This window comes from Pyxidicoccus sp. MSG2 (assembly GCF_026626705.1).
GTDB lineage: Bacteria > Myxococcota > Myxococcia > Myxococcales > Myxococcaceae > Myxococcus.
Genome location: NZ_JAPNKC010000001.1, coordinates 9495736 through 9609963 on the forward strand (window position 1 = coordinate 9495736; position 114228 = coordinate 9609963).

Consider the following 114228-nt stretch of genomic DNA (forward strand, 5'->3'; position numbering starts at 1 on the left):
TTCTCCATCCAGCTCGCTCGGGCCTCGGCGCGGGGGGGCGCCATCGTCCCGCTCTACTCGCGGCGGCTGTTCATCCTGCTGTGCATGGGCGTGGTGCACCTGTTCGGCATCTGGATTGGCGACATCCTCCACACGTACGCGATGGTGGGCTTCCTGCTGCTGCTGTTCCGCGCGCGCTCGAACAAGACGGTGCTGGTGTGGGCGGTGGGGTTGATGGTGGTGATGTCGCTGCTGCTGCCCGTGCTCCAGCGCTACGGGCCGGTGCTGCTGCACGGCGCGGAATCGGCGGCGGAGATGGCGAAGGCGTCCCAGGCCGAGGAAGCCGGCCACCGGACGCAGTTGCTGGTGGCGCTCTCCAGCCCCTCTCCGTTGACGGGGATGGCGGGGCGCGTGACGTACTACGTGGACACGTTCTGGCGCATCAACCGCATCAAGTGGATGGGCCTCATCCTCGCGCGCTTCCTGTTCGGCCTGCTGGCGGGACGGCTCCTGCTGCTCCAGGACGTGGAGAAGAACCGCCCGCTGCTCCGCCGGATGCTCGGCTGGGGATTCGGGGTGGGCGGGGCCATCAGTGTCGCCGGGCTGGTGATGACCCGCCTGCGCGCCATGGGCCTGCTGACGTCCCAGGACAGCGTGTGGCAGTTCGTCGTGAACAACCTCCAGGAGATTGGCTTCCTGGCGCTGGGCGCGGGGTACGTGGCCGCCTTCGCCCTGCTGTTGCAGCGCGTGCGCTGGCAGCGGGTGCTGGGAGGGCTCGCGCCCGTGGGGCGCATGGCGCTCAGCCAGTACCTGCTGCAGTCCGTCGTGAGCGTGTCCATCTACGACGGCTGGGGATTGGGGCTCATCGGCAAGCTGCCGCCGTCGCGCGTCGTCGCCATCTGCTTCGTCGTGTTCGCCGCGCAGGTGGCACTCAGCCACTGGTGGCTGGCGCGCTTCCGCTTCGGTCCGGCCGAGTGGCTCTGGCGCTCGCTCACCTACGGCCGCGCGCAGCCCATGCGCCTGGTGGCGGGGGCGAAGGCGGCGGATGCCGCGGCGTCGTGAAGCCGCGGCCCGTCAGGGAGGAAGGGAGTGAGCGCGCCCGAGTGAACAAGCCATTTGGGGTTCTGATTAAGAGTCAGATGCCGAACCCTCGGCAGCGCCCCCGTGGAAGTGGAGGCGGACGGAGTTGAACCGTCTTCAAAGCGTGTAGGACCTCTTCGGCCGGGCGCGCTCAATCCAGAGTGACGGGGCGGCGAACAAATCCCTGACACGGTGCCCGTGCCAGGGGCCTCAGAGCGACTTCAGGAACGCGAGCAGCGCCTCCCGGTCCTCGCGACGCAGGCGCACGTAGCGCTCCTGGGCGGAAGCGGCCTCGCCCCCATGCCACAGGACGGCCTCCTCGGCGTTCCGCGCCCGGCCGTCATGCAGCAGGCGGGTGTGCCCGTTGACGGCCTCCTGGTGCCCGAGGCCCCACAGCGGTGGGGTGCGCCACTCCTGGCCGGTGGCGAGCCCGTCCTTGCGGCCGTCCGCGAGCCCCTCGCCCATGTCGTGCAGCAGCAGGTCGGTGTACGGATGGATTTTCTGTCCGGACAGCTCGGGGAAGCCGGGCACGGTGCCCGTCTCGAAGGCGGTGGACACGTGGCAACCGGAGCAGCCGATGGCGCGGAACACGGCCTTGCCCCGCAGCACGGGCGGCGCGTCCCAGTCCCGCCGCTTCGGCGCGGCGACGAGCCGCATGTAGAAGACCAGGCGCTCCAATTCCTCCGGTGTCACCTCCGGCCCACCGGGCGCGGCGGCGGCGTCATGTCCCTGCTCCTTCGGGAAGAGGGCCGTGGTGAGCCCCATGTCCGCGACCAGGGCGTGGGCCACCTGCTGCTGGAGTGAAGGCTGGTTGGCCTTCCAGCCGAAGCGGCCCGTCTTCGTCCGCTGCTCGGCCACGTCCAGCACCTGGTTCGGCCGTCCGGAGATGCCGTCGTGGTCCGCGTCGTCGGGGTCCGCGAGGGCGAGCAACGTGTCCTCGGGAATCGCCTCGAGCAGCCCCAGGCCGAAGTTGGCCGGGGCCACCCGCGGGGAGAAGGGCGTCTTTTCACCGAGCGGGCCCTGGGAGAGGTCCTTGAACCGGTAGCGCGGGCGCAGCAGCGCGTAGTCCTCGCCCGTGGCGAACTCGCCGCGCACCTCGTCGTAGTCCACCTCGACGCTGCCCTCCGCGGTCCGTCCGTCCACCGCGTGCAGGTCGAGCTGCTCGCCGTAGACGGGATGCGGCCCACGTCCTTCCGGCGCGGTGAGCTGGAAGACGATCGACTCAGGCGCCTGCGCCGGTGAGGCCGGAGGCCGGCCGCGCCCGTCCTTCACGTGGCACGTCATGCAGGAGGCGGCACTGAAGAGCGGGCCCACGATGACGGGCCCGGTGCGTGTGTCGTTCCAGTCGCGGCCGAACACCTTCTTGCCCGCGTGGAACTCCGGCCAGCGTGCCCGGTCCATGTTCATCAGCGAGCGGCCGAAGGCATTGCGTCCGGGGTCCGTCACGGTGGTGGTGCCACCGGAGAGCTCCTCTCCCGGCTCCACCACGGACGTCAGGTCCCCCAGCTCGAGCACGGGCGGGCGCCGCCCCGGGGCTGCCCAGACGACGGTGAGCAGGAGGGCGCCCACGGGAATGCCAACAAGGTACAGCCGCCCGCGCATGGGGGAAGTCTCCTGGAGGCCCGGGGGGCGGGCCGCCAATGGTGGACGCCGGGCAGGATACACCGACCTGCCCGGCGCTGCGCCTGTGCGGGGCACAGGCGGGTGAGGCTACTTCGCCGGGACGAAGGTCTCGCCGGTGATGGCGAAGCTTTCCGCGGCCGCCTTCACGTCGATGGCGGTGAAGTCGGTGTACGGGTAGTGGCCGTCCTCGATCTGCTCGACGAACTCAACCATGTTGCCCTGGAGCACGCGGCCGTCCGACATCTGCACGGAGAAGGTGCCCAGCTGGTTCTGCACGCGCCACACGCAGGCGCCGGGGATGTACTGGGCGGACTGCGTGGCGCCGGGCTTGTAGATCTCGATGTCGTAGCCGTTGTCGAAGGAGTAGACGGCGAGGACCCAGCGCAGCAGGTCCCACCAGTCGCGGATGATCATGAAGCTGCCGGCCGGCTGGTTCCCGCCGCCCTGGAGCACGCCGTTGTTCCACACGTTGACGCGGTAGGCGGAGCCGCCCGGAGCGCCGCTGCCGCTGAAGGTCGGCTGCGCCACCATCGACGTCCCGTCACGGCTCGGCGTGAGCTTCAGCGTGCCGACCGTCTGGTCGCCCGCGCGAGCCGCCAGCGACATGCCGCCCTGCGCGGCGCCGAACTTGATCTGCGCGGTCTGCGTCCAGCTCGTGGACCGCGCGAAGGTGCCGGAGACACCGTCCGTGCCCGCGTTCTTCAGGCCGGAGACCTGGAGGCCCGCCTGCGTGGAGGTCATCTGCGCGTTGCCCGTCGCACAGCTCGTGATGCCCTGGAAGCGCTGCACACACTGCGTCCCGGCCGCGGCCTCCTGGGCACCCAGGTTGTCCTCGGTCGTCTGCGACTCGTCACCCTGGCAACCCACTACGCTCAGGAGCGCGGCAGCCATCAGGCTGCCCATCATCTTCATCTGCATGTGAAACCTCGTCGTTTGGGGGAGGTGCTGCCGTCTCCGCCACACGCGGGCGACCACCTGCGTCATCCAGGCGGGAGCTCCGCGTGGGCCCGGCCCCGGAGGGCAATGCACTGTCCACGCCACGACGACAGGGTGGGGGCAGGCTTCGGTTCAGAGGAGAGGAGACCTGCGGTGCCGGAGCGCTGTGGCGTGCGCTGTTACATCACCGGAGGGGCTGTAGCGTGCCTCGTCACAGACCCGGAGTGATGACGACTTGCGGCGAATCAGCGGCGTCCACGCCGACCCATGAAGAGGGTGTGCCGCGTACCCTTCGTGCCATGAGCGGCCGGGTGCAGCACCTGGACGGTGAAGCCGGCCTGCTCCATGCGGCGCTCGAAGCCGGGCGCGGGGCCCGCGCTCCAGACGCCGAGCATTCTCCCGGGGCGCAGCGCGTGGAAGGCCCGCGCGAGCCCCGCCAGCCCATACAGGCCCTGGTTGTCGGGGTGGGTGAGGGCGGTGGGGCCGTTGTCCACGTCGAGCAGGATGGCGTCGAAGGTGGCGGACTGGCGGGCCATGAGCGCGCCCACGTCTCCCTCCACCACGGTGACGCGCGGGTCCTCCAGCGGCGCACCCGCCAGCGCGGCGAGCGGACCCCGGTTCCAGGCCACCACCGCGGAGAGCAATTCGGCCACTGTCACCCGTGCGCCGGGCGCGACGCGGTCCAGCACGGCCCGCACCGTGTACCCGAAGCCCAGGCCGCCCACGAGCACCCGGGCGCCGCTCTTCCCCGCGAGCTCCGCGCAGCCGGCCTCCGCGAGCGCTTCTTCCGAGCCGTGCCGCCGGCTGGACATCAGCGTCTGGCCGCGCACCCGCAGGACGTACTCGTCCCCGCGCCGCACCAGCGAGACTTCCCCCACGTCGGGGACCTGCGCGGTGTCGAGCGTCTCCCAAGGCTTCATGCGTCCGGCTCTTCGCGCGGAAGCCGCACCCGGGTCAAGACGCCCGTTGCCCCGGCTGCGCGTGCCGCTGGCGGTAGTCCCCCGGCGAGACGCCCGCCCAGCGCTTGAAGGCGGTGCTGAAGGCGGACTCGGACTCGTAGCCCGTCTGCTGGGCCACCTCGAGCAGCTTCGGCCTCCCGCCGCGCAGCAGGGCCGCGGCCTTCCGCATGCGCAGCCGGGAGAGGTACTCCATGGGGGACTCGCCCACGCCCTGGCGGAAGCGCTCCGCGAAGCGCGAGCGGGACAGGCCCGCTGCCTCCGCCAATTCCTCCACGGACCAGCGGCGCGAGGGCGTCTCATGGAGGAGTCGCAGCGCCTGACCCACCTGCGGGTCGGCGAGCGCGCCCAGCCAGCCCTGACTCTTCGGGCCCGAGGCGTGGAGGTACGCACGCACCGTCTGGAGGAAGACGAGGTCCGCCAGCCGCTGGAGCACCACCTCCGTGCCGGGCGTGTCGCCGGAGAACTCGGAGGTGAGGAAGCGGAACGTGGACTCCACCCACTGCACCGCCTCGGGCGAGCGGCCGCGCACCAGCACGAGCGGCGGCAGCATGCGGGCCAGCGGAGCGTCGTCCGGGGTGTCGAACTCGAAGACGCCGGTGACGGCGAGCACCTCCTCGCCACCGCCGCCGAAGGAGAAGCCCGGGCAGGCGCCGGGGCTGGTGCCCACCTGGCCCACGAGGTCCATCGGCGCTTCGGCACCGGGGGTGCTCACGGTGTGCACGTCCCCCCGGGGCAGCAGGACGATGTCACCCGTGCCCAGCGCGTGTGTCTCCCCCGAGGACTCCATCGCCAGGGTGCAGGTGCCCGAGAGGATGGCGTGGAAGAAGGCCTTGTTCCCGCCGCCCATGCGCAGGGCCCACGGCGCCGAGGCCCGTACCCGCGCCACGAAGGTCTGCTGCATGCGAGCCATCTGGAGCACGTCGGAGAGGACGTCCACGGTGGGCCTCCGGGAGGGGGGCCCTCACTGTAGTCACGCGGGCGCTGCCGGCGCCAAGACGGGGGTGGCCGGAGTCGCCAGATGCCGCAGGCCCTCGCGGTACGTGGGGAAGGCGGGGCGCCACCCCAGCTCGCGCCGGGCCTTCGCGTTGCTGACCTTCTGGCCGTGCGTCAGCGGCTCGCCGAGGGCGCCGGTGACGAGCGACGCGAGCCAGGCCGGCAGCCCTCCGGGAGCGGGCGCCCCGAGCTGCTCCGCGAGATAGCCCATGTACGTGCGCATGGGCACGGGCTCGTCGTCGACGATGTTGTAGGTCGCGTACTCATTCTTCTCCACCGCCAGGGCGTACGCCTGCCCCACGTCGTCCACGTGGACGAGCGACGTGTGTTGCAGGCCCGAGCCGAACCAGCGGACCCGCTTTCCCGCGCGCATGGGCTGGAGGAAGAACTTCTCGAAGGAGCCGGTGGGGCCATACACCGTCCCGATGCGAAGGACGATGACCGAGCGGTAGCCCAGCCGCCGCGCCTCCTCGGCGACCTTCTGCTCCGTGGCGACCTTGGACTCCACGATGCGGAACGGGCGCGGTGTCGAGGACTCGTCCGCGAACGACTCGCCCGTGTCGCCATACACCCAGATGCCGCTGCTGAAGACGAAGGTGGAGGCCGCGCCCGCGCCCGCCCGGAGCAGGCGCAGGGACCAGTCCAGGTCCAGCTCGGCGATGCGGCGCTGCTCCGCGCGGCTGACCCGCAGTCCCTTGAAGGGCGCCATGGCGCAGTGGACGATGGCATCCACCTCCCGGGCCGCGGGGACATGGTCCGCGGACAGGTCCCCGTGCACCACCCGCACGCCGGACGCGGCCAGCTCGCGAGCGGCCCGGCTCTCCCGGGCGAGCGTGAGCACCTCGTGGCCCCGCTGCCGGAGCGCGCGGATGGCGCCCCCACCGACGAATCCCGTGCCGCCCGTCACCAGCACCTTCATGACGTGTCTCCTCCGTGAGTCCCCTGTGGGACGGACGCAAAGGTGCTCGCGCGCACGCCCGACTTCCATGCGCGGGCGTCCGATTCGCTTGCGCGCGCGTCCTGGCTCCCGACACGTCGGGCCGACACGTCGGGCCGACACGTCGAACCCCTCTTCCCGGGGATGGCCGGGGCTCGCTCCAGAGGAGAGCCCTGCCCGGCATGTCCGGTGCAAAATGGGCGGGGATACCTGGACCGGGGGCTTCGAGCCCTCACCGAAAGGAATCACCCATGGCCTCCACGCCCTCCACCGCGCAGCTCGCCATCACCCTGTCGGCCATCTCGTATCTGGGCCAGCTCAACACCAACACGGAGCGCTTCACGCTGATGAACCAGGCCATGGCGGCCACGGTGCAGAACGGCTGGGGGATTGTCTGGGGTCCGGCGACGCAGGGCGAGGACCTGGTCTACGTGGCCTCCAACAACGCGGGCCAGTACGCGGTGGTGGTGCGCGGCACGCTGTTCGACCGCATCGAGGACGTCATCCAGGACAAGAATGTCGCCACGCAGGAGGCCCTGCCCTTCACCGCGTCCTCGTTCCCTGGCGCGCAGGTCTCCAAGGGCGTGGTGCAGGTGTGGACCAACATCGACAACATGGTCTCCTCCGTGCCGGGTTCGGGCACGGGCTCGCTGCTGGCCTTCCTCCAGGGGTTGTCCGGCTCACCCTCCGTGCTGGTGACGGGACACAGCCTGGGAGGGCAGATGGCCACGGTGCTCGCCGCGTGGTTCCAGAGCGCGCTGTCGAATGTCTCCGGGGTGCTGCCCATCACCTTCGCCGCGCCCACCGCGGGCAACACGGCCTTCGCGTCGGCCTTCGACACCGTCTTCGCGTCGGCGATGCGCTACTTCAACGCGCTGGACGTCGTCCCCCGCCTGTGGACGACGGAGGGGCTGGAGTCCATCAAGTCCCTGTACCCCGGCGGACCGCAGTGCGGCCTCGTGTGCAGGACGGCCGTCGACCGGACCCTCAATGCGCTCCAGAAGGCGGACCTGACGTACACGCAGCCGAGCGCCAACACGAGCCTGCCGGGGCAGCTCTACTCCACCGGTTGGGTGGGCGCGTTCGAGTCCGAGGTGAATGACCAGCACCGGGCGCTCTATTACATGTACCTGCTCGGCATCCCGCTGGCGACCATCCAGCAGCTCAACGCGAAGTGGGCCCCGCCGTCCCAGTCCGGCGCCCTGTCGGCGGGCTGAGCGCGGGCCATCGAAGGATTCTTGCCCTTCGACGGAAAGGTTCGATTGGCTTTTGGGGGAATGGCCGGGCAGCCTGTACGGGCAAAGGACACCCCATGCCCCGCCTGCGCTCGCTGCTCGCCATCCCCGCCTTCCTCGCGCTGTCCTGCCGGAGTGTCCCGGCCGCGGTGCCCCAGGCGCATGCCGCCCTTCCGAAGAACGTCGTCCTCATGGTGGGGGACGGCATGGGCCCTTCGCACTTCGCGGCGGCCCGGCTCCTGCGGGGCGAGGACTTCGCGGCGGGCCGCTTTCCGGTGACGGGCATGGTCTCCACGCGCTCGGCGAACTCGGTGGTGACCGACTCGGCGGCGGCGGCCACGGCGATGGCGACCGGGACGAAGTCGAACAACCGGATGCTGGGCGTGGACCCGGAGGGCCACCGCCTCACCACGCTCCTCGAGCTGGCCGAGGAGCATGGGCGGGCGACGGGCCTGGTGACGACCACCTTCTTCGGGGACGCCACACCCGCCGCCTTCGCCGTCCACACCGCGCGCCGCGACCAGGTGGCGGACATCGTCAATCAAATCCTCGGCAGTGAGGTGGACCTCATCGCGGGAGGCGGTGCGGAGCTGTTCGGCACGGAAGGGCTGCCCGTGCTCTCCGACGCGGCCGCGCAGCACGGCTGGTCGCTCATCACCGAGCCCGCCGGGCTTGCTTCGGCGCCGACGTCGAAGGCGCTCGCCGTCTTCCCCTCGCAGAAGAACGCCGCGGACGTCCCGGGCGCGCGGCTGCCGGACCTCGCGCGGTGGGCGCTGTCGCGCCTGTCCACGGACCCGGACGGCTTCTTCCTCCTGCTGGAGCACGAGGGCACGGACACGGCCAGCCACGAGAACGCGGCCGACGACTTGCGCAACAGCCTGTGCTCCTTCGACGAGACGGTGGGCGTGGTCGCGGACTTCGCGCGGCAGCGCGGCGACACGCTGGTGCTCGTCGTCGGAGACCATGAAACGGGAGGCCTGCGCGTCCTCGCGGACAGCGCCGGGGGCGTGGCGCTGGAGTTCGGCACCAGGACGCATACCGGCTCGCTCGTGCCGCTCTTCGCGCTCGGGCCGGGCTCGGAGCAGTTCGTCGGCTTCTACGAGAACACGGAGATTGCCCACAAGGTGGTGCAGGCGCTCTACGGCGTGGGGGCAGGGGAGGCGGAGGCCACGTCCCACGCCGCCCGTGTCACCACGGGCAGCGCCTCCGGCGGCTTCTGAGCGCGGCCCCGGGCGTCAGGCCTTCTCGGCGTAGACCAGCCCGTACTCGTCGGTGTTGTAGTGCAGGTGCCAGAAGAGCTGGCCGGGGTCCGTCTCCCGGGCCTTGCGCACATTCTCCCGGACCTGCTCCAGCGACATCGCGCCGGGCTCGCGCTGGTGGCGCGTCAGGCTGTGCAGGGCCATGAACGCGGTGTTGGCGCCCGGGTACACATCCAGGGCGATGGAGTCCAGCCGGGCGTTCTTGAAGCCCGCCCGCTGCATCTCGGCGACGTAGCGCTGCGACGTCCACACGTTCGACTCGGGCATGGCGATACGGCCGCGCCAGTAGCGCAGGTGCAGGCGCTGCCGCAGTCCCAGCCCGGCCTCGCGGTCCGTCTTCATGCACATGTCCGCCATCACCAGCCGGCCGCCGGGGCGCAGCACGCGGAAGGCCTCGCGCAGGAAGTCCCGGCGCGTCTTGAAGTGCAGGGCGGACTCCAGCGCGAAGACGACGTCGAACTCGCCGGCCCCGAAGGGCAGGCTCGTCGCGGAGCCCTCCTGCAGCCGGATGACGTTGTCCAGGCCGACGAGCCGCGCGCGCTCGCTCGCGATGCGCACCTGCGTCGGCGTGACGTTGATGCCGGCGATGCGCGCCGGCTTGTACGACTCGGCCCAGAGCAGGTCCTGGTCCCCATAGCCGAAGCCGCAGTCCAGCACCGACTCGCCCGCGCCCAGCTTCGCCGTGCGTGCCAACAGGTGCGCCATCTGCGCCTGGGCGGCCGGGAACAGCTCACCCACCCGCTCGCAGTTGTTCTCGTCCACCTTCTCCACGTCGCGCCAGTAGCCCAGGTTCAGCCACAGCGGCTCGCGCCCCGTCCCGGCGCTGACCTGCTGGGGCGTGGGCATGCCCGGCACCCACGGGCCCACGTCCTCCGTATAGAAGCGCGCCGCGTCCGCCAGCAGCGCATTCTTCAGCCGCGTTGCCACCTTCACCACTTCGAGCATCAACTCCTCCCGAGTCGTGCGGGCAGCATATCCGAGTCACTGGATTTGCATGAATAGCGAGGAGCACCCGGAGATAGACGAAGGGCCCGGACGCCGGGAGTGTCTTCCTCCCGACACCGGGCCCTTTCACCGCACCGTGCCGTGACGCGGGCTACGCCGAGCGCTTCACGTTCTTCGCGGTGTCCACCAGCACCTTGGCGAACACGAGCCCGTCGGGGCCCGCGTCGGCCTGGATGTGGTCACCCGGGAGGAACTCTCCGCTCAGCACCTTCAGGGCCAGCGGGTCCAGCAGGTACTTCTGCACGGCCCGCTTCAGCGGCCGGGCGCCGTAGGTCGGGTCGTAGCCGCGCTCCGCGAGGAAGTCGCGCGCCTTGTCCGTCAGGTCCATCGTCAGCCGCTTGTCGGCGAGCAGCTTCGACAGCCTTCCGAGCTGCAGGTCCACGATGCGGTAGATGTCCTTCTTGCGCAGCGGCTCGAAGACGACGATTTCGTCCACGCGGTTGAGGAACTCCGGGCGGAAGTGGCCGCGCAGCGCGTCCATCACCTCGTTGCGCGTCTTCTCGTCCAGCTCGTCCTTGCCCGCCATTCCGGCCTGGATGTCCTGCGAGCCCAGGTTGGACGTCATGATGAGCACCGCGTTCTTGAAGTCCACCGTGCGGCCCTGGCTGTCCGTCAGCCGGCCCTCATCGAGAATCTGGAGGAGGACGTTGAACACGTCATGGTGTGCCTTCTCGATTTCGTCGAAGAGCACCACCGTGTACGGCCGCCGGCGCACCGCCTCGGTGAGCTGGCCGCCCTCCTCGTAGCCGACGTAGCCCGGAGGCGCGCCGACCAGTCGCGACACGGCGTGCTTCTCCATGTACTCGGACATGTCGATGCGGACCATGGCCGAGTCGTCGTCGAAGAGGAACTCCGCCAGGGCCTTCGCCGTCTCCGTCTTTCCCACGCCCGTGGGGCCCAGGAAGATGAACGAGCCGATGGGCCGGTTCGGGTCCTGCAACCCACTGCGTGCGCGGCGCACGGCGTTGGACACGGCCTCAATCGCGCTGCGCTGGCCGATGACGCGCTTGGCGAGCCGGTCCTCCATGTGGACCAGCTTCTGGACCTCGCCCTCCATCAGCCGCGAGACGGGGATGCCCGTCCACTTGGCCACGACCTCGGCGATGTCCTCCGCGTCCACCTCCTCCTTGAGGAACTTCTGGCTCTTCTGCAGCTCGGCCAGCTTCTCGTTCTGCGCCTTCACCTCCTTCTCCAGCGAGGGAATCACGCCGAACTTCAGCTCCGCCGCGCGGTTCAGGTCTCCCTGACGCTCGGCCGCCGCCTGGTCGTTCTTCGCCTTCTCCAGCTTCTCCTTCAGGCCGCGGATGGCACTGATGGCCGTCTTCTCCGCGTCCCAGTGCGCCTTGAGCGCGTTGAACTTCTCGCTCAGGTTGGCCAGCTCCTTTTCAATCTGGCCCAGGCGCTCCTGCGAGTGCGGGTCCGTCTCCTTCTTCAGGCCTTCCTTCTCGATTTGGAGCTGCGTCACCTTGCGGCGCACGTCGTCCAGCTCCGTGGGCATGGAGTCGATTTCGATGCGCAGGCGGCTGGAGGCCTCGTCCACGAGGTCGATGGCCTTGTCCGGGAGGAACCGGTCCGCGATGTAGCGGTGGCTGAGCGTGGCGGCGGCGACCAGGGCGTTGTCCTGGATGCGCACGCCGTGGTGCACCTCGTAGCGCTCCTTCAGGCCGCGAAGGATGCTGATGGTGTCGTGCACGCTGGGCTCGCCCACCATGACGGGCTGGAAGCGCCGCTCCAGGGCCGCGTCCTTTTCAATGTGCTTGCGGTACTCGTCCAGCGTGGTGGCGCCAATGCAGTGCAGCTCGCCGCGCGCCAGCGCCGGCTTGAGCATGTTGCCCGCGTCCATGGCGCCTTCCGCCTTGCCCGCGCCGACGATGGTGTGCATCTCGTCGATGAAGAGGATGATTTCCCCGGCCGCGTCCGCGATTTCCTTCAGGACGGCCTTGAGGCGCTCCTCGAACTCGCCGCGGTACTTCGCGCCGGCCACCATGGCGCCCAAATCCAGGGACACCAGCCGCTTGTTCTTCAGCCCCTCGGGCACGTCGCCGTCGATGATGCGGCGCGCGAGCCCCTCGGCGATGGCCGTCTTGCCCACGCCCGGCTCACCGATGAGCACCGGGTTGTTCTTCGTGCGGCGGCTGAGCACCTGGATGCAGCGGCGAATCTCCTCGTCGCGGCCGATGACGGGGTCCAGCTTGCCGGAGCGCGCCGCCTCCGTGAGGTCCCGCCCGTACTTCTCCAGCGCCTGGTAGGTGGCCTCCGCGTCCTGGCTCGTCACGCGCCCGGAGCCACGCACTTCCTTGAGGCCCGCGAGGACGCGATCTCTCGTCACGCCCGAGGACTTCATCACCTCGCCCACCGCGCCCTTGTCGTGCGTCAGCGCGAGCAGCAGGTGCTCCGAGGAGATGAACTCGTCCTTGAGGGACTTGGCCTCGTCCTCGGCCTTGTCGAATGTCTTGAGCAGGCGCTGGCCGAGCATCGCGCTCTCGCCGCCCTGCATCTTGGGGAGCTTTCCGAGCGCCTCACCCAGGCGGGCCGCGAACAGCTTCGCGTCCGCGCCAATCTTCCGGAGCAGGGGCTCGACGATGCCGTCCTTCTGGCCCAGGAGCGCCGTCGCCAGGTGCTCAGGCTCGTACTGCGGGTTGTCCGCCCGCCGGGCAAGCGACTGGCCTTCCTGGATGGCCTCCTGCGCCTTCACCGTGTATTTGTCGAGTCGCATGTCAACAACGTAAGAGCCGAACCCCCCTTGGCAAGTTGGCGCGGCGTGTCATGAATGTCTGCCTGCCATGGAATACTTTGGACTCCTGGTAGCGACCGGGCTTTCAAGGAGCCGGAGTTGCCATGTGAGCGCGGGCCGGGTATAGGCGGCGCCAATCCTCGGGGGGCTGAACCTGGAAGCGCACGGCGGTTATCTCGTACGAATCGAAAGCCTGGGCGGGCTGGAGCTGATCCGGCTGGCGCGTGAGGCGCTGGCGCTGGACGGCGCCACTGGCGCCAGCGGCCTGCACGTGACGGTGAACCGGCGCCGCAAGGTGGTGCGGTTGGCGTACGTGGGCCCCTTCACCGCCGGCCGCCAGGGCGCGCACTGGTACGCGGCGCACCACGCGCTGCCGAGGCTCCTGTCCCGGGCCGCCAACGTCACGGTGCATGCCTACGTGTTTGATCCGGACGAGGGCGAGGAAGTCATCGCCTACGGCAACGGCCGGCGCGTGGGTGGCGAGCGGGTGGTCTACGAGGACGTGGAGCTGCCCGGCCGTCCGGAGGACGTGGACGAAGCGGCCTTCAAGCACATGCAGGAGCGCTGGCCGATGGGGCACCTGGCCTACGTCTTCGGCCTCACGCGCAAGGAGTTGCTGCGCCTGCCCCTGGCGGTGCCGGGCCGCGTGCTGGCGCTGGATGGCTCGGAGCAGGACAGCGCGTCGGCGCTGGAGGCCCTGCTGCCGGGCGCGCAGGTGCCGCACCTCGGTCCGGACGCCCACTGAAGGGCGCCCGCACCGGGGGACTACTCCTCCTCGGGTGCCGGGTCCCTGGCGAGGACGGCGTCCCGCACGGAGTCGCTGCGGAAGTACTGGCCGAGCAGGGCGAAGGTGCCCGCCACCAGGGCCGTGCCGAGCACGGAGAGCCCCACGGCGAACCACGGCGCGAGGGTGTTCACCATGTCCGCGGCCGCCGGGTCCTGGTACGCCGGCAGGTTGCGCATGCTCTGCGCCAGTGCGGTGCCCATGCGCCGCGACACCACGGCGAACTGGGCGCCGTCGATGGTCCGCAGCACGGCCACCACGATGGCGGCGCGGCCGAGCAGGCGGCGCATGCCCTCTCGAGGCAGCCCGTCCGGACGGAGCATGCGGGCGGAGGCCACGAAGACGAAGGCACACGCGATGGAGAGCACCCCCATCAGGACGGTGCGCGGCTCGCGCATGGGCTCGAGGGCGGAGTACTGCGTCCGCACCACCGTCTCCATGACGGCCTTGTCGCCCATCCAGGCGGGGAACTCGTTTTCCAGCTGGCGCTCGCGCGCCTCGTAGAAATGGGCCAGGTGGGTGGCCTCGCTCAGCGCGGACCAGCCGGTGAGGGCGGCCAGCACGAGGCCCACCATGGCGGCGAAGCGGATGCCCCGGGGGAGCCCGCTCGAACGGGAGGCGGACACCGTCACCGCTTGCTCGCCTCCACGAAGCGCAGGCGCAGGTCCGTGAGGAGCCCGTCGAAGAGCTTCTCTTCCTCGACCGAGAGGTTCCCCTTCGTCTTCACGCGCAGCATCGAGAGCAGGTCCAGGTTCTGCCGGGCCAGCGGCAAGTCGCGCGCCGTCTGGCCCGTCTCCGGATTGGGAGCGTCACCGAGGTGGATGAGCACCGCGGTGCCCAGCCCCACGATGAAGGTGCTGAAGGAAATCGACTCCTCGGACGCGGAGCGCGCTTCCCCCCGCATCACGAAGGTCTCGCCGCGCTTCTCGTCCCCGGAGCTCATGCGGAGGCCGAACCCTCGTCCTCGGAGCCCTCGTCGTCGGACTCGTCTTCGTCCTCGTCGATGTCGTCCTCGTCATCCTCGTAGTCGTCGACGTCGTCGAGCATGAGCGTCTCGATGGGGACGGACTTCTCCTGCACGTCCGGCAGGCCCTTGATGTGGCGCTCGTACGCCTTCTCGTCCAGGTGACCGGAGCGCAGGTACCGGTCCGCCGTGCGCTTGTCGAGGTACTTCGGGTCAGCCGAATCCGCCATGTTCAAATCCTCAGAATTGCTTGGAAAACAGCGCGCCACCTTATAGCAGGGAGGGCGCCTGTCAACGCCGCCGAGCCGCCATCCAGAGCCGATGAACGCACCGCCCCGCTCCATGCTTCCCCGCGGCCCGTACCTCCTGTGTGACGACACCGTCCTCCCGGAGGTTCCGCTGGTGGACAAGGCGGCACGGCTGGTGGCCGGTGGGGCCCGGGTGGTGCAACTGCGCATGAAGCGCACACCGCCCCGGGAGGCACTTGTGGCCGCGCGCGAAGTGGCCGCGCTGTGCCGGCGCGCGGGAGCGCTGTGCCTGCTGAACGACAGGGTGGACCTGGCGCTGCTGGCGGGGGCGGACGGGGTGCATGTGGGGGACGAAGACTTGCCTCCGGAGGCCGCGCGCGAGCTGCTCGGGCCTGGCCGGCTGGTGGGCGTCACGGTGCGCGGCGTGGAAGGAGCACGGGCGGCGCGCGAGGCGGGCGCGGACTACGTGGGCGTGGGGCCGCTCTTCGGCACGACGACGAAGCAGGTGGCGGCGCCGGTGCTGGGGCTGGAGGCGTTCGCCGCGGTGGTGAAGGGCAGCCCGCTGCCGGTGGTGGGCATTGGCGGCGTGGGGCTGGCGAACATCGCCCGGGTGGCGGCGGCGGGGGCGCATGGCGCGGCGGTGGTGTCCGATGCCCTGCTCGCTGGGGACATCGCCGAGCGGGTGCGGCAACTGGTGGCCGCGTTTGAACGGGGCGGGGCGGGGGACTAGCCTCGCCCGCTCAGGAGCCCCATGAACAACCATCCGCGACACCACGGGCCGCCGCCGCGCCGCCCGAACATCGGCATCACCCCGGACTGGAGTCAGCCCGAGGACCAGGCCTTCGCCCGCTACGAGCTGAAGGTGCCGTACTCGGACGCGGTGCTGCGCACGGGGGGCCTGCCCTTCGTGTTGCCGTACACCGATGACCCGTCGTGCGTGGAGGCGTACCTGGACCGCGTCTCCGGGGTGCTCGTCACCGGTGGCGCGTTCGACATCCCTCCGGAGGCCTACGGCGAGGTGGCACGCGAGGGGCTGGGGGCGTTGAAGGAAGGGCGCACCGCGTTCGAGGCGGCGCTGATGCGCGGCGCGCTCAAGCGCAACATGCCGGTGCTGGGCATCTGCGGCGGCATGCAGTTGCTCAACGTCGTGCTGGGCGGCACGCTGTTCCAGGACATCGGCCGCGAGGTGCAGGGCGCCCGCGAGCACGAGCAGAAGCATGACCGCACCCAACCGCAGCACCCGGTGGAGGTGAAGAGCGGCACGCTGCTGGCGGAGGCGGTGGGGCACGGCCAGTTGATGGTCAACTCCACGCACCACCAGGCGGTGCGCGGGGCGGGGAAGGACGCGGTGGTGTGCGCGGTGGCGCCGGACGGTGTGGTGGAGGCGATTGAGTCCACCGTGCATGGCTTCGCGGTGGGCGTGCAGTGGCACCCCGAGTACATGGCCACGACGATTCCCGTGCACATGGGCCTGTACAAGTCCTTCGTGCAGAAGGCGCGCGAGCACCGGCGGTGAGTCCGCGCGTCCTCCTGCTGGCCGGGCACGAGCCCACGGGGAGGGCGGGGTTGCTGGCGGACGTGTCGGCCGTGCTCGCAAGGGGCGGGCAGCCGGTGGCGGTGCCCATGGCGCAGACGGCGCAGGGCACCACGACGTTTGGCTGGATGGCCGCTGCTCCGCGCATGCTGGCCGCGCAGGTGGCCGCCGCGCGCGAGTTGGGGCCGCTGCACGCGGTGAAGTGGGGCATGGTGCCCGGCCCCGCGCAGCTGTCCGCCGCGCGTGCGGCGCTCGAGGGCACGGACGCGTGGTGGGTGGTGGACCCGGTGGTGCGCACGTCCCGGGGACAGGTGCTGTCGAGCCTGTCCGCGCGGGCATACCTGGCGCTGGCGGGCCCGCGCGTGGTGCTCACGCCCAACCTGGACGAGGCGGGGTGGCTGTTGCGCAGGCCCGCGCCCCGCTCGGTGGAGGAAGCCGCGGAGGCCGCCGCCACGCTGGCGCGGTACGGCTTTGGCGCGGTGCTGGTGAAGGGCGGGCACCTGCCGGGCGACGCGGGACTGGCGGACGTGCTGGCCACGCCCGCGCGCGTGCGGGTGCTGCGAGGCGAGTGGCTGGAGCGCGCGCCGGGACGCCGTGGCACCGGGTGCCGGCTGGCCTCGGCGCTGGCCACGGAGCTGGGGCGGGGCCGGACGCTGGAGGCCGCGGTGCGCGCGGCGCGCGGGCTGGTGGTGCGCTACCTGCGAGCGGGCTGACGCGGGAGCCCGCCGCCCGAGTGGCGCGGGTCCGGCTCCCGAAGCGGGCCTCCTCCGCGAGGTGCCGCGGGCCTACTCGCCGCCGCGGCTGCGGCTCTCGAAGCGGGTGTATTCCGAGAGGAACACCAGGTCGACGGAGCCAATGGGGCCGTTACGCTGCTTGGCGACGATGAGCTCCACCGGGATGACGGTGCTGGTGGGCGCAGCCGGCTGGCCGTCGGGGCCCTCTTCCGTCTCCTCGCGGTGGATGAACATCACCACGTCGGCGTCCTGCTCGATGGAGCCGGACTCACGCAGGTCCGACAGCATGGGCTTGCCGCCCTTGCGCTCCTCCACCTTACGGTTGAGCTGGCTGAGCGCGATGATGGGCACCTCCAGCTCCTTCGCCAGCTGCTTGAGCGCGCGGGAGATTTCCGCCACTTCCAACTGGCGGCTCTCCACCTTGCCCTTCTGGTGCATCAGCTGGAGGTAGTCGATGACCAGCAGCGACAGCCGCGGGTCCTTCTGCTTCACGCGTCGCGCCTTGGCGCGCAAGTCGAACGGGGACAGGCCGCCCGAGTCGTCGATGTAGATGGGGGCGTTGTAGAGCGCGCCCGCCATCTCCTGGAACTTCTCCTCGTCATGCGGCGACAGCCGGCCGCCGCGCAGCTTCTTCATGTCCACGCGCGCGGTGGACGCGAGCAGACGCATGAGGAGCTGGTCGGCGGGCATTTCCAGGCTGAAGATGCCGACGGCCTTGTTCTCCTTCAGCGCCGCGTGCACCGCGATGTTCATCGCGAAGGACGTCTTGCCGATGCCGGGACGCGCCGCGAGGATGATGAGCTCGCCCGCGTGCAGGCCGGTGAGCTGGTTGTCCAGGTCGATGTAGCCGGTGGACAGGCCCGTCACGCCCGTGGCCGCGGCCTTCATCTTGTCGAGCAGGTCGAGCGTCTGCTCCATCAGCTCGCTGACCGGGCGCAGGTCGCCCTCGCGCTTCTTCTCCGCGAGGAGGAACACCTTGCGCTCGGCCTCGTCGAGCAGCACCTCCAGCTCGCCCGTCTCCGAGCTGGCCAGCTCCTGGATCTCCCGGCCCACGTTGGCCAGGCGCCGGCGGATGGCCTGGTCCTTGACGATCTGCGCGTACTGGACGGCGTTGGACGCCAGCGGCACCACCTGGTCCAGCCGCATCAGGTATGCGGGGCCGCCCACGGCGACGAGCTGCCCGAGGACTTTCAGCTCCTCTGCCAGCGTCAGGTGGTCGACCTGCTTGGACTGGCCATCCAGCTTGAGCATCGCCGCGAAGATCTGCGCGTGCGCGGGGCTGGAGAAGTCGTCCGGGAAGACCACCTCACCCACCGCGGCGATGAGCGTGTTGTCCGCGAGCACGGAGCCCAGCACCGCTCGCTCTGCGGCCAGGTCCTCGTGAACCCGCCGGCCTTCTCTCATTTCGAGGACGTTTTCCATGGCTGCCCGCCCACTCTACAGGCGGCCCTGACATGTCCCCAATTTTCGGAAACAGACCTGTAGCACCGGGTGGGTGGAGGAGAGGGCCTACCTCCTGACTCACCCCGCCATTCCCCATCTTTCGAGGAAGGCTTCACGCCACGTGCGGCTGAGTACCACCGTGGTGCCGTCCTTGAGGACGAGGATGCCGTCGCCGTGCGTCCAGGGCTCCAGCTTCGCCACCGCGTCCAGGTTGACGATGTCGCCCCGGTGCACGCGCACGAAGCGCTCCGGGTCCAACCGCTCCTCCAGCGCGCGCAGGCTCTGGCGGACGAGGTGCTCGCCCTGGGCGGTGTACAGCCGCACGTACTTGTCCTCGGAGGACAGCCGCCAGACGGTGTCCAGCCGCAGCGGCACCCAGGCCTCGCCCACCTTCACGACGAGCCGCTCCAGCGGGCGCGCGGGCGTGGCGCGGGACACTTCCTGCAACAGCGTCTGGAGCCGGTCAGCCTCGCTGTCACCGCCGATCAGCAATGCATGGGCCTTGTCGAGCGCCCTGCCGAAGCGGGCCGCGTCGTAGGGCTTGAGCAGGTAGTCCACCGCGTGCGCATCGAAGGCGCGGAGGGCGAAGGCGTCGTAGGCAGTGGAGAAGATGACCGCGGGGCAGTCTTCCGGCCCGAGGGACTCCAACACCTCGAAGCCGGTGAGCCCCGGCATCTGCACGTCGAGCACGAGCAGGTCCGGCCGCAGCGCCTCCACGCGCGCGAGGGCATCTGTTCCGTCCACCGCTTCGCCCGCGAGGAGGAAGCGCGCGTCGTCCGCGAGCAGGCGCTTCACCTTCGCCCGCGCGGGGGCTTCGTCGTCGACGACGAGCACGCTGAAGCGCTTCATGTCGTCACCCCTGGCGGCAGGGGCGCGTCATCCTCCAGCCACCTCACGTCGGAGCGCTTCATGCCGCCACCTCGCGAGGTAGCCACAGGGACACGCGCGCGCCACCCTCCGGTCCCTGCCCGCGCTCCAGCCGCGCCCGTCCGCCATGCAGCAGCGCGAGGATTCGCTCCAGGTGTGCCAGCCCCACGCCGGGCCCCTTCGCGGGAGAGGACTCCCCGAAGCCGCGTCCGGTGTCCTCCACTTCCAGCAGCACGCTCGCACCGTCCGCGCGCGCGCGGATGCGCACCTCCAGCGGCTCGCGCCGGTCCTGGTTGTGCTTCACCGCGTTCTCCACCAGCGCCTGCAGCGCGAAGCACGGCACGCGCGCGCCTTCCATTCCGGGCGCCACGTCCCAGCGCACCGTCACGCGCTCGCCGAAGCGGGCGGCCAGCAGCGCGATGAAGCGCTCCGCATGGGCACGCTCCTCCGCCAACGTCCACGTGGCCTCCTGGCGCTCCAGGCTGGCGCGCAGCAGGCCGCCCAAGTCACTCAGCAGCCGGTCGGTGCGCGCCAGGTCCTCGTACATCACCGCGCTGATGGTGTTCAGCGCGTTGAAGAGGAAGTGCGGGTGGAGCTGCCCGGTGAGCGCCTGGAGCCGGGCCTCCCGCAGCTCGCTCTCCAGGGTGGCCTCGCGGACGGCCCGCGCCTGCCGCTCCCTCCAGGCGATGAGGAGACCCCAGAGCACCCCACCCACCGAGTACGCGATGAGGTCCTTCTGGGCCTCCATGGGAATGCGGAAGGACAGGTCCCCATAGTCATAGTGCCCCAGGCCGAGCAGCGCGTAGAGCGGGTACCTCGGCGGCACCATCGCCACCATGTGCAGCGTGGTGAAGAGCACGAAGCCCACCACGTGGATGCCCAGGAAGCGCGCCCAGCCGACGCGGGGGCCCGGGGCGTTGAGCACCGTGGTGTGGAGGATGGGCAGCACGACCCAGACCCCCAGCGCTCCGGTGATTTCCCAGACGAACGGCTCCAGCACCGGGATGCTGCCGCCATTGCCGAGGATGGTGAGGAACACCGTCAGCCCGTTCCACAGCCCGATTCCGAGGAAGAGCACGAACAGCCCCAGCACCGTCCGCGCACGGAGGCGCGGCCACTGCCAGCCGGAGGCATGAACGGAAGGGCTCTCGGTGGGAAGGGAAGCCATGGGCGCGTCAGGCAGTATGCCCCGCCTCCGCGGTCCGGAGCGCGGTGCGTCGGGTGCCGCGCGGCTTCATCCCGAAGCACGGCCTCAGGAAGGGCACCCGCGCCACGGCCTCGGTCAGCCCCCAGGTGACGCCGAAGGACACGCCGAGCACCAGCCCGAACAGCGCCAGGGTGCTCACGGGAAGCCGTAGGAACGCGTAGCCCACGACGACGATGACCGTCTGGTGGAGGATGTAGAACGGATAGGACAGCTCCTGCGCGTGCTTCAGCCAGGGCCGGCGCACGTGGATGCGCGCCCGTGCCCAGGCCAGCGCCGTCAGGATGAAGAACCAGAGCGCCGCCTGCGCGCCGAGCACCTCCGGCACCAGGGGGAATTCGCTGTCCGGCATCATCACGGCGAAGAGCACGACGCTCGCCATCAGCAGCCCGCGCCGCCGCTCCACCAGGTGGTCCCACACGCGCGGGCAGCGGCCCAGCAGGTGCCCCAGGAGGAAGAGCAGGCCGTAGTGGCCGAAGGTCCTCGGGTCATCGAGGAGCGCGTGCGTCTCCGGGTGGTGGCGCAAGAGCAGCCAGTTGAGCGCGAGCGGTGCGAAGAGCCAGGCCACGTTCCACCCCCGGCACAGCCAGCCCTCCACCCGCGCGAGCAGCGCCTGCCCGCGCGCCGTGCCCAGCGCCGCGAAGAGCGGCAGCGCGAGCATGCAGAAGACGAAGAGGTACGCGACGAACCAGAGGTGGTGCCAGCTGAAGCTGCCGGCGGGGTAGGGCACGAAGTCGAACACCGACGGGTAGAACTCCGCGTAGCTCCCGTGGAAGCGGCCGCGGAACAACTGCTCGACGTAGATCTGCGGCGGCACCACCAGGAACATGCCGAACACCAGCGGCCCGAAGAGCCGCTTCACGCGGTCCTTCTCGAACACGCCCACCGAGCGCCGCCGCAGCGCCAGGGCCGTGCCCACCCCGGAGATGAGCATCAACAGCGGCATCCGGACGTGGTGCAGCACCTCCATGGGCGGCTCCAGCCACGTCAGCGCCTGGGCGCTCTTCACGTGCCAGTCCCACCGGTTGAACATCATCCCCGTGTGGAACAGGTGCAGCAGCAGGATGGCCACCACCCGGAGCCAGTCCAGGTCGGGGCGGTGCTCGTCAACGGCGTGCGGCGCGGCAGTGGTGCTCATGGGAGAGCCTCCTTCCACTCCGGGATACGCATGGCGCGCACGACGCTCCACGCGGATGTCGTGGGACGGACCGGGCGCGGCGCGAGCCGGACGGGAGGGGGCACGGGAAAAGCGAAAGGCCGCCCGGGTCTCCCCGGACGGCCTTCCGAACTTCAGCGACGAGTGGCGAGGACTACTCGGCCACCACGTCGACCTTGATCTTCGCCACCACGTCGCGGTGCAGCCGCAGCTCCACCTCGAAGTGGCCCGTCGACTTGATGGGCTCGGGCAGGTGGAGGGCACGGCGATCCACCGTCTGACCCTGGGCGGCAACGGCCTCGGCGATGTCCAGCGCGGTGACGGAGCCGAAGAGCTTGTCCTGCTCGCCGACCTTGCGCTTGATGGTCACCTTGATGTTGCCAATCTTCTTCGCCTGCTCCTCCGCAGCGCCCTTCAGCTTGGCGTTGCGGGCGGTGAGCACCGCCTTCTCGTGCTCGAGCTGGCGCATGTTCTGCTCGCTCGCGAGAACCGCCTTCTTGCGAGGCAGCAGGTAGTTGCGGCCGAAGCCGTCCTTGACGGTGACGAGGTCCCCGGACTTGCCGAGGTTGTCGATGTCCTCACGCAGAATGACCTTCATGTTCAGTCTCCTGTGCGGACCGGCGGCTAGCCGACCACCGCGTTGTAGGGGAGCAGCGCGATGCCACGGGCGCGCTTGATGGCCACCGCCACCTCGCGCTGGTGCTTCGCGCAGTTGCCGGAGATGCGGCGGGGGATGATCTTGCCGCGCTCGGTGACGAAGTACTTCAGCGTCGCCTGGTCCTTGAAGTCCACGGAGGCGTTCTTCTCCGCGCAGAAGCGGCAGACCTTCTTGCGGCCGAAGCCGCGGCCACCACCGCGCTTGTCGTCATCGCCACCCATCCCGCCGCCGCGGTCATCACGACCCCCGCGGTCGTCGCGGCCACCGCGATCACCACCGCGGCCGCCACCACCAAAACCACCGCCGCCGCCACCACCACCGAAGCCGCCGCTGCGGCCGCCCGGGGCAGAGCCCGTCTTGCTGTCAGTTCCGTTGCTCATGAGCGTTCTCGATTCCTGGGTTGGTCCCTAGGGAATTGACCCGGCGGCCCTCAGGCCTCCTCGGTCGACTCCTCCTCCGACTCGACTCCCGGCTCCTCGCCACCACGGAAGCCGCCCTCGCGCTCCGCCGGAGCGCCCGGACGGGTCTCCTCGACGTCGCCGGCCAGCTTCAGGTCCTCGAGGACCGGACGCGTCTCGGGATCCACCTCTTCGGCGATCTTCACGGAGATGTAGCGGGTGACCTCGTCGAGGTTGCGGAGGTTGCGCTCGATCTCGGCCACCAGCTTCGAGCCGCCCAGGTAGCTGGCGTGCACGTAGATGGCGCGGGGCTGCTTCGCCACGGGGAACAGGGTCTTCTTCTTGCCCCACACCGTGAAGCGAAGGAGCTTGCCGCCCTCACGACCAACGATGCCGCGGACGCGCTCCTTGAGCTTGTCCACGTTGTCGTCCGTCAGGTCAGGCTTGACCAGGAAGATGGTCTCGTACTCACGAAGCCGCGTCGCGGCCTGCGTCTCAGCCATGTTTTCTCTCCCCTTGGGGTCGAGTGCCCCCCGGACAATCCGAGGAGCGGGGAAACGGTCAGCAAAGCCAGGAGGCCCTGCCGCCGGGGACGGGAAACCGCGCGCCCGTCGCCTTCGCGCTACGTCCCGTGCTCGAACACGGGAAGCTGTGAAAGAACATCCCACCGGGCCTGCACCCGCTGGGGGAACGCGCCTTCTAGGAGGGGGCCCCCTCCAAGTCAAGCGGCCGGAGGGCCCGGCAGCCTGCCTGCCCCGCCTGGAAGTGCCAGGGCGGGCCCGGCTCGAGGCTACGCCTTCCGGTTGAACCGGTTCATGGCCACCGACAGCCCGTCCCGAATCCAGGTCTCCGTCACGTCCACCGAGCGGCCGATGAGCTCCTCCAACTGCCGGCGCTCCCCGTCGTCGAAATTGGACAGGACGTAGCCGGCCACGCGCTCGCGGGCGTTGGGGCCCTCCGGCTTGCCGATGCCGAAGCGCAGGCGGATGAAGCCCTCGTCGCCCAGGCTGGAGACGGTGCTCTTGAGGCCGTTGTGGCCGCCGCTGCCGCCGCCCGCCTTGAGCTGGAGCCGGCCGAAGGGCAGGTCCAGCTCGTCGTGGATGACGAGCACGTCCTCCACCGGCACCTTGTAGAAGCGCGCCGCCTCCGCCACCGAGCGGCCCGACAGGTTCATGTACGTCTGGGGCTCCACGAAGAGCACGCGCTCGCCGGCCAGGGTGCCCTGGCCCACCTTCGCGGCGAACTTCTCCTGGTTGAGCTGGGCGCGCGCCCGCGGCAGCAGCGCCTCCACCACCATGAACCCGATGTTGTGCCGGTTCTGCTCGTACTCGCGCCCCGGGTTGCCCAGCCCGACGATGAGCTTCATGAGAGGCTCCGAAACGAGAACGGGGCCAGCCCCTGCTTCGGGCCAGCCCCGCTCCAGAAGGGTTGCGTGGGAAGAAGACTACTTCTTCGCCGGGGCCTTCGCCGCTGCGGCCGGAGCCGCCGCCGCCTTGTCGCCCGCCTTCGCAGCCGCCGGAGCCGCCGCCGCCGCCGCCGGAGCCGCCGCGGCCGCCGCCACGGGGGCCGCCTCGGCCGCCTCGGGCGCGCTGAGGACCGCCACCGTGTAGTTGACGTTGGTCTTCACGGACACGCCCGCGGGGAACTTCACGTCGTTGACGTGGAGGGCCTCGGCGATCTTCAGCGGCGTCACGTCCACCTCGATGCGCTCGGGGATGGCGTTCGGCAGCGCCCAGACCTCGAGCTCGCGGCGAATCTGGGTGAGCAGACCGCCGTCGGCCACGCCCGCGGCCTTGCCGACGAGCGTCAGCGGGACGTTGACCTTGACCTGCTCGTTCTCACGCACGGCGATGAAGTCGACGTGGAGGATGTCGCGGGTCAGCGGGTCCATCTGGTAGTCCTTCAGGAGGACCTGATGGGTGTCCGCGCCCAGCTTGATCTGGATGAGGGTGTTGAACTTGTGCGGGGTGTTGATGGCGACGCGGACCGACTTGGGGTCCACGGCGATGTGCACCGGCTTGGCCAGGTGCTTGCCGTAAACCACGGCGGGAACCACGCCCTTCGCGCGCAGGCGGCGGGCAACGCCCTTGCCGGAACCTTCACGCGCCTGGGCCTCGAGGGTGGTCTTGTCGACGGACATGGAAATGCCTCACGAAAGGGGACTGCGGTTGCCACTGGCCACCCTGGCGCCCTCGGCATCCCGCCCCAGTGGCGGGCCCCGAAGACGGCGCCCTGGTTGAGGGAGCCAATGGAGGAGGCTGCACATGCCAGCCGGAGGGCCCGGAGTCAAGCCGTCCGGCAGGCGGGCGCGTCCAGGCCCAGGCGCTCAGACGAAGAGCGAGCTGAGCGAGTCCGCGCGGTGGATGCGGGCGATGGCCTCGCCGAAGAGGCGCTCGGTGGTGAGCACGCGAACCTTGGGGCAGGACTGCGCCGCGGGTGACAGCGGCACGGTGTCCGTGAAGACGACCTCCTCCAGCACCGAGTCGGTGAGCCGCTGGATGGCCGGGCCGGAGAGGATGGGGTGGACGGCGTAGGCCACCACCCGGCGCGCGCCCTTGGCCTTCAGCGCGGCGGCCGCCTGGGTGAGCGTGCCCGCGGTATCCACCATGTCGTCCACCAGCACGGCGTCCTTCCCATTAACATCGCCGATGAGGTTCATCACCTCGGAGGCGTTGGGGCGCGGGCGGCGCTTGTCGATGATGGCGAGGCCGGTGTTCAGCCGCTTCGAGTACGCGCGGGCGCGCTCCACGCCACCGGCGTCCGGCGAGACGATGACGAGCTCCTGCGAGTCGGGGAAGCGCTTGCGCAAATCCTCCAGGAACACCGGCGAGCCGTAGAGGTGGTCCGAGGGGATGTTGAAGAAGCCCTGGATCTGCCCGGCGTGCATGTCCATGGACACCACGCGCTCGACGCCGGAGGACTCCAGCAGGTCGGCGATCAGCTTCGCCGTGATGGGCGTGCGCGGGGCGACCTTCCGGTCCTGCCGGGCGTAGCCGTAGTAGGGGATGACGGCGGTGATGGAGCCTGCGCTCGCCCGCTTGAGGGCGTCGCACATGATGAGCAGCTCCATCAGGTGGTCATTCGCCGGAGGACACGTCGACTGCAGCACGAAGATGTCGTGACCGCGGACGTTCTCTCCTATCTCGACGTGGATCTCCCCGTCGGAGAAGCGACCGACCTCCGCCTTGCCCAGAGGGCGCTTGAGGTACTCGCAAATGCGATGCGCCAGGCCGGGATTCGAGTTCCCGGCGAACACCTTGAAGTCACGCGGCTGCATGGTGGGGCCGCTGACTAACCTGGACACGGGTGGAAGGGAAGTCCTAGTCCATGTCAGCCGGCGCTGAGACGAGCATCCCGGCTTGCGCCTGGTGCAGGTGTCTCTCGTACTCAATGAGGATGACGCGCTCCATCTGGCTGCGCGTATCCGCGTTGAGCGGGTGGGCTATATCCTTGTACGTCCCATCCTTCCGTTTCTTTGCCGGCATCGCGATGAACAGCCCGGAGGAGCCGTGGATGACCTTCAAATCGCGAATGACGAAGCAATGATCCAGGGTGATGGTGACGTACGCCTTGAGCTTGTCCTCTTCGACCGGAAACACCCGGACGTCGGTGATGTTCATGGTCCCCCCCCGAACCCGAAAGGTCGGAGCTGAAGGGAAGCCTGGGACATACCGGGTGTAAAATGCAAGCGGGGACCCGAGTGACCCGGGTCCCAATGTTCAATTCACCCACAGTCCAGTGCTCTACCGGTGGAGTCAGTGAAAGGCACCGGGCCAGTGCAGGACCAGGTGGGTCAGGAAGGCCAGGTGATAGACGACGATGATGCCGTAGACGACGGCGCCCGCCCGGATGGCGATGCGGCTGGCCTTCAGCCGCCGGTGGAGGCACAGCAGCCACAGGCCCGCGTTCACGATGACCAGCTTGGAGAACATGAAGACGAGCGGAGACTGCTCGTACGCCACGCGCATCAGCGGGTTGAGCTCCTCCGCCACCCCGAGCTGCAGGAACAACAGGGTGAACAGCCCGTCCATCAGGTTCAGCATCAACAGCGCCACCGACGCGGGTGACACGTAGAACGAAGCCCTGCTGGCCCACGCCGCATCCTGCGTCTGCTCGATTGTCGCCGCCATGCCCGCCTCCCACGCCCGTCCACCGGAACCGGGAGCAGTCCCTTTCAAGAGGCTTGCCAGCGCCGCGCGACGCGGCCTGGAGCGGGCGGGCGAGCGGGCTCATACGGGGCGTGGAGGGCGTGTGGGATGGGCGCGTTGAAAGTTGACTCCCCTGGGGGTGTGGCAGACTATCCGCGCCCCTTCCGGCCCCTCTCCGCGAGCGCTTCCTTGCATCAATTCCCCAAAGATATCGGGTGGATAGAGGTCATCTGTGGCTCCATGTTCTCCGGCAAGACGGAGGAGCTGATCCGCCGCGTCCAGCGGGCCCTGTACGGCAAGCAGAAGGTGCAGGTCTTCAAGCCGCGCATCGACAACCGGTACGACGACACGGCGGTGGTGAGCCACTCGCAGCTCAAGGTGACCTCCACCCCCATCGACCGGGCTGAAGAGATTTTTTACCGGTTGGCCGCGGACACCCAGGTGGTGGGCATCGACGAGGTGCAGTTCTTCGGCGCGGAAGTGGTGGCGGTGGTGCAGGCGCTGGCCAACAAGGGCCTGCGCGTCATCTGCGCGGGGCTGGACCAGGACTACCAGGGGCGGCCCTTCGAGCCGATGCCGCAGTTGATGGCGGTGTCCGAGTACGTGACGAAGGAGCTGGCCATCTGCGTCGTCTGTGGGAATCCGGCCAATCGCTCCCAGCGGCTTGTTTCCAGCGGGGAGCGCGTGGTGGTGGGCGCGGCCGGGGCGTACGAGCCGCGCTGCCGCAAGTGCCATGTCACGGAGCCGACGGAAGGCACGCCGCCGCAGACGCTGAAGCTGTTCGACTGAAGGACACGTGTCGTCCGCCTGACGGGCGACAGGAGCCGACCGGATGCGCGACACCCTGTACGCGAACGTGCCCTTCAAGCTGAACGAGATGACCCACCACTATGGACCGCACGTCCACCTGGTGGGAAATCCGTTCCTCCTCTCGCAGCTGGCCACGTTGTGTTCGAAGGGTGTCATCCAGCCGCAGATCAACCGGCTGGTGGAGCAGCTCTACGCCGACCTGGTGAAGACGGTGGTGAACGCCGAGTTCCCCCGGAAGATGGTGAGCCTGCCCACCCGGATGATTGATTACACCCCGCAGGGCCTCTACCAGGGCGAGGTCATCGACCCGCAGGTGCGCGTGGTGACGGTGAACATCGCCCGCGCGGGCACGCTGCCGTCGCAGGTGACGTACGACTTGATGAACACCACGGTGGACCCGTCGCTGGTACGGCAGGACCACATCATCATGAGCCGGATGATTGACGCCGCTCAGGCGGTGGTGGGCTCGGAGATTGGCGGCGCGAAGATTGGCGGCGACGTGGACGACGCCTTCGTGCTCTTCCCGGACCCGATGGGGGCCACGGGCGGCAGCCTGTCCACGGCGATTTCGCTCTACAAGTCGAAGGTGCCGGGGCGTCCCCGGCGCATCATCACCCTGAACCTCATCGTCACGCCGGAGTACCTGCGGCGCATGACGACGGAGCACCCGGACGTCATCATCTACGCGCTGCGGTTGGACCGGGGCATGTCCCCGCCGGAGGTGTTCGGCACGGAGCCGGGCGCGCTCTGGGAGCAGGAGCGGGGACTGGATGACCGGCAGTACATCGTTCCCGGAGGTGGCGGCTTCGGGGAGATCATGAACAACGCCTACGTGTAGTGGAGGAGCCCTTGGCGTTCTACGAGCAGCAAGTCGGCGTGATGATTTCCGAGGAGAAGTTGCAGGCTCGCGTGCGGGAGCTGGCCGCGGAGATTACGCGCGACTACGCGGGCAAGGACCTGACGCTCATCTGCGTGCTGAAGGGCTCCGTGTTCTTCGCCATGGACCTGGCGAAGAACATCGACCTGCCGGTGAAGCTCGAGTTCCTCGGCGTGTCCAGCTACCAGGGCGGCACGGAGTCGACGGGCGAGGTGCGCATCACCACGGACGTGAGCAAGCCCATGGCGGGCAAGCACCTGCTCATCATCGAGGACATCATCGACACCGGGCTCACCATGCAGTTCCTGCTGGAGAACCTGCGTGCCCGGCACCCGGCGTCCCTGAAGCTGTGCTCGCTGCTGGAGAAGCCGGCGCGGGCCCGGACGAAGGTGGACATCGACTACAAGGGCTTCGTCATCGATGACCACTTCGTCGTGGGCTACGGGCTCGACTACGCCGAGGTGTACCGGAACCTGCCGTTCATCGGCGTGATGAAGGGGAAGTAGGCCCCTTCCCGGCTGGGAGGCGCGCGCCCGGAGGCGGCGCGCCTTCATGACCCCTGGAGCGCTATAGCGGGCAGAAGGTCTGCGACGTGCCCGGGCAGTAGGTCTCGACGTTGTCGCAGACGACCGAGCAGCTCGTCCGGCCCGGGATGCACAGGGTGTTGCTGCGCTTGCAGCCGATGGAGCCGCCGGACGGGCAGGTGATGCGAACGGTGTCACAGCCGGGAGGCCCTGCCTCGTTCCCGGGCTCGGAACGGAGCGCCGCGGCATCCTGGGCCGGGTTCGTGTCGCTCGGGGACTCCGGGCTGGAGGCGGGGCCACAGGCGGTCAGGGCCAGCAGCGCGAGCAGGCGGACTGCGTTCTTCATGCGAGCACCTCGGGGTAGGGGAGACGTGCGAGCGTCATTCCGAGGATTCCGAGCGTCAACGGTTTTATGGGTCGGCGGAGCGCCGAGGGCTCCTCGCGGGCGCCGCCCCCCGGGCATGGAGCGGTGGCTTCTGTTGCCATGTGGTTGCACATGCACACCGTCCTTGAGGGGACTGCTCGTGCCGTGAGGCGCCAGCCGTGGGCAACCGTGGCGCGGGCCATCGCGGAAGAGAGGCTGCGCATGCCTGCATCCATGGTGAAGTCCGCTCCGGCGCGCGCCGGTGGCGAAGAGGCGCTCCGGAAGTATGTGGCGGAGCTGATAGGCACTTTCGTGCTGGTGCTGGGAGGTGTGGGCGCGGCCGTGCTGGCGGGGGAGCGCATCGGCTTCCTTGGCGTGTCGCTCGCGTTTGGCTTGTCGCTGCTGGCGATGGTCTACACGGTGGGGCCCATCTCCGGCTGCCACGTCAACCCGGCGGTGACGCTGGGGCTCTTGCTCACGGGGAAGATGGAGTCCCGCCACGCGCTCGGCTACGTGGTGGCCCAGTGCGTGGGAGCCATCGCCGCGGCCGGGGTGGTGCTGCTGATTGCCCGGGGGGTACCGGGGGGCTACTCGGCGTCCGTGGAGGGGTTGGCGTCCAACGGCTTCGGCGCCGCGTCGCCCGAGGGGTACGGCATGGGCGCGGCCTTCCTCACCGAGGTGGCGCTCACCTTCCTGCTGGTGCTGACGGTGCTGGGGGCCACGGATGCGCGCGCGCCCGTGGGCTTCGCGGGGCTGGCGATTGGACTGGTGCTGGCGCTCATCCACCTGGTGGGGATTCCGGTGACGAACACGTCCGTGAATCCGGCGCGCAGCCTGGGGCCGGCGCTGTTCGCGGGCGGGCTGGCGCTGAGCCAGTTGTGGCTGTTCATCGTGGCACCGCTGCTGGGGAGCGCTACCGCCGCGGCCGTGTACCGCACCGTGTTCCGCCCGGTGGTGCCGATTACGGCCAGGACGGCGGAGCGGGCCACGGAGCGCGAGCGGGCGGAGCGGGTGGCGAGCAACCGGACGGACACCCAGGTTCCGACCTGAGTCGGCACGTGGGGGCGGCCCGCACGGAATGACGTGACCCGGGCCGCGCTCCCCGGGCGGGCAGCCGTGGAAGGAACGTTCATTCCGTCCGGCTGGCGGCAGAGGGGAGTGCCGCGATTCGGGCCGCCTCCCCCCGACGGTCGCCGTGGAAGGAACGTTCCTTCCGGCAGTTCGCTGGCAAAGGGGAGTGACGTGACTCGCGCCGCCTCCCCCCGACGGTCGCCGTGGAAGGAACGTTCCTTCCGGCTGGCTGCCAGCGGAGTGGAGGCACCTGCGGCGTCTCGAGTGAGACGGAATCGCGGTTCCGGACGGAGCACGCGGCCTGGAGCGCGAGCACCCGCTTGCACGGGCCGGTGCGCTTCACGGGACGCTCGTGCGGGCGTATACGGCAGACGTGGGACGCGGCCGAGGTGTCCCGCACCTCGCTCCGGGTGTCACGGAGTGGAGCCACCGCCATGCTCTTCGACCCGACCCGCCTCGCCGCGTTCATGCTGGCCGGCATCGCGCTCACTCTCACCCCGGGGCCGGACACGATGTACGTGCTGGCCCGGAGCCTCGGCCAGGGCCGCTCCGCGGGCGTGGTGTCCGCGCTGGGCATCGCCACCGGGTGCCTGTTCCACATCGCCGCGGCGGCGCTGGGACTGTCCGCGCTGCTGGCGACGTCCGCCATGGCCTTCACCGTGGTGAAGTGGGTGGGTGCCGTCTACCTGGTGTGGATGGGCGTGCAGATGCTGCGCCGCAATGCGGGCCCGGAGGTCGTGCAGGGACTCCAGCCCACGAGTCTGTGGCGCAACTTTCGCGACGGTGTCGTCACCAACGTGCTCAACCCGAAGGTGGCCCTGTTCTTCCTCGCCTTCCTGCCGCAGTTCGTGGACCCGGCCCGGGGCTCCACGGGAGCGCAGTTCGTCGTGCTCGGGTTGCTGTTCGACGTGACGGGGACGGCGTGGCTCATGTTCCTCGCCGGTGCTGCTGGCGCATTCGGCGCGTGGCTGCGGCGCAACCCGCGCGTGGCCGAGGCGCAGAAGCGCGTGACGGGCGCGGTGTTCATCGCGCTCGGGGCCCGGCTGGCGCTGCAGGGACGGGAGTAGCGGCTTCGCTTCAGAAGATCGTGGTGACGACGAGGTACGCCACGTAGACCGCCCAGGGCAGGGCGACCAGGACGCTCAGGAGGTTGAGCAGTCCGGCCCAGAGGGGGTAGCGCTCGCGCCAGGGCAGGAGCAGGAACTGGCCTCCGGCCAGGATGGGCATGGGCAGGAGGTTGATGGCCGCCAGCTTCGCGCTCAGCAGGCCCCAGACGCGGAGCAGCTCTCCGTTGCGGAGCAGCGCGACGAGGCGCTCGATGCGGCCCGGGAGGGCGGAGAGCTCGAAGGGCAGGGTGAATCCGTGGACGAACTGGTGGAGGCCCTCGGTGGCGCCCAGGCAGACCATGGCGATGGCGACCTGGGTGACCCATGGCAGGAGGATGACGGCGCCGTGCATGGGGAGTGAGAGCTGCTGGAGCCGGTTCACCTTCGGTGCGTCCGCGGGCTCTTCCGTGAAGCCCACCGCGCTGGCGATGGCGAAGGGGCGGAAGGCCCAGACGATGCCACCCAGGCGCCCGGTCAGCAGGACGGGGCCGATGCCCAGGTCCACGAGCACGGGCCGCGCGCCCAGGGTGCTCGCCACCGCTGCCTGGGCCAGGGCCCAGAGCACGTTGACGGCGAAGAAGAGCAGCCAGAGCCAGAGGAAGGGGACGAGGCGGTCCATGGGGTGCCTTCCGTTCTACCACGGTGGGGAGACAGTGCTTCCGGGCCTGGAGTAGCGCGTTGCAACCCTGATACGCCTTCATGGCGAGGGCAGCATGGGCTACGGCGTCGTCAGTCATCTTTGGATTCATGGGAACCCGGACGGCACCACCGTCAGCCAGTGGCTGGACGTGGCGCTCAGGACTTCATTCCAGAGCGGGTACGAGTTCGAAACCGTGGTCGCGGATGCGTACCGTTTCGGGCCGGCGCTGACGCTCGTCGACGTGCAGCCCCTGGGGAAGTTGACCCGGAGCAGGTCTGCTTCCAAGGCGGCTGAGGCCGGATCGAAGACCGACTTCCTGACCCGAGTGGCCGAGCTCGCGGCCGGGACGGGACTCCGGTGCACACGCATCTGGATGGGTGACCTCGGAGACATGTCCTGGGAGCTCGAGGTCACCGGCACGGGAGCGCGCCCCATCGGAGCCCGCATGCAGGACGCGGAGTTGTCCACGCTCGGGCCGCGAGGCTGGAGCGAGGACTCCAAGAGTCCCTCGGTGGCCCGGGACATCATTCGAGGCGTCGTCAGCCTGCCGCTCGTGGAGGTCCATCACTACATCGACTGGGCGCTCGCCACCCGGGATGCCATCGAGAAGAGCGCGCCGGTCGAGGGGTTTGATTCAACGCTCATCGCGCGGCTGCTCTCGACCCGCTATCTGGTCTGGAAGGGCAGGGCGCTCCAGAGGGTCATGACGGCGGAGGAGATGGCACCCGAGCTCGCTGGAGCTCTGCGGCTTCGCACGGCACGGAGTCTCGTGCAGCCGGTCCTGGTCTGGAGTCTCGTCGTGACGGTGGCCGTCATCGTGCCGGCCGTGCTGTACCACTTCATCTTCGCCCCGCCCGTGGAGGGCCCGAAGGTGGGGCTCGTGCTCGGCGGCCTCATCACTTCCTTCTGGCTCCTGTTCTCGCTGGTGGGGTTCGACGACTTCAAGGGAGCCCCGGTGCGCTGGCCGCGAAGGGCGGCGCTCCTCGTTGGCGGCGAGCTGGCGATGGCCTTGCTGATGTGGGTGGTGCACGGCGCGCCGTCCTGAAGTGTGCAGGTGCGGCGTCCGGATGGGCCGGCACTCACGGCACCCGCGTTGTGGCGCGGACACTCCTCTCGGACGGCGGCGCAGGTCTGCCTTCCGCGTAGAACCTGATTAACGGCACGCGCGTTACTTCCTGCAACCACAACGTCCGTTCACGAAGGGCGGACACGCAGGAGGTACTCACATGGCGAAGAACAGCAGCCGCGGTGGTGGCGTGCACACCACCCCGAATCCGGAGGGCGCGGGCTGGGTCAACCAGATGAAGGGGAAGGTGACGAGCAAGCACCGGCTCAAGGAGCGCGCGGTCGAGACGGGACGGGTGCTGGCCCAGGAGAAGAGGACCGAGCACACCATCCACAACATCGACGGAAGCATCGGGAAGAAGAACAGCTACGGCAACGACCCGAGCACGTCGAAGGGCTAGCGCCTGGTGCGGCGCAGCCACCCGGATGGGGGACCGGGTGGCTCTTGGCGGGGGCGACGCATGCTTGCGGTCCGGGTGTGATTTACGGAGTCAGGGCGGGCATGGTGGATTCAGGGCATGCGCTTCAGTCACGTGTGGGTCGCACTGGCGCTGCTGGCGGGCTGTGCGTCGCCCCCGCTCGTCAGAGCGCCTTCTTCCGAGCGCCGGGCCGTCGCCCCCGCCACGAGGTCGCCCACGGCCTCGCGCTACCGGCTGGAGAGCGTCGAGGTCTTCGGCTCACCCCGGACCGGGGACCGGGTGGCCGGACGGAGTCAGGTGGAGACCCGAGGGGGAAGTTCCTGGGTGAGGTGATGGAAGAGCTGCTCCATCCACCGGAGCTGCTCCTCCTCATCGGGCGTGATGGGCGTGTGCCTCCAGCCGAGGACGAACGGTCTCCAATGCACCAGCGTCGCCAGCAGCTCGGCCTTGCGATCCAGCTCTTGCGCAGCCCGGCAATATCCGACGAGCGCCACTGACGCCGCTGAGCGGCACCACGGGGCTTCCTTCTGGATGTCCCTGGCCGCGAGCACCTCGAGTGCACTCGCGTAGGCGCGAAAGGCGCCTTCGGTGTTCCCGGCCCGGCGCTGGCGGTCCGCCGCGCCAATCCGCCGGGCCGCTCGCAGCCCCGCGACGAATGAGCGGACCATGGGGCCTCTTGCAAGAAGGCCCGGCCCTCGCAGGATGCGGAGGAGCCGGGCCGGATGGTCAACCTGCGCGTGGGAGCGTCAGAACGCCGCGTCGAACACCACGTCCGTCGCCGCGCCCACTCCGACGGCCACCTGGTACGACGAAACCCGGCGCTCGAAGAAGTTGGTGAGCTCCTGCACGTCCTGCAGGTCCATGAAGTGCAGCGGGTTCTTCGTCCGGAACACCGGCGCAATCCCCAGCATCTGCAGCCGCTGGTCCGACACGTACTCCAGGTAGCCGCGCATCTCCTGCACGGACAGGCCCATGACGCCGCCGCTCAGCAGGTCCTGAGCGAACTGCGTCTCGCACTCCACCGCCTCGCGCATCATCGCCACCACGTCGCGCTCCATCTGCGCGTCGAAGAGGTCCGGCTCCTCCTTGCGCGCCGTCTGGATGCACTCGAACGCGAACGCCATGTGCGCGCTCTCGTCGCGGAACACCCAGTTCGTCCCCGCCGCCAGGCCGTTCAGCAGGCCCTTGCTGCGCAGGAAGTACACGTAGGCGAACGCCGCGAAGAAGAAGAGTCCCTCGATGCAGCCCGCGAAGCAGATGAGGTTGAGCAGGAACTTGCGCCGCTCCTCCTTCGTCCGCAGCTCGTCCAGGCCGTGGACGCTGTCCATCCACTTCATGCAGAAGCGCGCCTTGCGCTGGATGGAGGGGATGTTGTCGATGGCGGCAAAGGCCTTCGCCCGCTCCGCCGGGTCCGGCACGTACGTGTCCAGCAGCGTCAGGTAGAACTGGACGTGCAGCGCCTCCTCGTACAGTTGCCGCGACAGGTACATCCGCGCCTCGGGGGCGTTGATGTGCTTGTAGAGGTTCAGCACCAGGTTGTTGCCGACGATGCTGTCCCCCGTCGCGAAGAACGCCACCAGCCGGTGGATGAGGTGACGCTCCGCGTCCGTCATCTTCGAACGCAGGTCCACCAGGTCCGTGGAGAAGTCCACCTCCTCCACCGTCCAGGTGTTCTTGATGGCGTTCCGGTACATCTCGAAGAACTGCGGGTACGCCATCGGGCGCAGCGTCAGGTTCAATCCAGGGTTCAGCAGCATTGCTTCGGTGCTCCTTGCGCTGCGCGCGCGGGGTTCTTGCCGGTCCTTCGATACGTCCGTGCTTCAGCGTCCCAGGCCTACTGGCAGGCCTCGCACGCCTCGGGGTTCTCCAGCGAGCAGGCCAACGCCTCGGCGTCGGTGACCTCCGCCTTGGCGGCCACCGGGGCAGGGGTCGACGGCATCGTCGTGCCCGTGCCCGCGCCGCTCACCGTGGCCTTCGCAATCCGCGTCGCCGGGCGCGAGCGCAGGTAGTACGTGGTCTTCAGCCCCTTCTGCCACGCGTAGAAGTACATCGACGACAGCTTGCCGATGTTCGGCGTCTCCACGAACAGGTTGAGCGACTGGCTCTGGTCGATGAAGGCCCCGCGGTCCGCGCCCATGTCGATGAGCGAGCGCATCGGAATCTCCCAGGCCGTGCGGTAGATGGCCCGCAGGTTCTCCGGCAGCTCCGTGATGTCCTGCACGCTGCCTTCCGCCATCTTGATGCGGTTGCGGACGTTCTCGTTCCACAGCCCCAGCGACTGGAGGTCGCGCACCAGGTAGCGGTTCACCTGGAGGAAGTCGCCCGACAGCGTCTCGCGCTTGAACAGGTTGGACACCTGCGGCTCGATGCACTCGTAGCAGCCGACGATGGAGGCAATCGTCGCCGTGGGCGCAATCGCAATCATCAGCGAGTTGCGCAGGCCGTGCTTCAGGATGCGCTGGCGCAGCGCGTCCCAGCGCGCCGTGTCCTCGGGCACCACGCCCCAGCTGTCGAACTGGAGCTCGCCCTTCGCCGCCCGCGTCTCCGGGAAGGAGGGGTGCGCGCCGAACTGCTCGGCCAGGTCGCACGAGGTGGACAGCGCCGCGTAGTAGATCTCCTCCGAAATCTTCTTCGACAGCGCCCGCGCCTCGGGAGCGTCGAACGGCATCCGGAGCTGGAAGAACACGTCCTGCAGGCCCATCAGTCCCAGTCCCACCGGACGCCAGCGGCGGTTGGAGTCCGAGGCGGAGGGAATGGGGTAGTAGTTGAGGTCGATGACCCGGTCCAACTGCTTCAGCGCGAGCTGGGCGTTGGCGCGCAGGCGCTCGAAGTCGAACTTCCCGTCCACCACCATCCGGCCCAGGTTCAGCGAGCCCAGGTTGCACACCGCCGTCTCACCCTGGCTCGTCACCTCCAGGATTTCGGTGCAGAGGTTGGACAGGTGGATGACGTTGCCATCCTTGCCCGTCTGGTTGCTCTTGCGGTTGCTGATGTCCTTGAAGGTCATCCAGCCGTTGCCCGTCTGCGCCAGCACCTTCATCATCCGGGCGTACAAATCGCGCGCCTTCACCTTGCGCATGGCCAGGCCCTTGGCCTCGGCCTCGGCGTAGGCCTTCTCGAAGGCGTCGCCGTACAGGTCCGTCAGGTGCGGGACGGCCTTCGGGTCGAACAGGCTCCAGTCGGCGTCCGCCTCCACGCGCTTCATGAAGAGGTCCGACACCCAGTTGGCCAGGTTCAGGTTGTGCGTGCGGCGCGCGTCGTCGCCGGTGTTCTCACGCAGCTCGAGGAAGTCCTCGATGTCCGCGTGCCACGTCTCCAGATACACGCAGCAGGCGCCCTTGCGCTTGCCACCCTGATTCACGGCGGCGACGGAGGCGTCCAGCGTCTTCAGCCAGGGGACGATGCCGTTGGAGTGGCCGTTGGTGGAGCGGATGAGCGAGCCGCGCGCGCGCACCCGGTGGTACGCCACGCCGATGCCGCCGGAGAACTTCGACAGCATCGCGATGTCCGAGTACTTCTTGTAGATGGCGTCCAGCTCGTCCGCGGGCGAGTCCAGCAGGAAGCAGCTGGAGAGCTGCTCGTGGCGCGTGCCCGAGTTGAACAGGGTGGGCGAGCTGGGCATGTACTCCAGCGAGCTGAACAGCCGGTACAGCTCAATCGCGTCGCGCGCATTGTCGCCGCTGAGCGCGCAGGCCACGCGGAGGAAGAACTCCTGCGGCGTCTCCAGCACCTCGCGCGTCTGCGGGTTCTTCAGGAGGTAGCGGTCGTAGACGGTGCGCAGGCCGAAGTACTCGAACAGGTCGTTTCGCGACGGGTCGATGGCGGCGTTGAGCTTGCGCGCGTTGGCCTGGACGAACTGGAGCAGCCGGTCCGCGATGAGGCCGTGCTTGTGGCCCGCGGCGATGGACTGGCTGAAGGAGTGGATCTCCTGGTTGCTGACCTCCTTCTGGATGAAGGCGGACAACAGGCGCGCGGAGAGGCGGCCGTACTCGGGCTCCTCGGCGATGAGCGCCGCGGCCGTCTGGATGGACAGCCCGTCCAGCTCGCGCGTGGTGGCGCCGTCATAGAGGCCGGAGATGGTCTTCGTGGCCACGCGCATGACGTCCACGCGGGGCAGGCCCATGCAGCAGCGGCCCACCGCGCGGACAATCTTGTTGAGGTCCACCGGCTCCGCGGTGCCGTTGCGCTTCTTCACGCGCATCGTGGTGGAGCCGAACTCGGCCGGAGGGGCCTCCGTGGGCGCTGGCGCTGGCGTGGCACTCACGGACGGCACCGGGTGTCCATTGGTGGCGGGCGGGACGGCCAGGTTGACGGCAGCGGGCTTCACGGGCGTTTCGAAGTTCACGAGCGGCTCACTCCGGACAAAGGCATGGCCTCGGACAGACACGGGTGTCTGCCCCCAGGGAGGTGGCTCCCGAGGTCATGCTACTGGAAAGATGTTCAGGGGGGACCCGTCCTGGAGGGGGCGGGTCTAGGGTCTGAAGACGACCGGGTGTCGGCGGTGTTTCATGAGGCAGCAGCTAGCTGTGCGCAAGTAACCCACAACCCCTCCTCTGCCCCACGCCACGGCGACGTCTTTCGGTGGGGCACCGTCGACCGGGCACAAGCTATGGGGGGGTATCGAAGGTGTCAACGCGAGATCTAGTGCTCTCCTGGGCCCGATCATTGCAATCTATGATCGATCTCCAACACGTTTCGTCACGTTGTCCTGACGACACTCCGTGAGACTCCCAGGGACGCCTTGTATGGGGTCCCTGGAATCCAACCTGGACGGCAGGAATGCGGCCGGATTTACGGATTTCCGCCCGCGTCCGGAGCCGCCGGGGCCGGCGTCTCGGGAGGCGTCGTCCCGGTGGGTTCAGGTGGGGAAACCGGCGTCTCCGGGGCAGGCTTCGGCGTGGGCTCGGGCGCGGCCTGGGGACCGCTGAGGGTGTGCACGGCGCGGCGGAGGGCCTCCTCCAGCTCGCGGGCGGGCGGGGTGACGGTGCTGAGCATCTGGTTGGCGCTGCGGGCGTGGCGGCTCTGGCTCTCGGCGGCCATCTTGAGCTGGCTGAGGGCGTCGCTGACGAGCTTGCGGGCGTCCTCCAGCTTCTGGCGGGCCTGGTAGTACGCGACGTCCGTCATGAGCTTCTGGAGCGTCAGGCGCTGCTCCTCGGTGATGCCGGAGAGCTTCTCCGCGCGGCGCAGGTAGTAGAGGCCCTGGTCCACGCGGGCGGGCTCGTCCGAGGCGATGCGCGGGCGGGCCAGCGACTCCAGGAGGGGGAAGAGGGCGCGGTCCAGCTCGTCGCGCTCGGTGAAGCTGCGCAGGGCGAGCGCGGTGACGTCCTGGCCCTCCACGGGGATGGGGGCGTAGGCGTCCGCCAGCCGCGGGTCCCCGGGGCGGTAGGGGACGGAGCCCATGGGGGCGGTGCGGCCCTTCATCACCGTGAGCTGACCGTCCGCGAGGGCCAGGGTGAAGGTGCGCGCGTTGAGCTGGGAGAGGAGGAAGACCACCACTCCGCCCAGGCCGAGGATGAGAGTGAAGACGAGCAGTCGCGTGAAGGTGCGCTTCGCCCGGTAACCGAATCCCTGCTGTCCCGCTGAGTTCATGTCGCCTGCTCTCCTGTCGTCCAGGCGCGAGGCCGATTTCTGGCCCTGGCGCTTAACTTGGGGCTCGGTCGCCCACGGCTATACTCCTACTCCCGAACACACCCATGCATCACACATTCCGCCGCATGGGGCCCAGTGAACTGCTGCCCCGGTACATCTTCGCGGAGAGCCTCTTCGCCCGTCGCCGGGTGCTGGAAGTCGACGCCGTGGCCTCCACGGGCGGCGAGAGCGCGCGCTTCCTCGTGGAACGCGGCGCGCGCGCCGTGATTGCGTGCGACGCCGACGTGACGGCGGTGGAGGCGGCGCAGAAGGCCCACGGAGGCCCCGCGCTGCGCTTCCGCGCCAACGTCTACGACGACTTCGAGGCGGGCAGCTTCGACGTGGTGCTGATCGCCGACCTGGCGCCGTACGTGAAGGCGCCGGAGCTGCTGGCGGAGCTGGCGCGGCTGGTGACGAAGCATGGCTTCCTCGTGGGCGGCCTGCGCAATGTCGCGGGCCTGTCGCTGCCGCAGTTGCTGGAGCCGGAGGAGGGCGTGCCGCCCACGTACGGGCTCTTGCTGGACGCGCTCTCCGTCCACTTCCCGCACGTGGAGGTGGCCACGCAGTCGCCGGTGCTGGGCTACCAGCTCGCCTTCGAGCGCGGCGAGGGGCTCCAGGTGGACGGCACCCTCGTCAATACCAGCGAGGCGGCCTACTTCCTGGTGGTGGCGGGGCAGGAGCCGGCGCGGGTGGTGGACCCCACGTGGGTGCAGCTGCCGCCGGAGCCGCTGGCCTTCACCCGCGGGAAGCTGGACGAGGTGGTGGCGCGCGCGAAGTCCTGGGAGGACCGCAGCGCGCGGCTGAAGGAATCACTGACGAAGCTGCGCGCGGAGCTGACGGACCGCGAGGCGGAGGCCGCGGCGCTGCGGCCGGCGCTGGAGGTGGCTCGCGACGAGGTGGCGCGGCTCACCGCGCAGTTGGAGCTGGCGCGCGGCACCCGGGAGTCGCAGCGCGAGCGGGATGATTTGTCCGGGAAGCTGCGCCGCCGCGAGCTGGAGCTCCAGGTGGCGACGGAGCGGATGGCGGACGCGGACCGCCGGCTCGCGGCGCAGCGGCTGGAGGTGGAGGCCGCGCAGCGCGCCCAGGCGGACGCGGGCGTGCAGGTGCTGGCCGCACAGGAGTCGCTGCGGCTGGAGCGGGCCCGGCGTGAGGAGACCCTCGCTTCGCTGGAGGAGGCCCGGGAGCGGCTGACCCAGGCCTACTCGCAGGTGCGCGAGCTCCAGGACGAGCTGTCCACGCTGCGCATCGACCGGGAGAAGGACCGGCTGGCGGCGGAGCGCGCCGTGGAGCAGTCCGAGGACCGGCGCAGGGCGGCGGAGGCCGCGCGCGAGCGGGAGCTGCGAATCGCCGAGCAGTACTCGGCGGCGCTGGCGGCCGTGGAGCACCTGAAGGCCGAGTCCGCGCGGGTGGAGGAGCTGTCCCGCGACTCCGGCACGGCGGTGGCGGTGAAGGAGGCCGAGCTGGCGCGCGTGGCGCGTGAGCTGGCCGACGCGAGGCAGCGGACCGCTTCCGCGGAAGGGGCGCGCAAGGACGCGGAGGAGCGGCTGGAGGCGCTCCAGGCCGAGTCCCGCGGGGTGGAGACGGAGCTGACCGCTTCGCGCGAGGCGGAGGCCCGGCTTCGCGGCGAGGTGGAGGCGCTCACGCGCGATGAGGCGGCCTCCCGGGCCCTGGCGGCGCGGCTGGAGGAGTCGCTCCACGAGGCGACGGCACGGCTGGAGGCGCTGGAGGCGGAGCGCTCGCGGACCGAGGCGCGGCTGGGGCAGGCGCTGGAGACCGAGCGCGCGGGGCTGCGGGAGCGGCTGGAGTCGCTCGAGCAGGCGCTGGAAGGCGCGCGCGACCGGGCGGAGTCGTTGTCCGGAAAGGTCCGCGACGAGGTGGCGGCCCGGGCGGACAGCGAAGCCCGGCGGCTGGAGCTGGAGGCGGAGCGCGAGGCGCTGGTGCGGCGCGTGGTGGAGCTGGAGGCGGAGTCCTCCGCGCGCGCCCGGACGCAGCGGCAGGAGTTCGAAGAGGCCCTCCAGACCGCGCGGGCGGAGCTGGAGTCGGCGCACGCGGAGCGGCACGCCTCGGAGGCGCGGGCGTCGCAGGTGCGCGGCGAGCTGGACGCGGAGCGACAGGCGCGGACCTCTCTGGAAGAGGCGCTGCGGCTGGCCCGTGAGGGGCTGGAGGATGCGGCGCGGCGGCTGTCCGAGGCCGAGTCCGCCCTGGCGCACACGCGGGAGACGCTCGACGCGGAGGTGCGGCGGCGCACCGAGCTGGAGACGGGGCTGGCCGAGGTCCGGGCCACGCTGGAGTCCGAGCGCGAAGGACGTGCTCAGTCCGGCTCCGCGCTGGAGGCGCTGCGCGCGAAGCTGGAGGCGGAGCGCGAGGTGCGGGGCGGGGCGGAGACGGCGCTGGCGGAGGCCCGCGAAGGATTGGAGGAGGCGCGCCAGGCGCTCGCCCAGGCACGGGACGCGCTGTCCACGGAGCAGGAGCGGCGCGCCCGGTGGGAAGCGGCGCTCGCGGACGCGCAGGCCCAGCTCCAGGACGAGGCGCAGCGGCGGACCCGGGCGGAGGCGGCCCTCGAAGAGGCGGCGCAGGGGCGTGCTCGGGCGGAGGCGGCCCTCGAGGAGTCCCAGGCCCGGCTCCAGCTGGAGACCCGGCAGCGCACCCAGGCCGAGGCGGACGCGGCGGAGGTCAGGGCGCGGCTCACGCAGGACGCCGATGAGGCGCAAGCCCGGCTCACGCAGGAGTCGGAGCAACGCGCTCAGGTCGCGGCGGAAGCGCAGGCCCGGCTCCAGGAGGAGGCGCGTCAGCGGGCCCTGGCGGAGGCCGCTTCGGCGGAGTCGCAGACGCGGCTCCTGGAAGAAGCGCGTCAGCGGGCCCTGACGGAGGCTGCTTCGGCGGACCTCGAGGCGCGTCTCCAGGATGAGGAGGCGAAGCACGCCCGGGCCACGGCGGCGTTGGCGGAGGCGGAGGCCGGACTCGCGGCCGAGGCGCAGCAGCGCTCCCGGCTGGAGCTGGCGCTTCAGGACGAGGCTCAGCAGCGGGCTCGGGCGGAAGCGTCGCTGGTGGCGGTCCGCGAGGAGCTCGCCGCTTCGAGCGAGGCGCGCGAGCGGGTGGAGGCCCGCACCCAGGCGACCCTGACGGAGGCCCGGGACGCCCTGGCCTCCGAGCGCGAGCATCGCGAGCGGGTGGAGGCCGAGCTCACCGGGATGCGCGAGCGCGCCTTCGGTGCCGACGAGGTCGTCACCCGGCTCCAGGCCGAGGCGCAGTCGGAACGCGAGGGCCGCGTCCGGGCCCAGGCGGCGCGCGCGGAGGTGCAGGAGGCGCTCGACGTCGAGCGCGAGGAGCGGGCTCGGCTCGATGCGGCGCTGGCTTCGGCTCGCACGGACCTCCAGGGAGAGCGCGAGGCCCGGACCGGGCTCGACAGCGCCCTCACCCTGGCTCGGACCCAACTGGATGCCGAGCGTGACGAGCGCACCCGCCTCGACGCGGCGCTCGTCTCCGCTCGCGCGGAGCTGGAGGCCGAGCGACAGGGCCGGAGCGAGGGCGAAGCGGGACTGGCGCAGCTCCGTGCGCGCCTGGAGGCCGAGCAGCTCGCCCGGGTGGACGCGGAGGCCGCGCTGGCCCGCGTCCAGGCGGCACTGTCCGCCGAGCAGGAAGCCCGCTCGGAGGCAGGCAGCGCGCTGACCCAGGCCCGGTCCGCGCTGGAGTCGCTGCGCTCCGATGCCGCCGCCCGAGAGCAGGCGCGACAGGAGCGACTGGAGGCCGCCGAGCGCGTCATGGCCGAGCAGCAGCGCGTTCTCGAAGAGGAACGTGCGGCCGCGAAGGCGCGGGAACAGGAGTCCGAGGCGGCGGTGGCGCGGCTGGAGGCCCGGCTCGCGGAGACCCTGGCCACCCGTGAAGCGGAGGCCGCGCGCGGCGCGACGCTGGAGCAGTCCCTTGCCGAGGCCGAGGCCGCACGGCGCGCCACGGAAGCCCAGTTGTCCGAGCGCGACTGGTCCCTCCAGGAGCTTCAGGCGCAGGTGGCCCGGCTGCGCGAGCAGGTCGGGGAGGGCGAGAGCGAGGCCCGTCGCCTCACCGAAGCGGCCACGGCCCACGAGCAGGCGCTGGCCGAGGCTCGCGAGGCGCTGACGCGTCAGGAAGAGCTGTCGCGCAAGAAGCTGGAGGCGCTGGATGCGGAGGTCGAAGAGGCGCTCATCCGCGCGGAGCGGCAGCAACGGCAGCTCGAGTCCCTGGGGGCGGAGCGCGCCCGCGAGCAGGAGGAGGCCCAGCTCGCCCTGGAGGCCGCGCGGCAGGAGGTGGTGTCGCTGCGCGCGGAGCTGGGGCACGTGGTCGCGGCGCGGCAGGAAATCATGCGCCTGGGCGCGGAGCTCCAGCGCGCCATGGCGGCCCTGCACGAGCGGGGCATGCACATCGCCCGGCTCGACGCGGAGCTGGTGGACGCGCAAGACCGGCTCGCCGGCCAGCGGGAGAACGCCGAGCTGCTCATGGTGCAGCTCGAGACGGCGCGGCGCTTCGCGGGCAAGGCCACCGCGATGGAGAGCTCGCTGGAGGCCGAGCGCGCCGCCCTGGACGCGCTGAGGGAAGTGGCCCGGGCCGAGAAGGAGCGGGCCACCGCGCTGGAGGCCCGGCTCGCGGAGGCTCACGAGGGAGCGAGCGCCGCCCGCGCGGACCTGGAGGCCCGACTCGAGGACGTCACCGCGCGGCGTGCCGCGCTGGACTCCCAGTTGGCGGAGGCCACCGCGACGGTCGACGCCCAGCGCGCCGAGCTGGAGACGCGGCAGGCCGACATCGCCCGGTTCGAGGCGCGGCAGGCCGAACTGGAAGCGCGGCTGGCGGACCTCTCGTCCTCCGCCGAGGCGCAACGCACCGAGCTGGAGACCCGCCTCACGGAGGCCACCGCTCGAGCCGAGGCCCAGCGCACCGCGCTGGACGCACGGCTCACGGAAGCCACCGACCGCTTCGAGGCCGAGCGTTCCGAGCTCCAGTCGCGACTCGCCGACGTCAGCGAGCGTGCGGAGGCCGACAGGCGTGAGCTGGAGTCGCGGCTCGCGAACCTCACTGCGCAGGCCGAGGCCGACAGGCATGAGCTGGAGTCGCGGCTCACGAACCTCACCGCGCAGGCCGAGGCCGACAGACGCGAGCTGGAGTCAAAGCTCGCGGACGCCACCACGCGCGCAGAGGCGGAACGTGCCGCACTGGAGCAGCAGCTCGCCGCCGCCACCGCGCGCTTCGACGCAGACAGGGCCGCCCTGGATACCCGGCGCGCCGAGCTGGAGGCCGCCGCCTCCGAGAGCACCACCGCCCTCCAGTCCCTCCAGGAGCGCCTGGGCCGCGCCGAGTCCGAGCGCACCGCCCTGTCCTCCGAGCGCGAGCGCCTCCAGTCGGACCTCACCGTCGCCCGCGCCGCCCGTGTCCGCCTGGAAGGCCGCATCACCGCCCTGGAGACGACGTCCACCGACGCCGTCCGCATCCTCGACGCCGAGCGCGCCGAGCGCGAGCGCCTCGCCCAGTCCCTGGAGGAGACCCGCCAGCAACTCCAGAAGCGCGAGGGCAGCTCCGCCGAAAGGCTCAAGACGCTGCTCACCGAGGTCACCGCCCTCAAGGAGCAGGTGACCACGCTGGGCACGGAGAAGCAGTCCCTCCTCGAGGACCGCGCCGAGCGCGCCCGCCTCGAAACCCGCGTGCGCGAGCAGCAGGAGCGCCTGTCCGCGCTGGAGGCCGAGCGCAAGGACCTCCTCGCGTCCGTGGAGGAGCTCAAGGCCTCCGCCCAGCCCGAGGCCGTGCTCGAGATGGCCGCGGAGATGGAACAGCTCCAGACCCTGGTCGAGGAGCTCCAGCAGAAGCTCGCCGCCCAGGAGACGGAGCTGGGCGCGCTGCGGCGGCAGGCGGCCCGCGCTGGCGCCAACCCCGTCCAGGAAATCTACGAGCGCGCCAACGCCGAGCTGAACGCCGTGAAGAACGAGCTGTCCCGCCGCTCCGCCACGCCCCCCGCGGCGCCCGGGGGCACGGCCGGCCGCCTGCCCACGATTCCCCAGGCGAAGCCGGGCCGCACCGCCATGCCCGCGCTCGACCTGCCGCCCACTCCCGCTCCGAAGAAGCCAGACGAGCGCGAGTGACGACTCGCCGCTAGGATTGCGCCCGTGGACGCTCACGAGCGCATCTTCAAGTATCAGGGCCTGGGCAATGACTTCGTCATCCTGGACCGCCGTCGCACGGGCGTGGACATCGACGCCGCGACGTCACGGTGGATGTGCGACCGGCGCCTGGGCATCGGCGCGGACGGGGTGCTCTCCATCCTCCCCTCGCAGCACGCCGTGGCGCGCATGGTGGTGCACAACGCCGACGGCAGCATCGCGGAGATGTGCGGCAACGGCCTGCGCTGCGCGGTGAAGTACCTGGTGGACCACACCGACGACAGCCCCGGCCGCATCGACGTGGAGACCGGCGCGGGCGTGCTCTCCTGCATCCCCGGCTATGGCGACGGCGGCGTCATCGGCGTGGACATCTCCATGGGCCCCGCGCGCCTCGTCGCGCCCAACCTGCCCTCGGGCGCCACCGGCAAGCCCTTCCTCGACCTGCCCCTGCCGGGCCACCCCGGCCTGCGCGGCTCCGCGGTGAGCATGGGCAACCCGCACCTCGTCCTCCTGGACCAGCCCCTCGAGGACGCCCCCCGCCTGGGGCCCACGCTCGAAGTGCACCCGTCCTTCCCCGACCGCACCAACGTGGAGTTCGTGCGCGTGGAATCGGATGGCCTCACGGTAGTCGTCTGGGAGCGGGGCTGCGGGCTGACGCAGGCGTGCGGCACCGGGGCCTGCGCGTCGGCGGTGGCGGCCGTGCTGGCGAAGCGCCTGCCCCCGGACGCCTGGCTGCGCGTCACGCTGCCGGGCGGAGACCTGCGCATCCGTGTGCCCGCCGACCTGTCCGACATCCGCCTCCGTGGCCCGGTGGCCTTCGTGTTCGAGGGCGTTGTCGTGTTTCCGTCCCCCCGGTAACCTCAAGCGTTCCTCTCCCCCTCGCCCCCAGGTCAGAACGCGCCGTGGCCGGACCCATCCTCGTCGTCGATGACGACCTGTTCTTCCGACAAGTCGCCAGCGACATGCTCACCCGCAACGGGCACCGCGTGGTGGCCGTGGAGAACGCAACGCTCGCGCTCGTGGAGGCGTCCCGCACGCCCTTCGACCTCGTCATCACGGACGTGGTGATGCCCGGCGTGGACGGCTTCGCGCTCACCGCGCGCCTGCGCGAGCGGGACCCGGACCAGGAGGTCATCCTCGTCAGCCATCGCACGGACGTGCGCGGCTCGGAGATGGCGCTGCGCTCCGGCGCCGCGGACTGCCTGACGAAGCCGGTGGAGGAAACCGACATGCTGCTGGCGGTGGACCGCGCCCTGGAGCGCGCCAGCCTCCGCCGCGAGCGCACGCAACTGCGCGACGAGAATCTCGAGTTCGCCCGCTTCCACAACCTGCACCAGCGCTGCCTGGAGCTCATCTCCCATCCGGACCTGGAGTGGTTGCAGGAGCGCATCATCGCGGAGCTGAGCGCCGTCTGTGACGCGCAGAGCGCCGCGCTGTGGGTGATGGACGACCGGGGCGACCTGGTGCTGCGCGCGTACCGGGGGCTGCTCGACAAGCAGTTCCTCGCGGAGAAGATGAACCCCGAGGGGCCGCTGGCCGGCCGCCTGCGCGAGGCCCTGCCGTGGCTCGCGCGCGACGAGCGCTCCGCGGTGATGTACGTGCCGCTCGTGTCCTCCGGGGAAGTCGTCGGCCTGGCGCAGCTGTCGGACCCGCTCGCCGGGGACTTCCGCCCCGAGCACTCGCGCGACGCCAAGGTGCTCGCGGACTTCGCCGCGGTGGGTGTGAAGAACGGCCGGCGGATGCTCGCGCTCCAGCGGCTGGGCCTGAGAGACCGCGAGACGGCGGCGTACAACCTCAGCTACTTCACCGACTACGCGTCCAAGGAAATCTACAAGGCGCGCCGCTACGGGCGGACCTTCTCGCTGCTGACCTTCTCCATCGACAACCTGCCGCTGGTGCGCGTGCGGCAGGGTGCGGCGGACGCGAAGAAGGCGGTGCGCGGCATCATCCGGGCGCTCAGCAAGATCATCCGCGACTCGGACGTCATCGCGAAGGCGAGCGACCAGGAGTTCTACCTCCTCCTGCCGGAGACGGACTTCTTCGGCGCGCTGATGTTCGTGCGTCGCGCGGTGGCGGCGGTGCGCGAGGAGCCGGAGGTGCAGGACGTGGAGCAGCGCCTGCCGCTGGCCCTCGTCGGCGGAGCGAGCACCTTCCCGAAGGACGGGGAGGACTTCGACGAATTGGTCCACCGCTGCCGCCGCCGCATGGACGAGCGGCGCGCGTCCCTGCAGCGCCGGCTGATGCTGGACGGGCTGCCCTTCTGGGACGAGGTGGACCTGCTCCTGGGCACGCCGACGAGCCCCCGGCTGCCGGTGGACGAGCGCTCCGAGCCGAGCCGCCGCGGCAAGGTCTCCGACGCGCTCTTCGACGAGCTGCAGGCGGAGATTGCCCGCGAGCTGATGAGAGACCCGGGCTCACGCGGAATCCTGTACGTGGGCGGGCCGGAGATTCGCACGGACCTGCCCATCGCCTCGGGGCTGGAGTCGGCGCCGCCAGACATGGCGTCGCGCATCTACCTGCTGGGCCGCCGCGTGGACCTGGAGTCACACCCCGCGCTGACGCCCGTGTTCCTGGAAGGGGATGACCGGGTGACGCGGCACGAGTTCATCCTCTGGCTCTCGGAGAACGCCGCGTACGCGCTCATCCAGCGGCGCGGGCTCGGGGCGACCTGGGGCTTCCATACCTCGGACACCGCGGTGGTGGACGGGCTCATCTCCAAGCTGCAGGCCGAGTACGACCTGCAGCCCTACTGAGACGAAGGCAATCCCCGTGGCCCAGGTCCGGAAGATTCTCATCGCCGACCCCGACCTCGAGTCCGTGCGCTCGCTGTCGCGCGCGTTGCGCACCAAGGGCTACCAGGTGCACTACGCGCCGGATGGCTCGCGCGCGCTGGAGGTGGCCGTGTTGCGCCACCCGGACCTCACGCTGTTCGACGAGGGCTGCCGGCTGCTGGACGCGCGGACCTTCATCCAGATTCTGCGCACCAACCCGCGCACCGAAGACATCCCGGTGGTGCTCACCACCTCCAGCTTCGACTCGGACCGGCAGCGCGGCCTGCGTGACGGCTACCTGCGCAAGCCCTTCAACCTGGACGAGGTGCTCAGCCGGATTGAACACATCTTCCGGCGCAGCGAGGCAGCCAAGGACCTCAAGAGCGAGCAGCAGGAAATCGAAGGCTCGCTCAGCCAGCTCAGCATCCCGGACCTGATGCAGCTGCTGGGCATGAACAAGCGCAGCGGCCGGCTGGCGCTGGAGCGCGGCAACGACCGGGGCGAAATCTTCGTCGTCGACGGCCGCCCCGTGAATGCGAAGCTGGGGCGCGTGGAAGGGGAGAAGGCGTTGTTCCGCCTGCTCGCGTGGGTGGATGGCACCTTCACCTTCTCGCCGGGGACGAACGCGGCGCGGCCTCGCATCAACCGCGGCATGGACGACTCGCTGCTGGAGGGCATGCGGCAGTCGGACGAGGTGAACCGGCTGATGCCGGGCCTGCCGCCGCGCCACACGCGGCTGATGCTGGCGCCGGACGTGGACCTGTCGCAGGACCAGCACCCGGTGACGGCGCAGGTGGTGGGCCTGCTGCGCCAGCCGCGCGCGCTGGGCGAGGTGCTGGACCTGGCGCCGGCCACGGACCTGGAAGTGCTGAGCGTGCTGTCCGCGCTGATGCAGCGGGGCGTGGCACGGGCGGCGGACGCGGACGGCTCGGACGCCAACGCAGTGAGTTGCTGGGCGCGGCGGAGGTGCACGCGCTGCGCGGGCGCATCCTCCGGACGCGGGCGGCGCCGGCGAAGGTGGCCACCGCGAAGGTGTTCGTCTGCGGCAGCGGCGCGGCGGCGGCGCGGCGGATTCTCGCGAGGCTGCCGGGGCTGGAGGCGCTGTCCGCCGAGCCCACCGCCGTGAAGAGCGGCTTCGGCACGCTGGGCCGGCTGGTGCTGAGCGAGGTGCTGCGCCTGGACTTCTGCGTGCTGCCCCCCGCGGAGGCGGCCCGTCCCCTGTGGCGGCCCTTCACGGCGGGCGCGGTGGGCGCGCTGCTGCTCGACGTGTCCGAGCCGGCCGTGCGTCTGGCGCACTACCTCTCATGGGAGGTGCGCATGCCCGTGGTGGTGGTGGGCGCGGAGGTGCCCGTGCCGCTGCAAGGGGCGCCCGCGGGCGCGCTGGGCGTGAATGACGACCTGTCCGAGGCGCTGCGCGCGCTGCTCGTCCAGGCGCTCAATCCGGCGCCCACGCTGCCCGGGGTGACGCAGGCGCAGCGGCTCAGCGCGTCCGCGGTGTAGCCACGCCTCACCAGTAGCGGCGCGGCGGAGGCGCGGGAGGCGGAGGCGCCGCGGGCAGGGGCTCGAGCATGCCGAGCTTCAGCAGCCGCTCGACGGCCGTTTTGACCTCCTTCGCCGTGGTGCCGCAGCCATCGAGGTTGCGCGTCGCTTCCGCGACGGTGCGCTCTCCGGAGGCGAACTCCACGAGGTAGAGCCCGTCGTCGGGGGGAAGTCCGAGTGTGGTCCCCCACGTGGCCCGGGCCGCGTCGAACTGGGCGCGCCCGTTGCCGCTCTTGGCCGCTTCAATCATGGCCGCATACGACGCCGCGGCCTCGCTGCCCTTCGGCGAGAGGCGGAACTTCTGCGCGCGTCCGTACCGAACCTTCTCTGTCTCTTCACTCATACCGCAACCTCGATGACGGGCTGTCCCATCCGCTTGAGCCAGCGCACGTGGCTCTTCAATGCCGCACCCACGCTCGTGTTCACCCGGTAGTGGACGCCGTGCTCGCGGCAGGTGTCCTCGACGATGCGCGAGAGCGCCGGGTAGTGCAGGTGACACACGCGTGGGAAGAGGTGGTGCTCCACCTGATAGTTGAGTCCACCGAGATACCAGCTCACCAGCCGGTTGCCCCGCGCGAAGTCCACGGTGGAGCCGATCTGATGGGTGGCCCAGTCGTGGGGGAAGGCGTGGCTGTGCTGGGGCACCTCGGTGAAGGCGGCCTCCTCCACGCAGTGCGCGAGCTGGAACACCGTCGCCAGCGTCAGCCCGAGCACGAAGGCGGTGAGCGCGTAGGCGAGCGCCACCTGCCAGAGCGGATGGAGGAGTATGGGCACCACGAGCGTCCAGCCATAGAAGAGGGCCTTGCCGACGAGCATCCCGGCGAGCTTCCGCCCGGAGGGGCGCGGCATCTTCTGCCGGCCGACGCGGCCGGTGACCAGGTCCTTGAAGTCGTCGATGAAGTGCCACTTCACCGACAAGAGCCCGTAGAGCACCCAGATGTAGAGGTGCTGGAAGCGATGGGCCGCGTGCAGCCGCTGGCCCGGGGCAATCCGGCACAGCGGCTGGATGTCGATGTCCTCGTCCAGGCCGACGACGTTGGTGTGGCTGTGGTGGAAGATGTTGTGCTTCCAGTTCCACACGTAGGAGGAGCCGCCAATGACATCCAGCGACCATCCGAGCAGGCGGTTGACGCTCCGGCTCGATGAATAGCTGCCGTGGTTGGCGTCATGCTGGACGCTGAAGCCGATGCCGGCGATGGCGAGCCCGAGCGACACGCACCCGGCCATGACGCCCCACACGTTCGTCGCGCCGAAGACGAGCCAGGCGTACGAGGCCCCGAACCAGCCGAGGATGACCGCGGTCTTCAGGTACATGCCGGGCAGGTCCCGGGCAGAGCGACCGCTTGATTCCAGGTACTGCTCCACCCGCGCCTTGAGGTCCTGATGGAAGGGCCCTGACTCCAGGAACTTCGCCTTCGTCGCTTGCGACAACGTTCACCCGCTCTCACGCCACCGACGCCACCACCGCTGGAGCGGGAGGCCGCACCGGGAGAATTCCCGCGCGGCCTTCGCCTGCCTGGTGCCGAAGTCCTTCGTAACACATCAGGCAGTGAGGCTGTTCCGCTAGAAGACGACCGTCCAACCGGGACGGGCCTGCGCCTTCACATACGAGACGCCGTCGATCTTCAGGCCCTGGTCATCGAGGAGCGAGATGAGGCCGCCGTTGTTTGACAACTCCAGGGGCTTTGCCACTGGCAATAGCCGCGTGGCGCCCGGCGGCAGATCTCCGCTCAAGGGCTGCTTGTGCTTGTTCTTGTCCACGAGCGCCCACCCGTCGAGCGACACCGGATCGGGCGAGGTGTTGAGCAGGGTGATGGTCTCCCGCTCGGGCGAGCGCGTGTCGTTGACGAGCGCGGCGATGATGCGCACGACGCCGTCGTGGGGGATGGGGATGGTGCCGTCGAGGGTGTGACCCGTCCTGTCGTCGGTGTGCCACGACTGCGACTGGAACTTGAGGAAGATGCCCACCCACTGCTGCGTCGCGGGGAGGTGGATGAGCACGCCGCCGTCCTGGTAGACGCCGTCCTGGTCGGCGAAGGACGGGTCGTTGCCCTGGTTCATGTGGATGTCGTGGATGCCCCGTCCGGGCTTGAAGTGGAAATACTTGTCCTCGGCGGGCTCGGGGCCCCAGGGCTCGCCGAAGGCATAGACCTGGGCCTGCGCGTCCCGCGCGGCGCGCTGGAAGTAGTGGTCCAGCTTCTCGTTCAGGTCATTGTCCGGCCCGGGGACGTTGGGCGGCAGCGGCGTCATGCCGTCGCGGTCGAAGAGGTTGCCGCGGATGAAGTCGAGCGCCAGTCCGCCCGCGCTGCTGGGAATGGGCGTGAAGCCGGGAGGCAGCGCTTCGAGCGTCTCCGCGAGAGGATGCTGGAAGTGCTCGTCGACGAGGAATTGCAGGTCCGAGGGCGGCAGCTTCGAGCTGACGTTGACCGCGATGCGGTAATGCACCCCCCCGGCCACGATTCGCACCTGATAGTGGGGGCTCGGTCCCGAGCCCAGCTTCATCTCGGTGGCCGAGCCCTTCAAGACTCCATATTGCTTCAGCGGCATGTGCGGTCCCTCCTGTTCCTCGGGAGGGAGTGGGCCGGGCGCGGATGTGATGCCGAGAGGCGCCGCTAGCCCAGCAGCCAGCCCATCGCTTCCGGGAGCCGCCGCTGCCAGTCCCGCTCGTGGTGCTGGCCCCCGGGTTCGAGCACCAGGCGCAGTTCGTGGTCCGCGTAGCCCAGGTGCTGGAGGTGGCGGTGGAAGTTCCGCGTGGCCTCGCCGTAGCGCATGACGTAGCCCACGGGGTCCACCGTCTCGTCCGTGCCCGCGTCCAGGTAGATGCGCGACCACCTGCGCGTGTGGGCCGTCCACTCGCCGAAGAGCCGGTCCCAGCTCCACATCACGGAAGGTGACAGCGCGCCGATGCGGCCGAAGAGGTTCGGGTACCGCCAGCCGAGGTGCAGCGACATCAGCCCGCCGAGCGACGCGCCCATGAGGCCGGTCCACTCAGGCCCCTGGCGCGTGCGGTAGACGCTGTCGACCCAGGGCTTGAGCGTGTCGACGAGGAAGCGGACGAAGGGCTCGCCGCGGGCGGAGATGCCGCCGCGCGGCTCGGGCCAGGGGGAGTACTCGGCGAGCCTGTCGTGCGTGGAGTCCACCGCGACGATGAGCCATGGGCCGATGCGGCCCTCGGAGACCAGGCGCTCCAGCGTGTGGTTCGCGCACCAGGTGTCGAAGAGCGCCGACTCCGGGTGGGCGAAGACGTTCTGCCCGTCGTGCATGTAGAGCACGGGGAAGCGCTGCTCCGGCGCTGTCTCGTACGCGTCCGGCGTGTAGATGCGCACGGTGCGGGTGCGCCCCTCCTGGGGAGAGGCGAAGTCTCGGATGATGTGGACGTGTCCCATGGGCTCGCGGCGCGGAAGATAGATGGCGCCCCCGCGCCTCGCCAGCCCGGCCCATGGCGCGGTGTTCACCTGCGACGTCAGCCACGTGCTCCGTCCTGACGGGGGGCAGACAGACACGCCTCTCCGATGCACAGAGGTCGTGCGCTCTCGGCTCGACGGAGGTATCAAGGCGCGACGCATGCCCACGAAGCAGCCGCTGCCCGCAGACATGTCGACGCCCCCTGGCCGGGACCAGGGACGGCAGACTCCGTCCGTGCGCGGCCTTCCGGCGCTGACGGTGGTGGCCCACCCGCAGCTCCAGCGCGTCGGAGACCAGTTGTTGCTGGAGACGCTGGTCACCGACGGCAGGCCCGTGCCGCTGTCGCGCAATGCGCCGGACTTCGCGCGCCCCGGCGGCCTGCTGTCCATGCCGCTCGGGGACCCGTTCATCAGCCGCACGCCCATCCAGCTCGAGCCCGGGCCGCGAGGCGGCGTGCGCCTGCGGGTGCCCGAGGACGCGACGCAGGTTCGCGTGGCCTGGGAGCCCGTCACCGGTGTCCGCGACTTCTCCCCCGAGGAGCTCACGCTCGGCGTGCCGCTCGTGCTCGCCGACCGTGTGGTGTTGCTGCTCCACAAGACGTCGCCTAGCCAGGCCACGGGGCCGGAGGACCTGGGCATCGTGGGGCAGGGTGAGGGCATCCGCCAGGTGCGCGACGACATCGCCCGCGTCGCCGACCTGAACGTCCCCGTGCTCATCCGTGGCGAGACGGGTACCGGCAAGGAACTGGTGGCGCGCGCCATCCACGAGCGGGGCCCTCGTCGCGCCGCCCCCTTCGTCAGCGTCAACCTGGGCGCGCTGGCGAAGGAGCTTGCCGCCGCCGAGCTGTTCGGCGCGCAGCGCGGCGCTTACACCGGCGCCACGAAGGACCGGGAGGGCTTCGTGCGCGCCGCCCACGGAGGAACGCTCTTCCTCGACGAGGTGGGCGAGGCCCCTCCCGAGGTGCAGGTCGCCCTGCTTCGAGTGCTGGAGACGGGCGAGGTCTTCCCCGTGGGCGGCCACGAGCCCGTCCGCGTCGATGTTCGGCTCGTCTCCGCCACCGACGCCGACCTGGAGGCGCGCATCCAGGAGCGGCTCTTCAAGGCCCCGCTGCTACACCGGCTCGCCGGCTTCGAAATCCAGATGCCTTCGCTGCGCGCGCGCCGTGAGGACATCGGCCCGCTCTTCCTGCACTTCGCCCGGCAGGAGCTGGAGGCCACGGGCGAGGCCGGACGGCTGTCGTCCTCGGAGCCTCGCACCCAGCCGTGGCTGCCCGCGGCCCTGGCCGTGCGGCTGGTGCGCTACGCGTGGCCCGGCAACGTGCGGCAGTTGCGCAATGTCGCGCGGCAGCTCGTCATCGGCAGCCGCGGAATGCCGCGCCTGCGCGCTGACACGCGCCTGGAGCAGACGCTCGACGCCGACGCCCTGCCCGTGCCCGGCGCTCCCCTGGACGTGCCCGTGCCGCCCGCCGCCCCGGACGTCCCCGAGGTGAAGACCTCGCGGCGCAAGCCCGCGGAAGTGGGGGAGCAGGAGCTGCTGGAGGCCCTGCGCGCCTGCTCGTGGGACCTCAAGGCCACCGCGGACTGGCTGGGCATTCCCCGTCCGTCCGTCTACGTGCTCATCGACAAGAGCTCGCTGATTCGCACCGCACGGGACTTGAGCGCGGAGGAAATCACCCGCTGCTTCCAGGAGTGCGGCGGAGACCTCGACCAGATGGTGCAGCGGCTGGAGGTGTCCAAGCGCGCCCTCCAGCGCCGCGTGCGCGAGCTGGGCCTGGACGCGTGACACGTCAAGGCGGGGCCCGATGCGCTGGATGACGTGTCCACCGGGCGCCCTCGCGGCCGCGTCACCGTGGCTCCCGAGGGCGATTGCCACTGGTACAATGCCTGCAATATCGCGGTGAACACGTTCGTCAGACCCCGAGTGGGGAGGAGCCACGGCCCATGGGCAGCATCACCATCCACATCCGTCTCAACGAGGACATTCGCTACACCCCGAGTCCCCTCGTCCGGCAAGGCGACGCGGTGACGTTCAAGCTCGAAGACGTCCCCTATGCGGCCGAGGTGCGGTTCCCCGACGGCACCTGCCTCAGCACGCCGGGGCCCTACGAGCTGGATGGCAACTCGCTGTTGCTGTCGTCGTCCCTGCAAACCGTCGCTGCGACCGCCGCCGAGGGGCAGTACCCCTTCACGGTGACCATCTTCGACGGCAGCAGCACCTCGACCTCGCTCAGGGTGGGCGGGCAGCATGAGGTGAAGAAGGGCGGCATCGACGTGTCGACGGAGCCGCCCAAAGACCCCGAGAAGAAGTAGCGGCGTCGGTCAGGGCGTGGGAGGGCCCGCCAGCCGCTCCGGTGACGGAGGGAGCAGGCCCTGCCATGCGGGCACGAGGTGCGGGTTGTGGGCCAGGGCCCCCTCCAGGTCCTCCCGCGCCTCGTTGCTCCACGCCTGCCGTTGTTCGGCGGGCGCGCTCGTCCGGGCCAGTGCCAGCAGCAGGCTGGCGCGCAGCACCCGCGCCCGTGTCCAGCGGGGTCGCGCGGCCAGCACGTTCCCGGCCAGCTCCAGGCCTCGCTGCAACGCCGGGGTCGAATCTCCGCCCTGGCGCTCCTTCCACTCCGCCCACTGACGATGGAAGTGCCCGGCGGCCAGCCGGTAGTCCAGCTGCGCGGGTGCCAGCTCCAGCGCTTGTCGGAAGGCCGCTTCCGCCTCCTCGAAGTCCGCGTCCCGGGCCGAGCCTTGCCGGGCCAGCCACCGGGCCCGCACGGCACGTGCCTCGCCGAGGTACCGCCACGCGCTGCCCAGGCGCGGGTTCAGCGCATGCGCGCGCGCCAGCGCCTCCTCGGCGCGGGCCACGTCGCGCCGCGGGTCTCCTCCACGCTCCTGTGTCCACGTGGCATTCACGCCGTGCGCTCGCGCGAGGTTGGCCCAGAGGTCGGCATCGTCGGGCATCAGCTCGAGCGCGTGCGCGTAGGCCTCCACGGCCGCGCGGACGCTCGCCCCCGGGTCTTCGCGCTGGGCGAGCTGGAACGTGGCGCGCATGGCCCAGACCTCACCCAGGTTGTTGTAGCCGTAGGCCTGCTGCGGGGCCACCGTCCGCGCCTGCTCGAAGGCCCGCTGGGCCGCGGCGAGCAGGGGCTCGGGGTCGCCGCCGTCCTCCCAGTGCAGCTCCGCCTGCGACAGCAGCGTCGAGCCCAGCCCGTTGTGCAACTGCGGAAGCTTCGCGTTGACGGTCAGTCCCTGGCGGTAGAGCGCCTGCGCCTTCTCCAGGTCCGGGCCGGGGTCCTCGCCCCGGTCCAGGTGCCAGCGCGCGAGCTGCTCGGAGACGTCCGCGCCCTGGAAGCAGGCCGCGATGTTGCGTGGGTTGAGGGCCAGGGCCCGCTCGAGCGCCTCCCGCGCCCGCGTCAGGTCGCCCGGCGCATCCGGCGCGTGGGGATGCGCGGCCCGCTTGCCCAGGGCACTCCCCAGGTTGATCCACGCATCCGGATATTGCTCTCGCAGGCGGATGGCCGCGCGGTACTCCCCGATGGCCCGGTCCTGGTGGGCGAGCGGGTCCTCTCCGTGCTCGGCCTCGTAGTCGGCCCACACCTGGTACGTCAGGCCGAGGTTGATGTGGAAGGAGTAGTCACGCTCCTCGGGGAGGAGGCGCTCGAAGGACTCGATGGACAGCCGGAGCTGCTCCCGAGGGTCCTGTCCCTGCCGCTGCCGGTGTCGCGCCCAGACCCGGTACGTCAGGGCCAGCTCCAGTGGCACGCGGGCTCCGGGAGTCGCCACCGCCTGCGCGGCGCTCGCGGCGTCGATGCCCTTCTGCAACAGCGGCTCCACGTCCGTGCTCCCCTTCAGGATGCGCTGCTCCGCGAGCCGGCGGTGGAACCTCGCCATCCCCATCAGCGCGCGGACGTCGTCTGGCGCTGCCGCGAGCGCACGCGACATGGACTCCAGCCCACGCTCGTAGGGAGGCAGGACGTTGCCTTCGCCATACTGCTCCATGACGAGCGCGGCCAGCTCCAGCCGTCCCAGTGCGTAGTGCGCGGCGGGCTGGCTGTCGGCGATGGTGATGGCGGTGGCGTAGGCCTGGCGCCCGGCGTCCAGGTCCACCTGCGAGCCGGCGCCGTCGCCCGTGTTCCAGCGCTGCGTGGCCCGGGCGAGGAGGACGTCGCCGCGCAGCAGCGGCGCCTCGTAGAACCACGGCTGCGCGCGCCCCATCGCGTCCAGGTGCGCCAGCGCCTCCTCGTGGCGGTCCTCGTAGAAGGCGAACAGCGCCCGCACGTAGAGGGGCGGGGCGGGGACGTCCGGCCCTTCCGCCTGGCGGAGGTACACGAGCGCCGGGTCCCTGTAGCGCTGCTCCAGTTCGCGGCGGCGGGCCTCGCGCGCCTCGGGAGTGCGGCGCTCCACGTCCAGGAGGAGCTGCTCGCGGTACTGCTCTCCCAGCACCCACGCGAGCGCCCAGGCCACGCGGGGCTCGCGGAAGCCGAGCGCCCAGGCGGACTCGAGCCGCTTGCGCGCGCCCTCGCGGTCGTCCAGCACGAGCAGCGCGCGACCCATCGCGTACTGGCCGGGGCCCCGCGCCTGCGGCCCGGCCTCGCGCACCTCGTCCTCCAGCGCGTCCATGCTCGCGCGCAGCGCCCGCCGGTCCTCGCGCGTGTCGTGCAGCGGTGAGAGCGCGGAGTAGCGCGCCGAGGCTTCGATTCGCTCCACGCGCTCGGTGAAGCGGCGAGCCAGCCGCTCGCGCTCGGCGACTTCACTTCGCGCCAGCACCGCCTGCCCCAGGGCCAGCGTCACCACCGTCAGCGCGGCGGCGCCCAGCGCCAGGGCCACCCGGTGCTTGCGGGCCTTCCTGCGCAGCCGGTAGCCGAGCCCGCGGCGCGCCAGCACCGGCTCGCCTTCGAGGAAGCGGCCCAGGTCCTCCGCCAGCGCGCGCGCCGAGTCGTAGCGGGCTGGCCGCTCCTTCTCCAGGCACTTGAGGACGATGGCCTCCAGGTCCTCGGGGATGTCCGCGTCCAGAGTGCGCGGCGGCGGGGGCTCCTCCGTCTGGAGGCGGGTGAGGACCTCTGCTTCCGTGTCACCGGGGAAGGGCGGGCGCCCGGTGAGCAGCAGATACAGCGTGGCGCCCAGGGCGTAGACGTCCACGCGGCGGTCCAACCGGGACACCTCGCCCCGGGCCTGCTCCGGCGCCATGTAGTGCGGCGTGCCCAGCACCTGGTGCGAGGCGCCGCCTTCGTCCCGTCCCTCGCGCGCCAGGCCGAAGTCCATGACGAAGGGCGAAAGGCCGCCGTCCTCGGTGCGCTCCACCACGATGTTGCCGGGCTTGATGTCGCGGTGGATGAGGCCGGCGCGGTGGGCCGCGTGCACGCCCTCGGCGGCCTGGCGCAGCACCAGCACCTTCTGCTCCAGCGTGAGCGTGCCCGCGAGCTGCCCCAGCGTCCGGCCGTCCACGTACCGCATGGCGATGTAGCCGCGGCCGCTCACCTCGCCGACCTCGTACACCTCGCATACGCGCTCGTGCCGCACGCGCGCCTGGGCGCGGGCCTCCGACAGGAAGCGTCGGGCCTGCTCCGGGTGTGCGCCGCGCACGAACTTCAGCGCCACGTTGCGCCGCAGCATCGGGTCATACGCCAGGAACACCTGCCCCATGCCGCCCTGGCCGAGGAAGCGCACCGGCTGGTAGCGCTCCCACTCCGGCACGGGGAAGTCGGGCAGCCCGACCGCGCCGACCGCCACCACCTCGCCAGGGGCTCCGGGGGTGGGCGGTGTCAGCGTGTCGGCCTCCTCGGGCTGTACGCCACCGCTGTCCGTGTCCCCCCCGTCCGCGCGCGCCCGGGGTGTCAGCTCCTCGCGCAGCAGGTGCAGGGTGTCCTCCGTGAGGCGGCCCCGCTCCCTCAGCAGTTGCAGGGGGCCGCGTTCCAACCGGAGTGCCTCTTCGCGCAGGGCGGCGGCCTCCTCATGGGAGACCAGCCCTTCATCCAGCGCGAGGAGCAGCTCCTCCTCCAGCAACTCGTTTTCACGGCCCACCGCATGCACCGGGGCAGCATACGGGCTGGCCCCGGTGCGGCGGGAGGCCCGCCGGAAGGTCCTCAGGCCCAGGGGGGAGGTAGGGCCCGGTGAGGGGAGGTGGACCTTCCGGCGGTCTCGACTACTTCCGCGCACCCTCCGGCCGGCGGTTGCGCCGACGGAGGCCGAGCAGGGCCAGCAGGGCCAGTCCGGACGAGGCCGGCGCCGCGCTGCATCCGCCACCCGCGAAGGCGCGGGTGATTTCCTCCACCGTCCAGCTGTAGACGGCGGGCGAGGCATCCACGTTGCCCGCCGTGTCCACGGAGCGCACGCGCAGGGTGTGCTCACCCAGCGCCACGTCGTAGTTGTCCTCGCACGGGGCGTAGGCGCCGCCGTCCAGGCTGCACTCGTAGCGCACGTCGTCCTCGGTGGAGGCGTAGTCGAACGAGGCGTCCCCGTTGGTGGTGAGCGAGCGCGGCCCGCGGGGGATGGAGGTGTCCGGCGCCTGGGTGTCGATGGCGAAGGTGTCCGTGTTCGACACGGGGCTGGTGTTGCCGGCCGCGTCGGTGGCCGTGGCCGTCACGGAGTGCTGGCCGTCCGCCATGGGGGCGGTCGGCACGCAGCTCCATGCGCCGGTGTCACTGGCGACGGCCGTGCAGATGACCGTGTTGCCCTCGCGCACCGTCACCGTGCTGCCCGGCTCCGCCGTGCCCGTCAGCGTGGGCCTGGAGGTGGACAGCACCGAGCCCGGGGTGGGGCCGGTGATGACCGGTGCGGCGGGCGGCGTGGTGTCGACCGGGGTGGGGCCGCGGACGGTGATGTTCACCGCCGGGGCCGGCTCCGTGGCGCTCAGGGTGGTGGAGGTGAGCACCACCGAGTGCGTGCCGTCCGCGACATCTCCCAGGTCACACGTCCAGTGGCCCGTGGCGTCCACGACGGCGGTGCAGGCGGGCGTGTTGCTCCCGTCGACGTAGACGATGACGGTGGCGCCCGGCGAACCGGTGCCGCCGATGGTGCCCTCCGTGGTGCCGCCCGTACCAGGGCTGGTGAGCACCGGGATGAGCTGGCAGATGGACAGCGCGTCCACGCGGTACGTCACCGCCGTCTCGGTGTTGTTGTTCAGGCCGCAGTCGGTGTCCACCAGGGCCAGGCGCACGTCGCCTGTGGCCGCGTTGAAGTCACGCGACAGCGGGAAGCCCAGCGTCATGGCGGCGTTGCGCGTGCTGGAGACAGGCCCACCCACCGGGACGGCGCCCTGCGAGAAGGCCTGCGCCCCGGTGCCCGGGTTGACGTTGACGCCGAAGATGCCCGGGTACCAGCTGCTGGTACCCGAGTAGCTGACGGCGCCGGACACGTAGTGCATGCGGTAGCGGCCCGGAACGGTCAGCGCGGCCTGGACGGCGCCGGCGGGCAGGGACGGGCTGTTGATGTCCGACACCTGCGTGCACTGGCTGCGGCCCAGGCGGGTGAAGAAGGTGCTCACCCCCGTGTTCTTGCAGCCGTACCCGCTCTCGGTGGTGCAGGTGGCGCTGCAGCCGTCGCCCGCGGTGGTGTTGCCGTCGTCGCACGCCTCGGCGGCGGCCTTGACGCCGTCGCCGCACGTCACCGCGCACACCGACGGGTTGCCGGAGCAGCTGTAGCCCGCCTCGAGGGTGCAGGACGCGCCGCAGCCGTCGCCGGTGGCGGTGTTGCCGTCGTCGCACAGCTCGCCCTCGTCGAGGGCGCCGTTGCCGCAGTTGGTGAGGACGTCGCAGCGGTTGGTGGAGGGGTTGCAGTAGCCGCTGTCGCAGACGCCGGAGGCCGCGCACGTCTGGCCAATCTCCCACAAGCAGCGCGGAGAGCAGGTGTCGCCGCTGTTCAGGTTGCCGTCGTCGCACACCTCGCTGCCCGCGACGACGCCGTCACCGCACGAGGTGCTGCAGACGCTGGGCTGGCCGATGCACGAGTAGCCGCTCTCCTGGGCGCAGGTGTTGCTGCACCCGTCGTTGTTCGTCTGGTTTCCGTCGTCGCACTGCTCGCCGGACTGGAGGGTGCCGTTGCCGCACGTCGCCACGCAGGGCTGGCCCGGGGTGGGGCACGTGTAGGGCGGCTCCACGGCGGCGCAGGTCGAGTTGCAGCCGTCGCCGTTGTTGGTGTTGCCGTCGTCGCAGGCCTCGGCGCCCGCGGTGATGCCGTCGCCGCAGAGGGTGTCGCAGTCGCTGGGCTGGCCCGAGCAGCTGTAGCCGGTCTCCACGCGGCAGCCCGGCGAGCAGCCGTCGTTGCCGGCGGTGTTGCTGTCGTCGCACGTCTCGTTCGCGTCCAGCGTGCCGTTGCCGCACGTCTGGGTGCACACGGAAGCGCCGTTCGCCGGGGTGCTGCACGCGTAGCCCGGCTCGACGCGGCACTCGGTGGCGCAGCCGTCCCCCGGGTTCAGGTTGCCGTCATCGCACTGCTCGCCCGGGTTCACCGTGCCGTTGCCACACGTCTTCGCGCAGGGCTGGCCCACGGTGGGGCAGGAGTAGCCCAGCTCCAGGGTGCAGGCGATGGAGCAGCCGTCGTTCTGCTGGGTGTTGCCGTCGTCGCACAGCTCGCCCGAGTCCAGCCGGCTGTTGCCGCACAGGGGGGCGCACACGGACGGGGCGCCCGCGCACTCGTAGCCGCTCTCGATGCGGCACGCCGCGGAGCAGCCGTCCGAGCCGTTCTGGTTGCCGTCGTCGCACTGCTCGCCAGCGTTGATGGCGCCGTTGCCGCACGTCTGCACGCAGGCCTGGCCCGGGGTGGGGCAGGCATGGCCGGCCTCGACGCGGCAGCTCGCGTTGCAGCCGTCGCCCGCGGAGGTGTTGCCGTCGTCGCACTGCTCACCGGGGTTCAGCGCGCCGTTGCCGCACGTCCTGGCACAGGTGCTGGGCGCGCCCGTGCAGCCGTAGCCCGGCTCGATGGCGCAGGTGGCGCTGCAGCCGTCGTTGCTGGTGGTGTTGCCGTCGTCGCAGTCCTCGCGCAGGGAGACGACGCCGTCGCCGCAGCGGTCGTCGTACGCGTCCACGAAGAGGTAGCGGAAGGCGTTGGGCTCGGTGGTCTCGTTCTCGTTGCACAGCTCGATGCGGTTGAGGCCCGTGCGCCAGGGGGCGGTGGTGCCGAACTCGCGGAAGATGTTCTTCTGCCAGGGCTGGCCACCCGGGTCGTTCACCGTGACGGGCGTGACGGCCGTGCCGTTCACCCGCGCGCTGTCGAAGGCGTTGTCGTTGAACGTCGCCAGGCGCAGGCGGAACTGGGCGATGTTCGTCGTCGAGGGAACGATGAAGTCCTGGTACACGCAGGTGCTCTCGCCCAGGGGCGCCCGCATGTAGCGCGCCGTCTGGATTTCCTGCGGCCAGTCCTGGGCGTCGCGCACGTCGGTGACGGCGCCCGTCGTCGTGCCCCTGTAGAACCAGTGCGGGTCCGCGCCGGACTCCAGGCGGCGGTTGTTCTGGTCCACGCCGGTGTTGAACACCGCGACACCCGCCCTCACGCAGCGGCTGGGGCTGCCCGCGCAGGCGAAGCCGGGCTCCACCTCGCACTGGCGGCTGCAGCCGTCGCCCTCGAAGCGGTTGCCGTCGTCGCAGATTTCCTGGTCGAAGTTGGGCCACGGGCGGTTGTTGAAGGCACCGTTACCGCACAGGGACAGGTCACAGGTGGCGGTGCAGCCGTTGGCGCCCGCCGCGGTGTTGCCGTCGTCGCAGGCCTCGCCGGAGTTGGTGACGTCGTTGCCGCACAGGCTCGCCAGGGAGCAGGCGCGGCCGGGGACGTGACAGAGGTAGCCCGACTCGATGGCGCCGGCGGCGGAACAGCCGTCGCCGGACACCGTGTTGCCGTCGTCACATTGCTCGCCGGGCTGGATCCGCCCGTCGCCGACGACCGCCGACGACTGGCTGGCCAGCATGGGGCCGGAGGTGGAGGGCTGCCCGGCGACGTCCGCCTCGCAGCCCGTCAGGGTGGACACCAGCGCGAGCGCCAGTGCCGCCGCCTTCAGGAAGACACGTGTAGTCATGGATTCTGGCCTCACTTCTCGATGGTGTCGGCGGTGGGGTTGCCCTGCTGCGTCGTCACGCCGACGGCGTCACCGACAATGTGGAACTCCACGCGGCGGTTCTTCGCGCGGCCTTCCTTGGTCTTGTTGTCCGCGATGGGCTTCTCGGGGCCGAAGCCCTTCGGCTCCAGGCGCTCGACCGCCACCGACTTGCCCACCAGGTACTTCACCACCGCCTCCGCGCGGCGCTGGGACAGGTCGCGGTTGTAGTCGGCGTTGCCGGTGTTGTCGGTGTGGCCCTCGATGCGCATCTTCTCGATTTCAGGATGCGTGGCGAGGATGTTGGCCACCGTGTCGAGCAGCTTGAAGCTGCGCGGGCTGATGAGGTCCTTGTTGTTCTCGAAGTAGACCGTCTCGAGGACGCGAATCTGGCCCTCGCCAATCTGCGCCAACTGCTTGCTCTTGCAGCCGTGGTTCTTCTCGGTGCCCGGCTCGTCGGGGCAGTTGTCCAGCCGGTCCACGAGGCCGTCGCTGTCACGGTCCTTGTCCGGGCAGCCGCGGTTCTCCTTCGGGCCCGCCTCGTTGATGCAGGCGTCGCGCGCGTCGGCGATGCCGTCCGCGTCGTTGTCCGGGTCCGGGCAGCCGTTGGTGTCCTCGAAGCCGTCCGCGTCCTCCGCCTCGCGCGGGCAGGAGTCCTTGGAGTCGGCGATGCCGTCCTTGTCGGTGTCCGGGTCGTCCGGGCAGCCGTCTTCATCTTCGAAGCCGTTCGTGTTCTCCGGCTGGGAGGCGCAGCGGTCGGCCAGGTTGAGGATGCCGTCCTGGTCGTCGTCGCCGTCCGCGCAGCCGTCGAGCTGGGCGAGGCCCTTGGAAGAGGGGCAGCGGTCCGCGACGTTCTTCACGCCGTCACCGTCCGCGTCGAGGTCGGGGCACCGCGCTACGTCGTACGACTGGCCCTCCACGCAGCGGGCCGCGCTGCCGGACTCCGGGCCGAAGGTCATGCCCGCGAGCACGCGGAAGTTCGGAGTGCCGGGCGTCTGGCCGAAGCCGGGGCCGCCCATGATGTACACCTCGGAGTCTGCGCCGGTGCGCGCACGCAGGCCGAGCAGCACCTCCATGGACTCCGGCGCGTCCGCGAACGGCAGGGTGCCGCGCACCACCAACTCCTCCTTGAGGCCGAAGAGGCCGGCGGAGAGGTTGACGCCGCCGTTCATCTCCACGCCCATCTCGTCGCGCAGCGGCTGCGTCGCGGGGGAAAGGGCGTACGTCTTGGTGCGCACCAGCGCGCCCACGTCCGCGCCCACGCGCCAGGTGCCGCCCAGCGCCTTGCCCAGGCCCACGCGCGGCGAGAAGACGAAGCCGTCGTCCTTGGTGAGCACCTCGGAGTTGCCCACGGGCAGCGCCACGCCCAGGTGCACGGCGAGGTCCAACGGCCCCTCATCCGCCTCGGAGAAGATGCCCGCACGGCCCTGCAGCCACGGGGTGCCGAGTCCCGCCGTCTCCGGCGTCGCCACGCCGAGCACCGAGGTGTCCGGGCCCCACTGCGTGACGATGGGCACCTGCGCGCCCAGCTCCAGCCAGTCGGTGACGGCATACGCGCCGCTCAGGTGCACCGTCACGCGGTCGCTGACGATGACGCCCTGCCGCTCGTCGCGCTCGAGGAGCACCAGCGGCTCGTTCTCGTAGTGCGCGGTGAGGGCGAGGCGATACTGGCCCTTGTCGAGCAGATCTCCGGTGGACAGCACGAGGCTGTCCTTCGCCGCGGGGTTGAGTTGCAGCCGCTCCAGCTCGATGCTGGGAATGCGCTGCGCCTGGGCCTGGACACTGGATGCCCAGAGGACCGCCAGTCCCCCAAGCCAGAAATGATTCCTACGTAGAAACAAGGCTTCCTCCACGTTCCGCGTGCCCCCCTCTGGTGCACGCGTCCCGCTCGCTGCTTACGGGGTTTGCGGCCCCTGTGCACGCATTGAGCCATGCGCAAGGGGGAGGCACCTTCCGAGGGAGATCTGCGCGAAACGGGCACCCGGGGCGCGCGGTGGGGCGGTTCCTGACGTGTCAAAGGCCCGGCGACACGTCACCCCGCGGCGCATTGACGCGTCAGCCAGGTGTCAGGACGGGTCTACACCCGTGCTGGAATCAGATTCTCAAAGACTGGGAGGCCCACCGCCTTGTTTGCGAGAGGCTTCTGTTGTCACCCCATGTCAGGGGCAACCCGGTGGACGGGGCTTCGCCCTGCCGCGAGTAGATGGGGAAGATCCGCGTCCCAGCCCCTCGGGGAGGTGCATCCCGGGCGGCCGCTCGTGGAGGGGAAGGTGGCCTTCGTGGACCGCACGCTGTGGGCCTCCGTGTACCGCGTCGCCATGGAGCCCTCGCGCCGCCGCGCGTCCCTGGCGGGACTCTCCATGGAGGCCCGCGAGCTGCTGACCTCCATTGAGCGGGACAGGGAGGTCCGGCTCGAAAAGGAAGGGTCATGGACCAAGGCCCGCCAGACGCTGCAGGAGCGGCTCCTCGTCCACTTCTCCGAGGCGCAGGAGGAGGACGGGCACCACGTCGCGGTGCTGCGCTCGTGGCGGACCTGGGCCCATCCGGCGCTCCGGGAGGAGGCGATGACGCTGTCCTACGAGGACGCGCTCGCCCGGCTGCGGGAGGCGTGCGGCGGAGCGCCCACCGGCCTGGGCCCGTGGGTGTTCTGAGCGACATCGACCTTTGCTGAGGCATGGCCGAAATCGTGGGCTCCACGTCCTTGCGGCCAGGACGCGAAGGGGCGCAATGTGCTTCGCATGAAGCGAGCACCCCAGCGCCCGGGGCCAGCCGCGTCCGCACGTCCCGGAACGCAGGGCCTCCCGACACTCCAGCGCCAACGGCCCGCGACGAGCAGGCCCCCCGGTACACGGGGCCTTCCCCTGCGCATCGCGCTGCTCGCCTTCGACGACGCGCAGGTCCTCGACGTCACCGGCCCGCTGGAGGTCTTCGGCCGTGCCTCGCGTCTGCTCCGGGAGCAGCACGGGGCCACGGGGGACCGGTATGCGCTGGAGCTTCTCAGCGCGCATGGCCCCGTGCTGCGCTCGTCGTCGGGCCTGCGCCTCGTCGCGGACGCGGTGCTCCCGCGCCGGCGCACGGGCCCCAGGCGCAGCACCTTCGACACGTTGCTCATCGCGGGCGGCCGGGGCGTGCGGCACGTGGCGGAGGACCCGCGCGTCCTCTCCTGGGTCCAGGCGCAGGCCCCGCGCGTGCGCCGGCTCGCGTCCGTCTGCACCGGCGCCTTCGTGCTCGCGGCAGCGGGGCTGCTCGACGGGCGGCGCGCCGTCACCCACTGGAGCGAGTGCGAGCAGCTCGCGCGGCGCTACCCGGAAGTCACCGTGGAGGAAGACCCCATCTTCATCCGGGACGGCCACGTCTACACGTCCGCGGGAGTCACCGCGGGCATGGACCTGGCGCTGGCCCTGGTGGAGGAGGACTGCGGCCGCGACGTGGCGATGGCGGTGGCGCGCGAGCTGGTGCTCTTCCTCCGCCGGCCCGGAGGCCAGTCGCAGTTCAGCGCGCAGCTCTCCGCGCAGACGGCCGAGCGCGAGCCCCTGCGCGACCTCCAGGCGTGGATGGTGGACCACCCTGGTGACGACCTGCGCATCCCCGCGCTGGCCCGCCGTGCCGCCATGAGCGAGCGCCACTTCCGCCGCGCCTTCACCGCCGATGTCGGCTGTCCTCCCGCCCGTTTCGTGGAGCAGGTGCGGGTGGACGCCGCGCGCCGGGCCCTCGAAGAAACAGCCGACGGCGTGGACGCCATCGCCGCGCGCCTGGGCTTCGGCACCTCCGAGTCCATGCGCCGCGCCTTCACACGCATCCTCCACATCAGCCCCACCGCCTATCGCGAGCGCTTCCGCGCCGCGAAGCCCACCCGCGAGCGCTTCCGCGCAGCAGAACCCAGGAGAAGCAGGTCATGACCCGTATCGGAATCGTGCTGTTCGACGGAGCAGAGGAGCTCGACTACGCCGGCCCGTGGGAGGTCTTCGCCGCGGCGGCGTACCTCCGCCCGGAGCTGAACATCGACGTCCGCACCTACGCGAAGGACGCCAACCCCATCCGCAGCGCCAAGGGCCTGCGCGTCATCCCCCACGCGAGCTTCGCGGAGGCGCCGCGCCTGGACGTGGTCCTCGCGCCGGGAGGGGAGGGACGCAAGCGGGAGATGCACGACGAGGGGATGCTCGGGTGGCTCCGCGCGAAGGGCGCCGAGGCGAAGTGGAACACCAGCGTCTGCACCGGCGCCTTCCTGCTGCACGCGGCGGGGCTCGCGAAGGGGCGCCGGATGACGACGCACTGGAGTGCCGTTGAAGAGCTGCGCGCCCGGGGCGACGTCACCGTGCTCGACGGCATCCGCTACGTCCGGGACGGCAACGTCGTCTCCGCGGCGGGAGTGTCCGCGGGCATCGACATGTCGCTGTGGCTGGTGGGACAGCTCTGGGAGCCGGCCTTCGCGCGGCAGGTCCAGCGCTACATCCAGTACGAGCCCGCGCCGCCGTACGCCGCGGAGACCTAGGCGCTACGCCGCCACGTCGAGAATCTCCAGCGCCTCGCGGACGCCGGGCATGGCGGCGAGCAGCTCGAACTCCGCCGCCTGGAGCATGGACACCCGGCGACCGGACATCCGGTCCATGAGCAGCTCGATGCGGTAGTCACCTGCTGGACTGACGCGGCGGGAGATTCGGGCGCGGCGGCCCTCGGCCTGACAGGCGAGGATATCGTTGCGCAGGCTACGCAGACGCCGGAATACCTTCAGCGCAAGACGCCCCTCGGGGGTGTCGAACGTGTGGAAGTGCCGATTTCTCGACAGGGGCTTGCTGGGGTCATGGAGCCTCTCGACGAGGCGCCGAACGAATGGGTCCATCGACGGGGGAGGATAACATCCGGTACCCTCGCGCTCAGCGATGCCCCGGCTTTTTTCGATCCGTCCCTGGACCCTGGCGCTCCTCCTCCCGCTTGCTTGCAGAGAGCCGGAGGTGGCAGCCGTCCAGAACCGTGCCCAACAGGCCCAGATGGCCCTCGCAGAGGGCCGTTCCTACCTGGAGAAGAACGAGCCCAACCAGGCCCTCTCGGCCCTGCGCCGGGCCGCCAGTGCCGCGCCGGAGAGCGCCGAGCCCCTGCTGCTCATGGCCCGCGCCCACCGGATGGCGGGCAACGAGGGCGCCGCCATCCTGGCGCTCAAGCAGGCGAAGTCCCTCGTCGGGGACGACCCGTCGATTCAGCGCGAGCTGGCCGACCTGTACCTCCAGGACGGCCACACCCAGGACGCCCTCGTCGCCCTCGTCCACCTGCGCGACTCGGGCTCGCTGCCGGACGCGGACGTGCTCCGGCTCGCCCGCATCCAGGCGCGCGAGGGGCAGATTGACGCCGCCTTCAAGACGCTGGAGGGCATCCTCCGCGAGAGCCCGGATGACGCCGAGGCCAAGTCCGTGGAGGCCGAGGTCCTCCTCATCAAGGGCGAGGAGTTGCTGGCGGCCAACCTGATGGACCGGCTGCTCCAGGAGGACCCGGGGCTGACGTCCGCGCGGCTGCTGCGCGCGCGCTACTTCCTCAACAACGGCTTCCCGGAGATGGCGGAGGCGGACCTGGGCGCCGTGCAGGCGCCGGAGTCGGCGCGCACGGACGTCATCACCCTGCGCGCGCGCGTGCTGCTGGTGCTGGGGCGCCCCGCCGAGGCCGAGATCGCCCTGAAGAAGCTGGTGGAGGCCGAGCCCCAGAATGCCGAGGCCCTGGCGTGGCTCGCGGAAGCCGCGCTGGTGCAGGGTCGCCGCTCGGACGCGCAGGGGCTGGTGGACCGGGCGCTGCAACTGCGGCCCCGCATGGCGCGGGCCCTGTACGTGCGCGGGCGCGTGCTGGAGGACCAGGGAGACCGCCGCGGCGCCGAGGAGAGCTACCGCTTCGCCCTGTCGGCGGAGCCCCGCTTCGCGCCCGCCCACTCGCGGATGGCGCAGGCCCACCTGAAGGCGGACCGGAAGACGGACGCCCAGCTCTCCCTGGAGCGGCTGCTCACGCTGGGCGAGGCGTCACTTCAGGAGAAGGCGCAGCTCGCCGGGCTCTACGCGACGCTGCAGACGAAGGTACCCCAGGGGCTGAAGCTCATCGAGGAGGCGCTGAAGCGCAGCCCCGAGAACGAGGAGTACCTGCGCACGCAGAAGGCCCTGATGGCGCTCGCTCCGAAGCCGAAGAAGCGCCCCACGGGCCCCGTCATCATCCGCGGAGGCCGCTGACGGCGGCCAGCACGGGAGCCTCCGGTGCCGGCAGCCCGGGGGCCTCCGCCACCACGCGCTCCAGGGCCTTCAGGCCCTTGCGCTGGCCCACCGCCACCACGGTGAGGTTCTCGCGGTTGAAGTAGCGCCGGGCCACCTCGCGCACGCGCGCGGCGGACTGCGCGTCCACCAGGTCGGCGCGGTGGGAGAAGGACTCGGGCGCATTGAAGATCTCATTCACGCCGAACCAGCCGGCCAGCTCGCCCGGCGAGTCCTGCGCGAACTCCAGCAGCATGCGGTGCCGCCGCTTGGCGCGCGACAGCTCCTCCTCGCCCACCTCGGTGTCGCAGAGGGCGCCCAGCACGCGGAAGGCCTCGGCCACCACCTGCGCCGCCTTCTCCGGGGCGCTGGCCGCTTCAATCTCGAACACGCCCGCGTCGTGGTACGTGTCCAGCGACGCGTGGACGGAGTACGCCAGCCCCCGCCGCTCCACGATTTCGAACGGCAGCCGTGACGACAGCCCGTCATCCAGCAGGCGCCGGATGATTTGCAGGGCGGGCTGGTCATCATGCCGGTCCGGCACGGTGCGGAAGTTGATGCGGAACTCCGTCTGCGACTCGTCGTGCGCCACGAAGTGCAGCTTGGGGCCGGGAGGCGTGGAGGGCGGGGCGGCCTCCGTGCTGACCGGGCCGCGCGGCAGCCGGGCGAAGGCGCGCTCCGTCATCTCGAGGACTTCCTGGCGATTGACGCGCCCCGCGGCGGTGACGACGAGGTTGCCGGCGACGTAGTGCCGCGCGAAGTGCTCCAGCACCTGTGCGTGGGTGAGGGCGGAGACGGACTCGCGGGTGCCGGCAATCTTCAGGGCCAGCGGGTGGCTGGGGAACAGCAGCCGCTGGGAGAGGTTGTCCAGGTCGATGTCGCGGCCCTTCTCGTCCACCTCGTCGAGCATCTCCTCGAGGATGATCTGCCGCTCCACCTCCATGTCGGTGAGGCGGGGGCGGGTGAGCATGTCACCGAGGATGTCCATGCCCACGCGCAGGTGCGCGGGGTGCAGGGGCGTGTAGTAGTACCCGTGGTCCCGGGTGGTGACGCCGTTGAGGTTGCCGCCGACCTCCTCGACGGCCGCGTTCATCTTCACCGTGTCCGGCCAGCCCTCGCTGCCGCGGAAGAAGAGGTGCTCCAGGTAGTGGCTGACGCCGTTGTTGGCGGGCGTCTCATGGCGACTGCCCGTTCGCACGTAGATGGCGAGCAGGGCGGTGTGGAGGTGGGGCGTCTCGACAGTGACGACGCGAAGCCCGGAGGGCAGCTCGTCCCGGTACGAATTGAAGCTCATGCGCGTGGGAGCCTTAACACGAAGGAGGTGCCCTGGCCGGGAATACTCTGGCAGGAGAGCGAGCCCCCGTGGGCCTGGAGGATCTGCTGGCTCACCGCGAGCCCCAGCCCGGTTCCGCCCTCCTTGGTGGTGAAGAAGGGCTCGAAGAGGTGACGCCGCACGTCCTCCGTCATGCCCTGGCCGGTGTCACTCACATGGACTTCCACGTCGTGCTCCAGGGGGCGGGTGGCCACGGTGAGCCTGCCGCCCGTGGGCATGGCCTCGCGGCTGTTGCGCAGCAGGTTGAGGAACACCTGGCGCAGCTGGCCCTCGTCCGCGAGCACGGCGGGCGTGTCCTTCGCGAACTCGCGCACCACCTCCACGCCCGCGCGCTCCAACTCCTCGCGGGTGAAGTCGAGCACGCCGTCCAGTACGGCGGTGACGTCTCGCGGGTCCAGGTCGGGACGGGGAGGGCGGGCCATGCGCAGGTACTGCTCGGTGACGTCCGCCAGGCGGTCCACCTCGTGGGTGACGGCGGAGAGGAGCTCCTTCACCTCGGTGGAGTCATTCGCTGACGCGAAGCTGGCGCGCTCCAGTCCGTCCTGGAGCAGCTCCACGTTGAGGCCGATGGAGGAGAGGGGGTTGCGCACCTCGTGGACGATCTGCGCGGAGATGCGGCCCACGGCGGCGAGCTGCTCGGCGCGCATGAGGGCCTCGGCCTGGGCCTTGAGCTGGGCCTCGCGGGCCTGGAGCGAGCGGGCCATCTGGTCGAACTCGCGGGCGAGCACGGCCACCTCGTCGTCGCCGCGCACGCCGAGCTGGGCGTTGTAGTCGCCGCGGCCGATGCGGGACACGCCCTCGATGAGGGTGCGCACGGGGCGCAGGGTGCGGGCGGACCAGGCGATGACGCCCAGGCCCACGATGATGGCCGCGAGTGAGAAGCCGATGATGAACAGACCGGTGGTCCGCTCGCGTTCCTCGGCGCCGTCCACGCGCTCGCGGATGCGGTTGGCGAGCGCGGCGCGAAGCACGCGAATCTCGCGGCCGATGGAGGTCTCCAGCTGGCGCAGGTCCGTGGTGGCGCGGGCCACCTCCTCGCGGTCCGGGGACGCGGTGGACAGCGCGGAGAAGACCGTCTCCGCGGCGCGGCCGTAGTCGCGGTAGCGCGCGTGGATTTCCCCGAAGCGGTTCTCCAGCCCGCGGATGAAGGGGACCTCGCTGGCGGGGGCGAAGGCGAGCACCTCGCGCGCCTTGACCTGGGCGTCCGTCAGTCGCTGGGACATGAGGGGCGGGTAGTAGAGGCGCGCGAGCCGGATGTAGGCGCGGCGGGCCTCCACGCTGCTCTCATCGAGCATCCGCTCGGTGTCCTTCTCCTGCGTGGTGTGGAAGGTCTCCAGCTCCGCGGCGTCCTGCGAGAGCTGGAGGTAGCCCTGGCTGACGAGGCGGATCTCCAGCCGGTTGCGGTGCAGCTCCGTCACGCTGAAGAGCGACACCATCCCGAAGGTGATGAGCACCACCGCGTAACCCAGGAAGATGCGCGTGGCGAGGGAGAGCTTCACGGGGTGTCATCGCTACGCGGACCCGAGCCCGGGCGCAAGTCGCGATGTGCTCCCATGCTCCCCAGGCAGGGCCTCCCAACGGACGCGCAGGGCGTACGAGGTGGCTGCTGGATGCCTTCAAGAGGTGATGAGTCGAACCGGTCCTCGCGAAAGCACTCCTCCGCTGAGGACCGGCTCCACCTTCCCCATCCCTCACGCCCGAGCCGTCCGCCTGGAGCAGGGTGAATCCACCCGCTCTGACCGCCGTGCTGCCCCGACCAACCCGCCGCCCTGTGCTGCTCTGTACTGCCCGTGCTGCGTGCTACCCCGACCTGCCCGCCGCCGCCCGTGCTGCCCCGTACCACCGTGCTGCCCGACCAACCCGCCCGTGCTGCCCCGTGCTGCCCCGTACTGCCCCGTGCTGCCCGCCCAACCCGCCCGTACTGCCCCGTACCGCGACTGCCCCGTGCTGCCCCGCCCAACCCGCCCGTACTGCCCCGTACCGCGACTGCCCCGTGCTGCCCCGACCAACCCGCCCGTACTGCCCCGTACCGCGACTGCCCCGTGCTGCCCCGACCAACCCGCCGCCCGTGCTGCCCCGTACCGCCGTCCTGCCCACCCAACCCGCCGCCCGTCCTGCCCGCCCAACCCGCCGCCCGTGCTGCCTCGCCCAACCCGCCGCCCGCGCTGCCCCGTACCGCCGTGCTGCCCCGCCCAACCCGCCGCCCGTGCTGCCCCGCCCCGCCCGTCCCGCCCACCGCCCCGTCCCGCCCCGTGCTGCCCGCGGTACCCCATAGCAGGGCGCGTGCCGGACTCTTTCCTTGACAGAAGCCAAGCAGTTCCAGGGACTTGAAGGCATGTCGTACGTTTGCCTTCACTCCTGCGCCAGTAAGATCTCCGGTAAGCCCTGCCGGAATACCCAGCAGCCGTCCTGGCGTTGATCCGAGATGCCTCTCAAGACCAGGCGCTGGTGTGTGCCAGCCGAGCCGGATGACGGCTACCGGGTCCTTGTCTGCCGCTACCGTCCCCGCGGCCTGCCCAAGGCCAAGGAGACGTGGGACGCGTGGATGAGCGATCTGGCGCCGAGCCCGGACCTCTTCGACGCCTTCTACGGAAAGGGCCAGTCCCCCATCACCCTCGACGCCTACCGCGAGCGGTACGTCCAGGAGATGCAGTCCCAGCAGGACAAGATTGCAGCCCTCGCCGCCCGGGTGGATCAGGGCGAGTCGGTGACGCTGCTCTGCTCGAAGGACTGCATCCTCGAGTCCATCTGCCACCGCACGCTCCTCGCCCAACTCATCGAGGCCGCGCGCCGCAAATGAAAACGGGGCCCGGGTGGAAGACCCGGGCCCCGTCGTGTGTGACTCGAGAAGGCTCGCGCCTCAGTGCGACGGAGCCGGAGTCGGCACCGCTTCAGCCTCGCCCGTGGACCGCTTCGCCTCTCCGCGCAGCTTCTGCATCAGCACGTAGAGGCCGGGGATGAACACGAAGTTCACCACCGTGGACACGAGCATGCCGCCGAACACCGCCGTGCCCAGCGAGTTGCGCGACGCCGCGCCCGCGCCCGACGCCGTCATCAGCGGCACCACGCCGAGGAGGAACGCAATCGACGTCATCAGGATGGGGCGCAGGCGCACCTCCGCCGCCTCCACCACCGCGTCGACGGCGCTCTTGCCGCCCTCGCGAAGCTGCTCCGCGAACTCCACGATGAGGATGGCGTTCTTGCTGGCGAGGCCCACCAGCATGACGAGCCCCACCTGGCAGAACACGTCATTGGCGTACCCACGCAGCAACTGGAGTCCCAGCGCGCCCATGATGGCCAGCGGCACCGAGAAGATGATGACCAGCGGCAGGCTGAAGCTCTCGTACTGCGCCGCCAGCACCAGGAAGACGAAGAGCAGGCCCAGGCCGAAGATGATCATCGTCTGACCACCGCTCTGCTTCTGCTCCAGGCTGATGCCCGTCCACTCCGCGCTCATGCCCTGGGGCAGGACCTGCGCTGACAGCGCCTCCATCGCCTCCAGTGCCTGACCGGAGGACACGCCCGGTGCACCCTGGCCGTTGACCTCCACCGCGCGGAAGAGGTTGTAGTGCCGGATGACCTGCGCGGACACCGTGGGCTCCACCTGCACCAGCGACTCCAGCGGAATCATGTCCCCACTGTCGCTGCGCACGTAGAAGGCACCGATGTCCTGCGGGCTGTCGCGGAACTGCTGCTCGGCCTGCACATAGACGCGGTACGTGCGGTTCGCGTAGTTGAAGTCGTTGACGTACTGGCTGCCCATGTAGACCTGCATGGTGCCGAAGATCTGCTCGATGGGGACCCCGAGCGCCTTGGCCTTCTGCCGGTCCACCTCCACATCCAGCAGCGGGGTATCGGCGTTGAAGGCGGTGAAGACGCCGCGCAGCTGCGGGTTCTCATTGCTCTTCGCAATCAGCGCCTGGACGGCCGCCGCCACCTGGTCCAGCGAGCTGGTGCCGGCGATGTCCTCGACGATGTACTGGAAGCCGCCCACGCTGCCCACGCCACGGATGGCCGGGGGCTGGAAGGGCATCACCCGCGCTCCGCCAATGCGACCGAGCGGCCCACGCAGCCGCTCCACCAGCGCGGCCACCGTGTGCTCCTTGCCCGGCCGCTCCTCCCACGGCTTCAGGGCCGTGAACATGGTGGCCATGTTGGGGCCCGTGCCCTGGAAGGAGAACCCGCCGATGGCGAACACCGCGCGAATCTCCGGCTGTTTGGCGAGCACGGCTTCCGCCTCGGCCAGCACCTTCTCCGTCTGGGCCAGCGACATGCCCTCCGGCCCCTGCACGGAGATGATGAGGTAGCCCTGGTCTTCATCCGGGATGAAGCCCGTGGGCGCCGCGCGGAACAGCGCCACCGTGCCGGCGATGCAAAGGAGGAACGCCACCAGCACGATGACCGGGTGCTTGAGCAGCTTGCGCAGGTTGCGGCCGTACACGGCGCGCGTCCAATCCAGCGCCTTGTCCACCCAGCGGAAGAACACCCACTTCTCACCCTGCTGGTGCTTGAGCATCCGCGCGGACAGCGCGGGCGTGAGCGTCAGGGCGCAGAAGGTGGAGAGGGCCACCGACGCGGCGATGGTGAGCGCGAACTGGCGGTAGATGGCGCCGGTGGTGCCGGGGAAGAGGGCCACCGGGACGAACACCGCCACCAGCACGATGGAGATGGCGATGACCGCGCCGGACACTTCCTTCATGCCTTCTCGCGCGGCCTGCACGGGCGTCAGGTGCCGCTCCACCATCAACCGCTCGATGTTCTCGATGACGACGATGGCGTCGTCCACCACCAGGCCCGTGGCCAGGGTGAGGCCGAAGAGGGTGAGGGTGTTGATGGAGAAGCCCATCAACTGGACGAAGGCGAAGGTGCCCACCAGCGAGACGGGGAGGGTGAAGGCGGTGATGAGCACGCTGCGCCAGCCGTGCAGGAACAGGAAGATGACGAGGATGACGAGCGCAATCGCCTCCACCAGCGTCTGGAGCACCTCGTGGATGGAGGCGCGCACCGCGAGCGTGGTGTCCGTGCCCGTCTGGAACACCATTCCCGGGGGGAATTGCGCGGACAGCCGCTCCAGCTCCGAGTAGACGCCGTCACGCACGTCGAGCGCGTTGGCGGTGGGCAACTGGAAGATGGCGAGGCCAACGGCCTGCTTGCCGCCGAAGCGCAGCAGCGTCCCGTAGTTCTCCGCGCCCATCTCCACGCGCCCCACGTCCTTCACGCGCACGCTCTTGCCGTCGTTCTGGCGCATGAGGACGATGTCGCCGAACTCGTCCGGCTCCACGAGCCGGCCCCGCGCCCGCACCGCGAGCTGGTAGGGCTGGTCGTCGGCGGACGGCGGCTGGCCCACCGCGCCCGCAGCCACCTGGAGGTTCTGCTCCTGGAGGGCGCGCGTCACGTCCTGCGGGGTGAGCTTGCGGCGCGCCAGCTCCGTGGGGTCCAGCCACAGGCGCATGGAGAACTTGCGCTCACCGAAGATGCGCACCTCGCCCACGCCGCGCACGCGCTTGATGGCGTCCTTGAGATTCACGTCGGCGTAGTTGCTGAGGAACTTCGCGTCGTAGCGCTCGTCCGGGCTGAACAGCGCCACCGTCATCAGCATCTGACTGGAGGCCTTGTTGACGACGATGCCCGTCTGGTTCACCTGCGCGGGCAGGCGCGCGGCGGCGCGGCTGACGCGGTTCTGCACGTCCACCGCGGCCACCTCGATGTCACGCGTGGGCTCGAAGGTGATGGTGATCTGACTGGTGCCGTCGTTGCTGCTGGTGGAGGTGATGTAGCGCATGCCCTCCACGCCGTTGAGCTCCTGCTCCAACGGGATGGTGACGGCGCTCTCCACCACCTCGGAGCTTGCGCCCACGTAGGTGCTGGTAACGGTGACTTGGGGCGGCGCCAGGTCCGGGTACTGGGCGATGGGCAGCGTGGGGATGGCGATGGCCCCCACCAGCGTCAGCAGGATGGAGCAGACGATGGCGAAGACGGGCCGGCGGATGAAGAAGTCGACGAACATGGTGCTCTCCGGCTCAGCGGCTGCCGCCCACGGGCGCGCCGCCTCCTGTGCCGCCGGCCGTCGGCGTGGTTCCCAGGGCCTCGGCAGGCGCCTCGGCGTGGGGGGTGACCTTCACCTTCACGGGCATGCCGTCGCGCAGCGCCTGCATGGAGGAGACCGCGACGAGGTCTCCCGCCTTCAGGCCCTTCTCCACGACGTAGGCCATCTCCCCCAGTGCACCGAGGGTGATGGGGCGGCGCTCCACCACCGTCTTGCCTTCCTTCTCCTGCACCACCAGGGCGAATGGCTGCCCGCTCTGGCGCACCACCGCGAGCGCCGGAATCTGCAGGGCGTCACGGACGGAGTAGACGATGCGCGTGCGCATCAGCTCGCTGGGGCGCAGCCCCCCCGTGTTGCGGAAGGCGGCCTTCACCTCCACCAACTGGGTGCGCGGGTCCGCCTGCGGCGCGACGAAGAAGACGGTGCTGGTGAGCAGCACCTTCCCCTTCGAGTCGAGGACCTCCACCGCCGTGTCGGGCTTGAGCGAGCGGGCGCGCTGGGAGGGCACCGCCACGCTCACCTCGAGCACGTCCGCCTGCGCCACGCTGGTCAGCGGCGTGGTGGCGCTGACGAAGTCACCCAGCCGCACCAGCACGTCACCCACGGTGCCGGCGAAGGGCGCGCGCACCACGTTGAACTGCAACTGCACCTGGCGCTGCGTCACCTGCGCGGCGGAGGAGCGCGACGCGGCGTCGGCGGCCTCCACCTGGGCGCGGGCGGACTCCAGCTCCTGCGCACTCGCGAGGCCCTCCTTGTTGAGCGCCTCCGTGCGGGCCAGGGTGCGGCGGGCGAGCTCCAGGTTCACCTTGGTGGAGCTCAGCTGGGCCTGCGCGCTGTCGAGCGCGGCCGTGTCCTCGCGCGCGTCCACTTCCACGAGGGGAGCACCGGCCTCCACCTGCTGCCCGGGCTTCACGTGGATGCGGCGCACGTAGCCGCCCACCTGCGGCAGCACCGTGACGCTCTGCCGCGACAGCAGCGAGCCGAGGTACTCGCCGGTGTCCCGCACCTCGCGCGGGGCCAGTGACACCACGTCGATTTCACGAGGTGGCGGCGCGGCCGGCGCCGCCTTCTGCCCGGAGCAACCCGCCACCGCGACCAGCACCGCCACACCGCACACCGTCTTCTTCAGCGCCATAAGGGGGCGTACCCGCTTCACCAGTCGCACCGGGCCTCCGTCAGGAATGCGTCCAGGCGTGCCTGGACGAGCTCGAATTCACGCAGCACCAGCGTCAGCTCCGCCTGGCGCAGGGCCGCCGCGCTCTGCACCAGCTCGAGGCTGCTGCCGCGGCCCACTTCAAAAGCACGTCGGGTGAGCTGGTCGGTCCGCTCCGCGAGGTCGCGAGACTCGATGGCCGTCTTCACCAGGGCCTCGGCCACCTCGACTCCGCGGCGGGCCTGGGCCACTTCCAATTCCACGTCGCGGCGGGCGCTCTCCAGCGCCGCGGCCGCCTGCGTCTCCACGCCCGCGCGCTCGCGCACCAGCCCCGCGCGACTCCCGCCTTCCCAGAGGGGGACCGAGAGCACGGCGGCGACATTCCACGTCGCGAACCGGCCGAAGCCCGGCTCCGTGGTGAGGCCATAGAGGGTGCTGGAGACGCCCAGCGTGGGCAGGTAGCCCGCGGCCGCCTGCAGCTTGCTCTCCCGCGCGGACTCCACCTGCGCCTTCGCCGCCACCAGGTCCGGACGCGAGTCGAGGCCGTCCAGCGCGGCGCACTCCTTGCGCGTCTGGTCCACCAGCCCCTGGAGGTTGAAGGACGGGTCCACGCCCATCGCCTGGCCGAAGCCGAGCGCGAAGCCCAGGGCCTCACGCGCCTGGCGCAGTTGCTCGTCTCCGGCGACGAGGGCGCCGCGCGCCACCGCCACGTCCTGATTCACGCGCACCACGTCCAATTGGTTGCCCGCGCCCAGCTCGAAGCTGCGCTGCGTGAGCGCCGAGCGCTCCAGCGCCCTCCGCAGATTCACGCGGTTGATTTCCGCCGCGCGCTCGGCGGCCACCGTCGACACCAGCGTCTGGGCCAGCCCCAGTGTCAGGCGGCGGCGCACGTCCTGGAGGCTCGCCGTGGCGCTCAGCTCCGAGGCCCGCGCCGAGGACAGCCCGCGCCACGCGCTCAGGTCCACCACCGACTGCGTCAGCGTCGCGGTGAGGGTGCCCACGGGCGTGGTGGCGGTGTGGCCGTCGCCAGCGGCGCCCGGGTTCACCCCCGAGGGGACGTCCGGATTGAGGAGGTCATGGGCCACGCCAGCCTGTGCGCGCGCGTTGGGCAGCAGCGCCCCCAGTGCCTGGCGCGAGCGGCCACTGGCGCGCTCCACCCCGGCCTCCGCGCCGCGCAGGTCCGTGGAGCGCTCACGCACGAGGGTCAGCGCCTCGTCCCAGGTCTTCACCAACCGCGACGCCGGCGGGACAGGGGTGAGCATCGCGTCCTCGACCTTCGGCTGGATGGAGGCCGGGGGCAGGGCGGAGGGGGTCGGCTCGGACTGCACTGAGGTGGCGGCGAGCGCCAGGAGGAGGACGGAAGGGGTGGCCATACGCCAGACGTGAGGAAGGAAAGGGGTGACTGCGCGTGCTGCCCGGAATTCCCCCCCAAATGACGGCCTGCGGCGGGCATCGATGTAATTGACAACGGTTGTGGTTCGCAACCATCTTTACGGGCGATGACGCTCGCGGAGCAAGTAGCAACCCTGCGTCGCACCGTGCGCCGGCTGCTGGCCGAGCGGCTCGGAGAGCAGACGGGCAGGCCCTTCATGCAGCTGCTGGCGCTGAAATCCATCGCCCACGGCGTGCGCAGCCAGGCCGCGCTCGCGGAGCGGCTGTCGGTGGACCCTCCCGCGGCCAGCCGGCTCGTGGACCGCCTCGAGGAGGACGGGCTGGTGCACCGCCGCGCGGGCGAGAACCGCCGGTGTGTGCGGCTGGAGCTGGCGGAGAAGGGGCAGGCGGAGATGGAGCTGGTGACCGCCGCGCTGCACTGGGTGGACGGGCAGCTGCGCGGGTACCTGGAGGGCTCCGAGGCGGCCGAGCTGCAGCGCCTGCTGGCGAAGCTCCAGGACGGCCTGACGCGGGATCAGGGCCCCACGCCGCCGGGCGGGTGCGCGACGGACGAGTGACGAGGCCGGAAACGGCGAAGGGCCCGGTCCCCCAAGGAGGACCGAGCCCTTCATGTCCGACGCGGCGTGAGCCGGTGCTTCAGACGGGCGCGGGCTTGTTCTCGGAGTCGGCCGGAGCGGCGGACTCGGAGGCGGGCGCCTCGGACGGGGCGGGGGCGGGAGCCTGCTGGGCGGCGGCGGTCTGGGCCTCCGTCTCGGCGCGCACGCGAGCGGTCTCCTCGGTGCGCTGGTCGCTGGCGGCCATCTCCTCCGGCGTCAGCTCGGTGCGCTCGGCCAGCATGCCCGTCTTCTTCTCCAGGTCCTTGATGGCCCGGCGAATCAGGTCGCGCTCCAGGAGCGTGCGGTTCAGGCGCTTCTCCAGCGCCTTGTACTTGTCCCGCATCAGGTCCAGGTCGTTCTTGGCGGCGGCGTAGACGCGCTGCTGCGTCTCGTTGCGGCCCTTCACCCGGCGCAGCTCCTTCTCCAGCTCCACCGCGCGCGTGCGCTCCTTGTTGGCCAGCTGCTCCAGGCGCTCCATCTTCTCGCGGTCCGCGTCGTTCAGCTCGCGGAAGCGGCGCGCGCCGCGGTCCTGCTGCGCGGCGTCGGCGGCCGGGGCCACCGTCACGGCGGTGGCCACGACGGACTCACCCTCCTTGGCGGGGGCGGAGATCTGCGGAGCCGCCGCGGGGGCCGCGACGGGAGCGGGGGCCGGAGCGGGCTGCGGGCGGCGGCCGCGCGACTCCATCTCCGTCTTCAGGCGCTGGTTCTCCGTAATCGCGTGCGCCAGCTCCTCGCGGGTCTGCTCGAGCTGGAGGGACGCGGCGCGCTCGACCTCGGCGCGGGCCTTGGCCAGGTCCTGCGGCCCCTTGTCCGACTCCTTCTGCTCGAAGAGCTTGCGCTTGGCCTGCTTGAGCTGGTCCTTCACGTCCTGCAACTGGGTGCGCTGCTCGTCCAGCTCCTTCTGCTTCCGCTGGAGCTCCGCCTCTGCCTTCGTGCGCCGCTGCGACTCGGATTCCAGCTCGTTGCGGGACGAGGGCGCGGACGAAGAGGAGGAGGACGGGAGCGCGGCTCGGTTCGAGCCGCCAAAGAGCAGGATGCCGAGCGTCACGGCAAACCCGATCGATACGAGGATGAGTGCAACCAGCACGGGGACGACCTCCACGGGAGATGCAAAAAGCGGGGCAGCCTACCGTCAGACACCGGCCCGTCAAGGGTCCACTGCCGGACGGAGTTCCCTACGAGGCCATCCATGCCCTGCCTCGGGCCGCTTTGCACTCCGGAAATCGACTCCTGGCGTGGGCGGCGTCCGGGCGGGGCGGGGCCTTCCCCGGCCCCCCGCGAGCAGCGATTCTGCGCGCCATGCCGCATCTGGAACTGAGCCCCAAGACGCACGTGTCGAGCTTCCGGAAGCTGGCCATCGGGAGCTGGGAGACGGCGTATGACCCCACGGTCTACGGCACGCTCACGGTGCGGATGGACCTGGCGCTGGCCTACATGGAGGCCTTCCAGGCGCGCACCGGCGTGAGGCTCACGGTGACGCACCTGGTGCTCAAGGCGCTGGCGGAGGCGCTGCGCCGCTGTCCCGACGCCAACGCCGTGCTCCGCTTCAGCCGCATCTACCTGCGCCAGCGCATCACCGTGTCCGCGCTGGTGGCGAGGCCGGAGGGTGGCGGGACGCGGCTGGTGCCCGTGCGGGTGGAGGACGCGGACAGGAAAGGTCTGCGGGAATTGGCGGCGGAATTGGAGGCCGCGGTGCGCGTGGAGCCGGAGGCCCGGCGCGGGTGGCGACTGGTGGAGCGGGTGCCGTCACCGCTGCTGCACCTCTTCACACGGGTGGTGTCGTTCCTCGCGGTGACGCTCAACCTGGACCTGGGGCGGTTCGGCCTGCCGAGGGACGCGTTCGGCGCGGCCGTCGTCACCGACGTGGGCACGCTGGGGCTGGACATCGCGTACCTGCCGCTGGTGCCCTTCACGCGCGTGCCGGTGTTCCTCGCGCCCGGAGCGGTGCGTGAGACGGCGGTGGTGGAGGGTGAGCGCGTGGTGGTGGGGAAGGTGATGAGCGTGAATGCGTCCATCGACCACCGCTTCATCGACGGCTACCACGCGGGGGTGCTGGCCGGCACGATTCGAGAGATGCTCGAGGACCCGTTCACCGCCTTCGGCGAGCCGGAGGCGGTGCGCGTCGGGTGAGCGCTACGTATTGATGGCATTCCAGAAGGCAGTCGCCAGGGTATCTAGTTCTTCCCGCGTCTCACTGCTGAGCAAGACAGCCGAGTGCTGCTGTCCGGCAGCGGCGCTCGACATGCTCTGGCGGGTCCTCTCGTCATAATACGCGCGCAGCCATCTGTTTCCGCTTGGCTTGCTGACATGGAAACTCCTGAATCGGGCGCGTCCAGAGTCGGTATCCGTGACGGTGAAATGTGGCACCGAATTGAACGGCACGCCTGACCTTTTGTAGCAATACGTCGCGGAGTCGAGAGAGTCGTTGGTGGTGTAGTCGTTGCCCCCGACGGTGACGGTGCTCGGCATGTCCCGACAATACACTGCCATGGTGTCTCGCTTTGTAGTCTGCGGGTACCCGTTGACGGATACGCTGGTGACCTTGAGGCCCTCAGGCGGTTGCCTGGGAACCACGCTCACCCAATAGCAAGTGACGTACCAGGATGTACCTCGGAGAGGTTCGAGAGGGCATCCCCTGACATGGCTGCGCGCGCCCGCGCACCTGCGTCTTCGTTGGACGCAGCCGCGTTCAAGGGAAACGCGTCCCCGGCTGGCAGGGCTCGAGCCCACCTCGATGGGCAGTCACATCGTCAGTACGCGTACTCCCAGCCGCCAGGCCCACGTGCCCGGTAGCCACCCGCGCGGGCCCCCAGCTCGCGCAGCCTGCGCACGCGCTCCGGAATGGGCGGGTGCGTGGAGAACAGCTTCATGACACCGCCGTGGTGCAGCGGGTTGACGATGAACAGGTGCGAGGTGGCCGGCGCCCTGTCGTAGGGCATCGCTTCCGCGCCGCGCTCGAGTTTCAACAGCGCGTCCGCCAGCGCATCCGGGTCACCGCACAGCTCCGCGCCGGCCAGGTCCGCGCCGTACTCGCGCGAGCGGCTCACCGCCAGTTGCAACAGCGTTGCGGCGATGGGCGCCACCAGCAGCAGGCCCAGGCTGGCGAACGCGCCGCCGAAGCCCTCGTCGTCGTCACTTCGCGACAGCATGGACCCGCCGAACCAGAACAGCATCTGCGCCGCGTAGCTGATGACGCCCGCGAGCGTCGCAGCCACCGTGCCGATGAGCGTGTCCCGGTTGCGCACGTGGCCGAGCTCGTGCGCGAGCACGCCCTCCAGCTCGCGCCGGTCGAGGATGTCCATCAGCCCCGCCGTCACCGCCACCGCCGCGTGCTTCGGGTTGCGTCCGGTGGCGAACGCATTGGGCGAGCGCGTGGGCAGCAGGTACACCCTGGGCTTGGGCATGCCCGCGCGGGTCGCCAGCCGCTCCACCATCTGGTGCAGCCAGGGCGCACTCTCGTAGGGCAACGGCTTCGCGCCGTGGATGGCCAGGGCAATCCGGTCGCTGAACCAGTAGGAGCCGAAGTTCATCACCACCGCGAAGAGGCCCGCGAACATCAGGCCCTGCGCGCCGCCGAGCCTCTCGCCGAGGAGGAGCACGAGCGCCGTCAGGCCCGCGAGCAGCACCGTCGTCTTGAGCGCGTTGCCCAGGCGGTGCCACCCACCGCCGCCGATGCCTCGCGAGGGATTGTGGGTGCCGCTGTAAGCCATGGTCGTCTCGTTCCTTTCGCCCGTCGCCGGAGCACTTCGGGGCTTCAGAAACGTAAACAGGAGCCCGGATGCCGCAACGGAAGCGGGCGGGCGCCCCGTGGGCGCGCGGGGCACCGGGCACGCCCGGAGGACAGGCGCGGGGCCGAGCGCTTCGTCAGAGATGGAAGCGGTCCGTCACGCCGGCCGTGCGCTGGAGGATGGCGCTCCAGCCCAGCCACACGTCGATGCCGCTCTTCTCCGCCGCCGCTTCTCCGCCGAGCGCGCCCAGCGAGCCCGTGCATCCGGCGAGGGTGCACAGCCCCGAGTCCGTCAGGTGCTCCAGGAGGACGCGCAGCGTGGGCATGCCGCGCGACTCGAAGCGGTCCGTCACGTCGTCGCGCCCCGGGAAGTCCGGCTCGTCCAGCTCGCCCTTCAGGAAGCGCTCCAGGGCCCACCAGAAGAGGTACACCTCCGCCCGCCGTCCCGAAGCGACGGCCGCCGCGGCGATGGACAGCCCCTGGTGGACGCGGTCGTAGTCGCCGCTGTGCAGGAAGACGACCACCTTGGACGCGGGGGCGCTCACGGGGGTCTCATACCGCCCACAAGCGGGCCTCGTCCATTGGCGCCCATGGAGCGACCGCTCGGGGCCCTTTGTCTTGCGCCCCGCCCCCGCCGCTTGCTAGGAAACCCCCGGGCATTCAGGCACTTACACGCTTTGATCAGTTTCGGGCGGACCGGGTTCGAGCACCATGGGTGAGGACATCACAGCCAGGCGCAAGGATGCCCACCTGGACCTGTGCGCCACGGGGGACGTCGAGCCCGGGCAGAACAGCACCCTGCTGGAGTGTGTCCGCCTGGTCCATTGCGCCATGCCGGAGATGGCCGTGGAGGACGTGGACCTCCGCACGCCGTTTCTCGGGAAGACGCTGCGCGCCCCGCTGCTCGTCACGGGCATGACGGGCGGCACCGAGCGTGCCGGCGCCGTCAACCGCGACCTGGCGATGCTGGCCGAGCGTCACGGGCTGGCCTTCGGTGTGGGCAGCCAGCGCGCCATGGCGGAGGACGCCTCGCGGGCCGCGTCGTACCAGGTGCGGCAGGTGGCGCCCACGGTGGCGCTGCTGGGCAACATCGGCCTGTACCAGGCGGTGCGGTTGGGCGTGGACGGGGCGCGGCGGTTGGTGGAGGCCATTGGCGCGGACGGGCTGGCGCTGCACCTCAACGCGGGCCAGGAGCTCACGCAGCCAGAGGGCGACCGGGACTTTCGCGACGGCTACCGCGTGGTGGAAGCGCTGGTGCGCGCCTTCGGCGACCGGCTGCTGGTGAAGGAGACGGGGTGCGGCATCGGCCCGGACGTGGCGCGGCGCCTGGCGGACCTGGGCGTGCGCAACCTCGACGTGTCCGGCCTCGGTGGCACTTCGTGGGTGCGGGTGGAGCAATTGCGCGCGTCAGGCGTGCAGGCGCAGCTGGGTGCCGAGTTCAGCGCGTGGGGCATCCCCACCGCGGCGGCCCTGGCCACCGTGCGGCGGGCCGTGGGTCCGGACGTCCGGCTGGTGGCAAGCGGAGGCATCCGCACGGGGTTGGAGGCGGCCAAGGTGCTCGCGCTCGGCGCGGACCTGGCGGGCATGGCGCTGCCGCTGTTCCGCGCGCAGCAGGCGGGTGGGTACGAGGGTGCGGAGGCGGCGCTGGGAGTCATCCTCGCGGGCCTGCGGCAGGCGCTCGTCCTGACGGGGAGCAGAAGCTGCGCTGAACTGCGGCAGCGACCCCGGGTGGTGACTGGAGAGTTGAAGGATTGGTTGGCGGCCCTGTAGAGCAGTGCCGCGCCGAAGTGGGGAAGGAAGAACATGTCTGAGACCGTGACGTCCCGGCTCGCCGGGTTCCACAAGCTGCCGATGGAGGAGCGCCTCGCGCAGCTCGCCCGGATGTTCCGGCTCACGCCCGAGGAACTGCAGCAGCTGCGCGGCACGGCGTCGCTGGAGCCCGTGCTCGCGAACCAGATGATCGAGAACGCGGTGGGCACCTTCTCCCTGCCGCTGGGCCTGGGCCTCAACATGCAGGTCAACGGGCGCGACTACCTGGTGCCCATGGCCGTGGAGGAGCCGTCGGTGGTCGCGGCGGTGTCCTTCGCCGCGAAGATCGTCCGCGAGGCGGGTGGCTTCACCGCCGAGGCCGACGAGTCGATGATGATTGGCCAGATCCAGGTGACTCGCTACGGCGACCCGACGGTGGCCACCGAGAACATCCTCGCGCACAAGGAGCAGATCCTCGCGCTGGCCAACAGCTTCCACCCGTCCATGGTGGCGCGCGGCGGTGGCGCCCGGGACGTGGAGGTCCGCGTGCTGCCGGCGCCGGAAGGCCCGCGAGGCGAGCCGCTGCTCATCGTCCACGTCCTCATCGACACGCAGGAGGCGATGGGGGCCAACCTCATCAACACCGTGGCCGAGGGCGTGGCGCCGCTCATCGAGCAGATCACCGGCGGCAAGGTGTACCTGCGCATCCTCTCCAACCTGGCGGACCGCCGGCTGGCGCGCGCCATGTGCCGCATCCCGCTGGCGCAGCTGGCGGACTTCAACATGCCGGGCGAGGAGATTGCCGAGGGCATCGCCCAGGCCAGCCGCTTCGCGGAGGCCGACCCGTACCGCGCCGCCACGCACAACAAGGGCGTGATGAACGGCATCGACTCGGTGGCCATCGCCACGGGTCAGGACTGGCGCGCGATTGAGGCCGGCGCGCACGCGTTCGCCTGCCGCGGCGGGCAGTACCGGCCGCTCTCCACGTGGTACCTGGAGGAGGGCCACCTGGTGGGCCGGATTGAGCTGCCCATGGCGCTGGGCACGGTGGGCGGCCCCATCAAGGTGCACCCGGGCGTGCAGATGTCCCTCAAGCTGATGCGCACCACCAACGTGCGCGAGCTGTCCATGGTGTTCGCGGCGGTGGGGCTGGCGCAGAACTTCGCGGCGCTGCGGGCGCTGGGCAGCGTGGGCATCCAGAAGGGACACATGGCGCTGCACGCGCGCTGCGTGGCGGTGACGGCGGGCGCGCGCGGCCACTGGGTGGAGAAGATTGCCAACCTCCTGGTGAAGGCCGGGCACGTGAAGGTGGAGAAGGCCCGGGAGCTGCTCGCCAGCCTTCCGGCCGAAGACGCCGCGGCCGCCACCGGCACCAACGGCTGAGCCCGTGGCCCCGCGCTCTCCACCGCTGACGGCCTTTGGCGCCGGCAAGGTCATCCTGCTCGGCGAGCACAGCGTGGTGTATGGCCACCCGGCGCTGGCCGGGCCGTTGTCCCAGGGCGTGACGGCGCGCGGGGGGCCGGCGAAGCAGTGCCAGCTCTCGCTGCCGTCGAACCTGAGCCGACCACAGCGTGCGCAGCTCACCGCCGCCTTCGCCCGTGCGGCGGAGGCCACCGGCTCGCCGCCGGTGAAGGTGACGCTGGACGCGGACCTGCCGCTGGCCGTGGGCCTGGGCAGCTCCGCCGCGCTGTCGGTGGCGTGCGCGCGACTGTTGCTGAAGGCGGCGGGGAAGGAGCCCACGCCGAAGGACGCCGCGCGCGTGGCGTGGGCCATGGAGCAGGAGTTCCACGGCACGCCGTCCGGCGTGGACCACACCACCAGCGCCCAGGAGCAGCTCGTCCTCTACCGCCGCAAGCCGGGTACGACGGTGGGCAAGGGGCAGCGGGTGGACAGCCCGAAGCCGCTGCACGTGGTGGTGGCGTTGGCGGGTGAGCGCAGCCCGACGAAGGCGACGGTGGGGGCGCTGCGCGAGCGGCAGGCGCGGTGGCCCCAGCGGTACACGCGCCTGTTCACCGAGATTGGGCGCGTGGCCTCCGAGGGCGCGCGGGCGGTGGAGGCGGGAGATCTGGAGGCGCTGGGGGACGCGATGAACGTCAACCAGGGCCTGCTGGCGGCGCTGGGGCTGTCGTCCCCGCCGTTGGAGGAGATGGTGTACCGGCTGCGGGGGCTGGGGGCGCTGGGCGCCAAGCTCACCGGGGCCGGCGGAGATGGTGGGGCCGTCATCGGCCTGTTCCTCGAACCCGGGCCGGCGGTGACGAAGCTCACCCGGCTCGGCGTGCGCTGCTTCAGCAGCCAGCTCGCGGGTCCGCGGGCGTTGTGAGTCCACTCATGAAAGCGACTGCACTCGCGCATCCGAACATCGCCCTGGTGAAGTACTGGGGGAAGCGGGACGACGCGCTCATCCTTCCTCACCAGTCCAGCCTGTCCCTCACGCTGTCGCCGCTGTCGGTGACGACGACGGTGGAGTTCGGCGTGGGCAACGACGCCGTGGAGCTCAACGGCCACACGGCCCGGGGCAGCGAGCGCGAGCGCGTGCTGCGCCTGTTGGAGTCGGTGCGCGCGGCGGCGAAGAAGGAGTTGGGCCCGGCGAAGGTGGTGTCGCGCGGGGACTTCCCCATGGCGGCGGGGCTGGCCAGCAGCGCGGCGGGTTTCGCGGCGCTGGCGGTGGCGGGGCGCGCGGCGGCGGGACTGCCGGCGGAGCCGAAGGCGGCGAGCATCCTGGCGCGCCTGGGCAGCGGCTCGGCGTGCCGAAGCGTGCAGGGCGGCTTCTGCGAGTGGCAGCGCGGAGAGCGCGCGGACGGCGAGGACAGCTTCGCGGTGCAGCGCTTCGACGCGGCCTGGTGGCCGGACCTGCGCATGGTGGTGGCCATCCTCGACCGCGGCGAGAAGGAGGTGAAGTCGCGGGACGGGATGAAGCACACGGTGGACACCAGCCCGTACTACCCGGCGTGGGTGCAGGACGCGGAGAAGGAGCTTCCCCAGGCGCGCGAGCACATCTCCCGGCGTGACTTGCAGGCCTTGGGAGAGTTGTGCGAGCGCAATGCGTGGCGGATGCACGCGACGGCCTTCGCGGCCAACCCGCCGCTCTGCTACCTGAATTCGGGGACGCTGGCGCTCATCCAGCACCTGCGCGAGCAGCGGAAGAAGGGCATGCCCGTGTGGTTCACCCTGGACGCGGGGCCCAACCCGGTGCTGCTGACGGACGCGGCACATGAGGTGGCGGCCGAGGCGCTCGCGCGCGCATGCGGCGCGCTGGAGGTGGTGCGGTGCGTGCCGGGCGGTGACGCGGAATTGAAGGCGGAGCACCTGTTCTGATGGAGCGCGCCCTCTCCGCGCCGGGGAAGTTGTTCGTCTCCGGTGAGTACGCGGTGCTGTGGGGCGGGGTGTCGCGCGTGGCCGCGGTGGCGCCTCGCACGGCGGCCCATGTGCGGCGTCGCAATGATGCCCGCGTGCACGTGTGCCTGGAGGAGGGGACGCTGGGCGGGAGCACCACGCCCCTGGGCGTGCGCTGGGAGCGCGAGGTGCCGGCGGGGTTCTCCTTCGTGGCGCGCGCGCTGGACGAGGCGCTGCGAGCGCACGGCCGCGCGAGCCCGGGCTTCGACCTGGCGGTGGCGCCGTCCGCGGTGGGGCCGAACGGGCAGAAGCTGGGCATGGGTGGCAGCGCGTGCGCGACGGTGCTGGCGGCGGAAGGCGCGCGCTACGTGCTGGAGGAGCGCTACGACGCGCTGAAGCTGGCGTTGGCGGCGCATGCGCTGGGGCAGGGCGGGAAGGGTAGCGGCGGGGACGTGGCGGCGAGCTTCGCCGGAGGGCTGCTGCGCTACCGGCGCTATGACGTGGCGCCGCTGATTGAAGCGAGCAACGCGGGCCGGCTGCGCGCGGCGCTGGCGGAGTCCCCGTCAGTGGACGTGTGGCGCCTGGCGGTGCCGCGCGTGTCCATGGCGTATGCCTTCACGGGTGAGAGCGCATCCACGCGGCTGTTGATTGCGCAGGTGGAAGCGCGGCTCGAGGAGGCGGGGCGGCGGGCCTTCGTGGAGCGCTCGGACGCGCTCGGGCAGGTGATTGAAGACGGCCTCGGGGGTGGAGACTTCCGTGCCTTCTCCGAGGCGGTGAAGGCGCAGCACGAGTTGTTGCTGGAACTGGGCCCGCTGGAGACGGAAGGGATGCGCCGGGTGCTCGCGCTGGCGGCGGCGTACGGCTGCGCGGGGAAGCTGTCCGGCGCGGGTGGCGGGGACGGGTGCATCTTGTTCGCCCCGGATGCGCAGGTGCGCGCGGAGCTGTGCAAGGGCTTGGAGGCGCGTGGCTTCCATACCCTGACGCTGGACGCGGAGCCCGGTGTGCGCGGCGAGGCGCAGGTGGATGTGCGGCTGCGCAACTGGTTGGACGCGCTGGGCTGAGCTGCTCGGAAAAGTGCGGGTGACAGGTTCGAACGCCTCCGGGGTTTGAACGTCAAACGCTCCTTCCGAGAGGTTTTCAGACCATGCTGAACCGTCGCTCCCTCCTCCAGGCCAGCCTTGGCCTCACCGGGGGCCTTGCGCTCCTTCGTACGACGCCCGCCAACGCCGCGGCGCCTCGTCAGACTCCTGCCGCCGCGGAGCCGCGTCCCTGGTACGAGCTGGGGTTGATGGAAGACCCCATCATGGAGAGTCAGCTCTTGCACTTCCTGGCTGGGACGTACAGCGCCCAGTCGGATGTCGGCGAAGTGCTCGACACCGCGCGCCGCATCGTCCCGGGCGACGATTGGAGCTGGCCCACCGAGTGGGTCAGCACGGCCGACAGGCTCCGCATGATGGGCGACGCGAGCCACGCGAAGGGCCGCCGTCACAGTGCCGGCAATGCGTACCTGCGCGCCGCCAATTACTACCGCGCCGCCTTGATTCATCACCCCGAGCCCGGCCATCCGAGCGTGCTCGCCACGGGGCGCAAGGCCGTCGATGCGTACAACAAGGCCGTCTCGCTGCTCCGGATTCCGGCCACCGCCGTGCGGATTCCCTACGAGAACACCACGCTGCCCGGCTACTTCTTCCGGAGCCCCAGCGCCCACGGCCAGGCGCCGCTGCTCGTCTTCCAGCAGGGGCGCGACGCCTGGCCCGAGGAGTCCAAGTATGTGATTGATGCCGCCCTGGAGCGTGGCTACCACTGCCTCATCGTGCACGCGCCCGGTCAGGGCATGGCCATCCGCGCGCAGGGGCTCGCCTTCCGGCCCGACTGGGAGAAGGTCATCACCCCCGTCATCAACTTCGCCACGCGAATCTCAGGCGTGGATGACCGACGCATCGCGCTGCTGGGGTGGAGCATGGGTGGGGCGCTCGTGCCGCGCGCGGCCGCCTTCGAGCGGCGCATCAAGCTGCTGATTCCGAACCCGGGTGTCCTGGACTGGGGGCAGGCTTCGTTCGACCAGTTCAACATGTACTTTCCGGACATCATGCCGCTGCTCGACCAGGACCCGCGGGCGTTCGACGCGGCGATGGCGCAGTTGATGGACGCGGTGTTCCTGTACCGCTGGTACATGCGGGACTCGATGTCCAAGCACGGCGCCAGCTCGCCGTCGGACCTGCTGTTCAAGCTCCGCGAGTTCACCAACGTGCCCGTCGTACAGCGCATCCGCTGCCGCACCCTTGTCATGGACGGCACCGCCGAGGCCTTCACCGTGGGCCAGGCGAAGCTGCTCTTCGACGCCCTGACGTGCCCCAAGGACTACCTGCTCTTCACCGAGGAGGACACCGGGCAACTGCACTGCCAGGAAGGCGCGCAGGCCGTCGCCAACCACCGCATGTTCGACTGGGTCGACGAATACATCTGAGTCAGACGCGCCCCTGCGGGGCCCGCACGCCCGGCTGCACGGCGGGCGGGTTTAATGTCGACAATTCAATCTTTTCTGTGTTTCGCGTTACCCAGTTGCGGCTGTCACGCCGTGCCATGTGCGGGGTCCAAAAAGCCCCGCCGTGGCCCACCTACGCAGGGGGCAACATGAACGTGAAACACATCATCCGTGGTGGCGCTGTACTGGGACTGGTGCTGGCGGGCTGTGGCGGGCCGCAGACGGAGGAGCCGGCGACTCCGGAGCTGGGGAGCACGGAGCAGGGGCTCCAGCTCATCACCAACAGCGGCTTCGAGGCCGCTCCGTCCGGTAGCTACAACTACACGGTTCTCACCACGGGAGCGACGACGCTCACGAACTGGACCATCGGCGGCAGCATCAAGGTGATGCACAGCACCTACAAGACGCCGAACAGCGGTACCAAGTCCGTGGACCTCAACGGCATGGGCGCGGGCAGCATCTCGCAGACGATTCCCACGGTGGTGGGCGGCGGGTACACGGTGAAGCTCTGGGTGGCCAACAGCCCTGGCTGCACGGGCGTCAACCGCTCCGCGAAGCTCACCTACGGCCCCTCCACCGCGAGCTTCACGAACTCGCTCGCGGGGTGGACGCAGCGGACGTACGTGTTCAACGCGACGACGACGAGCACGCTCATCAAGCTGGAGAGCACCTCGACCGGCGTGACCTGCGGCATCGCCGTCGACGACCTCACGGTCGACGGTCCGTGATTCACGCGTAGTCGCGCGCGTCCGGGAGGGGCACCGTGGCTCCTCCCGGATGCGTGCCCCCGTCGATGCCCGTGGCTCGTGGAGGACTTCGGGAATTGTCCTCATCCAGCACGCGCTGCCGTAGCGTCATGCCCTCCAGAAGCTGGAGGACCCTGCATGACGCTCCGACAGGTTGGTGCCGTACTCATGGTGCTCCTGACCGCCTGTGGAAGCGCTCCACGTGTCTCGCGCCCCTCGGAGGATGGCGGCGAGGGGAGCCCAGGGACGGCTCGATACGGCTTGCTCGTCCTCTCTCCAAGAAGCACACCTGTGTCGCCGGTCGAGGTGGATGCGGATGACTTCATGGAGGCGGTGGCGAGGCTGGCTCGCGAAGCCCGGCCCGTCGAGACGCCTCGGGAGCAGGCCCGGCAGTTGCTCGCCCAGGCCTTGTCTCAGGTGGAAGGCGAACACCTCATCCGGCTGGCTCCCGTGAACGTGAGTGCAACCGCGTCGCGCGCCGAAGCGGAGCTGACGCGCGAGTACCTGCGCTGGTGCCAGCGCACGCAAGGCGGTGGTGACTGCCTGCGCCTGCTGGTGGATGGCGCCACTGTGCGCGGTGACGACCGGTATGCCCTGGCCCTGGCGATTTCGCTGGGCTCGGTGCTCGCGGAAACGACGCAAGCGCTCAAGGGCATGGTGCAGCCCTCCGCCGTGCTGGCCCTGTTGGTGTGGACGGCCGTCGTCTACCTGCTGCTGTGGGCACTACCCGACCCGCTCTCCAAAACCATCGCGGCGGGAATGACGGTGGTGTTGCTGGGCTGGCTGGGCGTGGACACGGTGTGGAGCCTGATGCGCGGCTGGGTGCGGCTGGTGGAGGACGCCGACCGGGCCACCACTTTCGACGAGCTGAGCGAGGCCGGAGAGAAGTTTGGCCGGGTGATGGGCGAGAACACCGCGCGTGTGCTGGTGATGGTGGCTACGGCGGCCCTCGGTGGCGCGGTGCCGAAGCTGGCGAAGTTGATGCCGAAGCTGCCCGGCTTCTCGCAGGCAGCCGTGCAGGCCGAAGCACAGGGAGGGCTCCGGCTCGCGGCGGTGGCTGACGTGGAGTCGGTGGCGGCTTCGTCCGAGGGCACCTTCTCCGTCCTGATGAAGAGCCCGGGGAGCCGGGCGGGCGCGGCGGCCGCGGAGTCAGAGGCCGCGGTCACCACCATCCTCCGGCACCAGGGCGGCAACCGGCAGGTGCTCACCCACGGTCAACGCTGGCACGTGCCCGCGAACAAGCTGTTGAAGGACCTCCCTGCGGCGGACCCTGTGGGAGACCGGCTGCAGGCCGCTGCTGTCCGCAGTGCCGAGCGCTGGAGCGTGCGAGGGCCTGACGCCGACGAGCTCATCGCCATCCAGCGTGCCGCGGCACAGGGTAGGACGTGGCTGGCGCGATTGTTGGAACGGCAATCCAGAGGCCGCTTCGTAGAGGGTGAGCTGAGGAGGCAATTCCCAGAGCTGCGGTGGAGCCGGACTGGTGTCGACGCGGTTGATCCTGCAACAGGGTACAGATACGAAGTTCTCTCCGGGACGGCCTCCAACCTGACCCTGCACGGACAGCGCATGGCAGATGCCCTGTTCCGGATGATCACCTTCTGAGCGCGCCAGCGGATTGAGGCTCCATGATTCAGTTCCGAGATACAGAACTCGTGAACGAGCGGCTCGAGCTGACCAGCAAGACCGAGCACTACTACCTCGGTCATCACCTGACCTTGCGCAACTGCACGCTCGTCATCGGGGTGCCGGCCAGCGCGCTGACCATCGCCAGGACACGCCTCATCGACTGCTCCATCGAGGTGAAGAAGCCCCTCAAGCACTTCCGCTGGGACGAGGTCTTCGTGAAGGGCTGTCGCTTCACCGGCACCCTGAGCGGCAATGATTTCGGCCGCTGGCCAGACTCCGAGGCAGGGGGCATCGAGGACTGCGATTTCACGGGCGCACAACTCGACGGGTGTCGGTTCATCGGCTGTGACGCCAGCACCCTGCGATTTCCCTCATGGCCATGCTTCACCGTTCTCGACCCCGCTCGGAGGAGCCGTGAGCTGGCGGCGCTCCCATGGCCCGGTCAGGTCGGAATCGTAGTGGGCACGTTCTCCCAGTACCCGCCGTCTACGGCGGCCGTGACGTTCTCCGCGACAAGGCTCGCCAAGGAGTCTGGCGCCACCGAGGACGAGCTCCGCAAGGTGCTGGAGCAGGTGAACGGCGTGAAGCTGTAGCCGTTCCGAGCCCCAGGCCCGCTTCAGAACATGTGCCCGAAGGTCAGGTAGAACCGCCCTCGCCCGGTCTCCGTCGAGCGCGCATAGTCCGCGCGCACCGTGGCGGCGCGACGGGACAGGCGCACGCCTCCGCCGATTCCCGGGTGCCACTCGTACCACTTGCCGTCCGGCACGCCCGGGTGCCACACGCGGCCGAAGTCCATGAACACCACGGCGCCCAGCCTCATGCTCTGGCCGAACATCTGGAGGTTCGCCGCCTGGAACCGCAGCTCCGTGTTGCTGAACGCCTTGATGTTCCCCGAGAAGCGGTTGCGCTCAATCCCGCGCACGCTGCTCATCCCACCGATGCCCTCGGACACGTTGACGCCGCCCGTGTTGCTCCACTCGTAGAACGGCACGTCGCCGAAGAGCATGTCCAACGTCAGCCGGTGCGCCAGCGTCAGCCGCGACGACAGCTTGATGTAGCGCCGCTCGCTCAGCGTCACGCCCGCATACTGGTACCTGCTCCCCGTCGCGCTGCCCGACACGCGCAGCGCCAGCTCCTCCACGCCGCCCACCGTCGGGTCCGACTCGTCGTCGCGCGTGTCCCAGAGCACGCCCGCCAGCAACTGTCCCGTGGAGCCACCCTCGATGCCGAGCGGCTTCTGCTTCGACAGCATGGACGCCTCATTCGAGTCCACGCTCGTGTACCGCCACCCGTAGCCCACGTACGACTGGAGCGGGTGCGTCAGGCCGAACGGCCGCCCGCGCAGGCGCACCCAGAAGCCCGGCGAACCCTTGTCGAAGTTGTAGCGAGGGTCGTCCTCATCGCCGCGGAAGTCAGGGGCGGACTTGTTGCCCGCGCCGAAGAAGGGACTGCGCATCTCCCGTCGGTACTCCAGCCGCCCCTCCAGCCGCAGCGGGCCGATGAGCTGCGGCCCGTCGTAGCGCAGGTAGTGGGTCTGCACGCCGCGGGTGCTGAAGAACACCTGCGCGCCAATGGCGTGCGCGTACGGCACCTTCCCCGGCGAGTACAGGTACATGCCACCCACGCCGCCGTAGCCGAAGCCGTGGTCCGAGTTGAAGCTCACCAGCGGCAGTGCAATCGCGTCGACACCGGACTCCTTCTTCGCGGGCGGTAGCCCGGGGGCGGGCTGTGGAGGCACCACCGGGGCGGCGGCCAGGCTGGCGAGGATGAGGGCGGCGGGAATGAGCATTGGGGGACCGCTCTGAACTGTCAGAGGAACGAAAACATCCCGAACGGCGGAACGGCCCGGGCTGCTTGCCTACCCACCAGCAGACCAGGCTGCTGGCGAAGGCGAGCGGCCCCCCGAGTGCTCATTTTGCCTCGCGGGGGAGGGGAGGCGTCAACGTGAGCGGTGTCATTACGCCAGCCATGCACATGTGGGCCAACGGCCTGGTACGTCGTATTGGCTCAAAGGTTCCACCGTCGCCACAACGCCGGCCGAGGAATGTGGTCATCGTGCACCTTGACGGTGTGCCGAAGACCCTCCTGGACCAGGCCGTCGTCGCCGGGAAGATGCCGTTTTTCTCGAGCCTCGTCCGCTCTGGCACCTTTCACCTGGAAGACGCGTTCTGGGGCGCACCCACGTCGACGCCCTATTTCCAGGCGGGGCTGCTCTACGGGATGCGGCACTCCAACCTGCCGGCCTACTCCTGGTACGACCGCGAGCTGGGACGCAAGGTGCAGATGAACACGCCGGCGGACGCGCTCGAAATCGACCAGCGCCTGCGCGGCGCGGGGCGCACCAGCCTGCTCGACGGCGGCGGACACGGGTACTTCTCGCTGTTCCGCGCGGGCGCGAACAACGCGCTCAGCATGAGCACGCTGGCCAGCTTCAAGCTGATGGCGCGCTCGTTCTCCTACGAGATGATGGGCCTGTCCGCGGCACGCACGCGCGGTGTGTTCTCCTACCTGCGCTCGCTGGGCATGGACACGTGGCACGCGGCGCGCGAGGTGCGGCACTGGGTGCGCTCCATCCGCGACTGGCGCCACGAGCAGGGCTTCCTCATGAGCCGCGTCCTCCTGCAGCGGCTGGGCTGGAGCTTCGCGCACACCAAGGCGCTCGTGGACATGGTGCGCGGCGTGCCCGCCGTCTACCTCGTCTACGGCAACTACGACGAGGTGGCCCACCGCCGCGGTCCCCGCTCGCGGCTCGCGCTCGACGAATTGCACCGCGTGGACACGTATCTCTCGGAACTCTACGCGGTGGCGCGCACCGTGGAGCGGCCCTACGACGTCGTCATCCTCTCCGACCACGGGCACGTGGACAGCCTGCCGCTGGAGCGGCGCCAGGGCCGGCGCCTGGAGCAGTGGCTGCTCGAAGGCGGCGACGCGGGCCCACCGTCCGAGGACGTGGTGCGCGGCCTCTGCGACGGCCGCGTCCGTCCCGAGCCGGACACCCCCCCGCGCGCGCCCTTCAAGCCGGTGGTCATGGAGTGCGGCAACTTCGCGCACGTGTACCTCTCCGGTGGGCGCCAGCCGCTGGAGGCCCGTGAGCTGCTCGCGCGCTTCCCTCGAGTCCTCGCGCACGTCACGCAGAGCCCGGAAATTGGCATCGTCGCGATGCGGCGGGGCCACTCCGCGGTGGCCGTGGTGAAGGGGGGTGTGTACGGCCCGGACGAGCTGGACCGCGCGCCGCTGTCGCCCGAGTTCAGCAAGCGCGCGGTGGCGGACTTCCTCCGCGGGCTGCCCTCGATGTCGACGGCGGGTGACGTGGTGCTCTTCGGCGAGGCGGTGCAGCGTGGCGGCACCGTGGGCTTCGCATGGGAGTTCGGCTCGCACGGGGGACTCACGCGCACGGAGGCCAACAGCCTGGTCGCATGGCCGGCCAACGCTCCGGTGGACCTGTCCGGGCTGGGCCACTGCGTGCAACTCCACGAGCGGCTGGCGGAGGCGTACCTGGACCCGGCACCGTCCCTGAGGCTGGTGCTGTGAAGGGGAGGGGAATGAGGCCCACGCGCGGGAGTGGAGGCCGTACGCTCATCAAGGCCCTGCTGGCGGTGCTGGGCCTGGTGTTGTCCGTCTTCCTGCTGTCCACGGCCTTCTTCCGGTGGAACCTGCACGACGCGGGGCCGCTGCTCCAGCCGCGCTTCCCGCTCGGCGAGTTCGTGAGGGCGCTCCCCGGCCACCTCGTGTGGCTGGTGCCCTTCCTCCTCCTGCAGGCCTCGGTGATTCCGCTGCGCGCGGTGCAGTGGCAGAGCACCCTGCGCCGGCCGGTGCCGCTGAAGGAGCGCTACCACCTGGTGGCGATTGGCGCCTTCGTGCACAACGCGCTGCCGGGGAAGCTGGGCGACATCATGCGCTCGTTCCTCCTGTCGCGCACGCAGCGCATCCCCTTCCTGCGCTGCCTGGGCTCGGTGGGCGTGTGCAAGCTGATGGAGTTCGCCGCGCTGATGCTGCTCGTCTCCGCGTCGCTGCTGGGCCCCTTCGGCGGGACGCTGGCCCGCTTCCACACCGAGCTGGAGGTGGCCGTCTACCTCTGCATCGGCCTGGTGGCGCTGGTGGTGCTGCTGGCCCACTGGGCCGCGCCGCTCGCGCACGCGATGCACCGGCGCCACAAGCTGCCCCGGGTGGAGAGCTTCCTCCACCACCTGAGCGACGGCCTGGGCACCGCGCGCTCCTTCACCGGCATGGCCCGCGTCTTCGTCTTCTCCGTGGGCCCGGTGCTGGCCTCCGCACTGGCCTATGGCATGGCGCTCCACGGCATCGGCATCAGCGGGGGACTCTTCGCGGGGGCCGTCGTCCTGGGCGCCATCTCCCTGGGCCAGTCGCTCCCCGGCGTGCCGGCCGGCATGGGCCTCTACTACTTCGTCACCAGCTGGGCGGCCCGCAGCCTGGGCGCCACAGCGGAGGACGCCGCGGCCTTCTCCACGCTCACCCACCTGGGCACCGTCATCAGCCAGGTGGCCGTGGGCGCGTGGTCCGTGCACGTGCGGAAGATTCGGATTCGAGATCTGCGCAAGGGCGGCAGTCTGGCCCGCGAGGCCGCGCACCACGTGGCCCACGATGCCGTGGAGCCCGCGCCGCCCTGAGCAGGGGCGACGAAGCGGGCTTCGGAATCCATACCCCAGAAAGCGAAAAGGGGCCCCGGTTCGGAAACCGGGACCCCTTATCAACTTCATGCCCAGGAGAGGACTCGAACCTCCATGCCCTTGCAGGCGCTAGACCCTGAATCTAGTGTGTCTACCAATTCCACCACCTGGGCGGGTGGGGCTGTGCTGCCGTGCTGCGATGGGCGAGACGTATAGATTTCCTGCCCGGCCTCGTCAAGCACTACGTAACAACCCTACTTCTTCAACGGCCATTTCCCCTCGGCCTCGAGCGCGCGGCGCAGGGCGGGGTTCTCGTCCATGAAGGCGGTGAGGGACTCCTCGGTGATCTCCACCTGGATGTCCTCGGTGCCCAGCTCCGTCTGACAGCTCAACCGGGAGTACGGGCGGACGTCGAACCCCATGTCCAGACGGTCGGCCTCCGCGTCCGTCTGCTCGCTCAGCGAGTCGAGGCCCTTGCGCACCCAGATATGGCAGGTGGAGCAGGCGCAGACGCCGCCGCAGCTGTGGCCCACCTGGGCGCCGCACGTTTCGGCGGCGTCCAGCAGGGTGGTGCCGGTGGGCACGTCGGCGCTGACCTCGGCCAGGGCGCTCTTGAAGGTCACCTTCGGCACGTCAGTACTCCTCCACGGAGTGCCCGGCCACCACCTGGGTGATGGCCTGGTTCATCACCCGCTCGATGAAGGGCCGCGACGCCTCGTCCAGCGCGTGCACCGCCTCCTTCAGCTTCAGGTGGTCATCGCCCTTCATCAGCTCGCGCACGCGCGCCATGCCCGCGTCGATGGCGGGGCGCTCGCCTTCCTGGAGCAGGTCGCCGTGCTCACGCAACTGGCGCTCGGCCTCTGCGAGGACGCGCTCGGCGTCCACGCGCTGCTCGCGCACCTGTCGGACCTGGATGTCCTCCTCGGCGTGGTCGATGGAGTCGAGCAGCATCTGCTCGATTTCCTCGTCGGTGAGGCCGTGGCTCGGCTTGACGGTGATGGACTGGCTGACGCCGGTGCTCTGCTCCTTCGCGCTGACGGAGAGGATGCCGTCCGCGTCCACGCTGAAGCGCACCTCCACCCGTGCCATGCCCGCCGCCAGCGGCGGAATGCCGGAGAGGGTGAAGCGCGCGAGGCTGCGGTTGTCCTGCACCAGCTCGCGCTCGCCCTGCACCACGTGCACGTCCAGGCCCGTCTGTCCGTCCTTGAAGGTGGTGAAGACCTGGGCCGCCGCCATGGGGATGGTGGAGTTGCGCGGAATGAGCTTCTCGGTGATGCCGCCCATCGTCTCCAGCCCGAGCGACAGCGGAATCACATCCAGGAGCAGCACGTCGTCCTGGCGGTTGACGGTGGTGAGCAGGTTGGCGAGCACCGCCGCGCCCATGGCCACCACCTGGTCCGGGTCGATGTCACCCAGCGGCTCACGGCCGAACACCTCCGCCACGTACCGGCGCACCGCCGGCACGCGCGTGGCCCCGCCCACGAGGACGACGCCGTCCAACTCGGCCGCCGTCACGCCCGCGTCCTTCAGCGCCCGCCGGCACACCAGCCCCGTCTTCTGCACGAGCGGCTGAATCCACGCGTCGAAGTCCGCGCGCTTCACCGTCTGCGTATGGCTGCCCACGGTGAGCTGCACCTCGGGCGCGTCGGTGAGCGCCTCCTTCGCCTTGCGCGAGGCCGCGAGCACCTCCGCCACCAGCGAGGGTGCGGGCTCCGTCACGCCCATCGTCTGCAGCACGTGCCAGGCAATCACGCGGTCGAAGTCGTCGCCTCCCAGCGCGGAGTCGCCGCCGGTGGACTTCACCTCGAAGATGCCGTCCTCCAGCTTGAGGATGGAGACGTCGAAGGTGCCGCCGCCCAGGTCATAGACGGCGTAGGTGCCCTGGCTGCCCTTGTCCAGGCCGTAGGCCAGCGCCGCGGCGGTAGGCTCGTTGAGCAGCCGCAGCACCTCCAGCCCGGCCAGCCGGCCCGCGTCCTTGGTGGCCTGCCGCTGGGCGTCGTCGAAGTAGGCGGGCACGGTGATGACCGCCTGCTCCACCTTGGTGGAGAAGTGCGCTTCCGCGCGGCGCTTGAGGGCGCGCAGCACCTCGCCGGACACTTCAATCGGCGTCACCGGCGTGCCGCCGGCCACGTCGAAGCGGACCACCTTGGCGCCGGGGACGAAGCGGTAGTGCCCCAGCTTGCGCGTCTCCGCGTCGTCCGGGCTGCGGCCCATGAAGCGCTTCACGGAGGCGATGGTGTCGTCGGGGTGCTCGGGCGCCAGGCGCCGGGCCCGCGCGCCGACCACCACGCCGCCGTCCTTCGCGTAGTGCACGACGGAGGGCAACAGCAGCGAGTCCCCCTCGTCCACCGGGACGCAGCGAGGCTTGTCCTGGACCACCGCCGCGACGAGCGAGTTGGTGGTGCCCAGGTCGATGCCCACCGCCTGGCCCTTGGGCTTCAGCGGGTCGTGGATCTGCAGGTAGCCGTTCTTGCTCACGACAGACTCTCCTCCTCGAACGCGTCCACCTGCTCGAGGAAGCGCGTGAAGTAGCGCACCCGCCCCAGCGCGTGCGATGCCTTTTTCACCAGGTCTGCTTCCCCGCTCCCCCCTTCGAGGGTGCGCAGGGCGCCGGCCGCCTCGGCGAGCGCCGCCTTGCTCCGGGCCTCCACGTCGGTGGCCATGGCCCGCGCGCGAGGGAGGTCCTTCTTCTCCATGGCGCCGTCCAGCGCCTCGCGCAGCTCCATGACCTCCTCCAGGAACTCCAGCGGCATGTCCTTCTGGGCGCCCGCGTCCTCGCGGTCCAGATCGATGCCGTGCAGCTTGAGGAGGTAGAAGGCGCGGCGCACCGGGTCCTTCAGCGTCTTGAAGGCCTCGTTGAGGGCGGTGGTGCCCTCCAGCGCCTTGAGTCGCTCGCGCGCGTCGGCCTGCGCCACCCGGTCCGGGTGCCAGCGCAGCGACAGCTCGCGGTACAGCTTCTCCAGCGCCGGCACGTCCACGTCGTAGGCGCGCGGCAGGCCGAAGACGTCGAAGTGGGTCCTCACGGGGGCTTTCTCCAAGAAGGGTGACAAACGAAAAGGGCCCGGCGGCTGGCCGGGCCCGAGTGACGGTGGCTCCCCGGGGAGGGGAGCGGAGGTCATACGGAGAAGCTCTCTCCGCAGCCGCAGGCGGCCTTGATGTTGGGGTTGTTCAGCTTGAACCCCGAGGCCATCAGCGTCTGCTCGAACACCAGCTCCGTGCCGATGAGGTACAGGTAGCTCTTCGGGTCCACGAAGACGCGCACGCCGTCCTTCTCGAAGACCTTGTCGCGCTCGCGGGACTTCTCGGACCACTCCATGGAGTACTGGAGGCCCGAGCACCCGCCGCCCTTCACGGCCAGCCGCAGGCCGGCCTCGGGCGTCTGGCGCTGCTCCAGCAGCTCCTTCAGCCGGGCCACCGCGCTGTCCGCGATGGTGATGCCCTTGGGGGCGGGCTTCGCCGCGGGCGCGGTGGCAGGCGCCGGGCTCTGCATCGTCTCCTGGGTCGCCTGCTCACTCATGGTGTCCCTCTCTCCCGTCCCGCCTCAGGACGCCTTGGCCTGGCGCGCCGCGCGCTTCTTCTTGAAGTCCTCGATGGCCGCCTTGATGGCGTCCTCGGCCAGCACGGAGCAGTGGATCTTCACCGGCGGCAGCGACAGCTCGCGGGCCACGTCCTTGTTGGAGATGGTCATCGCCTCGTCCACCGTCTTGCCCTTCACCCACTCGGTGACGAGCGACGAGGACGCGATGGCCGAGCCACAGCCGAAGGTCTTGAACCGCGCATCCTCGATGCGACCGTCGTCCGTGATCTTCAACTGGAGCCGCATCACGTCACCGCACGCGGGCGCGCCCACCAGGCCGGTGCCGACGTTGGGGTCTTCCTTGTCCATCGTCCCGACGTTGCGGGGGTTCTCGTAGTGGTCGATGACCTTGTCGCTGTAAGCCATGTCGACTCCTTCAACGGATGCTTCGCACCAAAGGTTCCAGAGGGCAATGCCCCCCATGCGAGGGGCCATGCGCTCCGCTGTATGCCTGGAAAGACGGGCTAATGCGCCGTTCACTCGGAAGGCGCTAGTGCGCCGTCCACTCAATCGACTTGAGGTCGATGCCTTCCTTGGCCATCTCGTAGAGGGGGCTCATCTCGCGCAGCTTGCGGACCTTGTCCACCACCAGCTTCACCACGTAGTCCACTTCCTCCTCGGTGGTGAAGCGGCCCAGGCCGAAGCGGATGGAGCTGTGCGCCAGCTCCTCGTCCACGCCCAGCGCGCGCAGGACGTAGGACGGCTCCAGCGAGGCGGACGTGCAGGCGGAGCCGGAGGACACCGCCACGTCCTTGATGCCCATCATCAGGGACTCGCCCTCGGCGTGGGCGAAGGAGATGTTGAGGTTGCCCGGCAGCCGCTGCTCCAGGGAGCCGTTGATGATGGTCATGTCCAGCGCGTCGGTGAGCCCCTTCCGGAGCTTCTCGCGCAGCCGGAGGATGCGGGCGGCCTCGTCGGGCAGCTCCTTGCGGGCGAACTCCGCCGCCGCGCCGAAGCCGACGATGGCCGCGACATTGAGGGTTCCGGAGCGCATGCCACGCTCGTGGCCGCCGCCGTCGATGATGGGGGCGATGCGCACGCGCGGCTTGCGGCGCACGTAGAGGGCGCCGACGCCCTTGGGCCCGTACATCTTGTGGGCGGTGATGGACGCGAGGTCCACCTTCATGGCCTCCACGTCGAAGGGCACCTTGCCAATGCCCTGCACCGCGTCGCAGTGGAAGAGCACGCCCTTCGCACGGCAGAGGGCGCCAATCTCCGCGACGGGCTGCACGGTGCCAATCTCGTTGTTGGCGAACATGATGGAGACGAGCACCGTCTTCGGCGTCATCGCCGCGGCCAGCTTCTCCAGGCTCACCCGGCCGTCGGGCTCCACGTCCAGGTAGGTGACGCGCGCGCCGCCGGTGGGGCGCTCCGCCCACTTCTGGTAGACGGCGTCGTTCTCCACGTCGTACTTCGCCGCGAGCTCGGCCAGATTGTCCTCGGTGACGTCCTGACCGGACAGCTCGCCCAGGCGCAGCGCCTTCAGCTCGTCCAGGCGCTCCTGGCGCACGCGCTCCAGGCGCTTGCAGGTGTCCAGGACGGCCTTGTGCTCCGTCTTGAGGGTGATGATGTGGTCACCCTTCGACTTGTAGAACTCGATGACGCCCTTGATGGCCAGGTTGTCGGACTCGGTGGCGCCGGAGGTGAAGACGATTTCCTGCTCGGACGCGCCGATGAGCTCGGCCACCTGCTGGCGGGCCTTCTTCACCGCCGCCTCGGCCTTCCAGCCGAACACGTGGTTGCGGCTGGCCGCGTTGCCGAAGTCCTCGCGCAGATAGGGGAGCATGAGCTCCAGCACCCGCGGGTCCAGCGGCGTGGTGGCGTGGTAGTCCATGTAGATCGGCAGCTTCACCATTGGGTCCAACACCTTCCTGTAGGGGGCTTCCACCGCCCCCGCGCCCCGGCGCCTTCAAGGAGGCGCGCCGCAGGGGACTCACACCAGCCCACATGAATGTGGACCGGACTGGTCAAATATAAAAAGGCGTGCCCTCGGGTCAAGCGAACATAAGTCGGACGGAGGACCCGGCAGGAGGTGCTCCAGTGGGGTGCTGGAAGCGCTCCTGATTGAAGCGCCGGGATTGAACGCCGCGCCGCCGTGGATCAGTCCGGCCGCGCCGTCCTGGAGCAGGGTGCGCCGGAATGGCGCGGCCCCTTCGCCCAAAGGCCTGATTTCCCGGCAGGCCATGCCCTGGCCCGCCGCCTGCTCAGAGAGCGGGTCGCAAGGGAGGCAGGCATGAGCGCGAACACGAAGCAGGCGGCCAAGGCGAAGGAGTTCTCCGAGTCCGGCGAGGCAGGTGGCCGGACGCAGCTCGTCCGCGTGGACGGCGGCGGCGGTGGCGACGGGAGGAATCCCCGCCACATCGAGGGGTGGCGCGCGGGCAAGCCGGTGGAGGACCCGGAGAAGATGAAGCGCTGGGGGCTCGTCACCGCGCGGCCGAGCGAGTTCCTCGTGCACATGCGGCGTGGCCGGTTGCGCGAGGTCAGCGGCCAGGGCGCCAGCTGCTTCAAGCTGCCGGGTGACTCGGTGGCGATTGTGCCCACCAGCATCCAGCGCCTCCAGTTCACCGCGGACCAGGTGACGAACGAGAAGGTGGGCGTGGCGGTGACGGGCCTCGCGGTGTACCGCATCGCCGACCCGCTGGTGGCCTTCCGCATGCTGAACTTCTCCTTCCCGGAGCGGGCCCAGGAGAAGCTGGCGGAGCTTTTGCGCGAGATGTTCGTGGGCGCGGCGCGGCGCCTCGTGGCGAACATGTCCGTGGAGGAGTGCCTCTCCAAGCGCAAGGAGGGCATCGCCGCGGAGCTGATGCGTGAAATCGCCCCGGTGGTGGCGGGCAAGGGCAAGCTGGAGGACCAGTCCGACGCGGGCTGGGGCGTCATCCTCGACACGATTGAAATCCAGGACGTGCGCGTCCTGTCCTCCACCGTCTTCGAGAACATGCAGGCGCGCTTCCGCCGCGAGCAGGAGCGGCAGGCGCGCGAGGCGGAGCTGGCCAAGGAGCGCTTCGTCCACCGCGAGGAGACGGAGGCCGAGCGGCAGCTCAGCCTGCAGCGGCTGGAAGCGGAAGAAGAGGTGCGCCAGAAGCGGCAGGTGGCCGACGAGCAGGCCCGGCTGGAGGCGCTGGCGGTGGAGGCGCGCGTCGCCGAGGCGAAGCTCGCCCAGGAGCGCACGCTGAAGCAGGAGCAGGCCACGGTGGAGCGCGAGGTGGCGCTGACCAAGCTGGCCGCGGAGCAGGAGGTCCGCCAGAAGAAGCAGGTCTCCGACGAGCAGGCGAAGCTGGAGGCGCTGTCCGCCGAGGCGCGCCTGGTCGAGGCGAAGATTGTCGCCGAGCGCGCGCTGTCCACCAGTCGCGCGCAGGTGGAGATGGAGAAGCTGCAGCGCGAGCAGGAGGCGGAAATCGCCCGCCAGCGCATGGCGCTGGAGAAGCTCAAGCGCGAGCAGGATGCCAACGTGCACCAGGCGAAGCTGGAGCTGGAGAAGCTCAAGCTGGCGCAGGAGGCCGAGGCCGCGCAGGCCAAGGTAGAGCTGGCGCGCCTGCAGCGCGAGCAGGAGGCGCAAGCCGCGAAGTCACAGATGGAGCTGGCCCGCCAGCAGCGCGAGGCGGAGCTGGAGCTGGCGCGTCAGGAGCGCGAGCAGCAGCTGGAATTGGCGCGGCTGCAGCGCGAGCAGGAGGCGGAGGCCACCAAGGCGCGCATGGAGCTGGCGCGGCAGCAGCGCGAGCAGGAAATCGAGCTGGCGGCCCAGCAGCACGAGCAGGAGCTGTCGCTGGAGAAGCAGAAGCGCGAGCAGGAGGTGGAGCTGGCGAAGCTGCGCCAGGAGCAGGAGGCGGAAGCCGAGAAGGGCCGCATGGTGCTGGAGCGCATGCGCCGCGAGCAGGAGCAGACGACGGCGCGCCACGAGGCATTGCTCGCCGAGCACCAGCAGGAGGCGGAGCGGCTGCACGCGGAGCTCCAGGTGGTGCAGGCCCGCAGGTCCATCGTCGAGACGGAGGTGGTCATCGCCGAGCTGCGCGCGCGCAAGGACCGGGCGCACCAGGAGCTGGAGCTGGGCAAGGCAAGGGTGCTGCGCGACATCGAGAACAGCGTGAGCGCGGAGGTCATCCAGATGACGCTGGCGCAGCAGCTGCCGCAGGTGGCCGCCGCCTTCCAGCAGAAGATGGGTGAGGTGCACGTCACCGCGGTGGATGGAGCGAACCCGTTTGGTTACATCGCCGCCGCGGTGGAGGGCGTCATGGGGCTGGCGCGCTCCGCGGGCCTCAAGGTGCCTGCCTCCTCGCCTGGTGCCACGGCGCAGTAGCCGGTTGCCCCGGGTCTGCGTATAGAGGGGGAGCCCCGGGGCAAACGGAGTCGAGCGCGCATGGATGCGAAGAAGCTGGGAGTCGTGGCGGTGCTGGCGGGTGTGGTGGTGGCCGTGGTGCCCTGGCTGCTGCCCACCGGCCCCAACGCCGGCCTGGACGCGGCCCGGTTCCTCGAATCGGGCAGCCTGGCGTGGGGCGCCGCGGTGGTGTTCGCCGGCGGGTTGCTCACCGCGCTGACACCCTGCGTCTACCCGCTCATCCCGATTACCGTCTCCGTCTTCGGTGCGCGCAAGGCGGAGGGACGGGGACGCGCGTTGCTCCTCACCTCGGCCTACATCGTGGGCATGGGGGTGGTGTTCAGCGCGTTGGGAATCCTGGCGGCGAAGACGGGGCAGGCCTTCGGCGCGCTGCTGGGGCACCCGGCGGTGGTGACGGGGCTGGCGGTGTTCCTGCTGCTGTTGGCCACGTCGATGTTCGGCGCCTTCGAGCTGGCGCTGCCGTCCACCTGGCAGTCGAAGCTGACGTCGGTGGGCGGCGCGGGTCTGGCGGGCGCGTTCCTCATGGGCAGCGTGTCGGGCTTCCTCGCGGCGCCATGCACCGGGCCGGTGCTGACGGGCCTCTTGGCCTTCGTGGCGAAGACGGCCAACACCACGCTGGGCGCGACGCTGCTGTTCATCTACGCGCTGGGCATCGGCGTGCCCTTCTTCCTCATCGGCGTCTTCACCGTGCGCCTGCCGCGCGGCGGCGTGTGGATGGAGTGGGTGAAGAGCGTGCTGGGCATCATGCTGGTGGCACTGGCCTTCAGCTACCTCAAGGACGCGATGCCCTGGGCGCGCGACGCCGTGAAGGGGCTGGGCGCGCAGGTGGGGCAGTTGCCGGGCGCGGCGCTCGCGGCGGTGCTGGTGGTGGCCGGCGTGGCGGTGGGCGCGGTGCACCGCTCGTTCAAGGAGGGCGCGCGCGACTTCTCGCTGAAGGCGCTGGGCGTGGCGCTGGTGGTGGTGGCGCTGGTGCTGCGCGGCGGCGCGCTGGACGCGGGCCCGGTGGGCGCGCTGTGGGTGCGCATGGGGCTGGCCGAGCCGCCGCGGGCGCCGTCGTGGCAGTGGAACCACGTCATGCCCGCGAAGCAGGCGACCTTCTCCCCGGACGAGTTCGAGAAGGTGCTCGCGCAGGCGAAGGCGGAGGGGCGTCCGGTGCTCATCGACTTCTTCGCGGACTGGTGCGCGGCCTGCAAGGAGCTGGACCGCGAGACGTACCCCGCGGAGGAGGTCATCTCCCAGTCGGCGGAGGGGCACTTCCTCACCGTCAAGATTGATGCGACGAACAGCGAGGACAACCTGGATGCGCTGATGGAGCGCTTCGGCGTGGAGGGCCTGCCCACCGTGGCCTTCGTGTCGCCCCAGGGCGAGGTGCTCAAGAAGCCGCGCGTCACCGGCTTCCTGGAGCCCAGCCCGTTCGCCGCGGAGATGAAGAAGGCGCGCTGCGGCGCCGGAAGCGCCTGCTAGTCCCCGTCGTCCTCGTCACAGCCGGGGAGCGCGAGCCGACCGCGGCTCATCATCACCCGGTCGATCATCACCTCGTGCAGGGCGTAGAGGGGACGCGACACCTCCTCGCCCTCCAGGTACGCCAGCGCTCCGGCGATGGCTTCCAGCGTGGACATGCCGTCCGGGTGTGGCGGCCGGCGCAGGCGGCGCGTGTCCGGCAGGGGCGGGGGCAGCTTCAGTCCCGGAAGCCGCCGCAGCGCTGGCACCCGCTGCACCATGCGGCGTGCCTGACCCCAGCTTCCGTCCAGGACGATGAGCCGCGCGGGCCGGGGCGCTTCCGTCGCGGGCGCCTGCTGCGCGTCCGGGAAGAGCAGCCACGTGTCCGGCGCCTCCAGCACGGAGGCGTCGAAGGGGAGCCCCGGCGAGCCATACGAGACGATGCGGCAGCGGGGCAGGGCGAGCGCCGCCATGCGGGCCGTGTTCGTGGACTTCAGCGTCTCCTTGTGGTGGCGGATGACGAGCAATTCCGTGCGCGTGGGGACGCTCGGAACCTCCGCGCAGAGACACAGGGACGTGGGCAGGAAGCAGCGCGGGCAGCGGCCCGCGAGGTCCTCGGGGGTTCTCGACCTCATTTCCCCTGACGGTAGCGCTCCATCAGGGTGCGCGCCTCGCGCAGCTTCTCCTCGACGAAGCGGTCGTCCGCATCCGGCTCGTAGTCCGCGTCCGGCAGGTCGAGGTGGAAGAGGGCGGACAGGCTCGTGGGGGCCACCTCCAGCCACTCCGCCGTGCGGTTGAGCGCGGCCTGCCGGCGGCCGGCGAACGTCTCCGGCCCGTCCTCGGGGCCGCAGCGGCAGATGCGGGCCGAGTCGCCCGACACGTCCACGTAGAGGCCCAGCACCTCCGCGTCCAGCTCCGCCGCCAGCGCGCAGGTGGCCTCGCTGACATAGGCGGCCATGGCCTGGGCGGCGGAGCGCTCGGTCAGCGAGCGGACGAGGAACACCTGCCACCCCGCCTCGGTGAGGGGGCCCGCCTCCTGGAGCGGGGCCAGTTCCGCGGGCGGCGCCTGGATGCGCGAGAGCAGCCGCCGCACAGGCGCCTCCAGCCGCTCGAGCCGGGCGCTCGACGCGGGGCAGAAGAAGACGACGCGGTACTCTCGGCTGTCAGCTGCGGTTTCCATAGGCATACGGCGTCGCCAGGAACAGAGAAGGTGCCCGCGAGGCGCGGGGCCCCAAGAGGACCAAAGGATTCCCCGCGCACGCAAGGGGGGATTTGGAATGAGGGTTCAGGGTGTGGCGGACGGCACCGGGACGCCCCGCGTGGGTGCCCGGCGCTCGGCGGCCACCCAGGCCCCCGTCACCAGCACCAGCACGCCCCCCACCATGCCCGCTGGCGTCAACGACTCCGCGAAGAAGACCTGGCCCACCACCGACGCGGTAAGGGGTTCCAGGTACGTGAGGGCGCCCGCCGCCGCCGTGGGCACGTGCCGCAGACCGGCGTTGAAGAGGATGTTTCCACCGAGGCCACACACCAGTCCGCCCACGAGCACTCGGAGTGTGGCTCCGTCCAGCGCCGGAGGCAGGGCCTCCGCGCCGAAGTACAGCAGCAGCGCCACCACGGAGATGGGCGCATGCAGCGCGGTGACGGCGAGCGGCGAGTACGCGCGCGCGGCCTCCTTGGAGCCCAGGACGATGATTGCGTAGAAGATGGCGCTCGCCGCGCCCAGCGCCGCCGTCAGTCCGGAGAAGGCGGTGCCGGGCTGGATGATGAGGAGGGCCAGTCCGAAGAGCGTCACGGGCACGCCGATCAGGGCCCGCGTCGAGGGGCGCTCGCGCAGCACCCACGGTGCGGATAGCGCCAGCAGCAGCGGGGCGAGGTAGTGCGTCAGCACCGCGACGGAGACGGGCCCGTTGCGCATCGCCGCGAAGAAGCAGGCGACGTTGGCCGCGTCCGCGAGTCCGATGATGGCGAGCGCCAGCGTGGCGCGCCTGTCACGCAGGGCCTCACGGCGCAGCAGGAAGGGGGCGGGGAGCGACATGGCCGCGAGCACCAGCAGCCCGTTCTGCGGCCCGGACAGCCCCGCGGGCCGGAGGAAGAGGGCCCAGCATCCCCAGAGGATGGCCCCGGCCGCGACCATGGCGAAGTACCGCACCGCGTGACTCCTGGTGACACCGGTGCACCCCAAGGCTCCGGCGGGCGTGCAGCGTACACCAGGTGTCCTGGGCCGCGCGGGGAACGGGGAGGCCTGCTTCCCTGCCTGCGCCCGCCGAACGGCTCGGAGCGCCATGGCGTGTTCCTCGCCCCGGGGTGGAAGGGCGCGCCCGCTCCGCATGACGAAGCGGGCGCACGGAATTGCAACAGCGACTACTTCACCTGCGAGACCTTGTTGCCCATGCCGGTACGGGAGATCTTCGGCTTCGACTTGCCGTGACCGCGCTTCCACGTGACGGTGTTGCTCGTGCCCGTCACGTCGATGACGCTGGTGGCCTCCACCTTCACGGTGTTGCTGGAGCCGCTCACCTCGACGCTCTTGCACTCGCCCGTCAACGTCACGTTGTTGGACGCGCCGGTGATGTCCACCTTGGTGCCCGGCGTGCACTCATGCGTCGCCGTCTCGCCCATGCCGGTGACTTCGATGAGGTTCTCGTCCTCCGCGGCGGCCGTCATCGGCCCGAAGGCACACGCCACCATCATGAACACTGCCGTGCCCAGCTTCCTGTTCATTCGTCGATTCCCCTGATGAGAGGTGCGGGCCCATCCGGGCTTCGCACCCTCCCATCTACGTGACGGCCGGCGCGATATTCAACCTCTGGGCGAGGGCCTGCGCCTTCAGCCCCTCCATGTCGGGGACGAAGGTGCGCTCGGGTACGAGGCGCGCCCTGCGGATGCGGTCCATCCGGAACATTCTCGCGGCGGACTTCTCCACGTCCCGCGCGAGCACGTACCAGGCCGGTGCCTCCACCAGCAGTCCATGCGGCTCCACCAGGCGGCGGCTCGCATGGCCATGACGATCCCGGTACTCGAAGGACAGGCACACCTTCTGGGCGAAGGCGCGCTCGAAGACGGAGAGCAGCTCCTCGGGCGGCGTGCCCAGCTCCGCCAGGACGCGGGGGCTGGCGGCCCGTCCCACCACCACGCGGCGGCAGAGCTCTCGCATGCTCCGGGCCCGCTCGCGCGGAACGCTGGCGAAGAGCTTCTCCAGCCCCGAGCGCGCGGCGCGCCCCCACGGCAGCGACGTGGCCGTGGCCGACAGGTTCGCGGCCAGCCACAGCGCCACCACCTCCTCCAGGGACAGGTGGACCGCCGTCAGCCCGCGGTCCCGCTCCAGGCGCACGCCTCCGCCCGGTCCCGAGTCGCTGCTGATGGGCACCCCCTGCTCCCTCAGCGTCGCCAGGTCCCGGTGCACCGTGCGCACGCTCACCTCCAGCGCCGCGGCAACCTCCGCGACGGTGGTCGCCTCGTGGGCCCGAAGAAAGTCGTGCAGCCGCATCACCCGGTCGACTCGCGCCATGGCCGCCAGTCTCCGACAGGCATGGCACGGGCTCCAGGGCGCTGAGCGCTCAGCCGCGCCGCGACTCCACGACGGCGCGGAGGTGCTCCTCCTGCTGCTTCAGCTCGGGCGTCAGCGCGTCGCCCATGTCCGTCATCTCGACCACCTGGCGGATTTCGATTTCCGACTCGCCCAGCATCGGGTTGGGGCAGCGCTTCACCCATTCAATCGCCTCCTCCCGCGACTTCACCTCCCACAGCCAGAAGCCGGCGACGAGCTCCTTCGTCTCCGTGAAGGGCCCGTCGATGACGGTGCGCTTCGTCCCGGAGAAGCGCACCCGCGCGGCCTTCGAGCTGGGGTGCAGACCCTCGGCCGCGAGCAACACGCCCGCCTTCGCCAGCTCCTCGTTGAACTTCATCATCTCCGTGATGAGCCTCTCGTCCGGCGGTTGCCCCGCCTCGCTGTCCTTGTTGGCCTTGACGAGAATCATGAAACGCATGTCGTTCTCCTTCGTGTGAAGGGCCGGTGCAGTCCGGCCTCACCGACACGTCGAACGACGGGCCCGGGAATCGACACGCCGTGCGCCTGGAATTCGGAGTTCCCTCAACCGCTGGAAATCGCAGGGCTTTGCCCGCCCGCCGCACCATTGCTGCCAGTTCCTGACAGGGATGGGCCGTACTTCACGAGCCATGGTGCGCGGCGGAGCGCATCTTCACGAACGAAGGGAGCACGCCATGGTGAAGGGACCCGCGGGAGCGCTGTACGTGGACGATGGAGGCCAGGGTGGGCTGCCCGTGGTGTTCGTCCACTCGAGTTGTGGGAGCACCACGCATTGGGAGGCCCAGCTCGCCCACCTGCGCAGGCACCGGCGGGCCGTGGCATTCGATTTGAGGGGCCACGGGCGTTCAGTGCCTCCGAAGCAGGAGGACATCTCCATCGAGGACTTCGCCAGCGACATCGCGGCGGTGGTGGACGGGCTCGGGCTCCAGCGCTTCGTGCTGGTGGGGCACAGCATGGGCGGGGCCCTCTGCACGGCCTACGCGGGGCTGCACCCCGAGCGCGTCGCGGGACTGTTCCTCCTGGACCCGGCGTCGGATGGACGCGCGATTCCCGCCGAGCAGGCCGTGGGGGTGATGCAGGCGCTGGCGACGGACGCCTGGCGCGAGGTCATCGCGGAGTTCTGGGCACCGATGCTCGCGGCGTCGCGGCCGGAGGTGCGCGAGCGCGTGCTCTCGCAGATGCGGGCCACGTCGCAAGCGGGCGCGCGCGCGGGGCTGGGCGCGCTGCTGACGTTCGACCCGGTGACGGCGCTCCGGCGCTACCCGGGTCCGAGGCTGACGGTCATCACCGCGTTCAACGAGGAGCCGGGCTCGTACCAGCGCCTCGACCCGACGCTGCCGTCCCGGAAGGTGGAGGGCACCGGGCACTGGGTGCAGCTCGACGCGCCGGACACGGTGAACGACTTGCTGGACGGCTTCCTGGCCACCATCCGCTGAGCACCGGAGCGCCGGCTCTGTCACAGTGCGGGCATGGGGCCCTTGTTCGCCTACAGCCTCGTGCCCGTCCTGTCCGTGGCGCTCCTGCTGTGCTTCACCGCCGCGCTCCGGGGCCGCAATGCCCGGGGCCTGGCGCTCTACTGTCTGGCCACGGCGCTGTGGAGTGGCGCGCTGTTGCTGCTCTGCATTCCCGGCACGGCCTGGGTGGGCCAGCGCTTCGTCACCGTCGGCGCCTTCATCTCCGCCACGTACCTCCACGCCGCCTATGACGTCACCCGCCAGCGCTCCTACCGGCTGGTGGCGCTGGCCTACGCGGTGGCGGTGGTGGTGACGGGCATCGGCGTCTTCATCCCCAACATCCTCTATGGCCCGGTGGCGCTCAGGCGCGGGCCCCTCTTCTGGCCGTCCATGGTGCTGGCCGTGTCCGCGGCGGTGGTGCCCCTGGTGCACCTGGCGCGCTCGTACCGCCATGAAGCCCCCGAGCGCCGGCCGGTGCTGCGCAGCCTGGGCATCGCTGGTGCGCTGGCGTACTCGGGCAGCATCGGCAACGCCCTCTTGCTGTCGAGCGGCTACGCGGTGCCCCTGGGCATGTACCTGGTGCTGGCCGCGCTGCTGGTGCTCGTCCACGTCATCAACGCGCACCAGGCTCCGGGGGACCGGCGGCTCCTGGAGCGCAGCCTCGTCTACTCCGCGATGGCGGCGGTGCTGTCCGCGGGCTTCCTCTTCGGCGTGCTGACGTTGATGGCGGGCAGCGGCCAGCCCTTCCTCGCCGAGTACCGCGTGGGCGCCTTCTTCCTGTTGGCCCTGGCCGCGCTCGCCTTCGAGCCCGTGCGCCAGGGGCTCCAGGAGTGGCTGGGGCGCCGGCTGCTGAAGGGCCGCGCCACGGGCAGCGAGCTGGCCGCCGCGCTCGCCGCGCAGGAGGCCCGCGCGGACCAGGCGGCGCGACTGGCGGAGCTGGGGCAGTTCACCTCCGCCGTGGCCCACGAGGTGCGCAACCCGCTGGGCGTGCTCTCCGCGCACCTCAAGCTGCTGGAGCGCCGGGGCGGCGACGCGGAGTCGGTGGCCGCCATGCGCGAGCAGATCGAGCGTGCCAGCCACTTCGTCGACGAGCTGCTCCGCTATGGCCGCCCGCGCCCGCTGGACTTGCGCCGCGTGGACGTGCCCGCCACGCTCGCGCTGGCAGGCTCCACCGCACGTCAGGGATTGGGCGCCCTCGCTCCGGAGGTGGAGATTGAATTCTCCGGAAGTGAGTCATTGGAAGTCGAGGCGGATCAGGCGCAGCTTTCGCAGGTGTTTGTGATTCTCCTGGAGAATGCCCTGCTTGCGCTGCGCGAGGTGCCGTCGCCGCGGCTGCGCGTGCGCTGCGAGCGCGGTGAGCACGGGCTCCGGGTCCACGTGGAGGACAGCGGGCCCGGCATCCCCTCGGAGCTGCTGCCGCGGCTCTTCCAGCCCTTCGTGACGGGGCGCAAGCGAGAGGGGCCCCGGCCGGGCACGGGCCTGGGCCTGGCGATTGCTCGCGGCATCGTCGAACGTCATGCAGGCAACATTCGGGCGAGGCGCTCGGAAGTGCTCGGGGGCGCGAGCTTCGAGGTGGAATTGCCTTACGCCCAGCCGGTTTCCATCGCCGCGGCCA

General features: G+C 70.5%; 100 protein-coding genes, 1 tRNA gene and 1 pseudogene (2 of these 102 cut by a window edge). 42 read left to right on the forward strand and 60 right to left on the reverse strand.

Annotated features, from left to right (window positions below; genetic code table 11):
- A protein-coding gene (locus OV427_RS37155; protein ID WP_267860967.1) for a DUF418 domain-containing protein crosses the window boundary here: on the forward strand, positions 1-1041 show its 3' portion. 285 nt of this gene lie to the left of the window's left edge; the window shows 1041 of its 1326 coding nt (coding positions 286-1326); its start codon lies beyond the left edge, outside the window; its stop codon occupies positions 1039-1041.
- 228 nt (positions 1042-1269) lie between these two features.
- Here the strand turns inward: OV427_RS37155 and OV427_RS37160 are convergent, their stop codons facing one another.
- The 5 genes from OV427_RS37160 to OV427_RS37180 form a co-directional block, all read right to left on the reverse strand.
- Positions 1270-2661, reverse strand: a complete 1392-nt coding sequence (locus tag OV427_RS37160; protein WP_267860968.1) for a di-heme oxidoredictase family protein — start codon at positions 2659-2661, stop codon at positions 1270-1272.
- Between the two features lie 108 nt (positions 2662-2769).
- On the reverse strand, positions 2770-3600 hold the full coding sequence (locus tag OV427_RS37165; RefSeq protein ID WP_267860969.1) for a hypothetical protein: 831 nt from the start codon (positions 3598-3600) through the stop codon (positions 2770-2772).
- A gap of 263 nt (positions 3601-3863) precedes the next feature.
- On the reverse strand, positions 3864-4538 hold the full coding sequence (locus tag OV427_RS37170) for a hypothetical protein (protein WP_267860970.1): 675 nt from the start codon (positions 4536-4538) through the stop codon (positions 3864-3866).
- A 34-nt stretch (positions 4539-4572) separates the two neighbouring features.
- Positions 4573-5514: an AraC family transcriptional regulator gene (locus OV427_RS37175; protein WP_267860971.1), complete on the reverse strand. Its 942-nt coding sequence runs from the start codon at positions 5512-5514 to the stop codon at positions 4573-4575.
- A 33-nt stretch (positions 5515-5547) separates the two neighbouring features.
- Entirely contained in the window at positions 5548-6489 is a 942-nt protein-coding gene (locus tag OV427_RS37180; RefSeq protein ID WP_267860972.1) for an NAD-dependent epimerase/dehydratase family protein, read from the reverse strand.
- A 269-nt stretch (positions 6490-6758) separates the two neighbouring features.
- Between OV427_RS37180 and OV427_RS37185 the strand changes: the two genes are divergently transcribed.
- Positions 6759-7724, forward strand: coding sequence for a lipase family protein (locus OV427_RS37185; protein WP_267860973.1), 966 nt, complete (start codon positions 6759-6761; stop codon positions 7722-7724).
- A gap of 95 nt (positions 7725-7819) precedes the next feature.
- Positions 7820-8962, forward strand: coding sequence for an alkaline phosphatase (locus OV427_RS37190; protein WP_267860974.1), 1143 nt, complete (start codon positions 7820-7822; stop codon positions 8960-8962).
- Between the two features lie 15 nt (positions 8963-8977).
- Here OV427_RS37190 and OV427_RS37195 read toward each other — a convergent pair whose 3' ends face one another.
- Together OV427_RS37195 and clpB are read right to left on the reverse strand one after the other, a co-directional pair.
- On the reverse strand, positions 8978-9946 hold the full coding sequence (locus tag OV427_RS37195) for an SAM-dependent methyltransferase (protein ID WP_267860975.1): 969 nt from the start codon (positions 9944-9946) through the stop codon (positions 8978-8980).
- Between the two features lie 151 nt (positions 9947-10097).
- Complete coding sequence (gene clpB, locus OV427_RS37200) at positions 10098-12722, reverse strand: ATP-dependent chaperone ClpB (RefSeq protein ID WP_267860976.1); 2625 nt, start codon at positions 12720-12722, stop codon at positions 10098-10100.
- 289 nt (positions 12723-13011) lie between these two features.
- On the opposite strand from clpB, the gene OV427_RS37205 reads away from it, so the two are divergent.
- The gene (locus tag OV427_RS37205) at positions 13012-13485 is read left to right on the forward strand and encodes a hypothetical protein (protein ID WP_267860977.1); all 474 of its coding nucleotides are present in this window, start codon (positions 13012-13014) and stop codon (positions 13483-13485) included.
- Between the two features lie 20 nt (positions 13486-13505).
- Here OV427_RS37205 and OV427_RS37210 read toward each other — a convergent pair whose 3' ends face one another.
- The 3 genes from OV427_RS37210 to OV427_RS37220 are packed head-to-tail and all read right to left on the reverse strand — an operon-like array spanning position 13506 to position 14718.
- Complete coding sequence (locus tag OV427_RS37210) at positions 13506-14156, reverse strand: hypothetical protein (protein WP_267860978.1); 651 nt, start codon at positions 14154-14156, stop codon at positions 13506-13508.
- Positions 14153-14467 carry a DUF1844 domain-containing protein gene (locus OV427_RS37215; protein ID WP_267860979.1) on the reverse strand — a complete coding sequence of 105 codons (315 nt, stop codon included), beginning with the start codon at positions 14465-14467 and terminating at the stop codon, positions 14153-14155. Before OV427_RS37215 ends, OV427_RS37210 begins: the two co-directional genes overlap by 4 nt.
- Positions 14464-14718: a hypothetical protein gene (locus OV427_RS37220; protein ID WP_267860980.1), complete on the reverse strand. Its 255-nt coding sequence runs from the start codon at positions 14716-14718 to the stop codon at positions 14464-14466. Before OV427_RS37220 ends, OV427_RS37215 begins: the two co-directional genes overlap by 4 nt.
- A gap of 91 nt (positions 14719-14809) precedes the next feature.
- On the opposite strand from OV427_RS37220, the gene thiE reads away from it, so the two are divergent.
- From thiE to thiD, 3 genes are read left to right on the forward strand one after another with little or no spacing between them, the layout of a single operon-like run.
- Complete coding sequence (gene thiE / locus OV427_RS37225) at positions 14810-15466, forward strand: thiamine phosphate synthase (protein WP_267860981.1); 657 nt, start codon at positions 14810-14812, stop codon at positions 15464-15466.
- A gap of 21 nt (positions 15467-15487) precedes the next feature.
- Complete coding sequence (locus OV427_RS37230; RefSeq protein WP_267860982.1) at positions 15488-16252, forward strand: gamma-glutamyl-gamma-aminobutyrate hydrolase family protein; 765 nt, start codon at positions 15488-15490, stop codon at positions 16250-16252.
- Positions 16249-16983, forward strand: a complete 735-nt coding sequence (gene thiD / locus OV427_RS37235; protein WP_267860983.1) for a bifunctional hydroxymethylpyrimidine kinase/phosphomethylpyrimidine kinase — start codon at positions 16249-16251, stop codon at positions 16981-16983. Before OV427_RS37230 ends, thiD begins: the two co-directional genes overlap by 4 nt.
- 72 nt (positions 16984-17055) lie before the next feature.
- On the opposite strand, the gene dnaB is transcribed toward thiD, so the two are convergent.
- The 12 genes from dnaB to OV427_RS37295 form a co-directional block, all read right to left on the reverse strand.
- Entirely contained in the window at positions 17056-18426 is a 1371-nt protein-coding gene (gene dnaB, locus OV427_RS37240) for a replicative DNA helicase (RefSeq protein WP_267860984.1), read from the reverse strand.
- Positions 18427-18525: 99 nt separating this feature from the next.
- Positions 18526-19296: a LytR/AlgR family response regulator transcription factor gene (locus tag OV427_RS37245; protein WP_267860985.1), complete on the reverse strand. Its 771-nt coding sequence runs from the start codon at positions 19294-19296 to the stop codon at positions 18526-18528.
- A 58-nt stretch (positions 19297-19354) separates the two neighbouring features.
- A complete protein-coding gene (locus OV427_RS37250; protein WP_267860986.1) occupies positions 19355-20482 on the reverse strand; it encodes a sensor histidine kinase in 1128 nt (375 codons plus the stop codon).
- Between the two features lie 7 nt (positions 20483-20489).
- Positions 20490-21656 carry an acyltransferase family protein gene (locus OV427_RS37255; protein ID WP_267860987.1) on the reverse strand — a complete coding sequence of 389 codons (1167 nt, stop codon included), beginning with the start codon at positions 21654-21656 and terminating at the stop codon, positions 20490-20492.
- A 172-nt stretch (positions 21657-21828) separates the two neighbouring features.
- Positions 21829-22272: a 50S ribosomal protein L9 gene (gene rplI, locus OV427_RS37260; protein WP_163999924.1), complete on the reverse strand. Its 444-nt coding sequence runs from the start codon at positions 22270-22272 to the stop codon at positions 21829-21831.
- Positions 22273-22298: 26 nt separating this feature from the next.
- On the reverse strand, positions 22299-22712 hold the full coding sequence (rpsR, locus tag OV427_RS37265; protein WP_267860988.1) for a 30S ribosomal protein S18: 414 nt from the start codon (positions 22710-22712) through the stop codon (positions 22299-22301).
- A gap of 50 nt (positions 22713-22762) precedes the next feature.
- Positions 22763-23233, reverse strand: coding sequence for a 30S ribosomal protein S6 (gene rpsF, locus OV427_RS37270; RefSeq protein ID WP_267860989.1), 471 nt, complete (start codon positions 23231-23233; stop codon positions 22763-22765).
- A gap of 287 nt (positions 23234-23520) precedes the next feature.
- A complete protein-coding gene (gene pth, locus OV427_RS37275) occupies positions 23521-24096 on the reverse strand; it encodes an aminoacyl-tRNA hydrolase (RefSeq protein WP_267860990.1) in 576 nt (191 codons plus the stop codon).
- A gap of 78 nt (positions 24097-24174) precedes the next feature.
- Positions 24175-24870, reverse strand: a complete 696-nt coding sequence (locus OV427_RS37280; RefSeq protein ID WP_267860991.1) for a 50S ribosomal protein L25/general stress protein Ctc — start codon at positions 24868-24870, stop codon at positions 24175-24177.
- Between the two features lie 186 nt (positions 24871-25056).
- Positions 25057-26007 (reverse strand): ribose-phosphate pyrophosphokinase, encoded by a 951-nt coding sequence (locus OV427_RS37285; RefSeq protein ID WP_267863531.1) that lies wholly within the window; start codon positions 26005-26007, stop codon positions 25057-25059.
- A 43-nt stretch (positions 26008-26050) separates the two neighbouring features.
- Complete coding sequence (gene spoVG / locus OV427_RS37290; protein ID WP_163999935.1) at positions 26051-26350, reverse strand: septation regulator SpoVG; 300 nt, start codon at positions 26348-26350, stop codon at positions 26051-26053.
- A gap of 135 nt (positions 26351-26485) precedes the next feature.
- Positions 26486-26860 (reverse strand): DUF5658 family protein, encoded by a 375-nt coding sequence (locus OV427_RS37295; protein WP_267860992.1) that lies wholly within the window; start codon positions 26858-26860, stop codon positions 26486-26488.
- 207 nt (positions 26861-27067) lie between these two features.
- Between OV427_RS37295 and OV427_RS37300 the strand changes: the two genes are divergently transcribed.
- The 3 genes from OV427_RS37300 to hpt are packed head-to-tail and all read left to right on the forward strand — an operon-like array spanning position 27068 to position 29071.
- A complete protein-coding gene (locus OV427_RS37300; protein WP_267860993.1) occupies positions 27068-27667 on the forward strand; it encodes a thymidine kinase in 600 nt (199 codons plus the stop codon).
- Between the two features lie 43 nt (positions 27668-27710).
- Positions 27711-28526: a uracil phosphoribosyltransferase gene (locus OV427_RS37305; protein ID WP_267860994.1), complete on the forward strand. Its 816-nt coding sequence runs from the start codon at positions 27711-27713 to the stop codon at positions 28524-28526.
- A gap of 11 nt (positions 28527-28537) precedes the next feature.
- On the forward strand, positions 28538-29071 hold the full coding sequence (gene hpt, locus OV427_RS37310; RefSeq protein WP_267860995.1) for a hypoxanthine phosphoribosyltransferase: 534 nt from the start codon (positions 28538-28540) through the stop codon (positions 29069-29071).
- 61 nt (positions 29072-29132) lie between these two features.
- Here hpt and OV427_RS37315 read toward each other — a convergent pair whose 3' ends face one another.
- Positions 29133-29435 carry a hypothetical protein gene (locus tag OV427_RS37315; RefSeq protein WP_267860996.1) on the reverse strand — a complete coding sequence of 101 codons (303 nt, stop codon included), beginning with the start codon at positions 29433-29435 and terminating at the stop codon, positions 29133-29135.
- Between the two features lie 240 nt (positions 29436-29675).
- On the opposite strand from OV427_RS37315, the gene aqpZ reads away from it, so the two are divergent.
- Positions 29676-30503: an aquaporin Z gene (gene aqpZ / locus OV427_RS37320; protein WP_267860997.1), complete on the forward strand. Its 828-nt coding sequence runs from the start codon at positions 29676-29678 to the stop codon at positions 30501-30503.
- A 455-nt stretch (positions 30504-30958) separates the two neighbouring features.
- On the forward strand, positions 30959-31591 hold the full coding sequence (locus tag OV427_RS37325) for a LysE family translocator (protein ID WP_267860998.1): 633 nt from the start codon (positions 30959-30961) through the stop codon (positions 31589-31591).
- Positions 31592-31601: 10 nt separating this feature from the next.
- Here the strand turns inward: OV427_RS37325 and OV427_RS37330 are convergent, their stop codons facing one another.
- On the reverse strand, positions 31602-32249 hold the full coding sequence (locus tag OV427_RS37330; protein ID WP_267860999.1) for a hypothetical protein: 648 nt from the start codon (positions 32247-32249) through the stop codon (positions 31602-31604).
- A gap of 94 nt (positions 32250-32343) precedes the next feature.
- Between OV427_RS37330 and OV427_RS37335 the strand changes: the two genes are divergently transcribed.
- Positions 32344-33315, forward strand: coding sequence for a hypothetical protein (locus OV427_RS37335; RefSeq protein WP_267861000.1), 972 nt, complete (start codon positions 32344-32346; stop codon positions 33313-33315).
- Between the two features lie 181 nt (positions 33316-33496).
- On the forward strand, positions 33497-33736 hold the full coding sequence (locus tag OV427_RS37340) for a DUF2188 domain-containing protein (protein ID WP_267861001.1): 240 nt from the start codon (positions 33497-33499) through the stop codon (positions 33734-33736).
- A 311-nt stretch (positions 33737-34047) separates the two neighbouring features.
- Here the strand turns inward: OV427_RS37340 and OV427_RS37345 are convergent, their stop codons facing one another.
- The 4 genes from OV427_RS37345 to OV427_RS37360 all read right to left on the reverse strand — a co-directional run bounded on the left by OV427_RS37345 (position 34048) and on the right by OV427_RS37360 (position 39343).
- A complete protein-coding gene (locus OV427_RS37345; RefSeq protein ID WP_267861002.1) occupies positions 34048-34422 on the reverse strand; it encodes a hypothetical protein in 375 nt (124 codons plus the stop codon).
- A gap of 78 nt (positions 34423-34500) precedes the next feature.
- On the reverse strand, positions 34501-35511 hold the full coding sequence (locus tag OV427_RS37350) for a ribonucleotide-diphosphate reductase subunit beta (protein ID WP_267861003.1): 1011 nt from the start codon (positions 35509-35511) through the stop codon (positions 34501-34503).
- Positions 35512-35588: 77 nt separating this feature from the next.
- A complete protein-coding gene (locus OV427_RS37355) occupies positions 35589-37955 on the reverse strand; it encodes a ribonucleoside-diphosphate reductase subunit alpha (protein WP_420718380.1) in 2367 nt (788 codons plus the stop codon).
- Between the two features lie 590 nt (positions 37956-38545).
- Positions 38546-39343 carry an IF-2 protein gene (locus OV427_RS37360; RefSeq protein ID WP_267861005.1) on the reverse strand — a complete coding sequence of 266 codons (798 nt, stop codon included), beginning with the start codon at positions 39341-39343 and terminating at the stop codon, positions 38546-38548.
- A 104-nt stretch (positions 39344-39447) separates the two neighbouring features.
- On the opposite strand from OV427_RS37360, the gene OV427_RS37365 reads away from it, so the two are divergent.
- From OV427_RS37365 to OV427_RS37380, 4 genes and pseudogenes are all read left to right on the forward strand, one after another.
- Positions 39448-45483 (forward strand): methyltransferase domain-containing protein, encoded by a 6036-nt coding sequence (locus OV427_RS37365; RefSeq protein WP_267861006.1) that lies wholly within the window; start codon positions 39448-39450, stop codon positions 45481-45483.
- A gap of 24 nt (positions 45484-45507) precedes the next feature.
- Entirely contained in the window at positions 45508-46359 is an 852-nt protein-coding gene (dapF, locus tag OV427_RS37370) for a diaminopimelate epimerase (protein ID WP_267861007.1), read from the forward strand.
- Between the two features lie 44 nt (positions 46360-46403).
- Complete coding sequence (locus tag OV427_RS37375) at positions 46404-48254, forward strand: response regulator (RefSeq protein ID WP_267861008.1); 1851 nt, start codon at positions 46404-46406, stop codon at positions 48252-48254.
- A 16-nt stretch (positions 48255-48270) separates the two neighbouring features.
- Positions 48271-49772 (forward strand): annotated as a pseudogene (locus OV427_RS37380) (DUF4388 domain-containing protein).
- A gap of 7 nt (positions 49773-49779) precedes the next feature.
- Here OV427_RS37380 and OV427_RS37385 read toward each other — a convergent pair.
- From OV427_RS37385 to OV427_RS37400, 4 genes are all read right to left on the reverse strand, one after another.
- Positions 49780-50154: a hypothetical protein gene (locus OV427_RS37385; protein WP_267861009.1), complete on the reverse strand. Its 375-nt coding sequence runs from the start codon at positions 50152-50154 to the stop codon at positions 49780-49782.
- Positions 50151-51242 carry a fatty acid desaturase family protein gene (locus OV427_RS37390; RefSeq protein ID WP_267861010.1) on the reverse strand — a complete coding sequence of 364 codons (1092 nt, stop codon included), beginning with the start codon at positions 51240-51242 and terminating at the stop codon, positions 50151-50153. Before OV427_RS37390 ends, OV427_RS37385 begins: the two co-directional genes overlap by 4 nt.
- A gap of 132 nt (positions 51243-51374) precedes the next feature.
- Positions 51375-52358, reverse strand: coding sequence for a DUF2278 family protein (locus OV427_RS37395; RefSeq protein ID WP_267861011.1), 984 nt, complete (start codon positions 52356-52358; stop codon positions 51375-51377).
- A 65-nt stretch (positions 52359-52423) separates the two neighbouring features.
- Positions 52424-53197, reverse strand: coding sequence for an alpha/beta hydrolase (locus OV427_RS37400; RefSeq protein WP_267863532.1), 774 nt, complete (start codon positions 53195-53197; stop codon positions 52424-52426).
- Between the two features lie 178 nt (positions 53198-53375).
- On the opposite strand from OV427_RS37400, the gene OV427_RS37405 reads away from it, so the two are divergent.
- Together OV427_RS37405 and OV427_RS37410 are read left to right on the forward strand one after the other, a co-directional pair.
- Positions 53376-54998 carry a sigma-54-dependent transcriptional regulator gene (locus tag OV427_RS37405; RefSeq protein WP_267861012.1) on the forward strand — a complete coding sequence of 541 codons (1623 nt, stop codon included), beginning with the start codon at positions 53376-53378 and terminating at the stop codon, positions 54996-54998.
- A gap of 158 nt (positions 54999-55156) precedes the next feature.
- Complete coding sequence (locus tag OV427_RS37410; protein ID WP_267861013.1) at positions 55157-55525, forward strand: hypothetical protein; 369 nt, start codon at positions 55157-55159, stop codon at positions 55523-55525.
- 9 nt (positions 55526-55534) lie between these two features.
- On the opposite strand, the gene OV427_RS37415 is transcribed toward OV427_RS37410, so the two are convergent.
- From OV427_RS37415 to OV427_RS37425, 3 genes are all read right to left on the reverse strand, one after another.
- Positions 55535-59230 (reverse strand): serine/threonine-protein kinase, encoded by a 3696-nt coding sequence (locus OV427_RS37415; RefSeq protein ID WP_267861014.1) that lies wholly within the window; start codon positions 59228-59230, stop codon positions 55535-55537.
- Between the two features lie 112 nt (positions 59231-59342).
- Positions 59343-63206: a DUF4215 domain-containing protein gene (locus tag OV427_RS37420; RefSeq protein WP_267861015.1), complete on the reverse strand. Its 3864-nt coding sequence runs from the start codon at positions 63204-63206 to the stop codon at positions 59343-59345.
- An 11-nt stretch (positions 63207-63217) separates the two neighbouring features.
- Positions 63218-65065, reverse strand: a complete 1848-nt coding sequence (locus tag OV427_RS37425) for an OmpA family protein (RefSeq protein WP_267861016.1) — start codon at positions 65063-65065, stop codon at positions 63218-63220.
- Positions 65066-65494: 429 nt separating this feature from the next.
- Here OV427_RS37425 and OV427_RS37430 point away from each other — a divergent pair, with 429 nt between their 5' ends.
- The 3 genes from OV427_RS37430 to OV427_RS37440 all read left to right on the forward strand — a co-directional run bounded on the left by OV427_RS37430 (position 65495) and on the right by OV427_RS37440 (position 67716).
- A complete protein-coding gene (locus tag OV427_RS37430) occupies positions 65495-65875 on the forward strand; it encodes a hypothetical protein (RefSeq protein WP_267861017.1) in 381 nt (126 codons plus the stop codon).
- Between the two features lie 87 nt (positions 65876-65962).
- The gene (locus OV427_RS37435) at positions 65963-67123 is read left to right on the forward strand and encodes a GlxA family transcriptional regulator (RefSeq protein WP_267861018.1); all 1161 of its coding nucleotides are present in this window, start codon (positions 65963-65965) and stop codon (positions 67121-67123) included.
- On the forward strand, positions 67120-67716 hold the full coding sequence (locus OV427_RS37440) for a DJ-1/PfpI family protein (protein WP_267861019.1): 597 nt from the start codon (positions 67120-67122) through the stop codon (positions 67714-67716). Before OV427_RS37435 ends, OV427_RS37440 begins: the two co-directional genes overlap by 4 nt.
- 3 nt (positions 67717-67719) lie before the next feature.
- On the opposite strand, the gene OV427_RS37445 is transcribed toward OV427_RS37440, so the two are convergent.
- Positions 67720-68064, reverse strand: coding sequence for a hypothetical protein (locus OV427_RS37445; protein WP_267861020.1), 345 nt, complete (start codon positions 68062-68064; stop codon positions 67720-67722).
- 148 nt (positions 68065-68212) lie between these two features.
- Here OV427_RS37445 and OV427_RS37450 point away from each other — a divergent pair, with 148 nt between their 5' ends.
- On the forward strand, positions 68213-69427 hold the full coding sequence (locus OV427_RS37450) for a tetratricopeptide repeat protein (protein ID WP_267861021.1): 1215 nt from the start codon (positions 68213-68215) through the stop codon (positions 69425-69427).
- Here OV427_RS37450 and OV427_RS37455 read toward each other — a convergent pair.
- Together OV427_RS37455 and OV427_RS37460 are read right to left on the reverse strand one after the other, a co-directional pair.
- Entirely contained in the window at positions 69408-70739 is a 1332-nt protein-coding gene (locus OV427_RS37455; RefSeq protein ID WP_267861022.1) for a M16 family metallopeptidase, read from the reverse strand. The two genes, OV427_RS37450 and OV427_RS37455, sit on opposite strands and share 20 nt — an antisense overlap.
- Positions 70736-72277 (reverse strand): sensor histidine kinase, encoded by a 1542-nt coding sequence (locus OV427_RS37460; protein WP_267861023.1) that lies wholly within the window; start codon positions 72275-72277, stop codon positions 70736-70738. The genes OV427_RS37455 and OV427_RS37460 overlap by 4 nt, the downstream gene beginning before the upstream one ends.
- Before the next feature lie 926 nt (positions 72278-73203).
- Between OV427_RS37460 and OV427_RS37465 the strand changes: the two genes are divergently transcribed.
- Complete coding sequence (locus OV427_RS37465) at positions 73204-73578, forward strand: DUF488 domain-containing protein (protein ID WP_267861024.1); 375 nt, start codon at positions 73204-73206, stop codon at positions 73576-73578.
- A 60-nt stretch (positions 73579-73638) separates the two neighbouring features.
- Here the strand turns inward: OV427_RS37465 and OV427_RS37470 are convergent, their stop codons facing one another.
- Genes OV427_RS37470 through OV427_RS37480 form a run of 3 tightly spaced genes read right to left on the reverse strand, consistent with a single transcriptional unit; the run spans position 73639 to position 79350 of the window.
- Complete coding sequence (locus OV427_RS37470; protein WP_267861025.1) at positions 73639-76785, reverse strand: efflux RND transporter permease subunit; 3147 nt, start codon at positions 76783-76785, stop codon at positions 73639-73641.
- 13 nt (positions 76786-76798) lie between these two features.
- Positions 76799-77959: an efflux RND transporter periplasmic adaptor subunit gene (locus OV427_RS37475; RefSeq protein WP_267861026.1), complete on the reverse strand. Its 1161-nt coding sequence runs from the start codon at positions 77957-77959 to the stop codon at positions 76799-76801.
- 17 nt (positions 77960-77976) lie between these two features.
- Positions 77977-79350 (reverse strand): TolC family protein, encoded by a 1374-nt coding sequence (locus OV427_RS37480; protein WP_267861027.1) that lies wholly within the window; start codon positions 79348-79350, stop codon positions 77977-77979.
- Positions 79351-79476: 126 nt separating this feature from the next.
- On the opposite strand from OV427_RS37480, the gene OV427_RS37485 reads away from it, so the two are divergent.
- The gene (locus tag OV427_RS37485) at positions 79477-79926 is read left to right on the forward strand and encodes a MarR family winged helix-turn-helix transcriptional regulator (RefSeq protein WP_267861028.1); all 450 of its coding nucleotides are present in this window, start codon (positions 79477-79479) and stop codon (positions 79924-79926) included.
- Positions 79927-80005: 79 nt separating this feature from the next.
- Here the strand turns inward: OV427_RS37485 and OV427_RS37490 are convergent, their stop codons facing one another.
- A complete protein-coding gene (locus tag OV427_RS37490; RefSeq protein ID WP_267861029.1) occupies positions 80006-81052 on the reverse strand; it encodes a cell envelope biogenesis protein TolA in 1047 nt (348 codons plus the stop codon).
- 212 nt (positions 81053-81264) lie between these two features.
- Between OV427_RS37490 and OV427_RS37495 the strand changes: the two genes are divergently transcribed.
- Positions 81265-82095 (forward strand): 2-oxo acid dehydrogenase subunit E2, encoded by an 831-nt coding sequence (locus tag OV427_RS37495; RefSeq protein WP_267861030.1) that lies wholly within the window; start codon positions 81265-81267, stop codon positions 82093-82095.
- A gap of 3 nt (positions 82096-82098) precedes the next feature.
- Here OV427_RS37495 and OV427_RS37500 read toward each other — a convergent pair whose 3' ends face one another.
- From OV427_RS37500 to OV427_RS37510, 3 genes are all read right to left on the reverse strand, one after another.
- Complete coding sequence (locus OV427_RS37500) at positions 82099-82434, reverse strand: hypothetical protein (protein ID WP_267861031.1); 336 nt, start codon at positions 82432-82434, stop codon at positions 82099-82101.
- A gap of 281 nt (positions 82435-82715) precedes the next feature.
- Positions 82716-83675 carry a zinc metalloprotease HtpX gene (locus OV427_RS37505; protein WP_267861032.1) on the reverse strand — a complete coding sequence of 320 codons (960 nt, stop codon included), beginning with the start codon at positions 83673-83675 and terminating at the stop codon, positions 82716-82718.
- A gap of 154 nt (positions 83676-83829) precedes the next feature.
- Positions 83830-84237, reverse strand: coding sequence for a hypothetical protein (locus OV427_RS37510; protein WP_267861033.1), 408 nt, complete (start codon positions 84235-84237; stop codon positions 83830-83832).
- Between the two features lie 166 nt (positions 84238-84403).
- Here OV427_RS37510 and fni point away from each other — a divergent pair, with 166 nt between their 5' ends.
- The 7 genes from fni to OV427_RS37545 all read left to right on the forward strand — a co-directional run bounded on the left by fni (position 84404) and on the right by OV427_RS37545 (position 91987).
- On the forward strand, positions 84404-85462 hold the full coding sequence (gene fni, locus OV427_RS37515) for a type 2 isopentenyl-diphosphate Delta-isomerase (protein WP_267861034.1): 1059 nt from the start codon (positions 84404-84406) through the stop codon (positions 85460-85462).
- Between the two features lie 33 nt (positions 85463-85495).
- Complete coding sequence (locus OV427_RS37520; protein WP_267861035.1) at positions 85496-86824, forward strand: hydroxymethylglutaryl-CoA reductase, degradative; 1329 nt, start codon at positions 85496-85498, stop codon at positions 86822-86824.
- Positions 86825-86828: 4 nt separating this feature from the next.
- A complete protein-coding gene (mvk, locus tag OV427_RS37525) occupies positions 86829-87761 on the forward strand; it encodes a mevalonate kinase (protein WP_267861036.1) in 933 nt (310 codons plus the stop codon).
- Between the two features lie 8 nt (positions 87762-87769).
- A complete protein-coding gene (gene mvaD / locus OV427_RS37530; RefSeq protein ID WP_267861037.1) occupies positions 87770-88756 on the forward strand; it encodes a diphosphomevalonate decarboxylase in 987 nt (328 codons plus the stop codon).
- Positions 88756-89835 carry a mevalonate kinase gene (locus OV427_RS37535; protein ID WP_267861038.1) on the forward strand — a complete coding sequence of 360 codons (1080 nt, stop codon included), beginning with the start codon at positions 88756-88758 and terminating at the stop codon, positions 89833-89835. Before mvaD ends, OV427_RS37535 begins: the two co-directional genes overlap by 1 nt.
- Before the next feature lie 83 nt (positions 89836-89918).
- Positions 89919-91241: an alpha/beta hydrolase family protein gene (locus OV427_RS37540; protein WP_267861039.1), complete on the forward strand. Its 1323-nt coding sequence runs from the start codon at positions 89919-89921 to the stop codon at positions 91239-91241.
- Positions 91242-91408: 167 nt separating this feature from the next.
- Entirely contained in the window at positions 91409-91987 is a 579-nt protein-coding gene (locus OV427_RS37545; protein ID WP_267861040.1) for a DUF642 domain-containing protein, read from the forward strand.
- A 1-nt stretch (position 91988) separates the two neighbouring features.
- Here the strand turns inward: OV427_RS37545 and OV427_RS37550 are convergent, their stop codons facing one another.
- On the reverse strand, positions 91989-92117 hold the full coding sequence (locus OV427_RS37550) for a hypothetical protein (protein ID WP_267861041.1): 129 nt from the start codon (positions 92115-92117) through the stop codon (positions 91989-91991).
- A gap of 179 nt (positions 92118-92296) precedes the next feature.
- Here OV427_RS37550 and OV427_RS37555 point away from each other — a divergent pair, with 179 nt between their 5' ends.
- A complete protein-coding gene (locus OV427_RS37555; protein ID WP_267861042.1) occupies positions 92297-93607 on the forward strand; it encodes a hypothetical protein in 1311 nt (436 codons plus the stop codon).
- A 23-nt stretch (positions 93608-93630) separates the two neighbouring features.
- Positions 93631-94224 (forward strand): hypothetical protein, encoded by a 594-nt coding sequence (locus OV427_RS37560; protein WP_267861043.1) that lies wholly within the window; start codon positions 93631-93633, stop codon positions 94222-94224.
- Between the two features lie 23 nt (positions 94225-94247).
- On the opposite strand, the gene omp85 is transcribed toward OV427_RS37560, so the two are convergent.
- Positions 94248-95420 (reverse strand): Omp85 family outer membrane protein, encoded by a 1173-nt coding sequence (gene omp85, locus OV427_RS37565; protein WP_267861044.1) that lies wholly within the window; start codon positions 95418-95420, stop codon positions 94248-94250.
- Positions 95421-95599: 179 nt separating this feature from the next.
- Here omp85 and OV427_RS37570 point away from each other — a divergent pair, with 179 nt between their 5' ends.
- Together OV427_RS37570 and OV427_RS37575 are read left to right on the forward strand one after the other, a co-directional pair.
- Positions 95600-97162, forward strand: coding sequence for an alkaline phosphatase family protein (locus OV427_RS37570; RefSeq protein ID WP_267863533.1), 1563 nt, complete (start codon positions 95600-95602; stop codon positions 97160-97162).
- 11 nt (positions 97163-97173) lie between these two features.
- Positions 97174-98259, forward strand: coding sequence for a lysylphosphatidylglycerol synthase transmembrane domain-containing protein (locus OV427_RS37575; protein ID WP_267861045.1), 1086 nt, complete (start codon positions 97174-97176; stop codon positions 98257-98259).
- A gap of 89 nt (positions 98260-98348) precedes the next feature.
- Here the strand turns inward: OV427_RS37575 and OV427_RS37580 are convergent.
- The 7 genes from OV427_RS37580 to OV427_RS37610 form a co-directional block, all read right to left on the reverse strand.
- A tRNA-Leu gene (locus OV427_RS37580) sits at positions 98349-98432 on the reverse strand.
- A gap of 81 nt (positions 98433-98513) precedes the next feature.
- Positions 98514-98891 (reverse strand): 2Fe-2S iron-sulfur cluster-binding protein, encoded by a 378-nt coding sequence (locus OV427_RS37585; protein WP_267861046.1) that lies wholly within the window; start codon positions 98889-98891, stop codon positions 98514-98516.
- A gap of 1 nt (position 98892) precedes the next feature.
- Positions 98893-100737, reverse strand: coding sequence for a Fe-S protein assembly chaperone HscA (gene hscA / locus OV427_RS37590; RefSeq protein ID WP_267861047.1), 1845 nt, complete (start codon positions 100735-100737; stop codon positions 98893-98895).
- Positions 100734-101282, reverse strand: a complete 549-nt coding sequence (hscB, locus tag OV427_RS37595) for a Fe-S protein assembly co-chaperone HscB (protein ID WP_267861048.1) — start codon at positions 101280-101282, stop codon at positions 100734-100736. Before hscB ends, hscA begins: the two co-directional genes overlap by 4 nt.
- A 92-nt stretch (positions 101283-101374) precedes the next feature.
- Positions 101375-101776 (reverse strand): HesB/IscA family protein, encoded by a 402-nt coding sequence (locus OV427_RS37600; RefSeq protein WP_267861049.1) that lies wholly within the window; start codon positions 101774-101776, stop codon positions 101375-101377.
- Positions 101777-101800: 24 nt separating this feature from the next.
- A complete protein-coding gene (iscU, locus tag OV427_RS37605) occupies positions 101801-102202 on the reverse strand; it encodes a Fe-S cluster assembly scaffold IscU (RefSeq protein WP_163998403.1) in 402 nt (133 codons plus the stop codon).
- Positions 102203-102326: 124 nt separating this feature from the next.
- The gene (locus OV427_RS37610) at positions 102327-103688 is read right to left on the reverse strand and encodes an IscS subfamily cysteine desulfurase (protein WP_267863534.1); all 1362 of its coding nucleotides are present in this window, start codon (positions 103686-103688) and stop codon (positions 102327-102329) included.
- A gap of 381 nt (positions 103689-104069) precedes the next feature.
- On the opposite strand from OV427_RS37610, the gene OV427_RS37615 reads away from it, so the two are divergent.
- Both OV427_RS37615 and OV427_RS37620 read left to right on the forward strand, forming a co-directional pair.
- Positions 104070-106130, forward strand: coding sequence for an SPFH domain-containing protein (locus OV427_RS37615; protein ID WP_267861050.1), 2061 nt, complete (start codon positions 104070-104072; stop codon positions 106128-106130).
- A 60-nt stretch (positions 106131-106190) separates the two neighbouring features.
- The gene (locus OV427_RS37620; protein WP_267861051.1) at positions 106191-107633 is read left to right on the forward strand and encodes a protein-disulfide reductase DsbD family protein; all 1443 of its coding nucleotides are present in this window, start codon (positions 106191-106193) and stop codon (positions 107631-107633) included.
- Here OV427_RS37620 and OV427_RS37625 read toward each other — a convergent pair.
- From OV427_RS37625 to OV427_RS37650, 6 genes are all read right to left on the reverse strand, one after another.
- Positions 107630-108244: a tRNA-uridine aminocarboxypropyltransferase gene (locus tag OV427_RS37625; RefSeq protein ID WP_267861052.1), complete on the reverse strand. Its 615-nt coding sequence runs from the start codon at positions 108242-108244 to the stop codon at positions 107630-107632. The genes OV427_RS37620 and OV427_RS37625 overlap by 4 nt on opposite strands.
- Positions 108241-108789 carry a hypothetical protein gene (locus tag OV427_RS37630; protein WP_163998408.1) on the reverse strand — a complete coding sequence of 183 codons (549 nt, stop codon included), beginning with the start codon at positions 108787-108789 and terminating at the stop codon, positions 108241-108243. Before OV427_RS37630 ends, OV427_RS37625 begins: the two co-directional genes overlap by 4 nt.
- Before the next feature lie 105 nt (positions 108790-108894).
- A complete protein-coding gene (locus tag OV427_RS37635) occupies positions 108895-109761 on the reverse strand; it encodes a DMT family transporter (protein ID WP_267861053.1) in 867 nt (288 codons plus the stop codon).
- A 212-nt stretch (positions 109762-109973) separates the two neighbouring features.
- Entirely contained in the window at positions 109974-110333 is a 360-nt protein-coding gene (locus OV427_RS37640) for a DUF3060 domain-containing protein (protein WP_267861054.1), read from the reverse strand.
- A gap of 55 nt (positions 110334-110388) precedes the next feature.
- On the reverse strand, positions 110389-111120 hold the full coding sequence (locus OV427_RS37645; RefSeq protein WP_267861055.1) for a helix-turn-helix transcriptional regulator: 732 nt from the start codon (positions 111118-111120) through the stop codon (positions 110389-110391).
- Between the two features lie 49 nt (positions 111121-111169).
- The gene (locus tag OV427_RS37650) at positions 111170-111598 is read right to left on the reverse strand and encodes a YciI family protein (protein ID WP_267861056.1); all 429 of its coding nucleotides are present in this window, start codon (positions 111596-111598) and stop codon (positions 111170-111172) included.
- Between the two features lie 235 nt (positions 111599-111833).
- Between OV427_RS37650 and OV427_RS37655 the strand changes: the two genes are divergently transcribed.
- On the forward strand, positions 111834-112595 hold the full coding sequence (locus tag OV427_RS37655; protein ID WP_267861057.1) for an alpha/beta fold hydrolase: 762 nt from the start codon (positions 111834-111836) through the stop codon (positions 112593-112595).
- Positions 112596-112628: 33 nt separating this feature from the next.
- Positions 112629-114228, forward strand: the 5' portion of a protein-coding gene (locus tag OV427_RS37660) for a sensor histidine kinase (protein ID WP_267861058.1). It continues 8 nt past the right edge of the window; 1600 of the gene's 1608 nt are visible here — the first part of the coding sequence; the start codon lies at positions 112629-112631; its stop codon lies beyond the right edge, outside the window.

Coding starts and splice junctions, on each gene's coding strand:
- pth (WP_267860990.1), bottom strand. CDS start 24,096: ATGAAGCTCATCGTCGGGCTGGGCAACCCGGGGCGCGAGTACGAGCAG.
- OV427_RS37600 (WP_267861049.1), bottom strand. CDS start 101,776: ATGAGTGAGCAGGCGACCCAGGAGACGATGCAGAGCCCGGCGCCTGCC.
- OV427_RS37385 (WP_267861009.1), bottom strand. CDS start 50,154: ATGAGTGAAGAGACAGAGAAGGTTCGGTACGGACGCGCGCAGAAGTTC.
- OV427_RS37295 (WP_267860992.1), bottom strand. CDS start 26,860: ATGGCGGCGACAATCGAGCAGACGCAGGATGCGGCGTGGGCCAGCAGG.
- OV427_RS37185 (WP_267860973.1), top strand. CDS start 6,759: ATGGCCTCCACGCCCTCCACCGCGCAGCTCGCCATCACCCTGTCGGCC.
- OV427_RS37350 (WP_267861003.1), bottom strand. CDS start 35,511: ATGCTGCTGAACCCTGGATTGAACCTGACGCTGCGCCCGATGGCGTAC.
- OV427_RS37285 (WP_267863531.1), bottom strand. CDS start 26,007: ATGCAGCCGCGTGACTTCAAGGTGTTCGCCGGGAACTCGAATCCCGGC.
- OV427_RS37475 (WP_267861026.1), bottom strand. CDS start 77,959: ATGGCGCTGAAGAAGACGGTGTGCGGTGTGGCGGTGCTGGTCGCGGTG.
- aqpZ (WP_267860997.1), top strand. CDS start 29,676: ATGCCTGCATCCATGGTGAAGTCCGCTCCGGCGCGCGCCGGTGGCGAA.
- OV427_RS37535 (WP_267861038.1), top strand. CDS start 88,756: ATGGAGCGCGCCCTCTCCGCGCCGGGGAAGTTGTTCGTCTCCGGTGAG.
- OV427_RS37305 (WP_267860994.1), top strand. CDS start 27,711: ATGCGCGACACCCTGTACGCGAACGTGCCCTTCAAGCTGAACGAGATG.
- OV427_RS37170 (WP_267860970.1), bottom strand. CDS start 4,538: ATGAAGCCTTGGGAGACGCTCGACACCGCGCAGGTCCCCGACGTGGGG.
- OV427_RS37630 (WP_163998408.1), bottom strand. CDS start 108,789: ATGGAAACCGCAGCTGACAGCCGAGAGTACCGCGTCGTCTTCTTCTGC.
- OV427_RS37255 (WP_267860987.1), bottom strand. CDS start 21,656: ATGAGCACCACTGCCGCGCCGCACGCCGTTGACGAGCACCGCCCCGAC.
- OV427_RS37640 (WP_267861054.1), bottom strand. CDS start 110,333: ATGAACAGGAAGCTGGGCACGGCAGTGTTCATGATGGTGGCGTGTGCC.
- OV427_RS37495 (WP_267861030.1), top strand. CDS start 81,265: ATGCCGCATCTGGAACTGAGCCCCAAGACGCACGTGTCGAGCTTCCGG.
- OV427_RS37230 (WP_267860982.1), top strand. CDS start 15,488: ATGAACAACCATCCGCGACACCACGGGCCGCCGCCGCGCCGCCCGAAC.
- OV427_RS37465 (WP_267861024.1), top strand. CDS start 73,204: ATGCCTCTCAAGACCAGGCGCTGGTGTGTGCCAGCCGAGCCGGATGAC.
- OV427_RS37180 (WP_267860972.1), bottom strand. CDS start 6,489: ATGAAGGTGCTGGTGACGGGCGGCACGGGATTCGTCGGTGGGGGCGCC.
- OV427_RS37280 (WP_267860991.1), bottom strand. CDS start 24,870: ATGTCCGTCGACAAGACCACCCTCGAGGCCCAGGCGCGTGAAGGTTCC.
- fni (WP_267861034.1), top strand. CDS start 84,404: ATGGGTGAGGACATCACAGCCAGGCGCAAGGATGCCCACCTGGACCTG.
- OV427_RS37165 (WP_267860969.1), bottom strand. CDS start 3,600: ATGCAGATGAAGATGATGGGCAGCCTGATGGCTGCCGCGCTCCTGAGC.
- OV427_RS37570 (WP_267863533.1), top strand. CDS start 95,600: ATGCACATGTGGGCCAACGGCCTGGTACGTCGTATTGGCTCAAAGGTT.
- OV427_RS37190 (WP_267860974.1), top strand. CDS start 7,820: ATGCCCCGCCTGCGCTCGCTGCTCGCCATCCCCGCCTTCCTCGCGCTG.
- OV427_RS37455 (WP_267861022.1), bottom strand. CDS start 70,739: ATGAGCTTCAATTCGTACCGGGACGAGCTGCCCTCCGGGCTTCGCGTC.
- OV427_RS37480 (WP_267861027.1), bottom strand. CDS start 79,350: ATGGCCACCCCTTCCGTCCTCCTCCTGGCGCTCGCCGCCACCTCAGTG.
- OV427_RS37365 (WP_267861006.1), top strand. CDS start 39,448: ATGCATCACACATTCCGCCGCATGGGGCCCAGTGAACTGCTGCCCCGG.
- thiE (WP_267860981.1), top strand. CDS start 14,810: ATGAACGCACCGCCCCGCTCCATGCTTCCCCGCGGCCCGTACCTCCTG.
- OV427_RS37500 (WP_267861031.1), bottom strand. CDS start 82,434: ATGCCGAGCACCGTCACCGTCGGGGGCAACGACTACACCACCAACGAC.
- OV427_RS37485 (WP_267861028.1), top strand. CDS start 79,477: ATGACGCTCGCGGAGCAAGTAGCAACCCTGCGTCGCACCGTGCGCCGG.
- OV427_RS37505 (WP_267861032.1), bottom strand. CDS start 83,675: ATGGCTTACAGCGGCACCCACAATCCCTCGCGAGGCATCGGCGGCGGT.
- OV427_RS37405 (WP_267861012.1), top strand. CDS start 53,376: ATGCCCACGAAGCAGCCGCTGCCCGCAGACATGTCGACGCCCCCTGGC.
- OV427_RS37325 (WP_267860998.1), top strand. CDS start 30,959: ATGCTCTTCGACCCGACCCGCCTCGCCGCGTTCATGCTGGCCGGCATC.
- OV427_RS37655 (WP_267861057.1), top strand. CDS start 111,834: ATGGTGAAGGGACCCGCGGGAGCGCTGTACGTGGACGATGGAGGCCAG.
- OV427_RS37645 (WP_267861055.1), bottom strand. CDS start 111,120: ATGGCGCGAGTCGACCGGGTGATGCGGCTGCACGACTTTCTTCGGGCC.
- OV427_RS37220 (WP_267860980.1), bottom strand. CDS start 14,718: ATGGCGGATTCGGCTGACCCGAAGTACCTCGACAAGCGCACGGCGGAC.
- OV427_RS37345 (WP_267861002.1), bottom strand. CDS start 34,422: ATGGTCCGCTCATTCGTCGCGGGGCTGCGAGCGGCCCGGCGGATTGGC.
- OV427_RS37440 (WP_267861019.1), top strand. CDS start 67,120: ATGACCCGTATCGGAATCGTGCTGTTCGACGGAGCAGAGGAGCTCGAC.
- OV427_RS37575 (WP_267861045.1), top strand. CDS start 97,174: ATGAGGCCCACGCGCGGGAGTGGAGGCCGTACGCTCATCAAGGCCCTG.
- clpB (WP_267860976.1), bottom strand. CDS start 12,722: ATGCGACTCGACAAATACACGGTGAAGGCGCAGGAGGCCATCCAGGAA.
- OV427_RS37160 (WP_267860968.1), bottom strand. CDS start 2,661: ATGCGCGGGCGGCTGTACCTTGTTGGCATTCCCGTGGGCGCCCTCCTG.
- spoVG (WP_163999935.1), bottom strand. CDS start 26,350: ATGAACATCACCGACGTCCGGGTGTTTCCGGTCGAAGAGGACAAGCTC.
- OV427_RS37410 (WP_267861013.1), top strand. CDS start 55,157: ATGGGCAGCATCACCATCCACATCCGTCTCAACGAGGACATTCGCTAC.
- OV427_RS37215 (WP_267860979.1), bottom strand. CDS start 14,467: ATGAGCTCCGGGGACGAGAAGCGCGGCGAGACCTTCGTGATGCGGGGG.
- OV427_RS37620 (WP_267861051.1), top strand. CDS start 106,191: ATGGATGCGAAGAAGCTGGGAGTCGTGGCGGTGCTGGCGGGTGTGGTG.
- OV427_RS37330 (WP_267860999.1), bottom strand. CDS start 32,249: ATGGACCGCCTCGTCCCCTTCCTCTGGCTCTGGCTGCTCTTCTTCGCC.
- OV427_RS37395 (WP_267861011.1), bottom strand. CDS start 52,358: ATGCCGCTGAAGCAATATGGAGTCTTGAAGGGCTCGGCCACCGAGATG.
- OV427_RS37470 (WP_267861025.1), bottom strand. CDS start 76,785: ATGTTCGTCGACTTCTTCATCCGCCGGCCCGTCTTCGCCATCGTCTGC.
- iscU (WP_163998403.1), bottom strand. CDS start 102,202: ATGGCTTACAGCGACAAGGTCATCGACCACTACGAGAACCCCCGCAAC.
- OV427_RS37195 (WP_267860975.1), bottom strand. CDS start 9,946: ATGCTCGAAGTGGTGAAGGTGGCAACGCGGCTGAAGAATGCGCTGCTG.
- OV427_RS37550 (WP_267861041.1), bottom strand. CDS start 92,117: ATGACGCTACGGCAGCGCGTGCTGGATGAGGACAATTCCCGAAGTCCT.
- mvaD (WP_267861037.1), top strand. CDS start 87,770: ATGAAAGCGACTGCACTCGCGCATCCGAACATCGCCCTGGTGAAGTAC.
- OV427_RS37340 (WP_267861001.1), top strand. CDS start 33,497: ATGGCGAAGAACAGCAGCCGCGGTGGTGGCGTGCACACCACCCCGAAT.
- OV427_RS37450 (WP_267861021.1), top strand. CDS start 68,213: ATGGCCCTCGCAGAGGGCCGTTCCTACCTGGAGAAGAACGAGCCCAAC.
- OV427_RS37560 (WP_267861043.1), top strand. CDS start 93,631: ATGATTCAGTTCCGAGATACAGAACTCGTGAACGAGCGGCTCGAGCTG.
- rpsF (WP_267860989.1), bottom strand. CDS start 23,233: ATGGCTGAGACGCAGGCCGCGACGCGGCTTCGTGAGTACGAGACCATC.
- OV427_RS37650 (WP_267861056.1), bottom strand. CDS start 111,598: ATGCGTTTCATGATTCTCGTCAAGGCCAACAAGGACAGCGAGGCGGGG.
- OV427_RS37615 (WP_267861050.1), top strand. CDS start 104,070: ATGAGCGCGAACACGAAGCAGGCGGCCAAGGCGAAGGAGTTCTCCGAG.
- OV427_RS37335 (WP_267861000.1), top strand. CDS start 32,344: ATGGGCTACGGCGTCGTCAGTCATCTTTGGATTCATGGGAACCCGGAC.
- OV427_RS37400 (WP_267863532.1), bottom strand. CDS start 53,197: ATGGGACACGTCCACATCATCCGAGACTTCGCCTCTCCCCAGGAGGGG.
- rpsR (WP_267860988.1), bottom strand. CDS start 22,712: ATGAGCAACGGAACTGACAGCAAGACGGGCTCTGCCCCGGGCGGCCGC.
- OV427_RS37315 (WP_267860996.1), bottom strand. CDS start 29,435: ATGAAGAACGCAGTCCGCCTGCTCGCGCTGCTGGCCCTGACCGCCTGT.
- OV427_RS37445 (WP_267861020.1), bottom strand. CDS start 68,064: ATGGACCCATTCGTTCGGCGCCTCGTCGAGAGGCTCCATGACCCCAGC.
- OV427_RS37545 (WP_267861040.1), top strand. CDS start 91,409: ATGAACGTGAAACACATCATCCGTGGTGGCGCTGTACTGGGACTGGTG.
- OV427_RS37360 (WP_267861005.1), bottom strand. CDS start 39,343: ATGAACTCAGCGGGACAGCAGGGATTCGGTTACCGGGCGAAGCGCACC.
- OV427_RS37355 (WP_420718380.1), bottom strand. CDS start 37,955: ATGCGCGTGAAGAAGCGCAACGGCACCGCGGAGCCGGTGGACCTCAAC.
- OV427_RS37520 (WP_267861035.1), top strand. CDS start 85,496: ATGTCTGAGACCGTGACGTCCCGGCTCGCCGGGTTCCACAAGCTGCCG.
- omp85 (WP_267861044.1), bottom strand. CDS start 95,420: ATGCTCATTCCCGCCGCCCTCATCCTCGCCAGCCTGGCCGCCGCCCCG.
- rplI (WP_163999924.1), bottom strand. CDS start 22,272: ATGAAGGTCATTCTGCGTGAGGACATCGACAACCTCGGCAAGTCCGGG.
- dnaB (WP_267860984.1), bottom strand. CDS start 18,426: ATGGAAAACGTCCTCGAAATGAGAGAAGGCCGGCGGGTTCACGAGGAC.
- OV427_RS37245 (WP_267860985.1), bottom strand. CDS start 19,296: ATGAAGCGCTTCAGCGTGCTCGTCGTCGACGACGAAGCCCCCGCGCGG.
- OV427_RS37250 (WP_267860986.1), bottom strand. CDS start 20,482: ATGGCTTCCCTTCCCACCGAGAGCCCTTCCGTTCATGCCTCCGGCTGG.
- OV427_RS37540 (WP_267861039.1), top strand. CDS start 89,919: ATGCTGAACCGTCGCTCCCTCCTCCAGGCCAGCCTTGGCCTCACCGGG.
- OV427_RS37435 (WP_267861018.1), top strand. CDS start 65,963: ATGAAGCGAGCACCCCAGCGCCCGGGGCCAGCCGCGTCCGCACGTCCC.
- OV427_RS37625 (WP_267861052.1), bottom strand. CDS start 108,244: ATGAGGTCGAGAACCCCCGAGGACCTCGCGGGCCGCTGCCCGCGCTGC.
- OV427_RS37420 (WP_267861015.1), bottom strand. CDS start 63,206: ATGACTACACGTGTCTTCCTGAAGGCGGCGGCACTGGCGCTCGCGCTG.